We start from the raw sequence: 94,861 nt of genomic DNA on the forward strand, positions 1-94,861 counted from the left end.
GTCCGGCCCGGCCGTGATCAGGCGGCGTTCCTCGACGTGCCCCCAGGCGTAGAGATGGACGAGGCGGAGAACGTGAAGCCACGTGCGGGGGTCCAGCAGACGGAGTGCGGCGCGTGTCGTGGTCGTCACAGAGGTCCCCTTCCCTGCCACGGCAGAGCAGGACCGTAGCCGGACCCGCTGGCGCTGACCAGGCCCGAGGCCGGGACCAGGCAGGTGCAGTGGGCGTCATGAGCGGGTACCGCCATCCATGCCGTCCCGCGCACCGAGTGGACCCGACGAAGCGCGCCACGTACTGTCGGAGCCAGCCACCGTTGGCCGGGTGGCGTCGACCACCCGTCTGGGTGGTTTTTCCTTTTTCCAGGAGGCCACGTGACGCACACGCTATCGGTCGTGGTGCCCGCGCACGACGAGGCAGAGGTCGTCGCCCGCTGTCTGTCCTTCCTCGCCGAGATGCCCGAGGGCGAGGTCCTCGTCGTAGTCGCAGCCAACGGCTGCTCCGACCGGACCGCGGCCGTTGCCCGTAGCGCCGCCGGCGACCGCCGCGACGTCGTCGTCCTGGACCTGCCGGAGCCCGGGAAGGTGCGCGCCCTGAACGCCGCGGACGAGGTGGCTGGTGACGTCTTCCCCCGCGTCTACCTGGACGCGGACGTCGTCGTCGACGCGGCCGCTTTGCGCGGGCTGCGCGACGCCCTCACCGCCTCCGACGCCCCGCGTGTCGCGGCCCCGGCGCCCCGCTTCCGGCTCGACGGCCGTCCGTGGCCGGTCCGTGCCTTCTACGACGTCTTCACGCGTCTGCCCTACGCCCGCGAGGGCCTCGTCGGGCTGGGCGTGTACGCGCTCAACGCTGCTGGCCACGCGCGCCTCGGCCACTTCCCCGACCTCGTCGCGGACGACCTCTATGTCCAGCGGCTCTTCGACGCCGACGAGCGGGTCGCGACCCCCGCGGCCTTCGACGTCGAGACCCCGCGGACGACGGCGGCGCTGGTGAGGGTCCGCACGCGTGTCGCGACGGGCAACGCGCAGCTCGCCGCGACGCACGCCGGCGACCGCTTCGCCAGCACGACCGGCGGCACGACGGCCGCGCTGCGCTCCCTCGTCCGCGAGCGGCCCGGGCGCCTGCCCGCCGTGCTCTGCTACGCGCTCCTGACGGTCGCCGCCCGCCTGCGGGCACGGCTCGGTGGTCGGGCCGCGACGGCCCGGTGGGAGCGCGACACGACGACGCGCGCCGCCGCGGAGGAGCCGGGGGGGACCGTGGGGTCCGGCGCCGAGCGCAAGGTGCGCCTGGACATGCTCGACTTCGACGCCGTGACGGCCGACGACGTCGTGGACCGGGTCGTCGCCGACGCCTCGTCGGGCCGAGGCGGGGTCATCGTCACCCCCAACATCGACATCATGCAGCAGTGCCGCGACCCCGAGATGGCGGAGGTGTTCCGCGCCGCCGACCTCGTCGTGGCCGACGGCGCCCCCGTCGTGCTCGCGAGCCGGCTCGTCGGGGACCCCCTGCCCGAGCGCGTCACCGGTTCGGGGCTGGTCCCCCTCCTCTCGCAGGCCGCCGCGGAGCAGGACCTGTCCGTGTTCCTCCTCGGCGCGGCCCCCGGTGTCGCCGACCGCGCCGCCGAGCGGCTGAGGGACGAGGCACCGGGCCTGGACGTCGCCGGCACGTACTGCCCGCCCCTCGGCTACGAGCACGACCCGGAGGAGCTGCGGAAGATCGACAAGGCCGTCACCGCCGTCGCCCCGGACATCGTCTTCGTCGCCCTCGGGGCGGGCAAGCAGGAGCGGCTGTCCCACCGGCTCGCCGACCTGCTTCCGGGCACGTGGTTCCTCGGCTGCGGCGCGGCCCTCACGATGGTCGCCGGCGAGGTGCCGCGGGCGCCGGGCTGGCTCCAGGGCCTGGGCGTCGAGTGGGTGCACCGGCTCGTCATGGAACCGCGCCGCCTCGCCCGCCGCTACCTCGTCGACGACGCGCCCTACGCCGTCCGGCTGCTGCTGTGGTCGGTGCGGAACTCCCGCCGCCGTCCCCTAGCGTCGACTGCGTGAGCCGACGCGTCGCCTACCTGACCGCCGTCTACCCCGCGCTCTCCTGCGCCTTCATCGACCGGGAGGTCGACGCCCTCCGCGCGGAGGGCCGTGAGGTCGTCACCTTCTCCGTGCGCCCGCCGTCGCCGACCGACCTGGGCACCGAGGCGGCGCGCGGGCGTGCGGCCGCGACGCCGACGATCCTCGGCGACGGGGTGCTTCCCGTGCTCGCCGCGGTCGCTCGCCTCGCGCTCCGCCGCCCAGGGGTGCTCGTGCGCGGGCTGCGGCGGGCGGTCGGGACCGGCGCACCGCGCCTGCGGAGCCGAGTGTGGCAGGTCTTCTACCTGCTTGAGGCGGTCCGGCTCCTCGAGCTCATGCGGGCCGCTGAGGTGCGGCACGTCCACGTCCACTTCGCGAACAACGCGGCCGACATCGCCAGGGCCGCGGTCGCGCTCGGCGGGGACCTCGACGGAGCGGGCTCCTGGTCGTGGTCGTTCTCTATGCACGGCCCGACCGAGCTCGAGGACCCGGTCGGCTTCGACGTGGCGGCCAAGGTCCGCTCGGCCGACTTCGTCGCCTGCATCAGCGACTTCTGCCGCAGCCAGCTCATGCGGTGGACGACGCCGCAGGAGTGGGACCGGCTCTACCTCGTGCGGATGAGCGTCGACGCCGAGCGCTACCGGCCGACCGAGAGACCGGATCGCGACCCGGCGGCGCCGTTGCGCGTGCTCTTCGTCGGGCGCCTCGTGCCGGAGAAGGGCCCGAGCGTGCTGCTCGACGCCGTCCGCCGGATGCCCGACGTCCCGCTGGAGGTGCAGGTCGTGGGCGCCGGCGACCTCGCCGACGATCTCGCCGCCGTCGTCGCACGGCATGGTCTGGGCGACCGGGTGCGTCTGGTCGGACCACTCGGCCAGGACGAGCTGCCGGCTCGTTACGGGTGGGCGGACGTGTTGTGCCTGCCGAGCTTCGCCGAGGGCCTGCCGGTCGTCCTCATGGAAGCCATGGCCACGGGTCTGCCCGTCGTCACCACCCCCATCGCGGGAGTGGGCGAGCTCGTCGAGGACGGTGTGTCCGGTCTGCTGTGCCCGCCCGGGCGGGCCGATTTGCTCGCCGCGTGCCTGCGCCGGCTCGCCGAGGACCCGGCCCTGCGTCGGCGCCTCGGCGCCCGCGGGCAGCAGCGGGTGCGCCAGGAGTTCCTCCCCGGCCCGAACGCGGCCGCGCTCGACGCGCTCCTGCCCGGCTGACCTGCCTGCCCGGCTCGACCTGCCTGCCCGGCTGACCTGCCTGCCCGGCTCGACCTGCCTGCCCGGCTCGACCTGCCTGCCCGGCTCGACCTGCTGCCCGGCTCGACCTGCTGCCCGGGTCGATCCGTTCCTCGCTCAGGCGGCGGCGAGCGGGAAGCGGCTGGCCCGGCGGGCGGCGAACAACTGCAGGAGCGGAAGCCACGTGCGCGGACGGCGCGCGAGCCACCCCAGCCTCGCTCGCGCCTCGCCGCTGCGACCGGCGCGCTGCGCGGCCCTGGCCTCGTCCCAGTGGACGCGGGCGTAGGCCTGCTGGCGCAGCCGGGCGTCCATCCAGGAGCTGGTGGCGTGGGAGTCGATGATGTCGTCGAAGCAGCGGCGCGTGGCGTCCCAGTCGCTCGAGGCCTGCGTGTCGTGCATGTGGTAGAGCACCGTCGGCCGCGGCAGCGCGACCCCCGGCGCGCGCTCCATGACGCGCAGCCACAGGTCAAGGTCCTGCGCGCGCGGCAGCGGCCGGAACCCGCCGACGCGGTTCAACAGCTCCCGGCGGACCATGGTGCCGCTCGTCGTGATGACGTTCCCGGGCACCAGTAGCCGCCTCGGGCTGAGCCGTAGCGGACGCCGCCACGCGTTGCCCATGACGAGGCCGGTCGTCGTCACCGACGGCGCGGTCACGAGACCCTCCCCCTCCCCGGCGGCGACGAGGAGCTCGAGGTGGCGCGGGAGCCACTCGTCGTCGGAGTCGAGGAAGGCGACCCACGTCGCGGTGGCGTGCGTGATGCCGGCGTTCCGGGCGCGCCCGCTGCCGCCGTTCTCCGGCATCCGCACGAGCGTGGCGCCGTGGGCGAGGGCGACGTCCGGGCTGGCATCGCTGCTGACGTCGTCCACGACGACGACCTCGGTCGGCCGGACGGTCTGCGTGGCGACGCTGCGCAGGGCCCGGTCGAGCATCTCCGCGCGGTCGCGCACCGGGACGACCACGGCCACGTCGACCGTCGGGCGCCCGTCCCTTGCCGGTACGTCCGGCGTCCGCTGCTCGAGCGTCATCAGTAGGCGCCCCGCGCCTGGAGAACGGCGACCACGGTCCGGGCGAGGATGCGCAGATCGAAGCCGAGCGACCAGTTCTCGACGTACCGGACGTCGAGGCGCGTCGACTCCTCCCACGAGAGGTCGGAGCGGCCGTTGACCTGCCAGAGGCCGGTGATGCCCGGCGGCACCAGCAGGCGCCGCATCGTCGTGGCGTCGTACTCCTCGACCTCGCTGGGCAGGGGTGGGCGAGGTCCCACTACGGACATGCTGCCGAGGGCGACATTGAGCAGCTGCGGGAGCTCGTCCAGCGACGTCCGCCGGAGGAAGCGGCCCACCCGCGTGACGCGCGGGTCGTCCTGCATCTTGAACAACGGACCGGCGCCCTCGTTGTCGCCGACGAGCGCCAGGAGCCGCGCCTCGGCGTCGGCGTGCATCGTCCGGAACTTGAGGATGGTGAAGGGCCGGCCGTTGCGACCAACGCGGACCTGCCGGAACAGGGCCGGCCCGGGGCTGTCGAGCCGGATCGCGAGCCCGACGACCAGGAACACCGGCGAGAGCACGAGCAGAGCCAGCCCAGCGGCGAACCTGTCGCCGAGCGCCTTGACGAAACGGCGGGGACCGCCGAGCTCGGGTGGGGAGAGGTGGACGACGGGAAGGCCGCAAACGGCCTCCAGTGACACTCTCGGGCCTACGGCCTCGACCATAGGCGGCGCGAGCGCCACTTCTCGGCCCTCGGCGTGGAGCGCTCGCTCGAGGACGTCGATCGCGGTGAGCCGCGCCCCGCCCGAAGGGGCTACGAGCACGAGGTCGGCGTGACTGCGCGCGGCGGCGAGGACGACGTCCTCAGGGCCGGACACGGGGTCCAGCAGCAGCAGGCCGTCCTCGGTGTCCAGGGCAGCGTGGCGCATGCCGCCGGGCTCGGCGGCCGCCACGACGTGCCAGCCGTGGTACCGGTTGCGGTGGATGCGTGCGGCAAGACGGACCGCCTCCTGAGGCTCCCCGACGACCAGAACACGTCGGCGGGTGACGCCGCCGGCGTGACGGCGCTGGAGCTGCTCCCGCATGATCGAGCGGGAGAGCAGGGTGAGGCCGAGCACGAGCGCGACCCCCACGATCCCTACGGGTGCCCAGACCTGCGGTAGGACCAGCCAACCAAGGGTGCCCATCACCGCCAGGGCGACGACACCGGAGACACTGACTCGGTAGTTCTCCGAGGCGCCGTGAACGAGGAAACGGTTCTCGTAGGCCCGGCCGAGCCCGAGGGCGCACACCCACACCGCGGCGACGAGAACGGAGGCGAGGAGCACCGCGACCGGGAAGCTCAATGGACCGGCGAGATTCCAGACCGCCTGCTGACCGACGATGACGGGCGCCAGGGAGCCGACCACGAGGGCGACGAAGAACGCCACCAACGCATCCGCCGCGGCGAGGGCCCGCACGTGCCGCCGATGGGTGGAGCCGAACACCGGTCGGGTCTCGTCCGCAGCGTGAGACACCGAGGGCACATAGGCGCCGACACGTTGGGCGTCACCCGCGCCAGAGGTGGAGGAGTTGGTGGCGGAGGCGGTCCGCACGTCGACAATCCGGGGTGCTACCTCGCCGGCGTCGATCAGCCGACTACCCGGCGCGTCAGCGCGCGACATCTCGTGCTGAGGGGCGCTCACGCACACCCTCGGCCGCGGTCTCGGTCGTGCATTCGGTTCCTCCTGGAAGGGCTGCTCCTTGCGGTCACGACGCCTCTTCCTCGAGCACGACCTACCCAGAGTGCCCCACGCACCGCGGTAGGTCCACCGCTCGCATGCACCGCTACCGCAGACGTCGATCACGTAGTACCCGAACGCGCGCCGACCATGCCGTCGGGAGCGGGACCCGCTCACGACCTTTCGCCCTGAAACCGCTCGCAGGCCCTGCACTCGCAGCAGGATCATCACGTGCAGAAGACCTTCGTGCCGCGTCTGCGGCGAGTTGAGGTCCGCGGCCGGACCGGTACCCCGACACGACAGGAGGAAGTGCGGACCTTCGACGTCTTCGAGACCGTGCTCGTGCGCATGATCTCGCCTCCCGCGGCTGTCTTCGACGTGGTGGGACGACGTGCCGCCTCGGTAGGGCTGCTCGACTGCTCACCGGCCGCCTTCGGACGAGCCCGCCAATGGGCCGAGGCGCGCGCCCTGCGATGGACGGGGGACCGCACTTCGCTCGAGGGCATCTACGCCGAGATGTGCCACGCCCTTCGGCTCGAGCCTGAGGTCGGCCAGCGGCTCGCGGAACTGGAGCTCGAGGTGGAGAGGTCGCTGCTGCGGACATGGCCAGCGGCTCGGCGAATGGTCGATGCGGAGCGTGCCTCGTCCGGCCGGGTCGTCTACGTCAGTGACATGTACCTGCCGGCACGCTTCATCGAGGACCAGCTACGGACCCACGGCCTCTTCACGGACGGCGACGCCCTTTTCGTCTCCCATGCCCATGGCGCCACCAAGCGCACCGGCATGCTGTTCCCGGCCGTCGCCGATGCGCTCGGCGTCCGAACGAGCGACCTGGTCCATCACGGCAACGACGTGCGTAACGACGTCCGCGGCCCGGCCCGCGCGGGCGCGCGAGGCATAGGACTCACCGACGGCAATCCAACGCGCTACGAGCAGACGCTCGAGCAGCACCGCCGCGTGACGGACGGCGTGACCTCCGTGATGGCCGGCTCGGCACGCCTCGCTCGGCTGCATGCTGCTCCCGCGGACGCCCGACAACGTGCGCTGGTCGACGTCGCGGCGGGTGCCATGTCGCCGCTGCTGACCGCCTACGTCGAGTGGCTCCTGGCGCAGGCGGAGCGTCGCGGTCTGCAGCGGCTCTACTTCGTCGCGCGGGACGGGCAGGTTCTCCTCCGCATCGCCCAGCGCCTAGTGGACCGACGCGGGAGGGGGCCCGAGCTCCGCTACCTCTACGCGAGTCGGCTGGTGTGGAATCGCGTCGTGGCATCGCCCTCGCGCCACCCCCAGGCGTGGCACAGCCTCGTCGGTCTGTCGTCCGACGGGGTCAGTGGAATCGAGCTGCTGCGGCGGATAGGCCTGGAAGAGCAGGAGGTGCAGGCCCTGGTCGGTCGTTCGGGCGGCGACCACGACAAGTGGAGCTCGACGACGCAGCGCACCGAGCTCTTCAAGATCTTCAGCGAGGTCGACGCCGACGGCACCTTGGCTCGGGCGGCCGAGCGGAACAAGCAGGACGTCGTCGAGTACCTGGAGCAGGTCGGCCTCTTCGACGACGTGCCTCACGGGTTCGTCGACGTCGGCTGGCGCGGCACGCAGCACGACGTTCTCCTGGAGTTGCAGAGCGAGCGCCGGTCGACACTGGCGCACGGCCTGTTCCTCGGTCTCGAGGAAAGCCTCAGCCAGTGGCGTCATCACCGCGAGGCGTTCCTCCTCGACAGCCGCCTCGCGCCGCGTCCCGCGGATCGGGACGCCGTCCGCGGCCTGTCCCCCCACGCGGGACCCGCGGGCGTGGCGTTGCCGCACACCTACTTCACGCTGATCGAGATCTTCTGCTCGGGTGACCATGGCACCCTTGTCGACTACGCCCGCAGGCCCGATGGCGCGGTGGAGCCGGTCTTCGGCGCCGCCCGCGAAAAGCTCACCGCCGAGTGGGGGCTTCCGCTGCTCTGGGACACCCTCGACTCCTACCTGGATGCCTACCTCGACGCCGACGAGTGCGGCTTGCTCGACTCACGGCACGTCGACGTACTGGACCCGCTCGTAGCCGTGCTCAGACAGTTCTGGGACCGGCCGACCCGAGACGAGGTGCGCGCCTGGTCGACGTTCCCGTGGGAGGTGGGGCAGGGCGCGGCAAATCGGACCGTGCCCCTGGCTGCCCCCTTCCGGGTGTGGGCGACGGCACGGGCCGTCGCCAACGAGTTCCCCTCCACCGCCGGGGCCAGGCTGGTACTGGCACGACGGAGGAAGGCCGAGTGGCTCCCCGCCTCGCTGCGTCTCAGCACGGTGCCCGCTCGCCTCGTTCACCGTCCCCGAGCGACGCTGCTAGACCTGGCGGGGCGCGGCGTGCGGTCGGCTCGGCGGCGTCTCTACTCGATGGCCGTTGCACTGCGGACGCGGCTCGCGGAGGAACGCAACCGGGCCCGGCTGGTCGACCGCTCCGGCGGTCCCGTCGACGCGACGAGCGCCGCGACGACCGGGGCCGGCGGGGTCCGGGCCGAGTAAGCCCGCTCAGCCCCCGTGCGGCTCGAACAGGGACGTCACCGACCCGTCGTCGAAGATCTCCCGGATCGCGCGGGCGAGCAGGGGTGCGATGGACAGCACCGTGAGCCGCGAGAACTGCTTGTCCGCGGTGATGGGCAGCGTGTTGGTGACGACGACCTCGTCGATCGGCGAGTTCGACAGCCGCGACACCGCCGGGCCGGACAGGATCGCGTGCGTCGCCGCGACGATGATGCTCGCCGCACCGTTCGCCTTGAGCGCCTCCGCCGCCTGCACGATGGTGCCCGCCGTGTCGATCATGTCGTCGATGAGGAGGCAGTGGCGGCCCTCGACGTGCTCGGCGCCGACGATCTCGTGGACCTGCACCTTGTTCGGCACGCTCGGGTCGCGGCGCTTGTGGATGATCGCGAGCGGGGCGCCGAGCCGGTCCGACCACACGTCGGCGGTGCGGACCCGGCCCATGTCGGGGCTCACGATCGTCAGCGACTGCCGGTCCACGCGCGTCGTCACGTAGTCCGCGAGCACCGGCAGCGCCCACAGGTGGTCGACCGGGCCGTCGAAGAAGCCCTGGATCTGGGCGGCGTGCAGGTCGACGCTGATGAGGCGGTCGGCGCCGGCGGTGGAGAACAGGTCGGCGACGAGACGGGCGCTGATGGGCTCCCGGCCGCGGTGCTTCTTGTCCTGCCGGGAGTAGCCGAAGAACGGTGCGACGACGGTGACCCGCTTCGCGGAGGCGCGCTTGAGGGCGTCGACCATGAGCAGGTGCTCCATGAGCCACTGGTTGATCGGCGCGGTGTGGGACTGGAGGACGAACACGTCGCAGCCGCGGACGCTCTCGGCGAAGCGGACGTAGATCTCGCCGTTGGCGAAGTCGTACGCCGTCGTGCTCACGACGTCGGCGCCGAGGTGCTCGGCGACCTCCTTCGCCAGCGACGGGTGCGCCCGCCCGCTCACGAGGACGAGGCGCTTCTCCGGCGTGCTGATGATCGGCTTCACCGCTGGTCTCCCTGGTCGCCGGAACGGGTGGCGCGGGCCGCGGCGTCGGCCGCCGCGCTGCCGGGTCGCTTCTGCTCCACCCAGCCCTCGACGTTGCGTTGCGGCGCCACCGTCATGGCGAGCGCCCCGGGCGGGACGTCCTTGCGGACGATCGTGCTCGCGGCGGTGTAGGCGCCGTCCCCGACGGTCACCGGCGCGACGAGCATCGTGTCGGAGCCGATGCGGACGTGGTCCCCGACCGTCGTGCGGTGCTTGGTCACGCCGTCGTAGTTGACGAAGACCGTCGCGCACCCGATGTTCGAGCCCTCGCCGATCGTCGCGTCGCCGACGTACGACAGGTGCGGCACCTTCGACCTGGCGCCGATCTGCGCGTTCTTCGTCTCGACGAACGCCCCGAGCTTGCCCCGCTCTCCCAGGTCGGTGCCGGGGCGGAGGTAGGCGAACGGCCCGATCGTCGCGCCGGCCCCGAGCACCGCGCCGCTGCCGTGGCTGCGGACGACGCTCGCGCCCTCCCCGACCTCGCACGCGCTGAGCGTCGTGTCCGGGCCGACGGTGGCGCCGGCGCGCACGACGGTGCCGTCGTGCAGCTGGGTGCCGGGCAGGAGGGTGACGTCCTGCTCGAGGACGACGTCGGTGTCGACCCACGTGGTGGCGGGGTCGACGACGGTGACACCGGCGCGCATGTGCACCTCGAGCGTGCGGCGGTTGAGGAGCGCGCCCACGGCGGCGAGCTGGACGCGGTCGTTGACGCCGTCGACCTCGTGAGGGTCCGCGACGGGCACGCCGACGACGCCGAGACCGCGGCTGCGGGCCTCGCCGACGACGTCGGTGAGGTACTGCTCGCCCTGCGCGTTGGCGCTGCCGAGCGCCGGGAGGACCTCCCGGCACAGGTCGAGGTCGATCGCCCAGATGCCGCCGTTGACCTCGCGGACGGCCCGCTGGTCGTCGCTCGCGTCCTTGTGCTCCACGATGCCGGTGACGGCCCCGTCGCCGTCGCGCAGGACCCGGCCGTACCCGGTCGGGTCGTCGAGGACGGCGGTCATGACGGCGACGGCGGCGCCCGGATCGGCGTCGAGCAGGGCCCTCAGGCTGACGGTCGTGACGAGGGGCACGTCGCCGGAGGTGACGAGCACCCGACCGGTCAGCCGCGGCAGCCCCGCGGCCTCACGAGCGGCGTCGAGCGCCTGCACGCCGCACCACAACGCGCGCCCTGTGCCGGGGACCTCGTCCTGGTCGGCGACGACGAGGTCGCGGTCGAGGGCGGTCGCGAGCTCCCCGACGTGCCCGGCGACGGCCTCGCGCTCGTGCCGGACGACGACCGCGACCGTCCCGGCGAGCGGGGCGGCGGCGGCGAGCGCGTGGCCGAGCAGGCTGCGCCCGCCGACGCGGTGCATGACCTTCGGGGTCCGCGAGCGCATCCGCGTGCCCTGACCGGCGGCGAGGACGACGAGCGCGGCGGCCGGTGCTGCTTCGGGCACGGCGAGGCCTCCCAGGTGGGGCGGTCGGGGACACGGCGACTCTATCGGCCACCGGACGGCCCGGCCGCCGCCCGCTCCGCCCCCCGGATTCGAACCGGGACCGCGAGGCTCCAAAGGCCTGCGTGCTGCCGTTACACCAGGGCGGACCACCGGCGCGGGCACCGGCCGGGCCAGTGTGCCGTGGCTAGCCTTGCCCCGTGGACCTGACCATGCTTCGCGAGGCCGCGACGGCGGTCTTCACCGGCGAACCGGTCGCCGCCGCCTACCTCTTCGGGTCCCGCGCCAGGGGTGACGAGCGCCCCGACAGCGACGCCGACGTCGCCGTCCTGCTCGACGGGACCGTCCCGCCGCATGACCGACTCGACCTGTCGCTTCGACTGGCAGGGGCTCTCTCACGCGCGGTGCGACTCGACGTCTCCCCGCTCGTCGTGCTGGACGACGCACCCCTGCGACTGCAGGGTCGGGTCCTGCGGGACGGCGTAGTGATCTTCGTCTCCGACGACGACATGCGCGTCCGGTACGAGACGACGACTCGCTCCAGCGCCGCCGACTACGAGATCGTCGCCGAGCGTCTCGACCGCGAGCTGCTGGCCGCCCACGCGCGCGGCGACAGGTGAACGTCGCCGACCCGGCGGTCCTCGCCGGGCTGCTCGACAGGCTTACCGCCGAGCGTGCCGACCTCGAGCGACTCGCCGCTGTCGAACCGGACGTGCTGCTCGGCGACGTCGACAGGCTCAAGTCGGTGAAGTACGGATTCGTCGTCGCGATCGAGGTCTGCATCGACGTGTGTCACCACGTCGTCGCGCGGGCCGGGCTGCGCTCGCCCTCGACCTACGCGGACGCCTTCGCGGTGCTCGCGGAAGCGGGACTGCTCGACGACGGACTCGCCGCGACCCTCGCCGACATGGCCGGCTTCAGGAACCTCCTGGTCCACGGCTACGCCCGTGTCGAGGACCGCCGTGTGGTCGAGATCCTCCGGAGTCGCCTGGGGGATCTGGCCGCCTTCCAGCGCGCGGCGGCGCTGCTCTGAGGCACGGCTGTCGGGGGGCCTCGAGTGCAACCGGCACACTGGAGCCCGTGGAGCAGGACGCACGACGGTCGGAGACCGCGGACGTCGGCGTCGACGAGCAGGCCGTCGACCCGGCGCGGCTCGTGCTGTCCGGCGACACCGGTCGGGCGCGCGTCTCGCGTCGCTCCCGCATGACGGGAAGCCAGCGCCGTGAGCAGCTCGTCGACATCGGGCGCCGTCTGTTCGCCGAGCGCGGGGTCGAGGGCACGACCGTCGAGGAGATCGCCGCGGCGGCCAAGGTCTCCAAGCCCGTGGTGTACGAGCACTTCGGCGGCAAGGAGGGCCTCTACGCCGTCGTCGTCGACCGGGAGGTCCAGCAGCTGCTCGGGCTCATCACGTCCCAGCTCGTCGCCGACGCCCGGCCGCGCGTGCTCCTGGAGGGCGCGGCGCTCGCGCTCCTCGACTACATCGAGCAGCACCCCGACGGCTTCCGCATCCTCGTGCGGGACTCCCCCGTCGCGCAGTCCACCGGGACGTTCTCCTCGCTGCTCGGGGACACCGCCACCCAGGTCGAGCACGTCCTCGTCGACGCCTTCGCCGCCCGGGGCCTCGACCGCAGGACCGCCCCGATGTACGCGCAGATGCTCGTCGGCATGGTCGCGATGACGGGCCAGTGGTGGCTGGACTCCCGCCGCCCGAAGAAGGCGGAGGTCGCCGCCCACCTCGTCAACCTCGCGTGGAACGGCCTGTCCGGGCTCGAACCGAAGCCGCGGCTCACGCGTCGGCGCTGACCCGGCGGCCGGCCCGGCGGCTAGGTTGGCCCGCATGGCGGGGACGACCGACGAGCGCGGGGGCGGCGCGGACGAGGTCGACCGTGTCGTCGCGGCGTGGCGCCGGGTGCGCCCCGACCTCGACGTCGCCCCGCTCGAGGTGCTGTCGCGGGTGTCGCGCCTCGCCCACCACCTCGACCGCGCGCGCGCCTCGACCTTCGACGCCCACGGCCTCGAGCGCTGGGAGTTCGACGTCCTCGCCGCGCTGCGGCGCGCGGGGCCGCCGCACCGCCTCACGCCGTCGCAGCTGCTGCCGCAGACCCTCGTGACGAGCGGGACGATGACGACCCGCATCGACCGGCTGACCGCCCGGGGGCTCGTCGAGCGTGGCTCGGACCCCTCCGACCGACGGCTCGTCCTCGTCGGGCTCACCGAGGCGGGACGGGAGCTCGTCGACGCCGCGATGGCGTCGCTGCTCGAGCGCGAGCGCTCGTTCCTCGACGGGATGCCCCGGCGCGACCGGGAGCGGCTCGCCGACCTGCTCCGCGCCCTCGTGAGGCCGTTCGAGCGCTGAGGGCCTAGCGGTCCGCGGCGACCGGACCGGGCGCCGACGCGCCCCGCGGCTCGACCGGGAGCCTCCGGGAGAACACCTCGGTGCCGTGACCGGGCTCCTCGAACAGCCGCGCGACCTGGAGGACCGACACCTCGCCGCCGTGGTGCTCCTCGACGTAGCGGCCGGCGTCGCGCTCGGCCATCCGGGCGGCCTCCTGCTCGCTCGAGGCCACCCACAGCGTGATGCGCTCCTCGAGCGCCGCGCCCTCACCACCCGCCCGGCACACGGTCCGCACCGCGTACCAGGCCCTGCCTTCGTCGCCGGCGAGCATCATGGCTGACCTCCTGGTCCAGCAGCAGTGTGGCCCCTGACCGCCTCCCCCGCAGCGGAACCGCCGATCGGGCAGGTCGTCGCGGCGTGCCCGACCGCAGCACCTCACACACCGCGAGGACCCGCCCCTCCACCACCTCCGTGGCCGCTCACGCGTGGACGAGCGCCCACAGCACCGGCTCGTCGTGGACACTGTCAGCGGAGGGGGTCACGATGTCCGGGATGCGCGGTGGGGGTGGTGCGCGGGCGGCGGCGGCCGTCGTCGCGGTCGCGCTCGTCGTCGGCGTAGTCGCCGCGGCGGGGGTGGACCGCTTCCTCGCGGTCTCCTTCGCCGACAAGGACCCGCTCGTCGCGGCGGCCCGCAGCCCGCTCGACGTCGAGCCCGTCGCGCCGCTCGGCACCGTCGCCGTCGCGCCGCTGCCGGCCGGCCACGAGGACGACCCGCTCCTCACCCTCGCGCGCACCGCACTCGCCACGGCGATCGAGGACCGGGACGGCACGACCGCCGGCACGACCGCCGCCGCTGGGGCGCGCGCCGACGCGACGGTGACGCTCGCGCTCGAGGGCGAGGTCCCCGACGGCGCCGACCCCGCGGTGCACACCGTCGCCCGCGACGGCTCGACGGTCGCGCTCGCCGCACCCGACCGCCGCGGCCTCGCGCAGGCGATGTTCCGGCTCGCCGACCGGTTCGCGGCGGGCGAGGACCTCGCCGACGTCGCGCCGGGACCGACGCGGGTGGCGCCGGCGCTCGACCGCCGCTTCGTCGACACCGGCGCCGTCGGCGTCGTCCCCGACCCCGCCGCCTACGCCGCGCAGGACGACTACGTCCACGCCTCCGGGGCGCTCGGCGAGGCCGTGCTCCCGGCCGAGCCGTGGCTCGACCCCAATGCCCTCGACCGGGTCGACGCGCAGTGGCGCGCGTACGTCGACCGGATGGTGGCGTACGGCTACGACGGCGTCGTCGTCCCCGGCTTCCTCGAGTACGTGACGTTCGCCGGGGTCGGCGACGGGCACGCGGTCTACCCGGCCGGCAGCCCGTATGTGGGGCGGGCGGAGGCGATGCGCGCACAGGTCGGCGCGATGTGGGCGTACGCCGACACCATGGGCATGGACGTCGTGATGGTGACGGACATGCTCGCGCTCACCGAGCCGCTCGAGGCCTACCTCGAGGCGCAGCCGGGCGGGCTCGACGCGGACTCCGTCCGGCTGTGGGACGTCTACGCCGCGGGCCTCGACGAGCTCCTGCGCGAGATGCCGTTCGTCGACGGGCTCATGATCCGCGTCGGCGAGGCGGGCGCGGTCTACAACCTCGACGGCTGGGACTACTACTCCGCGCTCGAGGTGACGACCGACGCGCAGGTCCGCGCCATGCTCCACACGTTCGGCGACGTCACCGCCGCGCACGACGCCGACCTGTTCCTGCGCAGCTGGAGCGTCGGGGTCGGCGAGGTCGGCGACCTCCACACGAACCCCGACACGTACGAGCGGGTGCTCGGGGACGGCAGCCTCGACGACGTCGTCGTGTCGACGAAGTTCGTCGCGGGTGACTTCGACTCCTGGCTGCCGCTCAACCCGACCCTGCTCGCAGGCGACCAGGACCGCCTCGTCGAGATCCAGGCCCGGCGCGAGTTCGAGGCGTTCTCCGCCTTCCCGAACGACACCACCGGCGACCACGCCGCCGCGCTGCGGCAGGTCGCCGCCGCCGACGCCGGCCTCGACGGGGTGTGGGTGTGGACGCAGGGCGGCGGCCCGCAGCGCGCCGGGCCCATGTCGCTGTACCTCACGACCGGCTGGTGGGAGCCGTACGACCTGCAGGTGTGGACGTCGGCGCAGCTCGCGTGGGACCCGCAGGCCGACGTCGACGCCCTCGAGCGCGGCTGGCTGCGCCGCACGTGGAGCGAGGAACCCGAGACGGTGGCCGCGCTGTCCGGCGTGCTCGCCCGCTCCCGCGCGGCCGTCCTCGACGGGCTGTACGTCCGCACGTTCGCCGAGCAGGAGGTCCGCGCCTTCGGGCTCGAGCCCCCGCCCATGCTGTGGGTCTTCAAGTGGGACCTCGTGAGCGGGGACACCGCGACGTGGGCCGCGATCTCGCAGTCGTCTCGCGGCCGGGTCGGGGAGGCGCTCGCCGCCGGTGACCGGGCCGTCGCCACCGTCGACGGCATGCGCGCCGACGTCGCCGCCCTCGACCCGGCGACGTTCCGCGACCCGCGCCAGCACGCGCAGCTCCGGCGCTCCCTCGACTACGAGCGCGACCTGTTCGTCACCCTCGACGCCTACCGGGAGGCGATGCTCCTGCGTCACGAGCACCTCGCGACCGGGTCGGCGGACACGCTCGCCCGCGCCGAGGCCGCGGCGGCGCGCTACCGGGTCCTCGCCGACGCCCACGAGACGCGGTGGACGGGCGACCTCGACTTCCCGCCCTACGAGCTCGCCGCCGCCGACCGCGGCCTCGACCGGCTCGAGGCCCGCACCGCGTCGGTGTGGGGCGCCCGCCTGCTGCTCGTCCTCGTGGGGCTCGCCGTGGCGCTGCTGCGTCCGCTGCGGCGGGCGGCCCTGCTGCCGTGGCGGCTCGATCCCGCGACGTGGGGGGCGGCGGGTCCCACGACGCGGGCCGCGACCCTCGCGGTGCCCCTCGCCGTCGTGACGGGCGCCCACGCCGCGTTCGGCTCGTGGAGCTCGCCGCTGTGGACGGCGCTCGCGGTGACGACGGCGCTCGCCGGTGTCGGCACGGCCGCGCTCATGTCGGTGGCCCGACGGCGCTGGGACGCCACCGGTCGCACGCCCGGGTCGCGGACCTGGCCGAGCCCCGGGCTCGTGGTCGCCTCGGTGGCCGGCCCGCAGCTCGTCGGGGTCGTGCCGCTGCTCGTCGCCGTCGCGTGGCGCGGGCCCGTGGGCGCGTGGACGGGTTTCTGGCTCGACCCGACCGCCCGCTCCGCCTACGTCGTCGCCCTCGTCGTCGTGCTCGTCTGGGTGCTGCTCGCGCCCGCGCTCGCGGCCACGACCGGCCGGTGGGGGGCCGGTGCCGTCGCGGCGGCCGCCGCCGGCGGCCTGCTCGTGTGGCCCGGGCTGCTCGGCGTGCTCGCGGGCACGGAGCGCGCGCTGACGGCCCTCAACGACGAGCTGCAGGTCGTGCCGGCCGGGCTGTCGCGCATCCTCGGGATCACGGTCCACCTCGGCATCCCGACCGCACTGCCCGTCGCCGTCCTCGCGGCGGGGACGGTCCTGCTGGCGGTGGCGGTGGGCCTCCTGCTGCTCGCCGGGCGTCGCGCCGCGGTCGGCGCCGGCCGACCGGCAGCCCCTCAGCCCTCGACCGCCTCCGCGACCGTCAGCCACTCCGCCTCGACCTGAGCGCGTTCGGCCTCGACGGCGCGCAGCCGGGCGTCGAGCTCGAGGACCCGGTCCGGGTCGGTGGCGTGGGCGACGAGGTCGGTGTGCAGCGCCTCCTCCTGGGCGGTGAGCCGCTCGAGGCGACGCTCCAGCCGGGTGAGGTCCTTGCGGGCGGTGCGCAGGTCCGCCGCCGACAGCCCGGGCGCAGCCGACGACGCAGCCGACGACGCGCCCGCCGGCGTCACAGGAGCCTGGCCCGGTGCGGCGCGTCGCTCGAGGTACTCCTCGACGCCGCGCGGCAGGTCCCGGAACGTGCCGTCGCCCAGCAGGCCGACCTGCCGGTCCGACAGCCGCTCGAGGAGGTACCGGTCGTGGCTGACGACGACGAGGGTGCCCGCGAAGGAGTCGAGGACGTCCTCCATGGCGGCGAGGGAGTCGGTGTCGAGGTCGTTCGTCGGCTCGTCGAGCAGCAGGACGTTCGGCCGCTCGAGCAGGAGCCGGAGCAGCTGCAGGCGGCGCCGTTCCCCGCCGGACAGCTCCGCGACCGGCGTCCACTGCCGCTCGCGCGGGAAGCCGAGCTGCTCGACGAGCTGGCTCGCGGTCATCTCCTTGCCCGCGACGACGGTGCTCTGCGCGACGTCGGCGACGGCCTCGACGGCGCGGCGGTGCGCGACGACGTCGAGCTCGTGGAGGTCCTGGCTCAGCACCGCGACCTCGACGGTCTTCCCGCGCTTCACCCGCCCCGCGTCGGGCGCCTGCTCGCCGGTGAGCAGCCGCAGGAGGGTCGTCTTGCCGGCACCGTTGGCCCCGACGACGCCGTAGCGCTCCCCCGGCGCGAGCCGCCACGTCACGTGCTGCAGCAGGGGCGGGCCGCCGCGCGGGTGCTCGACGCGGACGTCCTCGAGGTCGATGACGTCCTTCCCGAGCCGCGCGGCCGCGAGCCGCTGCAGCGCGACGCTGTCGCGCGGCGGGGGCTCGTCGTCGATGAGGGCGGCGGCGGCGTCGAGGCGGAACTTCGGCTTGCTCGTGCGCGCCGGCGCCCCGCGGCGCAGCCACGCGAGCTCCTTGCGGACGAGGTTCTGCCGCCGCTCCTGGGTGACGGCGGCGACGCGCTGCCGCTCGGCGCGCGCGAGCACCCACGCCGCGTAGCCGCCCTCGTAGGCGTCCACCTCGCCGTCGTGGACCTCCCACGTCCGCTCGACGACGGCGTCGAGGAACCACCGGTCGTGGGTGACGACGACGAGCGCGCCGCGCCCGGTCGCCGACCGGGCTCGCAGGTGGTCGGCGAGCCACGCGACGCCGTCGACGTCGAGGTGGTTGGTGGGCTCGTCGAGGAGGAGCACGTCGGGGTCGGCGACGAGCACGCGGGCGAGGGCGACCCGGCGCAGCTGCCCGCCGGAGAGCGCGTCGGTCGCGGCGTCGAGCCCGCCGACGCCGTTGCCCTCGAGGTCCCCGAGCAGCCCGCCGACGACGTCCCGGACGCGGGCGTCGCCGGCCCACTCGTGCGCCGCGAGGTCCCCGAGGACCGTCTCGGCGACCGTGGCCCCGGAGGGTGCGTCACGCTGGTCGAGCATGCCGACGTGCGTGCCGCTGCGGACCGCGACCCGGCCGGCGTCGGGCTCGAGGCGCCCGGCGAGGACCCGCAGCAGCGTGGACTTGCCTCCGCCGTTGCGGCCGACGACGCCGACCCGGTCGCCGTCGTCGACCCCGAGGGACACGTCGTCGAGGAGGACGCGGTCGGGCAGGGCGACGTGGACGCCGGTGCAGTTGACGAGGTTGGCCATCGCGGGGAGACGCTACGCGTTGCCACGCAGCCGCAGGAGCGGCCACCTCTCACACGGGCTCGGGACGTCGCGCCACCAGCTCGGCACCCACCAGCCCCGCCGCACGCGAGCGGATCTCTGAGTCGCTGTGCTCACGGCGTCGCAGGTCGGCGAGCGCCGTGGTGTACGGCTCCTTCGCCGAGTACCACTCGAGGGCGATGTCGTCCGGGTCCCGGGCGTTGAGGTGGTAGCCGAGACCGCCGTCCGTGACCGGCGTGTGCGGGACGCCGCACGCGACCAGCCTCGCCTCCCACGCCCTCAGCTCCGTGACATCGCGCACCGTGAATCCAAGGTGGTCGAGGCCCGGCCGCAGATGGCTGAAGCGGTCGCCCGGTCGCGGTTCGTGGCGCACGAGGCCGAGGGTGAGGCCACCGCGCCGGGCCATGCACACGAGACCCTGCTCGTGCTCGAGCACCACGACGAGCCCGACGACACCGCACCAGAAGGCTTCGCTCCTCGACAGATCGGTGACGGTCAGGCTGACGTGGTCCACGCCCCGCACCTCCGGGGCGGTGCTCACCATCTCTCCTCCCGGACGCCGAGGAGCGTGGCCCCGACCGCGGCGACGAGGAGCAGCTGCAGGGCCTGCACGACGTCGGTGAGGCGTCCGCTGGGGACGGCGAAGACCAGCACCGTGGTGACGGCGAGCGCTACGGGCAGTACTCGACCGACGCGGTCCGCCCGCCACAGCCCTACGCAGACTGCGAGCGTGCCGAGGCCGGCGAGCACCGTTCCCGCCGCCACCGGGCCGTAGAGCGGACCGATGTCGGCCCGCACCGTCTCGAGCAGCGTCGTGGCGGACCCCGAGAACGCAGGGTCACCGGCGTACCAGACGAGGACACCGAACGCGAAGGGTCCCGACGCCGCGAGCGGCGCGCCGACGAGTAGCAGGACAGCGCCACCGTCGACCCACGCTCGCCCTCGTCCGCGCACGAGCACGCACCCGGCGAGAGCGAACGCCGCGAGCGCGAGCGCGGTGAGGAGGCCGTCGACGACTCCACTCGCCCACACCGCCTCGCGGACGGGCACGAGCAGGCTGTGGTCGAAGGTGTTGCGCGGGGCGCCGGGCCGCCAGAGCAGGATGGCAGCGAGCCCGACGGCCGGCAGCGTCGCGCCGGCTGCGAGGAGCCGTCGGCGTGCACGCCCCCCGGGTGGCAGCGGTCGAGCACCCCGGACGGGGGCCCGGCGGGGCTGCCTCGAGGCGTTCGGCGGACCGGACTCCCCGCCGGGCGCGACCGGGGCGGGCGCTCGGTCCGGAGTCGCGGTCACGGCCGCCTCCCGTGCGTGCTGGGGGTCTCCGGACCGGACCGGAAGGCACGCGCGACGGCGCGCACGTCCAGCGGGGCGCCGAGGGCGAGGGCGGCGGGAGCGGCACCGGAGACGACGGCGCCGAGCAGCCGGACGCAGGTCCGGCGGGCGCGTTCCCGGCGGTCCCGGGAGGTCGAGGTCATGGTGGGTGGGGAGACGGTGTCCATGCGGAGACGTTCGCGCCGCGCACCGCCGCACCGCCTCGGGGAGATCCCCGGGCTCGGGCCGCCGCCGCGCTCCGCGACACCGTCGCCGCGACGGCGTAGCGTCCGCGCCGTGGGTGAGCGCCCGCTGCGGGTCGTGGGCCGCGAGGAGCAGCTGGCGGTGGTCGCGGACGTCGTCGACGCCGCCCGCTCGGGCCGCGCCGGGCTCGTGCGGGTGACCGGACAGCCCGGCGTCGGCAAGAGCACGTTCTTGCGGCTGGTCGAGGACGGCGCCCCCGACCTCCGCAGCCTGCGGGTCCGCGGGCTCCCGAGCGAGCAGGTGGTGGCCCACGCCGCGCTGCACGGACTGCTCCGGCCCGTGTCCGCTCTCCTGGCTCGCGTGCCGGAGTCGCAGCGGGCGGCGCTGGCCGCTGCGCTCGGCTGGGGTCCGCCTGCGGCGTCCGACGCGTTCCTCGTCGGGGCGGCGACCCTCACGCTGCTGGGCGCCGCTGCGGAGGAGCAGCCCGTGCTGCTGCTGGTCGACGACGCGCAGTGGCTCGACGACGAGTCGGCCGCCGCCGTCCGCTTCGCCGCCGAGCGGGCGCTGGAGGACCGCCTGGCTGTCGTCATGGCCGGACGGCCCGGCTGGGACGACCAGTGGCGCGGCGTCGGCGGTGCCACCCTCCGGCTCGAGGGGTTGTCCGTCGAGCAGGCCGCGGCGGCCCTGCCGGCCGACACGGCTCCCGGCGTCGTCGAGCGCCTCGTCGCCGCTGGTGGCGGCAACCCGCTCGCACTGCACGACGTCGTCGCGTCGCTCAGCGACGAGCAGCGTCAGGGCCTGTCGCCGCTGCCCGACCCGTTGCCGATCGGCGCCGACCTCGCGGCCGGCTACGGGGCCGCCTTCGACCGGCTCCCGGCCGGACCCCGTCTCGCCGCCGTCCTGCTCGCCCTCGCGGAGGGCGACGTTCCGGCGGTCGTCCGGTGCCTCGACGCGTTCCGTCTCGACGCCGACGCGGTCCTCGCCGCCTGCGAGGACGCCGACGTGCTCACGGGCGGTCCGCAGTGGGCCTTCCGGCATCCCCTGGTGCGTGAGGCCGTGCTCGCGCGCGCCGGCGCCTCGGAGCGCCGAACGGCACACGCGGCGCTCGCCGAGGCCGTCGACGTCGCCGCCGCGGGAGGCGCAGTCCGGCGGGCCTGGCACCTCGGCCGCGCCACGGTCCTGCCGTCCGAGCCCGTCGCGGCCGCCCTCGCCGACGCCGCGGAGGAGCTCGGACGACGCCGCGGCCACGCCTCCGCTGCCGCGACGTGGGAGCAGGCGGCCGCGCTGACGCCTGACCCGGCGGTCGCCGCCCGTCGTACGGCCGCGGCGGTCGAGGCCGCCTTCGCGGCCGGGGACTCGGCCGCGGTGGCACGTCTCGCAGGCAAGGCGCTCGGTGGTGCCGCGGACGAGGCGACGGCGGGACGCGTCCTGCTCACCCTCGGCACCCTCGAGGAGCTGCACGGGTCCGTGCCGCGGGCGGCCGACCTCCTCGACCGCGCGGCCGAGCGCGCGCGCGGGCGCGACAGGGCGTGGGCGCTGACGGCGCTCGCGCTCGTCCGGTTCCGGCTCGACGACTTGGACGCGCCGCGACGCTGCGCCGCTCGCCTGGCGGAGTGCGCCGACGGTGACGACCCGGTCGAGGGGCACCTGCTCCGCTTCCTCCGCGGCTTCGCGGCCGCGCTGGCGGGCGACGTCGTCGAGAGCCACGGGCTGCTATCGCGCGTGCTGGCAGAGCGGAACGAGCCAGCCCTCGCAGACGACCCACGACACTTCGGCGTCGTCGGGTACACGGCGAGCCTGCTCGGGATGGTGCCGGAGGTCCTGCCCGAGGCGGAACGACGCATCGCCGACGCGCGCAGGCGCGGTGCCGCGGGCGTGCTCGTGCCGATGCTCGCACTGACTGCAGCCGCCCACGCCCAGACCGGTGACCACCGGCGCGCGTACGCCTACGCCGGGGAGGCGGTCGAGCTCGCGACCCGGCTCGGCTTCGCGCCCGGCGTCCACGTGGCCGTGGAGATGCTGGCGTGGCAGGCAGCCAGTCGCGGCCTGCACGACGCCGCGCGGGATGCCCTGACGAGGGCCCGCGAGCTGTCCGACCGAGCGGGCACCAGCGCCGTGGCGGCCAACCAGGCGCTGGTCGCGGCGTACTGCGCGCTGTGTCGGGACGAGCCCGGTGAGGCGGTGGCCCTGCTCGAGGCGCGCCTCGAGGTCGACGGCGGCGTGGGTCCGCTCGGCGAGCCGCTCGGCGTCGCACCGATGCTCGTCGAGGCGTATCTCGTGCTCGGGCGCACACGGGAGGCGCGGGACCTCGCCCTGCGCCTCGATGCCGCCACCCCGCACCCCCGGACGCCCGCGCGGGAGGCCGACGTCGCGCGCACGCTGGCCCAGTTCGACATCGCGACCGGCGCGGACCCCTGCGCGCACCTCGACGCCGCCGAGGACGGGTGGCTGCGCGCGCAGGCGCCGTTCGAGGTCGCCCGGACCCGCCTGCTGCGCGGGCAGTGGCTGCGACGGCAGGGCCGCCGTCGGGAGGCACGGATCCCGCTCGAACGGGCGGTGCACCGACTCGGGGCGCTCGACCTGACGCTGTGGCTGCGGCGCGCGGAGCGCGAGCTCGCCGCCACGGGAGCGACGCGCGAGCGACGGGACGGTGGGACGCGTGAGCCGCTCACGGCTCAGGAGACCCAGGTCGCGCTGCACGTGGCGACGGGCCTCACCAACCGCGAGGTCGCGGCCGCCATGTTCCTCAGCGTCAAGACCGTCGAGTACCACCTCGGCAACGTGTTCCGGAAGCGGGGCTACCGGACCCGCGCCGAGCTGGCCGGCCGGTTCGAGGCGGACGGCACGCTCGACGCAGGTCTCGGGCCGTGACAGCGGGCCCCCGCTGAACGAGCCACCGAGGGCGGCTCACACGGCCCCGCGGACCCCGGTCTCGACGACCCGGCAGCCCGGCACGGGCGCGCTCGCGCGCAGGACCCGGCTGACGCCCGGTGCGTCGGCGAGCGCGACCGCGAGCTCCGCGGCGTGCTGTTCGTCCTCCGCGAGCACGGCGACGGTCGGGCCCGACCCGCTCACGAGGTAGCCGGTGGGTGCGGCGGCCGCGACGTACTCGAGGGTGTGGTCGAGCTCGGGCAGCAGCGACACGGCCGCGTGCTGCAGGTCGTTGTGCAGGCTCGCCCCGAGGGCCGCGGGGTCCCCGGAGCGCAGCGCCTGCATGAGCGGGTCGGACACGCGCGGCTCGACGACGGCCCGACCGCGCCGCAGCCGATCGAGCTCGCCGTACACGGCGGGGGTCGACAGCTCCTGCGACGACACGAGCAGCACCCAGCTCCAGCTGCCGCGGGACAGCGCCGGGGTCAGCCGGTCGCCGTGACCGAGACCGACCGCCGTGCCGCCGAGGAGGAGGAACGGCACGTCTGCGCCGATCTCCGCCCCCAGGTCGGCGAGCTGGTCGCGCGGCAGGTCGAGGCCCCACAGCGCGTCGCACGCGACGAGCGCGGCGGCGGCGTCCGCGGACCCGCCCGCCATGCCCCCGGCGACGGGGATCTGCTTGCGGATGTGGAGGTGCACGCCGAGGCCGGGCTCGTCGTCCGGGCCCGCCGTGCGCGCGACGGCCCGGGCGGCCCGCACGGCGAGGTTCGAGTGGTCCTCCGGCACGCGGGAGGCGTCGGTGCCGGTGACCTCGACGGTGAACGTCCCGCCGGGGGCGCGCGACGCCGTCACCTCGTCGAACAGCCCGACGGCCTGGAACACCGTCGCCAGCGGGTGGTAGCCGTCGTCCTCGGGCGCCCCGACCGCGAGGTGGAGGTTGACCTTCGCGGGGGCCCGTACGGTCACGGCGGATCGACTGCCCATCGGGGCCACGCTAGGGCCGAACGTGCGGGCTCGCGCCTTCAGCCGGTCGGGGTGCCCGGCACGGCGGCGAGCGCGGTCGCGACGGCGGCGAACGAGGCGACGTCGAGGGTCTCCGCCCGGGCGGCGGGGTCGACGCCGGCCGCCCGCAGGGCGGCCTCGGCCGCGGCGGCGGAGCCCGCGAGCCGGGCGAGGCTCTGCCGCAGCGTCTTGCGTCGCTGCGAGAACGCGGCGTCTACGACCATGAAGACCCGCTCGCGGACCACGTCCTCGCGCGTCTCCGCCTCGACCGGCGGGGCGTGGCGGACGAACCCGACGAGCCCGGAGTCGACCCGCGGCACCGGCCAGAAGACCGTCGGCGCGACGGAGCCGACCCGGCGCGCGGCGGCGTACCACGCGAGCTTCACCGACGGCACGCCGTACACGCGGCCGCCGGGCGCGGCGCACAGCCGGTCGGCGACCTCCGACTGCACCATGACGACCCCGCTGCGCAGCGACGGAAGCGCGTCCAGCGCGCCGAGCAGGATGGGGACGGCGACGTTGTACGGCAGGTTCGCGACGAGGTGGTCGGGGGCCGCCGGGAGCGTGAGGTCGGCGAGGCGGGTGGCGTCGCCGCGGACCACCTCGAGCCGGTCGGCGGCCCCGGGGACGTGGGCGGCGACCGTGGCCGGGAGGGCGTCGGCGAGCCGGTCGTCGAGCTCGACGGCGACCACGCGCGCGCCGCTCGACAGCAGCGGCACGGTGAGCGAGCCCAGCCCGGGCCCGACCTCGAGGACCGTGTCGCCGGGGCCCACCCCGGCGAGGCGGACGATGCGGGTGACCGTGCCGGGGTCGACGACGAAGTTCTGGCCCTTGCTCTTCGTCGGGGCGACGCCGAGGCGTTCGGCGAGAGCGCGCACGTCGACGGCCCCGAGCCCCACGAGGGGCCCGGGGCCGTCGGACGGCGCGGTGCTGCTCAGCGGGTGCTCAGCGGGTGCTCAGCTGAACAGCCGGGAGCCGCAGTGCGGCCACGGCGAAGCGCCGCGGGACGCGTACAGCATCTTGGCGCGGGCCGTCTGCTCCGATGCCGGGGCGTCGGAGGCCACACCGGACCCACCGACCGACTGCCACGTGCCGCGGTCGAACTGGTAGAGGCCGTGGTACAGCCCGTTGCTCGACACGATCGACGGGTTGCCGCCGGACTCGCACTGCGCGAGCGCCGCCCAGTTGAGGGAGTCGACGCTGCCGGAGGACGGCGCGGGCGGCGTCCCGCCGGAGGAGCCGCCGGAACCACCGGACGAGCCGCCGGACGAGGACCCGCCGGAGGACCCGCTGCTGCTGGCGCGGACCGGCTCGGGTGCCGGACGCTCCTTCGTGCCCTTCGCGACGACGCGGTCGACGGCCTCGGTCTCGACGACGCGCGCGACCTCCTTCTTCGACTCGACCTCGCCGTCGACCGTCGTGATGCGGTACGTCACGACCTCGGTGCCGTCGCGGCCCTCCTCGCGGACCTCGGACTCGCCCTCGTAGAGGTCGTCGTCCTCGACGGTGCGGCTGCCCGCCTCGATGACGACGGACTCGTCCTCGTCGTGGACGGTCACGCGGTTGACGGTGACGACCTGGCCCTCGACGAGCACGTCGGTCGGCTCGGCGTCCATGCGGTCCTGCGCGCGGACGGTCACGCCGACCTCCTGGAGGAGGTCCTGGACGGTCGGGGCGGGCGAGACGACCTCGAGGGTCTCGCCGTCGGCGACGACCGTGAGGTTCTTCGGCATGCTCATCGTGAGGGAGAGGCCCTCGCGGCCGATGCCGGCGGAGCGGGACGCCGACAGCCACGCGTCGCCGTGGCGGAGCCCCACGGCGGCGAGGGCGTCCTCGACGGTGAGCTCGGTCGTCCAGTACGTGCGCTCCTCACCGGTCGGGTCGGCGACGGTGAGCTGACGGGCGTAGCGGACGACGACCTCGTCGCCGTCGGCGACGGTCTCGTCGACGGCGGGCGAGACGAGGTCCCGGGAGCCGACCTCGACGCCGGCGGCGTCGAGCACGTCGGACACCTCGCTGCCGAGGATGCGGACCTGCTGGGCCTCGCCGTCGACCGACAGGGTGACGGTGCGGTCGAGGACCGACCAGCCGGCGACCCCGGCGACGAGGAGGGTGAGGACGGCGGCCTGGGCCGCGGCGACGACGCGCGAGCGGCGCGTGACGACGCCGATGACGGGCCGGACACGGCCGGCGAGGCGCGAGGGAAGGGAGCTGAAGGTCAAGGCGATCCACCTGTGAGAGCTGCCCGGGTACCGACGGCACGCGCGCAGGGGGGTTCCTGCCCGGCGTGCGGGGTGACGAGGACGTCGTCGAGAGAGGGGTCGGATCCGGCTACCAGCGGCGACCGTAACCGATTCGTGACCTACGACGAAATCCCTGCCCGCCGGCTGTGAGACATCCCACATCGCGGCTACCAGGTCCCGAAGACCGTCTCGGCGGTCGAGGTGAGGGCGGCGCACAGCTCGTCGAGGTCGTCGCCGCGTACGTCGGCCATCGCGCGGACGGTGTGCGGGAGCAGGTAGGACGCGTTCGGTCGACCGCGGTGCGGGTGGGGGGTGAGGAACGGCGCGTCGGTCTCGACGAGGAGCAGCTCGCGCGGCAGGACGGCGCACGCCTCGCGCAGCGTGGCGGCGTTGCGGAAGGTGAGGACGCCGGCGAACGAGCAGTACCAGCCGTGCTCGGCGGCGGTGCGGGCGAGGGCGGCGTCGCCGGAGAAGCAGTGGAAGACGACGCGGTCGGGGGCGCCCTCGGCGAGCAGCACCCGGACGACGTCGTCGTGGGCGTCGCGGTCGTGGACCTGCAGGGCGAGGCCGGTGCGCTTCGCGAGGGCGATGTGCCGGCGGAAGCTCTCCTCCTGCTGCGCCCGGCCCTCGGGGCCGGTGCGGACGTGGTCGAGCCCGGTCTCCCCCACGACGCGCATCCGCGGGTGGTCGAGGAGGCTCTCGATCTCCGCGAGCGCCGCGTCGAGCCCGGCCGCGTCGAGGCGGGCGGCCTCGTTCGGGTGGATCGCGACCCCGCCGAGCAGCGGGAGGGTGCCGTCCGGGCCCGGCCGCTGGGCGTCGAGCAGCTCCCGCGTCCACCGCGCCGCCTCGAGGTCGCACCCGATCTGGACCGCCCGCGGGACCCCCGCGGTGGCGGCGAGGGCGAGGAGGTCGTCGACGGAACGGTCCTCCGCGTCGGCGATGTCGAGGTGCGTGTGGCTGTCCGGCACCGGGACGTCCAGCGGCTCGGGTGCGGGCGGGGCGCTGCGGTCGCGCGGGCGGCCGTCGACCTCGGTGGTGGAGCTGCGGGAGCGGATCGGGCGAAGCGGCACGCCCGCGACGGTAGCCGCGGGAGCATGTGGCGGTGGAGGACGGGACCTGATGCTGCCGCTGCTGGTCGAGCACGTCGCCGCAGCGCGGGAGCGCCTGCCGGAGGCGGTGTTCCGCTACTTCGCGGGCGGGTCGGGCGACGAGCTGTCCCTCGGTGAGGCCGCGGACGCGTGGCGCTCCTACCGGCTGCTGCCGCACGTGCTGCGCGACGTCCGCCGTGTCGACCTCACGACCCGGCTGCTCGGTGAGGTCTACGTCTCGCCCGTCGGTGTGGCGCCCTCGGGGTTCCAGGGGCTCGCGCACCCCGACGGCGAGCTCGCGAGCGGCGGGGCCGCAGGGGCGGCCGGGCACCCCTTCGTGCTGTCGACCCGGTCGTCGCACCGCCTCGAGGCCGTCGCGGCCGCGGTGGGCGGGCCGTGGTGGTTCCAGGTGTACGTCATGCGGGACCGCTCCCTCACCGAGGCGCTCGTCCGGCGGGCGGCTGCGGCGGGCGCCCGCGCTCTCGTCCTCACCGGCGACACCCCCGTCGTCGGGCGGAAGCGGCACCTCACGGGCACGCGCATCGACCTGCCGGACGACGCGTTCCTCGTCAACCTCGCCGAGCACATGGGCGAGCGACCGGACCGTGCCGCCGCTGAGCAGGACCCAGGTGTCACGCTCGAGTACGTCGGGCGACTCGCCGAGGTGAGCGGCCTCCCGGTGCTCGTCAAGGGGGTGCTGCGGGCCGACGACGCCCTCGCGTGCCTCGACGCGGGGGCCGCCGGCGTCGTCGTGTCGACGCACGGCGGCCGCCAGCTCGACCGCGCCCTGCCGAGCGCGCTCGCGCTGCCGGCGGTGGCCCGGGCGGTGGGCGAGCGGGGGACTGTCCTCGTCGACGGCGGGATCGGTGACGGCCTCGACTGCCTGGTCGCGCTCGCGCTCGGCGCGGACGCCGTGCTGCTGGGCCGACCCGTCGTGTGGGCGCTCGCGGCGGGCGGCCGTGAGGCCGTCGGCGGGGCGCTGGCGGCCGTGCACGACGACCTCGCGCACGCGATGGCGCTCGCGGGGGCCGCGTCCCTCGGTGCGGTCGACGACTCGCTGGTGGCCCGTCCTCACGGCTGAGGCGGCTCCCTACGACCCAGGTGGCACGAGGAACTCGCACCGTGGCCCGCTGGCGCGCGCGAGCCGCCGGTCGGCGGTGGCGAGCGGCACCCCGAGCCGCTCCGCGACGGCGACGTACGCGGCGTCGGCCACCGAGACGGTGCGGCGGAGTTCCCACACCCGGGGAGCGAGCGTGGCGAACGGCACGACCGAGGCGGGGATCGTCCACGCCGTCGCGACGAGTGCCGAGCCTGCGGCGTCGGTGACGGACCCGTCGAGGACCGCCCGCCGCAGGGCGCGGGTCACCTCGACGAGCATGACGTCTGGCACAACCGCCTCACCTCGGAGCACCCCGGCGGCCCAGGCGCCGGTCTCGCCCTCGTCGAGCAGGGCGGCGAGGACGACGGAGGCGTCGACGACGAGCGTCACTCCCGGCCGTCGTCGTCGCGTCCCGCGTGCACCAGGGCGACGACCTCCTCCGCCGACAGGCGCAGCCCGGCCGACCGGGCCAGCTCCCGGGCCTCACGGACCCACTCCTCGAGGTCCGGCGCGGCGGCGGTGCGCACGAGGAGCGCCTTGAGGAACTCCTGGAGCGACTGACCGTTCCGGCGGGCGCGGGCGGCGAGCTCGTCCCGCGCGTCAGGCGGGACGTCGCGGATCGTGATCGACGGCATGCATGCAGAGTACCTGCACGCATGCATTCTGCAGGTGCATCAGCTGCCCGCGCGCAGGCGCTCCAGCTCGGTCTCCACCACCGAGTCGTCGAGCTTGGTGAAGACCGGGGTCGGCTTCGCGACCGGCGTGCCCGGCTCGACCGGCACCCGGTGCCACGTGCCCCGCATCGACGTGTAGTCGCCGGTCAGGACGGGGTACGGCGCGCCGCCGTCGAGGTTGTCGACCTCGCGCAGCTCGGGCATGGGCGCGAACACGCCGGTGCGGCCGAAGGTCTCGTGGACCTGCTGCGCCGAGTGCGGCAGGAACGGCGCGAGGAGGGTGTTGCAGTCGCTCACGCACTGCGCGGCGACGTGGAGGATCGTCCGCATCCGCTCGGGGTCCGACGTCGTGAGCTTGAACGGCGCGGTCTCGGAGATGTAGGCGTTGACCTCGCCGACCGTCCGCATCGCCTCGGCGAGGGCGGCCTTCTGCCGGTGGGTGCGCAGCAGCTCCCCGACCGTGCCGAAGGCCGCCTCGACGGTGTCGAGCAGCGCGGTGTCGACGGGCTCGAACGCCCCCGCCTCGGGGATCGCGCCGACGTTCTTCGCGATGAGGCTCGCGGTGCGGTTGACTAGGTTGCCCCAGCCGGCGACGAGCTCGGTGTTGGTGCGGCGGACGAACTCCGCCCACGTGAAGTCCGCGTCGGCGGTCTCCGGGCCGGCCGCGCAGATGAAGTAGCGCAGGGCGTCCGGCTGGTAGCGCTCGAGGACGTCGCGGACGTAGATGACGACGCCGCGCGAGGAGCTGAACTGCCTGCCCTCCATCGTGAGGAACTCGCTCGAGACGACTTCCGTCGGCAGCTGCAGGTCGCCGAACGGCCCCTGCTCGCCGCCGCGGGAGCCGCGACCGTCGTGGGCGAGCAGCTCCGCGGGCCAGATCTGGGAGTGGAACGTGATGTTGTCCTTGCCCATGAAGTAGTACGACAGCGCCTCGGGGTCGTTCCACCACTCCCGCCACCGCTCGGGGTCGCCGAGGCGCCGCGCCCACTCCACCGACGCCGACAGGTAGCCGACGACGGCGTCGAACCACACGTAGATCCGCTTGTTCGGGTTGTCCTCCCAGCCCTCGAGCGGGACACGGATGCCCCAGTCGAGGTCGCGCGTGATCGCACGCGGGCGGACGTCGTCGAGGAGGTTGAGGCTGAAGCGGATGACGTTGGGCCGCCACGCGCCGGTCGCCTCGACCCCGTGCAGCCACTCCCCCAGGGCCTCGGCGAGCGCGGGCAGGTCGAGGAACAGGTGCTCGGTCTCGACGAACTCCGGCACCTCGCCGTCGATGCGGCTGCGCGGGCCGATGAGGTCCTGCGGGTCGAGCTGGTTGCCGCAGTTGTCGCACTGGTCGCCGCGCGCGGAGTCGTAGCCGCAGATCGGGCACGTGCCCTCGATGTAGCGGTCGGGCAGGGTTCGCCCGGTCCGGGGGCTCACGGCCCCCATCTGCGTCTGCGCGACGATGTAGCCGTTGGCGTGCACCGCCCGGAACAGCGCCTGGACGACCTGGTGGTGGTTGCGGGTGCTCGTGCGCGTGAAGAGGTCGTACGACAGCCCGAGCGCCTGCAGGTCCTCCGCGATGACGCGGTTGTAGCGGTCGGCGAGCGCCTGCGGGCTCACGCCCTCCTTCTCGGCCTGCACGAGGATCGGGGTCCCGTGCTCGTCGGTGCCGGAGACCATGAGGACGTCGTGACCCGCCATGCGCATGTACCGGCTGAACACGTCGGAGGGGACGCCGAAGCCGGCGACGTGGCCGATGTGGCGGGGCCCGTTGGCGTACGGCCAGGCCACCGCGGAGAGCACGTGGGTCATGGGCCTGAGCCTAGGGTGACGACGTGGAGGCCCTGACGGTGGCGGTGCGCCCCGTCGGGCGCTTCCTCGGCGACCACCCGGCGGTCCTCCCGGTCGTCGTCGGGCTGCTGCTGCTCGCCGCACTCGCCGCGCCGGCGCTCGGCAGGCGCCTGGGCACCGGACGCGTCGTCGCCGCGGCCCTCGTCCTCGCCGTCGGGGTGCCGCTCGCCCTCACTCTGCTGCCGGCGCCGGGCCACGCGCCGGAGACCGTCGGCACGTGCCTGCCGCCACGGCCGGTGTCGGAGTGGGGCCGGGGCGGCGAGGAGCTCGCGAACCTCCTCCTGCTCGTCCCGCTCGGTGCCCTGCTGAGCGGGGTGCTGCGCGGTCGGCGTCGGGCGGTCGCCGTGGCGGTCGCCGCCCTCGCCCCGCTCGGCGTCGAGGCCGTGCAGCTGGCGCTGCCGGCGCTCGGCCGGACGTGCGAGACGACGGACGTGCTCCTCAACTGCGCCGGGCTGGCGCTCGGCGCCTCCCTCGGCCTCGTCAGCCGACGCGGGTCCGGTCGCCGCCCGACCGCTTCGCCGCGTACATGAGCCGGTCGGCCTCGTCGATCGTCCGCAGCAGCCACGCCCGCTGCTCGTCGGGCGCCACGGGCGGGGTGCCGCAGACGGCGCCGACGCTCGCGCTCGCGCGCTCCCCGTCAGCCACGTCGACGGCGGCCGCGGCGCGGGCCCGGTCGGCGACGAGCGCCGTCGGCACGCCGGTCGAGGGCGCGAGGACGAGGAACTCCTCCCCGCCCAGGCGCGTGACGAGCACCGGCTGACCGCAGACGTCGCCGTCGCCGATGCCGCCGAGCGCCCGCGTGACGGCGACGAGGACGTCGTCGCCGACGGCGTGCCCGTGCGTGTCGTTGAGGAGCTTGAACCCGTCGAGGTCGAGCACCACGACGACGAGCGGGACCTGGAGCGCGCAGAGGTCGGCCGCGGCCTCGAAGAGCCCGCGGCGGTTGAGCGCCCCGGTGAGGGCGTCGGTGCGGGCGAGGCGGTGCTCGCGGGCGCGGGCGGCGTCGAGCTGCCAGCGAAGCCTGGTGACGGCCGTGGCGGGGGCGGCGACCCCGGCGACGACCGCGACGACGCTCGCGACGACCTGGACGGGGGTCGCGGCGACGTAGGCGACGCACACGACCGCGGCGGCGCTCGACAGGGCCACCTGGCGCACGACCTGCCGCCGGCTCAGCCGGACGGCGGCCACCACGCACAGCGCCGACAGGAACAGCGGGACGACGAGCGCCATCTCCGGCTGCGAGCCCGCGAGGGCCCCGGCCACGGCCGCGACGGTGAAGGCGGCGAGCGCGCCGGGCAGGTGCCGGTCCGGCCTCGCCCCGCCGACGAGGAGCAGGACCGCGCCCACGCTGAAGGCACCGGCGCACGCGACGGCGAGGGCGAGCCCGACGCCGGGGCGGTGCTGGCCGGGCAGCAGCCACGCGAACGTGGTGGGCCACAGCACGAGGACGAGGACGAGCAGCACCCGCATGACGGGGTCGGGGGAGCCCGCCCACGGCCACCAGGACCACGGGCGACGCGAGGGGCCGCTCACGCGGCCACTGTGCCACTGCCCGTAGTGATCCGTCAGCGTTCCGTCAACGTTCTCACCGTTCGGTCCATCAGCCACCGAGCAGCGGGAGCCCCTTGCGCAGCTGCCGGACGGCCTGCCCGATGCGGTGCTCGTTCTCGATGAGGGCGAACCGGACGTGGCCGTCCCCGTCGGGCCCGAACCCGACCCCCGGGGACACCGCGACGTCGCAGTCGGTGACGAGCCGGGTCGCGAAGGCGACCGAGCCCTCGTCGCGGTAGGCCGGGGGGACCGGCGCCCACACGAACATCGACCCGCGCGGTCGGGGCACGTCCCAGCCGATCCGGGCGAGACCGTCGCACAGCGCGTCGCGTCGCGCGCGGTAGACGTCGCTCACGTGCTGCGGGTACTCCCCCGCGTCCGTCAGCGTCACGGTCGCCGCGATCTGGACCGGCTGGAAGCTGCCGTAGTCGAGGTAGCTCTTGAGCTTCGCGAGGGCGGCGACGACGTCGGCCCGGCCGCAGAGGAACGCGACCCGCCAGCCGGCCATGGAGAACGACTTCGTCATGGAGTACAGCTCGACGGCGACGTCGGTCCCGCCGTCGCACGCGAGGATCGACGGCGGGCGCCAGCCGTCGAAGGCGACGTCGGCGTAGGCGAAGTCGTGGACGAGGACGACGTCCTTGTCGCGCGCCCAGTCGACGAGGCGCTGGAGGTCGTCGGCCTCGACGACCGCGCCCGTCGGGTTGTGGGGGAAGGACAGGACGACGACGCGCGGGCGGGGCCAGCCGTGCTCCCACTGCGCCATGACGTTGTCGACGTACGCGCGGCCGTGGAGGAACGGGTCGGCGGCGTCCGGGGCGCCCATCGCGACCTGGCGGACGTCGCCGCCGGCGAGGTAGGGGCCCCAGATGTGGATGGGGTAGCTCGGCTGCGGCACGAGCGCGGCGTCGCCGGGCTGCAGGAGCACCCACATGAGGTGGCTGAAGCCCTCCTTCGCCCCGATGGTGCTGATCACCTGCGTCTCGGGGTCGAGGGCGACGCCGAACTGCTCGGCGTAGCGGCGGGCGACGGCCTGCCGCAGCCGCGGCAGCCCACGGCTGGAGGAGTAGCGGTGGTTGCGGGGGTTGTGCGCCGCCTCGGCGAGCTTCGCGACGGCGACGTCGGGGCTCGGGATGTCGGGGTTGCCGAAGCCGAGGTCGACGACGTCGCGGCCCTCACGCCGGGCCTGCTGCTTGAGCCCGTCGATGATCGTGAAGACGTACGGGGGCAGCCCGCCGATGCGCCGGAACTCCATCGCCCGAGCCTAGTGAGGTCAGGTGCGGCGGGCCGCGAGCACGGCGTCGTACAGCGCGTTCTTGCGGACCCCGCGCAGGGCGGCGACCTCGGCGACGGCGTCCTTGAGGCGCAGACCCGCGGCCTCCCGCTCGGCGACCTCCCCGACCAGGTCGGCGGGCTCCGCGGTCGCGCTCGGCGACGCGCCCGCGAGGACGACGGTGACCTCGCCGAGCACGGTGGCGCCGCCGGCCCACGCGGCGAGCTCGGCGAGGCTGCCGCGCCGGACCTCCTCGTACGTCTTCGTCAGCTCCCGGCACACGGCGGCCGCGCGGTCGTCACCGAGGACCTCCGCGGCGTGGGCGAGCATCTCCGCGAGCCGGTGGGGCGCCTCGAAGAGCACGACCGTGCGGGGCTCGGCCACGAGCGCGGCGAGCGCCCGCGCCCGCTCCCCCCGCCGCCGGGGCAGGAAGCCGTCGAAGGCGAAGCGGTCCGTCGGCAGGCCGGACACGGCGAGGGCGGCGAGGACCGCGGACGGGCCGGGCAGGACGGTGACGGGCAGGTCGGCGTCGACCGCGGCGGCGACGACGCGGAAGCCGGGGTCGGACACCGTCGGCATGCCGGCGTCGGTGACGACGAGGACCGTCCGGCCGGCGCGCACCTCGTCCAGCAGGGCCTCGGCGCCGCCGCCGGAGCCGCCGGTCTCGTTGTGCTCGTGGTGGGCGACGACCCGGCCGCGCACCTCGACCCCGAGCGCGCCGGTCAGGCGCCGCAGCCGGCGGGTGTCCTCGGCGGCGACGACGTCGGCGTCCCCGAGCCAGCGGCGCAGGCGCGTGCTCGCGTCGTCGGGGTCGCCGATCGGGGTGGCGGCGACGAGGAGCCGACCGGCCGTCGTGTCCGCAGCAGCCACCTCGCGACCGTAGTGCGCCCGTAGCCTGTGCGCGTGAGCAGCACGTCGTCGGGGGGTCTCCTCGAACGCGCCCGGCCAGGGGCCGCGGCGTCGTCGCGCGGCGGCGCGGACGCCGTCCGGCAGCGCCTGCGGGAGCGCCTCGGTGTCGTCCACCCGGAGCCGGCGTGGTGGGCGTGGGTCGTCGCGGGTGTCATGGGTCTCGTCGCGGGGCTGCTGCGGTTCCCGGCGCTCGGCCGGCCCGCGTCCCTGGTGTTCGACGAGACGTACTACGTCAAGCAGGCGTACTCGATGATCCTCTTCGGGCACGAGATGCGGGTCCTGTCGGACCCGGAGCCGGTGCCGGAGGGCGAGGACGACACCTACGCCAACGACCTGTTCAACGCCGGCACCCTCGACGTCTTCGACCGCGGCAACCCCGACTTCGTCGTCCACCCGCCGCTCGGCAAGTGGATGATCGCCGCGGGGATGCGGCTGGACCCGGACGACACGTTCTTCTGGCGGCTGTCCGCCGCCGTCGTCGGCGTGCTCATGGTGATGACGCTCGTCCTCGTCGCGCGGGCCCTGTTCGGCTCGACGCTCCTCGGCGGCGTCGCCGGGCTGCTCCTCGCGGTCGACGGGCACCACATCGTCCACTCCCGCACGAGCCTCCTCGACATCTTCCTCGCCTTCTGGGTGCTCGTGGCCTTCGCGTTCCTCCTCGCCGACCGGTTCCGGTCGCGGGAGGTGCTCGCGCGGAAGGTCGCCGAGGTCGTCGCGTCGGGACGCCGCCTCGATCCCTACGGGCCGTGGCTCGGGTGGCGGCCGTTCCGGCTGCTCGCGGGGCTGTCGCTCGGGGCGGCGTGCGCGACGAAGTGGTCGGGGCTGTACGTGCTCGCGGCGTTCGGGATCCTCACGGTCCTGTGGGACGCCGGCGCCCGGCGGGCGGTCGGGGTGCCGCGGTGGTTCCGCGGGATGCTCCTGCGCGACTCGTGGTTCGCGTTCCTCGCGATGGTGCCGGTCGCGCTCGTCACGTACGTCGTGTCGTGGACCGGCTGGTTCCTCGCGCCGGACTCCTACGACCGGCAGTGGGCGGTGGAGAACCCCGACCAGGCGACGCCGTGGCTGCCGCCGGCGCTGGCGAGCCTGTGGCACTACCACGTGAGCGCGTACGACTTCCACCGCTCGATCAACGTGGTGGACAACACCCACCCCTACATGGCGAACCCGTGGTCGTGGCTCGTCATGGGCCGCCCGACGTCCTTCTACTACCAGGGCCAGGACGACGGCGTGACCGGCTGCGGCGTCGACGCGTGCACCCAGGCCGTGACGTCGGTCGGCAACCCCGTCGTGTGGTGGGGCGGGACCATCGCCGTCGTCGTGTGCGTCGTCGCGTGGGCGCTGCACCGCGACTGGCGGGCGGGCGCGGCGGTCCTCGGGCTCGCGGCCAGCTACCTGCCGTGGTTCGCGTTCCAGGACCGCACGATCTTCACGTTCTACGCCGTCGCCTTCGAGCCGTTCCTCGTCCTGTGCCTCGTGTACGCGCTCGGGCTGCTGCTGGGACCGGCGACCGCCTCTCCGGAGCGGCGGCTGTGGGGGGCGGTCGGGGCGGGCTCCGTCGTCGTCGCCGCTGTCGCGTGCCTCGTGTTCTTCTACCCGGTGTGGACGGCGGAGGTCATCACGACGGCCGAGTGGCGGCTGCGGATGTGGTGGCCGAGCTGGGTGTGACGACTCGCTAGTCGAGCGCCCACGTGAACAGCGGCTGGCCCCAGGGCGACAGCCAGAACGCGGAGTGGGCAGCGGCCAGCACGACCACCGTGACGCCGACGACGAGGTCGGCGCGGCCGCTGTGGCCCCTGCGCTGCCACAGGCCGAGGACGGTGACGACCCCGATGAGCGCCACGACTGGCCACCCGAACAGCAACGACAGGAGACCGGCCGTGCGGACGAGGGCGCCCGTCGGGCCGCTCGTGCTCGGCCACAGGTCCTTCGGGTCGTAGGCGCCGTTCGCGACCTCCCCCAGCGGGACGCGGTGCAGCCCGTTGGCGGAATACGGCACGAGCACACCGGCGACGACCGTGCCGACGACGAGCAGGACGAGTGCGAGGCCGACCGTGTACGTGCGCCACGTCGGGCGCCAGTCCGCAGGTGGCACCTCCGCGTACATCGACAACGGCACGTCGCCAGCGTGACACGGCGGCGGCCCCGCGGGGGCGGATCGCGCGAGAGCGAGGACCTAGGTCCCGCCCCGGGACGCCTGGGCGGGCGTCTCATGGAGGAGCCGGGACCGGCAGCCCGCCGGCCGGGCACCGGAGGTCGTCATGATGTGGTGGAACGGCTGGTCGCCGTGGTGGATGGGCGGCGGGATGCTGCTGGGGCTCGTCGTGCTCGCGCTGGTCACGTGGCTGCTGGTGGCGACGTTCCGCTCGCCGCCACGCGGGCGGGGCGGCGGCCCGGACGCCCGTGAGCTGCTCGACCGGCGTCTCGCGAACGGCGAGCTCAGCGTCGAGGAGTGGACGCGGGCCAGGGACGCGCTCGACTCCCGGACGCCGTGAGAGGCGGAAGGCCGGTGCGGTCCGCGGCGTTGCCGCGTGCATGGCACTGACCTTCCCGCCCGGCCCGCTGTCCCGTGAGCCCGGGACCACCAACTACACGGTCAGCGGCCCCGCCGGTCGCATCCTCCTGCAGCCGTCCGCCAAGCGGGTCCGGGTCGTCGTGGCGTCGCCCGACGGGCCGCGGACCGTCGTCGACACGACCCGTGCCGTGCTGCTGCACGAGACGGGCCACCTGCCGCGCTACTACGTGCCGGTCGACGACGTCGACGACTCCGTGACGCGGCCGAGCCCGACGGCGTCTCGCTGCCCGTACAAGGGCGAGGCGTCGTACACGTCGGTGGAGGTGGGTGGCCGGACGGTCGAGGACCTGTTCTTCCGCTACCCGGAGCCGCCCGAGCAGCTCGCCGAGCTCGCCGGTCTCGTCGGGCTGTACCTCGAGAAGCTCGACGAGGCGGCCGGCGACGCGGTGTACGAGGAGGAGCACGCGCTGCTCGGGCACCCGCACGACCCGTTCCACCGGGTCGACGCGCTGCCCTCGAGCCGGCACGTGCGCGTCCTGTGGGAGCGGGACGGGGCCGAGGAGCCCGTCGTCCTCGCCGAGACGACCTCGCCGGTCGGGGTGTTCGAGACCTCGTTGCCGCCGCGCTGGTACGTGCCCGCGGCCGACGTCCGGACCGAGCTGCTCCGAGACTCCGCGACGACCACCGTCTGCCCGTACAAGGGGGTCGCGACGTACCGCTCGCTCGTCGACGGCCCCGCCGACGTCGCGTGGGCCTACGACGAGCCGCTGCCGGAGGCGCTGCCGCTGCCCGGGCACCTGTGCTTCATGGGCGAGGGGATCGTGACGGAGGTCGACGGGCAGCGCGTGTAGGGGTCGCCGCACCGGCCGGGGAACCGTCATGCGGATGCGGGACCACCTCTCGGCGTGACCCGTCACCGTCTGGTAGCAGAGGCCCTCAGAGTCCCGCAGGCATGGCGAGGAACGGCGAGGCGTAGCCGTCGACCGCGTCGAGCACCCGCTCGGCGTCCTCGAGGGGCATCCGGTCGGCCTCGGCGGCGAGGACCGCGGGCAGGAGGCGGACGTCGCCGGGTGACGCGAGCCCGGTCGGGCCGTGCTGGGCGAGCACCCACGACACCGCGGCCCGGATCTGCTCGGTGTCGCTCAGCGGCTCGTACCACGTGCCGAACTGCTGGTCGCCGAGCTCGGCGCCGCCGGGGACGTCGGGCCAGTTGCGACGTGCCGCGGTCTTGATGGTGAGGAGACCGACGTCCTGCCGCTCCACCTCCGCGACCAGCGCCGCCCAGTCGTCGCGGAAGGTCGGGTCGCGCCAGAGGACGGCGTTGAGCGGGGTGAGGACCGTGGCGAACGGGTGGCGTCGCAGCGCCTCGAGGTGGGTGGCGGCGGCGCGGTAGCCGTGGCCGGTGATCCCGACCGCCCCGACGAGTCCCTCGTCCTGCGCCCGCACGGCGGCCTCGAGCGCGCTGCCGGGGCCGGTGGCGCGGTCGAGCTCGTCGAAGTCACCGACGGCGTGGAGCTGGAGGAGGTCGACCCGGTCGGTCTGCAGCCGCTCGAGCGAGTCGTTGATCTGCCGCCACGCGGCGTCGCGGTCACGCAGACCGGTCTTGGTCGCGAGGAACACCCGGTCCCGGACGTCGGCCATGAGGGCGCCGAGCCGCAGCTCGGCGTCGCCGTAGTCGGCGGCGACGTCGAGGTGGTTGACGCCGGCGTCGAGCGCACGGGTCACGGCGTCGTCGGCCGTCGCCTGGTCGACGCTGCCGAGCGCCGCGGCGCCGAACACGATGACGGAGCTGTGGTGCTCGAGCCGGCCGAGCCTGCGGGTCTCCATGGGACGGGTCTACACCCGGTCCCGCGGATGTGCTCGGTCTGCCGGCCCGGTGCCGCGCACCGTCGCTGGTGTCTGATTCTCAGATTCGCTGTCGTCGTGCGCACGATCACCGCCACCGAGGCGTCGCGGCGCTTCTCCGACCTCCTCGACGCCGTCGAGCGGGGGGAGAACGTGACGATCACCCGCGGCAACCGTCGGATCGCCGAGATCCGGCCCGCGCGCGCCCGCCGGGGCCGTGACCTCCGCGAGGCGCTCACCGGCACCGCTCCCCCGGACGCCGAGTTCGAGGCCGCGGTCGAACAGGCGACGGCCCTGCTCACGACCGAGAACAGGGACCCGTGGGCCGGAGACTGATCCTCGACACGAACGCGCTGATCGCCTACGAGCGCGGCACGATCGATGCCACTGCCCTCGACGACGACGATCTGGCGATCGCGGCCGTCACCGTGGCGGAGTACCGCGTCGGGATCGAGCTGGCAGCGACCGCCGCTCGCGCGGCCGACCGGTCCCGCGCCCTCGCCGCGCTCACCGGCGCCGTCGACGTGCTCGAGTACACCGAGAGCACAGCAGCCCATCACGCGCATCTGATGGCCCACGTGCGCACGTCAGGCAGACCCCGCAGCGCCCACTACCTCATCATCGCCGCGCACGCGGCGGAGACCGGGCGCACGGTGGTGAGCCGCGACGCCGCCGCCCGGTTCGACACCCTCCCAGGGGTGCTCGCGATCTCGATGTGACCCGCGTCGACCGCGGCTCCCAGGGTGGGGAGCACCTGCTTGCTGACGACGTGCTGCCTGCCCGGCTTCTACCCACCCGTGAGCTGAGGCCCGGGGGTGAGGGGCGGAGTCCCTTGGGGGTCTCGCGGTTCGACGTGGCGCAGCATCCGGCGGTCCCTCCATGACGAGAGAAGCACCGCAACGCCGAGGGCGAGCATGCTGAGCGAGAGGGTGAGGTCGACAGGGCCGGTGACGTCGGACAGAGGGTCGGGCACCACTCGAAGGGTTGCCCCGGTGATCATCATGGGGCCCAGCCAGATCCCCCTCGCCCCAGCGCGGGCGATCCAGATGGCGACCTCGCGCTCGGGTCCGGCGGCGGGAAGCCGGCCGCGTCGAATGGCAGCCCGAGCACGCCGACGAGTTGCCCGGTCTGATCGTGGCACACAGAAGGGCCGGTCCCGCAGGAGGGACGTCAACGCGAGGGCACTCCACACGACGAGGAGCACGGCCAGCCCGAAGTCGACGACCGACCACACGTCCTTCACGACACCATGATGCGGGATCGGGCGGTGCCCAGGGGGCGCGAACGGCGCTCGCGCTGCAGACGCACGCCGCCAGGCCCGGCCGCGCGCGGCTGTCATGGGCACTCGTCCGCGAGCACGACGCCTGGGTGGAGCTGAGGGGACTCGAACCCCTGACCCCCTCGTTGCGAACGAGGTGCGCTACCAGCTGCGCCACAGCCCCTTGCGGTCCACGAGATTAGCACCGCCCGGGCGGTGCCCCCGGCCACCGTCCGGGGGGTCGACCACCCGGACGCCGATCGCGTCACCCCACTGCGGGACAGGGGTTGTAGACGCGAAACGGCCCGATGGGCGTCTACGACCCCTGCGGCGCAGCCCTTGTGGCGTGGGGACCGGGGTCCCAGCGGCGAGCGGACCTCAGCCGGCGGCGGAGCGGCGTTCGGGCTGCTCGTCGCCCGTGGCCTCGGCCTGCTCGGCCGACGGCGCCTCCACCGGGGCCTGCGGCCGGGACGAGCTGACGATCGGCTCGGCGTCACCGAGGGCCACCGGGGGCAGGGACCACGGCAGCGCCGGCGGGCGGTGGCTCACCGGCTTGGTCGCGTAGACGGGTGCCGGCACCTCGGCGGGGGTCCACGTGCCGTCGCTCGTCTCGGCCGCTCGCTCCGCCGGGCGGGCGACCTCGCTCGCCGCGGGTCGTGCGGGACGCGGCGCGAGAGGCGCGCCGCTGCGCCCGGCGCGGGCGTCGAAGACCTCGGTGGCGACACGGCGGGCGCGAGGCGGGAGGTCGGCGGCGGTGCGGACGACCGGGGAGCGCCGGCGGCGGGTCGAGGCCGCCGCGACCGCGCCGGAGGCGACCGCCCCGACGAGCCACCCGCCCGCGAGCACGGGCGCCCACCACGGCACGACCCCGACACCGAGGAGGACACCGGTGACGAGGAGACCGACGAGCCCGGCGAGCGCGGCCAGCCCGCGCACGCGGGTGACGAGGCGGTCCCGCCGGCTCCGCTCCCGGAGCGTGGCGGCGAGGTCGGGGGTGGGGCGGGCCGGCAGCCGGTCGGACACGACGGGCCGGTCGGCGGTGAGGACGACGCGGTGCGAGGGCCGTTGGGCCGCGGGCCGCTCGAGCACCCGGACGGCGGCGGACGAGCGGTCGCCGTCCCGGTTCTCCAGGCGGGCGGCCCGCTCGCTCACGAGGACGGGTACGAGGTAGACCGCCCACAGTCCCACGATGACGAGGAGGATGATCCCGCCGGCGCCCACGACAGGACCGTAGGTCCGCACCGCGTCGTGGCCGTGGACCTCACAGGCGTGTCGCGGACCCGCCGTTCCCGAGGTCGTCGCGGGACGCCTCGCGGGGCACCTCCCGGGCCGCGTGAGCCCGGGCGTGCAGCCCCTCGGGCACCTCGTCGGCGAGCACGGCGAACGACACGTGGTCCCGCCAGTCGCCGTCGATGTGGAGCAGGCCCCGGCGCAGGCCCTCGTCCCGCAGCCCGAGCTTGCGGACCACGGCGAGGCTCGGCGCGTTCTCGGGCCGGATGTTGATCTCGAGCCGGTGGACGCCGCCGGCGAAGCAGTGGTCGGCGGCGAGCCCGACGGCGCACGGCACGTGCCCGCGCCCGGCGACCTGCCGGTCGATCCAGTAGCCGACCGAGCCGCTGCGGAACGCGCCCCACGCGAGCATCGACACCGTCAGCTGCCCGCGCAGCCGACCGTCGACCTCGATGGCGAAGGGCAGGGCCCGGCCCTCCCGGGCCTGCCGTCGCAGCCCGGCGACCATGCCGGCGTAGCTGGGGGGCACGGACCCGTCGGGCGCGGTGGCCTCCCACGGCTGCAGCCAGTCCCGGTTGCGCAGCTGCACCTCCTCCCACGCCGCACGGTCCCGGCGGCGGAGCGGCCGCAGCCGCAGCCGCCCGTGCTCGAGCTCGACCGGCCAGAGCCGGGTGTACGTCACGGCTCCCCCCGACCGTGTGCGTGGGCCTCGGGCCCGGGCACGCCGGCGAGCATGTCGAGGGCGTGCGGCAGCAGGGGACCGAGGACCTCGAGCGCGTCGCGGCAGGCGCCGGTCGAGCCGGGCAGCGCGACGACGAGCGACCGTCCGGCGACCCCGGCGACGGAGCGGGACAGGGACGCGGTGACGACGCCGCGGGCGCGCCCGTCGGCGCGCAGGGCCTCCGCCACGCCCGGCACCTCCCGGTCCAGGAGCGGCCGCACCTGCTCGGGGGTCGTGTCGTCGGGTGACAGCCCGGTCCCGCCCGTGAGGAGGACGACGTCGGCGCCGGCGGCGAGCGCCTCACGCAGCGCGGTCCCGACGGCGTCCCCGTCGGGCACGACGGCGGCTACCGGCACCTCGAGGCCGAGCTCCCGCAGCCCGGCGACGAGCAGCGGCCCGGAGCGGTCCGCGGCGGTCCCGGCCGCCGCGCTCGTCGAGACGGTGACGACGCGGCCGCGGCGGGCCCCGGGCGGCTCAGCCATCACCGCGCACCCAGTCCCCGCTGCGCCCGCCGGACTTCGCGACGACCCGCACGTCGGTGATCTCGCTGAGCCGGTCGAGCGCCTTCACCATGTCGACGACGGTGAGCCCCGCGACCGCGACGGCGGTGAGGGCCTCCATCTCGACGCCCGTGCGCTCCGCGGTGCGCACCGTCGCGCGCAGCGCGACGCCGTCGTCGACGACCTCGACGTCCATGACGACCCCGTGCACCGCCACCGGGTGGGCCAACGGCACCAGGTCGGGGGTGCGCTTGGTGGCCTGGATGCCGGCGAGGCGGGCGACGGCGAGCACGTCACCCTTCGGCACCGTCCGGTCGCGCAGGGCCGCGACGACCTCCGGGGAGCAGCGGACGAGACCCGTCGCGACGGCCTCGCGGACGGTGACCGCCTTCGCGGTGACGTCGACCATGCGGGCCTGCCCCCGGGCGTCGACGTGCGTGAGCGACGGCCCGGTCGACGGTGGGATTCCGCTGTCGCTCACGCCGTGCCCCCCGCCAGCACGAGGCACTCGAGCCGGTCGCCGGGCTCCACCGCCGTGACGTCCTCCGGCACGACGGCCAGCGCGTCGGCGTGCGCGAGGTCGGCGGCGAGGTGGCTGCCCTGCCCGCCGACGGCCTCGCACTCCACGTCCGCGCCGCTCGGGCCGGTCGCGACGAGCCGTACGCGCGCGAACTGCCGCTTGCCCGCCGGGGACGACCAGCCGGACCGGGTGACGGCCTCGACGCGTCTCCGCTCGAGCACGCGGTGCCCGAGCGCGGCGAGGAGGGCGGGACGGACGAAGACCTCGAAGGACACCATCGCGCTCACCGGGTTGCCGGGCAGGCAGAAGACGGGAACACGGCGGCCGTCGGGTCCCTCGAGCACACCGAGACCCTGCGGCATGCCCGGCTGCATCGCGACCCGGCGGAACCGCACTCCCCCGGTCTCCCGCAGGACCGCCTTCACGACGTCGAACGCGCCGGCCGACACCCCGCCGGTCGTGACGACGACGTCGGCGCGGGCCGCCTGCTCGGCGAGCGCGGACCGCAGGCCGGCGGGGTCGTCGGGCACCCCGCCGACGTGCGCGGCGTCGCAGCCGAGCTCCCGCGCCGCGGCGGTCACCCCGATGCCGTTGGAGTCGTGGACCTGACCGGGGCGAAGGGCACCGCCCGGCGCCACGAGCTCGTCGCCGGTCGACAGGACGGCGACCCGCGGGACCCCGACGACCCGCACCCGGGCACGCCCCACGGCGGTGAGGAGCGCGAGCCGACGCGGGTCGAGCAGGTCCCCGGCCCGCAGCACGGTCTCGCCGGCCCCGACGTCGCTGCCGGCGCGGCGCACGAACCGGCCCGGCTCGGCGGGGGCACGGACCTCGACGCGCTCGACGCCGGCGTCGGTCTGCTCGACGGGCACGATGCCGTCGGCGCCGGGCGGCACGACGCCGCCGGTCATGATCCGCACGGCCGACCCGGCCGGCAGGGCGTCGGGGGCGGCGGACCCGGCGGCGACGTCCCCGAGGACCGGCAGCACGACGGGGCTGCCCTCCGACGCGGAGGCGACGTCCGCGCAGTGGACCGCGTAGCCGTCCATGCCGGAGTTGTCCGCTCCCGGCAACGGCGCGGGGGCGACGACGTCCTCCGCGAGGACACGGCCGAGGGCGTCGAGGAGTCCGACCTCGACCGGCGTGACCGGCGCGACGAGGGCGAGGCAGTCCCGGCGGTGGTCGTCGACCGGGACGAGCCCCGCGACCCCGTGTCCGCTCACGAGCCGCTCACGCCTGCTGGAAGTCCGTCCCGCCGACGTACTCCGTCAGCCACGCCCGGAAGTCCGGCCCGAGGTCGTCGCGCTCCGCCGCGAGCCGGACGACGGTCTTGAGGTAGTCGAGGCGGTCGCCCGTGTCGTAGCGGCGACCGCGGAACACGACGCCGGTGACGCCGTGGCCGTCCCCGTCGCCCGTCGCGAGGGTCTGCAGGGCGTCGGTCAGCTGGATCTCGCCGCCACGGCCGTACGGGGTGTGGCGCAGGATCTCGAACACGGCCGGGGACAGCGCGTACCGGCCGATGAGGGCGAGGTTGCTCGGCGCCTCCTCCGGATCGGGCTTCTCGACGAGCCCGGTGACGCGGACGACGTCCGTCTCGTCGGTGGGCTCGACGGCCGCGCAGCCGTAGAGGTGGACCTGGTCCTGCGGCACCTCGAGGAGGAGGACGACGCTGCCGCCGTGCTTCTGCTGGACGTCGAGCATGCGCGGCAGGATCTCGTCGCGCGGGTCGATGAGGTCGTCGCCGAGCAGCACGGCGAACGGCTCGTGGCCGACGTGCTGGGCCGCGCACAGCACGGCGTGACCGAGGCCGCGGGGGTCGCCCTGCCGGACGTAGTGGATGGTGCCGAGGTCGTTGGAGGCCTGGACCGCCCGCAGGGTCGAGTCCTTGCCCTTGGCCTGGAGGGAGTGCTCGAGCTCGAGGTTGCGGTCGAAGTGGTCCTCGAGCGCCCGCTTGCTCCGGCCGGTGATCATGAGGACGTCGTCGAGGCCGGCGGCGACCGCCTCCTCCACCACGTACTGGATGGCGGGCCGGTCGACCACCGGCAGCATCTCCTTCGGCGTCGCCTTGGTCGCCGGCAGGAAGCGGGTGCCGAGACCGGCGGCAGGGATGACGGCCTTCGTGGCCCGTGCGTCAGTCGTCATGTCACGACCCTAGGCCTCCCCCCGGACCACGGCGATCAGTCACGGGCCCCGGCGGGCACGACGGGACTGGGCTCCCCCCCGGGCAGCCGCGCGACGCGGGCGCGGTCCCGCCCGGCCTCCTTCGCCTCGTACAGGGCCCGGTCGGCGGCGCGCATGAGGTCGGTGCCGGTCGTGCCGTGCTGCGGGTACGCCGCGATGCCGATGGACGCGCTGACCGGGATCGGCGGTGCACCGTCCGGCAGCCGGAACGGCTCCACGCGCAACGCCGCGAGGATGCGCTCGGCCAGCGCCGTGGCGCCGTCGAGGTCGGTCTCCGGCAGGAGGAGGGCGAACTCCTCCCCGCCGTAGCGGGCGACGGTGTCGACCTCGCGGACGCACTCGGTGACGCGACGCGCGAGCTCCCGGAGCACGGCGTCGCCCGCCGCGTGGCCGTGGGTGTCGTTGACGGCCTTGAACCGGTCGAGGTCGACCATGAGCACCCCGAGCGGGTGGCCGAACCGCACGGCGCGCTCGAGCTCGCGCACGAGCATGGTGCTGAGGTGGCGGAAGTTGTGGACGCCCGTGAGCGGGTCCGTCACCGACAGCCGCTCCACCTCCAGGTGGTCCTTGATGTTCGCCAGGGCCGTGCCGGCGTTGCCGGCGAGCGCCGCGATGGCCTCCAGGGCGTGCGAGTCGTAGCCGGGCGCCCCGACGGGCCGAGCGACGACGACGGCCCCGAGGGGACGGGCGCTGCTGCCGATGGGCACCGCGAGGGTCGGTCCGACCGTGTCGCCGCCCGGCTCCTGCAGCAGCGCCTGCTCGGCGAGCGCGCGGTCCGCGAGCCGGGTGAGGCCCGTCCGCAGCGGCTCCTCCAGGGGTCCGCTCTCGTCGCCCCGGCCCCGCTCGCGCAGCGACAGCACCCGACGGCCCAGCCGGGACCCCCGGTCGTGGTGGACGGCCACGCCCATGGGCGCCTCCGCCGCGAGCAGCGCTCCCTGGAGGACCGACTGCAGGAGCCCGTCGCGGTCGTGGGTCTGCTGCAGCGCGTGGGCGAACACCTCCTGCTGGCGCTGGACGCCCTCCTCGCGGGCCCGCAGGTCGCGGGCGAGGGAGCCGAGGACGCTCGAGACGCCGCGGAGGTCCCGGTCGTCCGGGGCGGTCGGCACCTCGGCGGTGTCGTCGCCCGCGGCGATGCGCCGGGCGAGGTCGGCGACGTCGCGGAGGGGACGCAGGATCGTCGCCGACAGCAGCCAGATGAGCAGGGCGGTGCCGAAGACGCTCGCGACGAAGGCGATGACGAGCTGCTGCCCCACCAGGCCCCGCGGCTCGCCGACCGCGACCACCCGCACGTCGTCGCCGAACACCTGGCGGCTGACGAAGCGCTGGTCGACCACCCGCCCGACGCCGTCGGCGTCCGCGACGGCGGCCGCGGCGAGGTTGCCCGCGATCTCGTCGTCCGCGGACAGGCTGCCGCTCGCGGCGACGACGTCGTCGCCGTTCAGCAGCAGGATGCTGCCCGTCCGCAGGCCCGCGGCCTCCGTCACGCGGCCGAGCAGCTCGTCGTCGAGGGGCGCGGCGACGAGCACCGACCCCTGCTCGACGACCTGGCCGCCCGGGCCGATGAAGGTGACGTCGACGGTGTCGGCGAGGACGACGTCGCCGTCGGCGGTGAGCACGCTCCCGCTGCTGCAGTCCGCCCGCGCGACGACCTCGGGTGTCTCGACGGCGGCGGGCACGGCCTCGCCCGCGGAGCCGACCACCACCCCGTCGCGGTCGAGGACGACGACCGTCCAGGGGTCCCCGTTGGTGACCGCGGTCCCGCTCACGCCCGCGGCGGCCTGGGAGAACGCCCGCTCGGGGGAGACCTCGGCGGCCGTGGCGGAGACCTGCGCCTGCAGCTGCGCGGTGACGAGGGCCGCCCGGTCGGCGACCGCGGCGCACTCGGCGACGAGCAGCGACGACGCGGCGGCGGCGATCTGGCGCAGCCGGGCCTGCTCCGCCTCGCCGACCTGCCACGGCAGCAGGACGCCGACGATGGTGAACACCCCGAGCAGGGGGACGACGGCCGCGGCGACGAGCGCGGCGAACAGCCGCCACCGGATGCTCACGCCGACCTCCCGTCGCCACCGCGTGGAGCGCGGTGTGCCCGAACCGCCACGATCCTCCCATGACCAGCGGACACGACGGCGACAAGGCCGCCCTGCGTCTCGCCGTGCGGCGCCGGCGCGCCGGGGCCGACGAGGCGACCCGGCGCGAGGCCGCGGACCGGCACGCGGGGCTCGTCGGCGCCGTCCTCGACCTCCGGCCCGGCGCAGCGGCGACCGTCGCGTGCTACGCCTCGATCGGGGACGAGCCCCGGACGGCGCCGCTGCGGGCGGCGCTCGCCGCGCGGGGTGTCGAGGTCCTGCTGCCGTGGCTGCGCCCCGACCTCGACCTCGACTGGGTGCGCGACCCCGGCCCGGCCGCGACGACCGGGCGGGAGCACGCCCTGCGCCCGCCCGGGGACCGGCTCGGCCCGGACGCGGTCGGGCGCTGCGGGGTCGTGGTCGTGCCCGCGCTCGCCGTCGACGCCGCCGGCACCCGGCTCGGGCAGGGGGGTGGCTCCTACGACCGTGCCCTGGCGCGGCTGCGGGCCTCCCCGGCGGGTGCCGCGGTGCCCGTCGTCGCCGTGCTGTCGTGTGCTGAGGAGCTGCTCCCGGGCGCGGCGCTGCCGCGGGAGACGCACGACGTCGCCGTCGACGCCGTCCTGCTCCCCGACGGGCTGCGGGTGCTCCGCGGGCAGCCGGACGAGGGGGAGCCGGCCGGGCACGGCCGGTCGTGATGCCGGCTAGTCGGCGGGGACCAGCTCGAGGCGCACCGTCGCGGCCGCCTCGACCGCGGCGCGCGTCGCCGGCATCGGGAAGGTGCCGCCGCTCGCCCACGTCTCCCACTGGTCCCCGTGGTAGCGGTCGGTGGGGTGCCCGGAGACCCCCGTGAGGTCGACCCAGCGGGACGCGTCGCGGTCGGCGAGGTCGACGACCATCCGCATGCTCGGCACCGCCGTCACCCCGAAGCCGTCCGCGGCGTCGTAGGAGGCGGCGTCGACGGTGGAGATCCCACCGGCCAGACCCCGCTCGGGCAGGTTGAACAGGCGGCGCACGGGCCACGGCACGGCGTCCCCGCCGAGCGGGGTGTGCGTCGGGGTGAGGGTGTGGAGGGCACCCCACCGCCACCCGGCGGGGTCGTCGCCGAGCTCCGCGGCGAGCCGGTCGGCGGCGGCGACGGCCGCGGCCCGCAGCACGTCGTCGCGGGTCTCGACGCCGGGTGTCGTGACGTCGTCCCACCAGGGGTCGTCGGGGTCGTCGAGGAGCAGGTCGACGGCCCGGACCCAGCGGGAGCCGCCGTCGGGGTGCAGGGCGGGCGGCAGCTCGTCGTGGAAGGTCCGGGCGAGCACCTCGACCCACACGGCCGCCGCGTACGCCGCCCCGGCGCTGTCGACCGGCTGGTCGCCGTCCCAGCTCCCCAGGACGTCGAGCGCCTCCCGGGTCGTGCCGTCCGGCACCTCGCCCGTGGCGGCGAGGACCGCGGGCACGACGGTGACGACGAGCGGGCTCGTCGCGTCGAGCTGCAGGTCGAGCATGTCCTCGACCGTGACGTCACCCCGGTCGACGAGCGCCGCGAGCCGGTCCTCCAGCACGCGCGCGCGGTAGCCGAGGTCGGTGTCGTCGCCGAGGTACAGGGCGGTGTCGAGCGTCCCGCCGGGGGTGAGGACGGCGTTGTTCGCCGTGACGAGCCAGCCGCGGGCGGGGTCGACGACGACCGGCAGGGCGTCGCGGGGCACGTCGCCCTGCCAGTCGTAGGCGCTGTCCCAGCCCGGGACGGGCGTGAGCCCGTCGCCCGCGCCGCGGACCGGCACCGCGGACGGCGTCACGTAGCCGACGGCGCCGCCCACCCCGGTCTCGGCGAACACGATGTTCTGGCCGGGCACGTCGAGCAGCCGCGCGGCCGCGACGACCTCGTCGGCCGAGCGAGCCCGGTTGATCGCGAAGACGGCGTCGAGGGTGGTGCCGGGCTCCGTCGCGGTCCAGCGCAGGGCGACGGCGTGCTCCACCTCGGCGTCGGCGTCCGGCCCGGTCCCGGCGTCGGTCTGCGCGTCGGTCTGCGCGTCGGTCTGCGCGGTGCCGTCGACGACCCCCGCGAGCGGGCGCAGCGTGTCGAGCGCGTCGCTCAGCAGCGGTCCGGAGTCCCCCACCCGCACCCGCAGCGGCACCGGGTCGCCACCGGCCACCTCGATGACCTCCTCGCGCACCTGGAGCGGCACGAGCCTGCCGTCGCGCTCCTGCGCGTCCCCGACGACCCGCTCGACGACGAGGTCGGTGTGGTCGGCGTAGAGGGTCGTGAGCCCCCACGCGAGGTCCGGGGTCTGCCCGATGAACACCCCGGGCATGCCGGAGAAGGAGAACCCGGTGACGTCGTACGGGCAGTCGTCGTCGACCACGCGGCAGTGCAGCCCGACCTGGTACCAGGTGGACGGCGAGGCGGGCGCGAGGTGGGGGTCGTTCGCGAGCAGCGGCGCCCCGCTCGCGGTGTGCTGCCCCGACACCACCCACGAGTTCGAGCCGAGCCCCTCGGCCGTGCCCCCGGCGCGAGCGGACCCGGCGAGACCCGTCAGGCCGTCGACGGCGGCGAGGGCGTCCGCGGCGCGGACGAGGGCGGGACCGGCGGTCGCGGGCAGCCGCGGGACGGGCGCCCCCTGGGTGCCCACCGGCCGCTCCGTCTCGCCGTCGCGGACGATGCTCGGGTGCTCGGCGGGGTAGTCGGGGTACAGCTGCGCGACCCGCTCGTCGGTGAGGCCCTCGGCGAGCAGCAGGCCGCGACCGAGCTCGGCGGAGTAGTTGGAGCGCAGGTCCCACGCGAGGGCCTTCAGCCAGGCGACGGAGTCCGCGGGCGTCCACGGTTCGACCGGCCCGACCGGCACCTGCAGCCCGAGGACGGTGTACGCCAGCGACAGCTGCCGCGGCGAGCGGTCGGCGGTCCACGCGTCGACCCCGCGGGCGTAGGCCTCGAGGTGCTCGATCGTCGCGGGGTCGAGGAGGGCGAGCTCCGCCTCGCCCGTGCGCCGCCACCCGAGGGTGCGGATGACGGCGTCGGCCTCGAGGGCGGCCTCGTCGGCGCCCACGAGCTCCGACAGCCGCCCGGCGGTGATGTGGCGGCGCAGGTCCATCTCGAAGAAGCGGTCCTGCGCGTGGAGGTAGCCCTGGGCGGCGAACAGGTCCGCGGCGGTGTCGGCGTACACGTGGGGGACGCCGCGGGCGTCACGCAGCACCTCGACGGGCCCGGACAGCCCGGGCAGGACCTGCCGGCCGGCGCGGTCCGGCACCGGCGCGCGGACCGCGACCGTCACCAGCGCCGCGCCCGCGACGAGGGCGAGGACGACGACGGCGGCCACCGCGACGAGGACCCGTCGCACGAGCCGCCCGTGGCCGCCCCGGGTCGCCGGTCCCCCCGTCCCCGGACCGGACGCCGGGCCGCCTCGTCGCGCCACCCCGGCACACTAGGCGCAGGGACGACGTCAGGAGGACCGCGGTGACGACCGGGCCGGGTGACCCTGCCGCCGCCGGCGGGGCGTCCGTCGTGCCCGAGACCCTGCCGTGGGCCCTGCCGTCGGCCCTGCCCGTCACGCTGCCGGTGCCCGAGACGGCCGAGGGCGTGCTCGTCGTCGTCGCGCTCGTGCTCCTCACCGCCGTCGCCGCCGTGCGCCTGTCGAGCCGGACCGGCCTGCCGTCGCTGCTGCTCTACCTCGGTCTCGGCGTGCTCCTCGGCGAGGACGTGCTCGGCGTCGAGTTCGACGACGAGGAGCTGACGCAGGCCATCGGGTACACCGCGCTCGCCCTCATCCTCGCCGAGGGCGGCCTCACGACCCGGTGGGCCGCGATCAAGGACCAGCTCGGTCCCGCGGCGTCGCTCGCGACCCTCGGCACGGTCGTGTCGTTCCTCGTCACGGGGCTCGGGGCGTGGCTCGTCCTCGACGTCGACCTCCTCACCGGGCTGCTGCTGGGGGCGGTCGTCGCGAGCACCGACTCCGCGGCGGTGTTCTCCGTGCTGCGGTCGGTGCGGCTGCCGCGTCGGCTCGTCGGGATCCTCGAGGCGGAGTCCGGCCTCAACGACGCGCCCGCCGTCCTCGCCGTCCTCGCCCTCACCGCCGCGGCGGCGGGCCGCTCGGACGACCCGTGGTGGGTGTCGGCGCTGCTCGCCGTGCTCTCCCTCGCCGTCGGGGTCGGGGTCGGCCTCGGCGTCGCCCGGCTCGGGGCCGCGCTCCTGCGCCGGCTCGCCGCGCCCGCGTCGGGCCCGTTCCCCCTCGCGGTGTTCGCGGTCCTCGCCGTCGCCTACGGCGGGGCGACCCTGCTCGGCGGCAGCGGCTTCATCTCGGTCTACGTCGCGGCGCTCGTCCTCGGCAACGCGCGGCTCCCCCACGGCGGCGCGACGCGAGGGTTCGCGACGTCGCTCGGCTGGTTCGCGCAGATCGGCCTCTTCGTGCTGCTCGGACTGCTCGCGACGCCGTCGCGGCTGCCGGAGGCGATCGGGCCGGCGCTGCTCATCACCGCGGTCCTCGTGCTCCTCGCCCGGCCGGCGTCGGTCGTGGTCTCGACGGTGTGGTTCCGCGTGCCGTGGCGGGACCAGGCGTTCCTGTCGTGGGCGGGGCTGCGCGGGGCGGTCCCCATCGTGCTCGCGACCATCCCCATCCTCGAGGGGGTCACGGGCTCGCGGCGGATCTTCGACGTCGTATTCGTCGTCGTCGTCGTGAGCGTGCTCCTGCAGGCCCCGACCCTGCCGTGGCTCGCGCGGCGCCTCGGGCTGCAGGAGGACGAGGCGACCGACATGGACGTCGAGAGCACGCCCCTGGGGCGCATGGGGGCGGACCTCCTCGAGGTGCAGGTGCACGAGCGCTCGCGCCTGCACGGGGTCACGGTGCAGGAGCTGCGGCTGCCGAAGCCCGCGCACGTGTCCCTCGTCGTCCGTCCCGACGGCGCGCTCGTACCGACCCCGACCACGGTCCTCCGGCGCGGTGACGCCGTCCTCGTCGTGACGACGCCCGCCATCCGCGAGACGGTGGAACGACGCATCCGCGCCGTCAGCGAGGGCGGGCGACTCGCCGGCTGGGGCGAGCCCGGCGGAACGGACGGAAGGCGGCGCCCCGGATGAGCGTTCAGACTGGACGGACGGCTCGGCACCCTGACCCGGGCCCCCGAAGGAGGCACCTGTGTCGGCAACCGTCCCCGATCTCTCGGTCCAGCGTTCGCGGCGCCACGCCGCCGACGCCGGCGAGAACGACCGGGCGGAGGTCGTCGTGACCGGCCCGATGCCCGAACCCGACCTGGAGGCGGCCGAGTCCGCCGCGCGGGCGTTCCTCGACGCGCTCGGCGTCGACCTCGACCGCCCCGGTCTCGACCGGACGCCGCTGCGGATGGCGAAGGCGTACGCGGAGCTGTTCCGGCCGCGGCCGTTCACGATGACGACGTTTCCGAACGACGAGAACTACGACGAGATGGTCGTGGCCCGCGACATCCCGTTCACCTCCGTCTGCGAGCACCACCTCCTGCCGTTCTCCGGTCACGCCACGGTCGGCTACCTGCCGGGTGAGCGGATCCTCGGGCTGTCGAAGCTCGCCCGCGTCGTCGAGCTGTTCGCCCGGCGCCCCCAGGTGCAGGAGCGGATGACGCAGCAGGTCGCCCGCTGGCTCGACGAGCACCTGTCGCCCAAGGGCGTCGGGGTCGTGCTGACGGCGGAGCACACGTGCATGACGATCCGCGGCGTCCAGGCGCAGGGCACGACCACCACGACGTCGGCGTTGCTCGGTCGCGTCCGTCAGGACGCCCGCACCCGCGCGGAGTTCCTCGCGATCGCCGGCCGCTGACACCGCCGAGGGGTCGTCGTGGGGGCCGCGCACGCCGTACCATTGGCACTCGGCCGCCGCGAGTGCTACCGCTCCGGACGTCCACCCCACACCTGACGGGCGCCCCCCGCGCCCCGAGAACGCCAGGAGGCCCCGTGCCGACGTACGCCTACGCGTGCACCGCGTGCGGTCACGAGTTCGACGCCCAGCAGTCGTTCACCGACGACGCCCTCACCAGCTGCCCCGAGTGCGCGGGTCGCCTGCGCAAGAAGTTCGGCGCGGTCGGGGTCGTCTTCAAGGGCTCCGGCTTCTACCGGACCGACTCCCGCACGAGCGGCACGTCGGGCTCCTCGGACTCCTCCGCGGCGAAGTCCGACTCCGGCTCGTCGAGCACCTCGGGTGACTCGTCGACGTCCTCCTCGTCGTCCTCGTCGACGTCCTCGTCCTCGTCGTCGTCCTCGTCCTCGACCGGTTCGTCCGCGGGCTCGGCGGGCAAGGCGGCGACGTCCGCGGCGTGAGCCGCAGGACGGGGCGTCGTCCCCACAGGCGCTGACAGCACCCGTTCCTCCACAGCCGGACGACGGGCGGCGCCGGCTTCCCGGGGTTCGCGGCGAGTCTGGTCCGGTGCTGCCCGGACCGTTGCGACCCGAGCTGCGTCTCGATCCGCACCTGCGGCGGCGCGTGCGTCGCTCGTGGGTGCGGGTGGCGCCCGTCGCCGTGCCGTTGCTGCTCGTGTGCCTCCTGCTGCCCCGGCTCGTGTCCCCCGGCGAGGCGCAGGCGAACGACAGCCCGGGCCCCGGCTCACCCTCGGCCGCCCGGGCCGTCGTCGTCCCGGACGGGCGCGTGGTCGTGGCCGTCACCCCGTCGGAGCCGGCCGTCCTCGCGCTCCTCGCCCACGGTGACCGGGTCGACGTCCACGGCCCGGCCCCGGGCGGTGATCCCCTCCCCGGCGACGGAGTCGGCGCGACAGGTGACGCCGCGACGCAGTGGCTCGGCGGCGTCGCCCCCGTCCGCAGGTTGGCGTCCGCCGCCGGTGTCGTCGCCACCGGCGACCCCCTGCCCCCGGGGTCGGTCGCGCTCGCGGTGACTCCGGCGGAGGCCGTCGCGCTCGCCGGGGCGCAGGGCGGGGTGCACCTCGCTCTGCTCCTGTCCGAGGACGACGGTGCTGGCTAGGCTCAGGCCGCGGCCGCGATACGGCCGCGGACAACCCCTGTCCCCATCGCTCCCGTCCACGAAGGGACCCGCTGTGCTCCAAGGCTTCAAGGAGTTCGTGCTCCGCGGCAACATCGTCGAGCTCGCCGTCGCCGTCGTCATCGGCACGGCCTTCGCCGCGCTCGTCGCCGGCTTCACCGAGAACATCATCAACCCCGTCCTCGCCGCCGTCGGCGGCACGGGGGACGTGCCCGGCCTGTCCGTCCAGCTCGTCGCGGGCAACGACGCCACCATCGTCAACTTCGGCGCCGTCGTCGCTGCGATCATCCAGTTCCTCATCACCGCCGCGGTCGTGTACTTCGTGTTCGTGGTGCCGATGAACCGGCTGAGCGCGCTCCGCAAGCAGGGCGAGGTGCCCGCAGAGGAGGCGCCCGCACCGGACGTCGAGCTCCTCGCCGAGATCCGCGACCTGCTGCGCGAGCAGCGCACGGAGCGTCCGCTCGCCTGACGGGGACCCGGGGGTCCCGGCACCTCACCAGTGCGGGGGGCGCTCCCGGAGGATGCTGTCGTCGCGGTCGTCGGCGTCCCGCACGTCGACCTCGCCCCAGCCCCGGTCGCTGTCGTCGGGGGACAGGGGGAGCACCGGGTCGTCGACGCGGTCGGCCCGCCGGACGGCGGAGGGGTCCGCTGCCTCGTCCGCTGCCTCGTCCCCTGCCTCGCCGGCTGCCTGGTCCTCCGGGACCACCGGCGGGGTGACCGGCGCCGGACGCGGCGCGCCGCCCACCACCTCGGCGAGACCACGGGCGACACCCTCGACGTCCGCGGCGACGAGCTCCGCGGCCACGAGCCGGTGGGACCAGCCGGCCTCGGCGAGCCGGGCCCGGCGCGCGGCGAGGGCGCCGGGGTCGGGCACGTCGACGTCGACGTCGACCACGAGCACGCCCCGCGCCCCCCGCACGAGCAGCCCGCCACCGGAGCCGGCGCCGACCTCGAGGTCGTGGGTGTCGGTGAGCGTCGTGCCGAGCACCCGCAGCACGGGGTCCCCGAGGCGCCGGCCCGTCGGCTGCTCACCCCTGGTCCCGGACGGCTCCGTACCCGCTCGACCGGCGGCCCGGTCGCCACGGGCGGACGTCGCCGCCTCGACGGCCTCGAGCACCTCCCGCAGGGCCCGGGCCCCGGGCGTGCGGAGGCGGGCGGGGTCGAGGTCGTCGCTGCGCAGGGCCGTCACGACGTGGAGGCGGTGGCGGGCGCGGGACAGGGCGGTGGCGAGGACGGCGGGGCCGCCGAGGTCGTCGAGGAGGCCGAAGCGGTGGACCACGCGCCCGTGCGGGGTGCGGGCGAACCCGGTCGTGAGGAGGACCTCGTCGCGTTCGAGGCCGCGCGCCTGGTCGACGGACGCGACGACGACCGGCTCGGGCCGGTCGCCGGAGAAGGCGTCGGCGAGCGCCGGGTACGCGCGCACGGCCCGCCGCACCCCCGCGGCGACCGCGGCGGCGTGCCCCCGGGTGAGCCCGAGGACGGCGACGGAGCGGGCGGGCTCGTGGGCGGCGCACTCCGCGACGAGGCGCAGCACCTCGCCCACGACGTGCTCGACCTCGACCTCCGTGGTGTCGAGCTGGTCGCTGCCGCCGCCGGGCAGGCCCGTGGCCCGGTCGAGCACGGTGCGGGTGACGGCGGGGTCGCCGGACGGGGTGCCGGCGGTGCGCACGGGGTGGCTGCCGGCGGCGCCCGGCAGACCGGCGAGGACCGGGTCCTGCGCCCGGTGGGAGGCGGTGAGCGCGTCGACGGGCAGGCAGGCGCCGAGCACCCCGAGCGCGGACCCCGGCCGGGCGCTGCCCAGGTCACCGAGGGCGAGGACCTGGGCCCCGCGCGCGAGCGCTCCGCACGCCTCCGGCATGCCGGTGCGGCCGGCGTCGTCGAGGACGACGACGTCGACGTGCTCGTGCGGCGGCAGGGCGGCGACGTCGGCGGGCACGACGACCCTGACCGGGTCGGGCAGGCGCAGCCGCGGGTCGAGCGCGGCCCGGGACGCGCGCACCCGCGCGGCGGCACCGGCGAGCCACGCCTCCTCGGAGCGGGCGTGCTCGGCGGCGGCGACGGTCGTCGCGTCCCGGTCGCGGGTCGGCGGGGCGGTCGCCTCGGCCACCCCGTGCCACCACGCGAGCCGCAGCTCCCGCGCGGCCCCCGCCGGGTCGACGGCCCCGGGCGGCAGCCGGCGCAGCTGAGCGAGCAGGGGCTCGCCGCCGCGTTCCCGCACACGCTGCCCGAGCAGCGTCCGGCGGGGCAGGTCGTCGAGGGCGAGCGCGTCCGCGGCGAGCCGTGTCGCGATGGCCTGCACGTCGTCGAGGTCGCGGTCGGCGAGCCGCAGGCCCGGATGGAGGGCGTCGAGCCGGTCGCACGCACGCACGAGCGCCCCGAGGGAGGCGACCATCGCGCCGGTCGCGGCGGGCAGGTGCGCCCAGCCGGAGCCCTCGGAGATCTCCTGCCACTGCCGGCGCTGGTCGGCGGCGGCGACGAGCAGCCGGTGCAGCTGGGCGTCGTCGACCTGCACGCCGGGGCGGACGAGGCGGCGGGCGCGGCGCTGGAGCCGCCAGCGGCTCGGCAGCGGCATCGCGTAGTCGGCGCTGCGGCGGAACTCCTCGTCGGCGGTCGCGACGACGAGGTCGAGGACGTGCATGTCGAAGACCTCGGGCACGAGCCGGTCGAGCGTGGCCTGCAGCCCGCTGAACAGCCGGAACCGGTCCCGGACCTGCGCGACGGTCTGCGCCCGCGCGGTGCCGGTGCCGTGGGCGAGGTCCCCGGCCGCGGCGCGGGCCTCGCGCACGAGCTCGTCGCGCATGCGTCGCGCGAGCCCGAGGGCCTCCTGCGCGCCCTGCCGGTCGGTGATGCGGGCGCCGGACCACGCGGACTCGTCGGGACGCAGGAGCCCGAGCCGGACGGCCTCGCCGAGGTCGTCGGCGAGGGCGTCGACCTGCTCCCGCGACAGGGCCGTCGCCGGGTCCTGCGTGAGGACGACGGAGGTGAGGCGCGGTCCCTCGGCGACGCCCGCGGCGAGCGCGGCGAGGACGTCCGCGCGGCTCACCTGCCACGGCCGGCGGACCTCGAGCAGACGGGCCGCGGCCTCGCGGTAGCGGGTTGCGGCGGCCTCGTGGCGGGCGGCGACGGCACCCGAGGACTCGGTCGCGCGGTTCCCGTCGGGGCCTGCGGCGGCGTCGGGCTCGAGCAGTCCGTGGGCGGCGAGCCGGTCCTGCAGCCCGTCGGCCTGCCCCCGGTCGGGCGTCACGACGAGGCAGCGCCGTCCGGTCGCCGCGGCGACGGCCGCGACGGCGAGCGCGACGGTCGTCGCGCCGGTTCCTGGCGGGGCGTCGACGGCGAGGCTGTGCCCGGCGAGGACGGCGGCGAGGACCCGGGGCTGGTCGCGGTCCGGGCGCACGGGCGCGAACCGGTCGAGGAGCTGCTCGACGGCACCGCCGTCGCCGATGCTGCCGGCGCCGGGGTCCGGGGACCCGGTGACGGGCAGGTCGGCGGGCAGCTGGTCCCAGTCCTCCCCCAGCCACGCGAGCGGGGAGTCCTCCACGCCGGTGTCCCGCAGCCGCTCGAGGTCGGCGACGATCCGGTCGTCGTCGACCGACAGCGGCGCGAGCAGCAGCCGCCGCCGCAGCACGGCCCCCGGCACGGCGGGCAGCCGGGACTGCAGGAGGTCGAGGACGGGGTAGGGGTCGAAGCCGCCGCGGGCGTCCGGGCGGGGCACGGCGTCCCCGACGACGGCGGCGAGGTCGAGCGCGCCGGCGCTGCGTCGGGCGAGCTCGCGGACCAGCGCCGGGTTGAGGGTGACGTCGCCGTGGACGACGACGAGGGCGTCGGCGTCCGTGCCGCTGCCGGACACCGCGCCGACCCGGCAGCGGCGCAGGAGCACCGGCACCTCCACGGCACCGGGCAGCACGACGACCCCGGCGACGAGGTAGCCAGCCGTGTGGCCGGCGTCCTCGAGGACCCCGACCCGGGAGCGGTAGCGCCGCAGCCGGGTGAGCGCCTCGAAGCGGGCGTCGGGGTCGCGGACCAGGCCGGACACCGGCTGGCGTCCGGACGACAGGAGCACCGCCTGGCCCGACGGGTGGGCGCTGGTGAGGTCGAGGGTGGCGTCGGCGGCCAGCCGCAGGTCGCGGGACGCGGAGGTCTGGTCGAGCAGGGCCGCGCGGGCGCGGTCGAGCACGGCGACGGCCCGGCCCCCCGGCGCTCCCGCCAGCCCCTCGGGCGTCACCGGCGACGGACCGGACGACGACATGCCCTCACGGTAGAGCCTCCCGCCGCCCGTCCCGGTCGACACTGGCGGGCGTGGCCGATGCCGTGTCGCCGGAGCCTCCGGAGTCCCCGGAGCGGCCCCGACGCACCCGCACGCTCGTGCTGGTGGTGCTCGGGGTGGTGTTCCTCCTCACCCTCGTCGTGCCGGCGGTCCTCGGGCGCGAGCTCGCGACGGAGGTGTCGGCGTGGGTGCGGCGACTCGTGTGGTTGGCGGTGCTCGTCGACTACGTCCGCGAGCTGCGGCGCGCCGAGGACCGGTGGGGGTGGGTCCTCACGCACCCGCTCGACCTGCTCGTCCTCCTCGTGCCGACGCTGCGGCCGGTGCTGCTGCTCACCGCCCTGGCGCTGCGACGGCGACGGCGCGGCTCGGGACGCCGGGCGCCGTGGACGACCGGTGCCGTCGAGCGCACGGCGGCGTACCTCGCCTCGGTGACCGCGACCCTGCTGCTGCTGTTCGCGCTCGCCGTTTACCTGGCGGAGCAGTCGGTCGACGACAGCCCGGTCGCGACCGTCGGGGACGCCCTGTGGTTCGCCGTCGCGACGGTCGCGACCGTCGGCTACGGCGACGTCGTGCCGGTGACGCCGCTGGGCCGCGCGGTCTCGGTGGGCGGGATGCTGCTGGGGATCGGGGTGCTGGGGGCGCTGACGGCCACCGTCGCCGCGCAGGTCCTCCGCCGGGTCGGCGCCGACCGGCCGCCCGACCCGGTGGTGGAGGAGGTGCTCAGCGAGGTACGGGCGCTGCGGGCGGAGGTTGCGGCACTGCGGGCCGGCGCCGCGCCGCCGTCGCGTCCCGACGCCGGCGACCGGGCAGGCGGAGCAGACCCTGCCCCACCGCCACCCCCAGGATGACGACGCTCCCGCCGACCACCGCCGCGACCGTCACGTCCTCCCCGAGCACGACCGCCCCGAGGACGACGCCGATGACCGGGGACAGGTACGTGACGGTGGAGGCGAACGTCGCGCCGAGCCCGGCGGTGACGGCGGTGTTGAGGACGAACGCGAGGCCGGTGCCGAGCACGCCGAGGGCGAGCATCCCGCCGACGACGGTCGGGGTGAGGGTGACGGGGTCGCGGGACAGGACGGGCGCGGCGAGCAGGCTCCAGCCGAGCCCGGTGCTCACCTGCCCGAACGCGATGACGAGCGGTCGCACCCCGCGGGGCAGGACGTAACGGCGCAGCCACACGAACCCGACGCCGTAGCAGGCGGTCGCCGCGAGGCACGCCAGCTGCCCGAGCACGGGACCGCTCGCACCGCCCAGCAGGTCGGGCAGCGCGACGACGACCACCCCGGCGAACCCGACGAGCAGGCCGATCGCCTTGCGGACGGTGACGGTCTCGACGGGAACGAACAGCAGGACGAGGACGATCGTCCACAGCGGGGTCGTCGCGTTGAGGACCGCGGCGAGGCCGGAGTCGATGCGGGTCTCCGCCCACGCGAAGAGCGTGAACGGCAGGAAGCAGAACAGCAGACCCAGCATCGACAGGTGCCCCCAGGTCCGCCAGTCCCGCGGCAGGCGGGTGCGGGTGGCGAGCAGCCAGCCGGCGAGGAACACCGAGCCGAACAGGACGCGGGCGAGGGTGACCTGCGCCGGCGAGAGACCCTCGAGGCCCCACTTGATGAAGAGGAAGCTCGCGCCCCAGCTGCACGCGGCGACGAACCACGCGAGGACGAGGGCGGGCCGGCCGGCGCTCACGCCGACGCCTCCGCGGGGACTGCTGTCACGGTCACGTCCCGGACGGTAGGGGCGGGCACCGGCGCGGGTCGTCCCGTTTCCTGCCAGGGCGTGCCACCGCGTCGCGGGTGGCTACCCCGGCTCCTGTTCGAGCTCGACGCCGAAACCGTGCCGGGCGAGGTGGAGCAGCGGGTGGCGCGGCTCGACGAGGTCGGCGACCCGGGCGGTCGCGAGCGCCTCGAGCCGGCGCGTGGCGGCCGTCAGGGCTTCGGGGGAGTCGGCGCGGGCGCGCAGGAGCACCCCGGTGCTCGCCCACACCTGCCGGCGGCCGTGCCGCAGCAGCCGGGCGGACGCGGCCCGGGACACGGGCATGAGGACACGGTCGAGCAGCCCCGGCTGCGCGGTCGGCCCGGCGGCACGGACGAGCCGCCGGGACTGCTGCGGGACGATCCCGGCGATGACGGCGTCGAGGGCGTGGTGGTCGCGGTGCCGGGCGGCCACGAGGTCGGGGTCACGGGCGTCGGCGTCGCTCACGACGGCGAGCAGCGACAGCGGCATGTCGTAGTTGATGTGGGCGTTCATACCGAGCAGCACGTGCTGGTACGGGTGCAGCCCGGCCGGCGCGGCGAACGCCTCCCGCCACGGCCCGGGCACGGACCCGCCGGCGCGGTGCGCCGTGAGCGCGTCGAGGTAGAGCCGAGCGAAGGCGACGTCCCACCGGGCGAGCCACTGCGCGTCCTCGACGCGGCCGTCGCGGGCGGCGGCCCCGACGGCGTGCGTGACGTCGCGGTAGGTGTGGAGGAAGTGCCGCGCCGGGTCGCCCTCGCGGTCGAGCTCGGCGAGCGCGGCGTCCATCCGCGCGACCACCCCGGCGATGAGCGCGTCCATCGGTCGTGACGGTAACCCGCGGGCCGGGCGCTACAAGCGCTGCGCCGCAGGGAAAGGAGACCCCGAAACGCCCCATCCGGCGTCACAACCGCTGCGCCGCAGGGAGAAGAGAGCAGCAGACACCGACGTACCCTGGTCGGGATGGTGCGGACCGTGCCCCCCTCGATGCCCGTGCCGGTGGCCCCGGCCGACCCTGCGTGCGTGGCGGAGCAGGTCGAGCGTGCCCGCGACGTCCTCGCGGGCGGTGGTGTCGTGGCGCTCACGGGCGCGGGGCTCAGCACGGACTCCGGCATCCCCGACTACCGCGGACCCGGCTCCCCGCGCCGCACGCCGATGACGTACCAGGACTTCACCCGCAGCGACGCCGCCCGTCGCCGGTACTGGGCCCGCAGCCACGTCGGCTGGCACCGGATGGCGGCCGCGGCCCCCAACGACGGGCACCGGGCCCTGGCCGCGCTCGGCGCCGCCGGCGTCGTCGACGCCGTCATCACCCAGAACGTCGACGGGCTGCACGGGCAGGCGGGCTCGGCCCGGGTCGTCGAGCTCCACGGTGCGCTCGCCCGCGTGGTCTGCCTCGACTGCCGGGCGCTGTCCCCCCGCCGCCGTCTCCACGAGCGGCTCGCGGTCGCCAACCCGGGGTGGGCGGAGCGGACGGACGTCCCGGAGGCGGACGTCGCCCCGGACGGGGACGTCGTCATCGACGACACCGCCGACTTCACCGTCGTGCCGTGCGAGACCTGCGGCGGCGTGCTGAAACCCGACGTCGTGTTCTTCGGGGAGAACGTGCCCCCACCGCGGGTGGCCGAGTGCTACGAGATGGTCGACGGCGCCCGGGCCCTGCTCGTGGCGGGGACGTCGTGCACCGTGTTCTCGGGCCGCCGGTTCGTCAAGCGCGCTGCCTCGCTCGGGCTTCCGGTCGTGGTCGTCAACCGCGGCCCGACCCGGGCCGCGGAGCACGCCACGGTGCACGTCGACGCCGGCTGCTCCGACACGCTCGCCCGGCTGGTCGGTCACCTCGGGGCGGCGGCGTGAGGGCGGGACCCGTCCGACCTACGGCGTGACGGCGCGGTGCCGGCGGGCACGTCGGCCGGTCCGCACCGGCACGATCTCGCCGACCAGCGCCTCGGTCTCCGGCTGCAGGTCGACCCCGAGGTCGTCGGCGTATGCGCGGAGCCGCTCGGCGAGCTCGGCGACGGCGACGGGGCGCCCCGCCGCGTGCTCCGCGCGAAGGAGGTCCCGCCACAGGACCTCGGCGGCGGAGTCGACGCGCATGCCCGCGCGAGCGGCCCTGCGGGCGAGGTCCGGGCGGTCGGCGACCAGGGCGCGTCGCGCCGCCTCGTGCGCGACGTCGACGACCCCGGCGAGGATGTCCTCCCGCAGCGGCTCCGCCCACGTGTAGTGACGTTCCACCACGCCCGCGAACGGCGCGTCGACGAGCTCGAGCGCTGCGACGAGCACCTCGACGGGGCTGCTGGTGACGTCCGGGCCGAGCAGTGCCTGCCAGCGCTCCCAGTCCGTCGTGACGTCGGCGTGGACGCTGTAGCTGCCGGAGTCGACCGCGCGCGGGAGGTACGGCCTCCCCTCCTCGTCGTCCCCGAGCCACCGCCGGGTGCGGGAGGCGAGGGCGTGGACCGTCTGCTCCGTGAGCCGTCGGGTGGGTGACAGCGCCTCGGCGACCTGTGTCCGCGTCCTGGGGCCGTCACTGGACGCGAGGTAGGCGAGCAGGGCCGTCGCACGGGCCGTGTGGCTGGCCGGTGCGGGCCCGCGGGCGCCGTGGACCTGCACGGTGCCGAGCAGCTGTACGACGGGCACGTCACCACCGACGAGGTCGTCACGGGTCGGGAGCCTGGGCGGGGCGACGGGGGCGGCGACCTCGCGGCTCGAGGGGAGCGGGGCGTCGACGGAGGGTGGTGGTCCCGACCCGAGCCGACGCCCCCACGCCGGCCCGCGCATCGTCGCCGTCGGTGCCTGCAGGGCCGCGAGGCGTCGGGCGTCCTCCAGCACGAGCCGCTGCGGGCGCAGTGCCACCCCCGCGGGCTCGAGCACCCCCCAGCCGGAGGACCCCTCCTCGACCGCGGCGCTGGCCGAGTCGTCGAGCCGCAGCCGCCACCGTCCGTCCCGCGCGGCCACGTCGGGTGGACCCGCGAGGACCAGGCAGATGCCCGCCCGCGAGAGCCGGGGGACGAGCGCGGCGAGCGACTGCTCGTGCCGGGCCACGTCGTCCGGGTCACCGATCAGGACGACCTGGCAGTCCCAGGCCTCGTGCGCCCGGTCCGCGGCACGGGCGGCGGCGACGCTGTCCACACCGGCGGCGGCCAGGACCCGCTCGACGTCGTCGGCGCGGGCCGCCAGCTCGGTGAGGACGTGCTCCACGCGCTCCACGTGGCGGACGGCGCCTCCGGGGACGGCGTCGACCACTTCACGCCCGGAGCCGACGAGCAGCACCTCGACGGTGTCCCGGCTGCGACCCATCGCGAGCTCCGCCGCGAGGGCGCCGAGCACAGCACGGGACCCGGCCGCGCTGCCCACGACCTCGAGCACCCCGACACGCTCGAGATCGAGCAGGACGAGGCCGTCGTCGTCGTCGCTGCCGAGACACACCAGCCCCGGCAGGAGCGGCGGCAGGTCGGACGGCTCCGGGGGCGGCGACGCCGCACCGGTGAGCAGGTCGAGCCCGAGCTCCTCCACCAGACGCCTCGCCGGGGTCTCCGTGTCGACGTCGGCGAACGCGACCGACCAGACCGTCCGCTCGTCGAGGCACACCCAGGGGGCCGGGAGGTCGGCGGGCTCGACGAGGTACAGCTCGAGGTCCTCGCGCGTCAGCCGCGCGGCGCGTACCGCCGGCAGGAGGAGGCCACGTGCCGCGAGCCGCCGCCGCAGGTCCTCGAGCGCCCGGTCGAGCTCGCTGGTCCTGGTGCCGGCGGCCACGGCCCGCAGCTGCTGCTCCAACAGCTGGTGCGGGGGCTCCGGCGGGGTGAGCCTCTCCCCGACCGCCCGGTCCTCGCGTGCGTCGCGCCGACGGACGGCGAGGACCGTCACGGCAGCCGCCGCCAGGAGGCCCCCGATCCCGGCCGGGGTGGCGAGGTCGACGGTGTCGGCGTCCGGGTCGTCGAGCACCGTGCCGGCGGCCGGACCGTCGGTCGGCCCGGCCGGTGGATCCGCCGTGGCATCCGACTCCTCGCCGGCGTCCGCCAGGGCACCCCACGAGCCGGGCGGGTCGTCCGCGTCCGTGACGGCAGCGGCGTCGCCAGCGTCGCCCGACGGCGCCTCCGGGCCCGGCTCTGCTCGTGGATCGGGCGGCGGTTCCGCCGGCGGGCCCGTAGGAGGCGGCGGCACTGCCGGCACCGCCGGCACTGCCGGCACCGTCACGGTCCACCCGGGCACGATGAGGTCGGGGTCGACGAGACGGCGCCCGTCCGGCTGGAGCGTGTCGGCGCTCGCCTCGGCGAGCTCCGGCCACCGGTCGGCGTCACCGAGGTGCCGCGCGGCGATGCCGGACAGGGTGTCGCCGGGCGAGACGACGTGTCGCACGTCCGAGGCGACGCCCCTGGTGCCCTCGGCGGGCTCCCCCGGGACGAGGATCCGCCACCCCGGCTGCAGCGCCCCGTCGGCACCGAGGGAACCGCCGCCGGGCTGTGGTGTCCCGAGGTTCGCCTCGGCCAGGTCGCGCCAGCGGTGGCCGTCACCGAGGTGGCGCTCGGCCAGGGACCACAGGCTGTCGCCCCGCTGCACCGTGACGGCGAGGGCACTCTGCACGGCCGCGTCGGGCGCCCCCGTGGCCCCGGCGGGCACGGCGTCGTCGCCGCGGTCGCCCCCACCGACCGGCACCTCCGTGGGGGCCGAGGCGGGTGGAGGCGCCGACGCACCCCCGGCGCGGGGGCCGACGTCGGTCGCCGCGGCCGGTCCGGCCGCCACCCCACCGACCACGAGCGCGACGACGGCACCGACGAGCACCGAGGCGGCCCGCTGCTGGAGCGTGAGCCCGGGGACGCGGGGGGCCGGCAGCCCGCGCATGTGCGCGGGCACGTCGAGGAGCACTGCCAGAGCAAAGGACCCCCACGCCACCCAACCGACGAGGGTGAGGGCAGCGAGCAGCAGGGTGCCGTCGTCCGGGCGCAGCAGGCGGTCGACGAGCTCGCCGGGCGAGCCCGACGGGAACGGCGCCCCGACGTGCCACAGGACGGCCGGGATCCCGACGAGCACCACGAGGAGCAGCAGCAGCGCGAGCAGCCCGCGGACCAGCCTCATGCCACCACCTCCGCCGTGCCGCCGTACGACGGGGGTCCCGCCGGTGGGCGGCTCACGTCACTCCCTGCGCGAGCCGTGCCGTGGCGGAGCCCTCGATAGTCGCGGGTCCGCCGAGGAAGACAGGGTCGTGGACGACCCTGGTCGTGACACGGACGGCGGCGACGACGCCCGCAGGGGTGGGGACGCTCGTCGTGGTGACGGTGCCCTCGACACCCGCCGCCCGCAGGTGAGCGCGGGCCGCAGCCACGGCGCGGCCGATGTCGAGCGCGCCGGGGTCCCCCCGGACCGCCCGGGCCCTGTCGAGCTCCTGCCCCGCCGCACGCGCGGCCTCCGCCGCGACGGCGTCCGCCCGCTGCAGCGCCTGCACGCGTCCCGCCCCGTCCGTCACGAGACCCGTGGCGACGAGCAGCGCCGTGGCGAGGACGACGACGAAGAGGGTGGTGGACCCGCGGTCCTCGCGGAGCCGGTGCACCACCGGGACCGCGACGCCCTCTGCCCTGCTCACCGGCGCACCCGGTAGGTGTCGAGCGGCGAGACGGCCTCGGCCGTCAGCCGGGTGCTGCCGGGCACCCCCGGCAGTGCGAGGTCGGACAGCCGGACGTCGCAGCCGACGCTCGCCGTCACGAGCGCGCTGGTCCCGACCGGTCGGGCGAACTGGCTCGTGTCGACGTCGACGAGGACGTCGGCACACTGCAGCCCCTGCCCGTCCAGGTTGGCCCGCGCGGTGTCGCGGGCAGCCCTCGTCGCGTCGGCGGCGGAGCGCTCGAGGGACGCCTGTCGAGCGGCCGCCGCCGCGGCCGCCTCCACCGCGGTGCCCGCGAGGGCGACCCTGCCCGCGACCGCCAGCAGCCCCACCAGCAGGAGGAGACCCGGCACGAGGAGGACGAACTCGAGGGTCGTCGTCCCCGCCTCCCGGCCGTGCCCCGGCCGGCGACCTCGTTCGCGTCGGGACCTCGTCACGAGCCGGTCACCCGCTCGACGGGCCCCGACGCGGTCTGCGCGACGCGTGGCCCGGGAACCCCGGGCAGCAGCGACGGCGCTCGTCCCGCGACGGTGATGCTCGCCTGCACCGGCCCCCGCACACCGGACACCTCGATGTCGTCGAGGACCGCGTCGCCCCCTGCGCGGACGACGAAGTCCGTGGCCGCCGCGCGCCCGACCTGCACCGTGCCGGTCTCGGTCCGGGCGACCGCGACCCCGCTGCCGGCGGCCGCGAGTGCGACGGTGCGCGCGTGGTACCACAGCACCCCCTGGACGACGCCGAAGACGATGAGGAGCATCGCGGGGAACAGCACGACGAGCTCGAGCGTCGTGCTCCCGCGGTCGTGACTCAGGTGAGCTGCGACAGCCGGTCGTTCACCACGGCGTTGATGGCCGCCACCGCGAGCCCTGCGACCAGGAAGAGACCGAGGGCGATGACGACCCACTCGATCGTCGTGAAGCCGGCGTCCCGCTGCGACGGGTGCCGGGTGCCGGTCGACGGGCCCGGTCGGACCCGGCCGCTCGAGAGGCGGCCGAGGATCAGCAGGGACGCGAGGACGTGCAGCCTCAGGGTCAGGTCGTGCATGGGATTCCTCCTCCTCCGGCGCGACGGCCGGCGCGGTGGTGCCCGTCACAGGATCTCCAGGACGGCGGGGGTGAACAGCAGCAGCGAGAAGACGAGACCGAGGGCGGCGACAGGGACCCCGAGGCTCTGGGTGGTGGCGTTGGCGCGGGCCTGCTCCTTCGACAGCAGCTCCGCCCGCAAGCCACGACCGCGGGCACGCAGCGCCTCGTACACCGACCCGCCGTCCTCACCGGCGAGACGCACGATGTCCGCCGTCTCCTCCAAGGCCGGCACCCCGAGCTCGGTGGCCAGCTCGCCGAGCCCCGTCCAGGGGGCGGTCCCCGCGAGCTGCGCCCGGACCAGCTCCTGCCGAATCCGGACGAAGGGCCACGCGTCGGCGACGGTCGCGGCGCGCGTGAGGGCCTGCGTCGGCCCGCTCCCCGCACGTCGCTCGAGCGCGACCAGCTCGAGGTAGGCCCCGACGGCCCGAGCGAACTCGTCCCGCGCCCGCGCGGCCCTCGCGCGCACGCTGAGGTCGGGGAGGTGGAACAGCGCGAGCGCGAGGCCGAGCGAGGCGACTGCGGGGACGGCGAGCGGCACCGCCAGGCCGACCCAGCGGAACAGGAGCGTCGCCACCGGCGGGAACGCGAGACCGATGAGACCGAGCAGTGCCTTCTCGCCGAGGAACTCCCCGGCCGGCACGCGGAGGACCGCCAGGTCGCGGGTCGGCACGCTCACCAGCGGCAGGCGGTCGCTCCGCCGGACGAGCCCCTCCCCCAGACGGGTCTGGAGCGACCGCCGACCGCCGACGGCCGTGGCCGGCGTGCGTTGCGTCCGCAGCCGCTCGAGTGCGTCGTCCAGCCTGGGGCTGGACGGGACCAGCTCGCGGACGACGAGGAAGAGGCCGAGGCCCCCCAGGGCGCCGGCGACCAGAGCCGCCTGCAGCGTGACGGGCACGTCACCGCCCCCCGACGTCGGCCGCCGGTGCACCGGCCGGGCTCTGGGCGGTCTCCGCGGCGGTGAGGAAGCGCGGTGTCGTCGCGCCCGCGGTGACGGCCCTCATCCACACCAGGCAGCCGACGAAGAGCCCGAGCAGGACGACGAGGATGACCTGGCCGGCGCCGGCGAGGAAGGGGTCGAAGTAGCCGGACAGGAAGCACCCGACGACCCCGGCGAGCGCGATCCCCGTCACGATCCGCGCGGTCGTGCGCGGCTTCGCCCGGTCGGCCTCGACCGCACGACGCGTCCTCACCTCCTCCGCGACGCTGGCCGCCAGGTCCTCCAGCACCGCCGCCAACCCGTCGCCCCGGCGCTGCGCCCCGAGGACGAGCGTCGCCGCCACGAGGTCGGCGGTCGCGTCGTCGACGTCGTCGGCGAACTGCCGGACGGCCCGCTCGGTCGGCCAGCGGGCGGTGATCCGGGCGGCGAGCAGACCCACCTCCTCGCGGATCGCGAGGGGCGCCGAGGCGGCACTCGCCGTGATCGCGCTCTCCAGCCCGCTGCCGACGACGAGGACACCGGACAGGCTGCGCGTCCACTGCTCGAGGGCGTCGAGCCGCTCGACGTCGACCGCGCCGCGCGGTCGACCGAGCAGCAGCGGGATGCCGAGCACGGCCAGGGGGACGAGGACGGCCGCGAGGGCGAAGCCGGTCACGAGCCACAGGACGAGCCCGGAGACGAGAGCTGCGGTGAGGAGCGCCTGACGCCGTCGGCGCGCGGGGCGAGGCAGGCGACGTCCGAGCAGCCGGTCGAGCGGCCGGCGGAGGGAGCGACGGCCCGGAGCGGCGTAGCGACGGGCGCCGGGCGGCGTGGTCTCGGGCGGGGGCGCCAGTCCGAGCACGACGAGGAGCACACCGAGCCCGGCCCCGCCCGCGAGCACGCCCACGAGGAGGGCGGTCATCCCGACTCCGCCCGCTCCGGCGGCTCCGCCGGCGTCCCCCCGCCGTACGTGCCGTCCCACTCCCGAAAGTCGTCGTCGGTCGCGTCCCAGCCGCCGTCGAGGAGCGAGCCGTCGAACCCGACGGCCTCGAGGTCGGCGAGGCAGGACGGTGGGACGGCGGGCACGGCGCGTCGCCCGGGACCGGGCCGGAACACGAGGGTGGTGGCGGGTCGCCCGCCCTCGCCGCGGGTCACCTCCACGACCTCGTCCACCACTCGTCGTCGCCGTCCCTCCGCGTCCCGGACGGAGGCCATGTGCACGACGAAGTCGATCTGCTGCGCGACCAGACGGTCGGCGTAGGACTCCGTGCCGCCGGCGCTGTGGACCGCGAGGGTGAGCCGCTCGATGGTGTCGGCGGCGTTCTTGGCGTGGACGGTCGAGAGCGAGCCCGCCCCGGCCTGCATCGCCTTGAACATGGCGGCGGCCTCGGGACCACGCACCTCCCCGACGATGATCCGGCTGACGTTGAGCCGCAGGACGTCGACGAAGAGGTCCTCGACGGTGATCTCCCCGACAGGGCGCCCGTCGGGGCCGCGCTCACCCGAGCCGGGCCGTCCCTCGAGCGCGATCACCCGCTCGTACCCGGGCAGCTCGTGGAGGAACAGCTCGTACTCCGTCTCGAGCGTGGCGACGGCCTCGTCCGGGTCGATGCTGCGCGCCAGGGCGCGCAGCATCGTCGTCTTCCCTGCGCCCATGTCACCGCTCACCACGACGGACTTGCGCGCGCGCACCGCCGCCCGGAGGAAGTCCGCGAGCCGCCGGTCGACGGTGCCGAGGCCCGTGAGGTCGGCCATCGTGACGTCGATCAGTCGGTGCAGGCGGATCCGGACGACCGGGCGGGGTGTCACCCACGCCACGGCCGCGAGCCGGGCGCGAGAGCCGGGCAGGTTGAGGTGGAGGCGGGGGTGCGCCGCGCTGAAGGGGCGGTCGTTGCTGTCGCTCGCCCGGCTCGCGAGGAACTGGAGGTAGTCGACGAGCTCGGCGTCGCTGTCGGCGACGGGTGCGGCGCGCTCGAGCGCGCCACCGACCCGCTCGACGACGACGCGGTCGTGGCCCGTGATCTCGATGTTCTCCAGGTCGGGGTCGTCGACGAGCGGCTGCAGCCGGCCGAGGCCGAAGAGGGCGTCGTCGAGGGCCTTGGCGAGAGCGCGGCGGGTCTGCGGCCCGGCGACCGTACGCCCGTCGAACGTCGCGGCCCGGTCCCGCTCGGTGAGCAGCTCCTCCACCACGGCACGTCCGAGTGCCCGCCGGTCCTCGGGCGCGAGGGCGACGCCGCCCCGGAGCCGTGCCGCCAGGCGCGTCGAGGCCTGCGCTCGCAGCTCGCGGACGGCGTCCCAGCTGACCGTCCCGGTGTCAGGCTCCGCGGTCCGGATCCCCTCCTCCCCGGCGACGGGAGGCGGCGCGACGTCGGTGGGTACCGAGGAGCCACGCCCCGGCGCCGCGGTCGCGTCTGCCTCGGACCCGGCCAAGCCGCGCAGGGGGCGCTGGCGCCGTCGTCGCGCGTACGGGTCGGCGTCGCCGCGCGTCGTCGGGGCCACCGTCCGGGTGGTCGGAGCGTCGGGCGCGGCGCGCCCTCCCGGTCCCGGGACGTGCGTGCCCTCGTCGAAGAGGGGCAGGTCGGGGATCGCGGTCACCTGGTCGCGCTCTGCCACGTCCCCTCCTCCGTGCGCGTGGCGGCCGAGGCGACCGCTGCCGGAGCGAGGGGTTCCGCCTTGAGCGGACCGCCCTCCGATCGGGGGTCGAGGAACGCGCGTCGGGCGTCGACGAACCGCTGCACGCCCTCGCCGAGCGCCGCCAGCGACCGTCCGAGCGGTGTGGTGGCCAGACGGTGGAGCGGGCCCCCGTCGCTCAGTGCACGCGCGTGGCGTGACCGCGGGAGCGACCCCACCAGCGGGAGGCCGACGGCTCTCGCGATCTCCTGCGCCGGGTAGGGCCCGTCGGTGTCGACGACGAGCAGGCCCACGTTCTGGGCCGCGGCGGGCAGCCGGTCGCGGAGCAGCCGCGGGGCGGAGGCACGGGCGGCTGCGACGTCCGGCAGCCGGGTGCCGGTGACGAGCAGGACGAGGTCGCTGGCGGCCCACACGGCTCGTGGTGCGCCCGCCGCGCCGAGCCGGCCGGTGTCGACGAGGAGGTCGGTGCCGGCCGTCTCGAGGTCCCCTGCGAGCCCGGGCAGCGCCGACCAGACGGGCCCGAGAGCCGCAGCCTGCTCGGGGCTCGGGATGCCCGGCACCACGACGACGTCGGGGTCCCGCGCGACGAGCGACTCCTCCCACAGGTCGCTCGCGGTGACGGCGCGTCGGGTGGCCGTGAACGCGAGGCCGAGCAGCCCCCGGTCGTGGCGCACGCTGCCCTGGAGCCAGCCCGCGAGGAGGCTGCTCGACCCGGCGACGTCGGCCTCCACGAGCACGGCGGCCCTCGGCCACAGCAGCGCCATGCCGAGGGCGGCGGTGGTGACCCCGGGCGAGCCCTTGGCGGAGACGAGGCTGAGCAGCATCAGTCGGCCCGCTGCAGCGCGACGCCGTCGGTGAGGACAACGTGGATGCGGCCCGTCCCCGCCCGCGCGGCGAGGCGACGTGCGTCGTCGACCGGTGCGACCACGTCGACGACGACGAGGCTCGGGTCCACGTCGTCGACCGCGACGCGCAGCACCGTCGCCTCGATGGCCGCCGGGACACCGCTCGGCGGGTCACCGCCGGCCTGGGGTGTGTCGACGACGAGGACCGTGTCACCCGCCTGGACCCCGGTGGCCGGCAGCTGCGTGCGCGAGAGGGGCAGGCCCACGACCGAGCGGCCGTCACCGGGGACTGCCGGCCCCTCGCCCACCGCGTCGGGCGAGAGCAGCTGCCCCGCCAGCAGCGGCACGAGCGCAGTGGCGCCGACGACGGCGTCGAGCTCGCCCGCCGGGACGACGGCGAGGTCGGGCGTGACGGTGGCGTCCGTGACCGCGAGGGCTCCCGCCGGCACCGGCTGCCCGGCGTCCACGGCCGACACGACCACGAGCACCCGTTCGGTGCCGCTGAAGGCGGTGAACAGCGCGGCCGCGCCGAGCGCGGACACGACGACGAGCGCGACGCCGAGCGCCAGCAGGGCGGGCCGTCGACGGGTGCGCGGCGGGCTGACGGGTCGAGGGCGCGGCACGGGGCGACCGGTCGGTCGCCCGGCGTCGGCCGGCGCGGTGTGCGTCGTCATGTCGTCCCCGTGCTGTGTAGTAGGCGAGCCACCCCGACGCGCGTGCCGTGTCGGTCCCCTTCGCGGGCGGGTCCGGGCTGTGGGCCCGCACCCGCCAGGTGCACGTTCGAGCGGATGCTAACCCACCCCTGACTGGGCTGTACCAGGTCGTTGACTCTCCGCGGCCGGGTCGTCACGCGGCGCTGACCTGCGGAGTCGCGACCGAGACCGCCAGTGCGGCGACGAGGCGGCGTCGGGCGCGTGAGACGCGCTGGCGGAGCGCCGGACCGGCCATCCCCCGCGCCCGGGCGAGCTCCTCGATGCCTCCCGGGCCACCCGGGCTGTGGACGTCCCACAGCAGCACCGCGTCCTCCCGGCGCAGCACACCGCCGCGCGTGCCCTCGACGAGCAGGTGGAGGACCGCCAGGTCGGCGCGCGGGAGCTCGTCGACCGGACGCCCGTGCGGGCCGGCTGCCGTCGCGCGGGACCCCCCGGCGACCTCGACGTCCACCGCGGTACCGACCGCGTGCTCCCCGAGCGCGCGACGGGACTCGCGGGTGAGGCGTCCGAGGAGATCGAGCGCGACCCGGTCGACGAGCCGGGACCGCGCCGTGAGCGGCACCACCGCCAGGACGTCGACGAGACCGGCGACCGCGCGCGCCTCCGACTCCTCGTGGTCCCCGCCGGCGTGGTGGACCGTCCGACGCGCCAGCCCCAGCGCGACCCCGAGGCACAGCTGGAGCAGCGCGCGACCCGCGAGCGCGTCGCCGTCGCGGTGCAGCCGGAGCAGGGCACGCAGCACCTCGTCGTTGTCCCGCTGCGACGCCGCCGCTTCCAGCGCGGTGGCGTCGACGAGGTCGAGGGCCGCTTCCGCGGCCGCCCACCCGCCGAGCGCGCGGCTGACCTCCGCAGCCACGTGGGCGTGCCACTCGGCGTTGAGCCGTCCCGCGAGGCCGGTGCTGCGACGCTGCGGACGGCGGGCCACGACGTTGCTCGACACGCTCATGAGGGGTCCTCCTCCCGGGCCGACGGTCGGCCTCTCGGGACGGGAGGTTGTCGAGACAGCCTTGCCCGATCGCTTGCCCGATCGCGTGCTCGGCCGTCCGTCACCTCGCCACCTGCTCCCTCCCGGGTGACGTGCGTCACGCCGCCCGGCCCGTCACGCCGTCCTCCCTCAGGACACCCGTCGACGACGTGCCCGCGCCCGCGGGCCCTCCGGGAAGGGATCACGCGACATGGCCAACATCACCGTCACCTACGCGGACATGCGGGACGCCGCCTCGCGCCTGCGTGCCGGCCAGGCGGAGCTGGAGGGGACGCTGCACCGGCTCCGTTCGCTCGTCGAGGGCCTCGTGGCCGGCGGCTACGTCACCGACCGGTCGTCGAAGGCGTTCGACGCCGGACACCAGGAGTTCAGCAGCGGCGCACTGCAGGTGGTCGGCGGCATCGAGGGGATGTCGGCCTTCCTCGACGTCGCCGCTCAGACGCTGGAGGACGCCGACCTGCAGCTCGCCCAGCAGCTCGGTCACTGAGCCCACGCGGCCTACCGCTGCGAGGCCCCGGTCCACGGCGGACCGGGGCCTCGTCGCGTCCGCCACCGACGACGGGAGCGGGTCACGGCGCCGGGACCTGGACGGAGAGCAGGCGACCGTCGCCGAGATGCACGAGAGCCCGTCCGGGGTGCGCCGGCGCCCCGATGGCACTGCGCGGCACGGCGACCCCGATGAGGTCGCCGTCCAGCGCAGCCTGGGGACTGAGCAGCGCACCGCGACGCCCCCGTCGCACGTCGACCTGCCACCCGGAGAAGCCGCTCGCCACCTCCCCGAGGGCACCGCCGAGGACCACGGCACGGTCGCTGCCGGGACACGCGCGCACGTAGTCCCGCAGCCACTGCGTCGTGGGCGCGTCGGCGACGAGCTCACCGTCGTCGACCACGAGGGCGACGGGGCCCGCCGGCTCGGTCAGCCGCTGGAGCTGCTCGGGGGTCGCGTTCGTGAGGACACCACGTACGCCGGGCTCGGCGGCCAGTTCGCGCAGGGGCGAGGGGCGTGGCGCGAGGACCACGACCTCGCCGCCCTGCGCGAGCACGGAGGACGCCATGACGCGCAGGAGCGACGAGCGACCCGATCGGGGTGGTCCGGCGACGAGGAACGTGGAGGCGACGGCGAGGTCCGGGCCGTGAGCACGGAGCTCGTCGCCGCCCACACCGACCATCGCCCACAACGGCGACAACTGGTCCGGCGGTCGCAGGCGGCGGGCTTCGGTGGTGTCGAGCCGCGCGGGCAGCGTGTCGACCCGGAAGGGTGCAGGCGATCCGGCCTCCGGCCGAGTCGTCGGACCACCGCTCCCGCAACGCCTCGCAGCCGCTCCGATGCGGGCGAGGGCGGCTGCCTGCACCGCGCCGGTGGGGTCCGGGTCGAGCAGCGCGATCTGCACCGCTGTGCCTGTGCCGGCGTGGAGGGCGCGCCCGGGTGGGAGGTGCGCGGGAACGGTCCGGGCAGCGACGCCGGCGAGGGCGTAGTCGGTGCGCTCCGCGAGCCTGAGCACGAGCTTGTCCTCCACGAGCGTGGCCGTCCGTGAGGTGAGGAGGCGTCGGTCGCCGGCGAGCACGACGTGCACGCCGGCACCCGCACCCTGGCGCAGCAACTGGTGGAGGACCTCCGTCCATCGTCCGCCGTCGGCCTCGCCGAGGCCGGCGGCGAAGCCTTCCCAGCCGTCGAGCAGCAGGACGAGGTGCGGGAGGCGCTCCTCGAGCGCGACCGCTCGCCGCTGCTCCTCGACGCCGGCGAAGCCGCCCGTTGCGAGCACCTGCGCGCGCCGGACCAGCTCCTCCTGCAACCGGGTGAACAGGCGCCGTGCCCGGTCGACCTCGCTGCCCTGCACCACGGCGCCGCACTGCGGGAGGGCGGTGAGCGCGAGCAGCGCCCCTGTGCCGAAGTCGAGGCCGTAGAGGTGGAGGTCGGCGGTCCCGTACGCGCCTGCGAGGCTCCCGGCGATCGTCCGCAGCGACTGGGACCGGCCGCTGCGGGGCGCCCCCACGACGCACAGGTGGGCGAAGGCTCGCAGGTCGATGCCGAGCACGGGCTGCGCCTGCCGGTCGGGTCGGTCCTCGACCGCGAAGCCGGCTGCGGGGTGGGGTGCGCCAGGCCGGTTGCCGCGCGCCTGCGACGTCGCACGACCACGGAGGTCCTCGAGGGTCACGACGGCGGGGAGCGGGTCCAGCCATGGGCGGTGCGGTGGGGCCACGCCGAGGTGGCAGGCGGCGGCGCGGGCTGCGGCGACGAGCACGGCGAGGTCCGTCGTCCCGTGATCGGCGCCCTCCGCCTCCCGCGTCGCCGGCACGGGACCGGACGGCCGTGTCGGTACCGGCCGTCCCAGCGTCGACGTCGGCAGGGTGGCGACCCACGGCGGTGGGACGGTGACGTCGCTGCCCTGCTCGGGCCAGCGGCCACCGACACGCGCCGTCTGGAACGGCACGACACTGCCGGCCGCGAGGCGCGCGTAGGCCCGGCCGGGCGTGGTCCGGCTGATTCCTGCCGCGTCCGGGGCGTCGAGGACGTCCGCGGACTCCGTGGGATCCGTCATGCGCAGGGCGATCCGCAGGTTGGTGTTGGCGCGGATCTCCGGCGACACGGCACCCGAGGGTCGTTGGGTGGCGAGCACGAGGTGGAGGCCCAGACTGCGTCCTCGCTGGGCGACGTCGACCAGACCCGTGACGAAGTCCGGCAGCTCGCGCACGAGGGAGGCGAACTCGTCGATGACCACGACGAGCCGCGCGAGGGTGGCCGCCTCGCCCCTCGAGCGCCTCCGGTAGTCGTCGAGGTCCGTCGCCGCGGCATCGGCCAGGATGCGTTCGCGACGACGCAGCTCGGCCCGCAGGGACACGAGGGCACGCTCCGCCAGCAGCGGGTCGAGGTCCGTGACGAGGCCGACCGTGTGGGGCAGGTCGGCGCAGTCGCGGAAGGCGGCGCCGCCCTTGTAGTCGACGAGGACGAAGTTCATGGCCTCGGGCCGGTTGGCGACCGCGAGGGAGGCGACGAGCGTCTGCAGCAGCTCGGACTTGCCGGCGCCGGTGGTGCCGGCCACGAGCGCGTGCGGTCCGTCTCCGCGCAGGTCGACCGTGAACGGGCCGTCGGACGAGAGCCCCACGACCGCCTCGGTCGAGGCGCCCGCACGCGACCAGCGGTCGGCCAGCGCCTCCCCGTCCGGCGTCTCCATCCCGAGGACGTCGAGGAGCCGCGCCCGGGCGGGGAGGACGCCCTGCGCGTCGTCGCCGACGTCCCGAAGCGGTGCGATCGCCCGCGCCACCCGGCGCAGCCACGCGCGTGGTACGAGATCCGGACGGACACCGGGCACGTCGTCGACGCGCGGCTGCGCGACGCACAACGTCTCCTCCTCGACCCGCTCCGGACGCTGCTCCACGCGGACGACGGCCGTGCACTCCTCCGGGAGCAGACGACTGTGGTCGTCGAGGCACAGGAACCGGACCCCGACGGCCGGACCGTCGCGGAGCAGCTGGACCACGCCGGGCAGCGAGCGCAGCCGTCGCGCACCGTCGAGCACCACCACGACGTCGGGAGCACCGCATGCCCCGGCCCTGGCGGCCTGGCGCCGTGCCGCGACGAGGGCGGCGAGCTCGGCGATCCTGCGCGCGCACGTGTCGGCGTCGGTCCCCACGAGACGCACCGCGTCGAGTGCCTCGTCGGGTGCGGTGTGCGGGAGCCACCTCACCCAGTCCCAGTCCTCCGCGGCACCGGCGTCGGTGAGCACCACGAGCGCGAGCTCGGACGGGGAGTGCAGGACCGCCAGCTGCGCGAGACACCACCCGGCGACCTGGCGCGCGCGGCCCCCGGACCCGGCCACCCCCACGACGCCGCGCTCGGCCAACGGCACGCACACCGGGACGTCGGTCACCACCTCGACCGACCGTCGCCGGTGCTCCGGCCTCGCAGGGTCCTCGACGACCACCTCGCTCGGGAGGTCGGCGGTGCCGACGCGCAGCAGGAGGTAGTCGGGATCGGTCCGTCGGCGCTCCCACAGCCGGGACCGCGGCCCGTCGGCGATGAGGAGGACCGCCGCGGGGTCCGGGGCCGCGCGGCGACGCGAGTGGCGCTCGTCGACCACGGCTGCCGTCGCGTCCGCCAGCACCTCGTCCCGTCGGATCTCGTAGTCGCGGACCTCGGCGCGGTGACGTGCCCGCCCGGAGCGGCGCTCGTGCACGTGGGACGCGACGAGCAGGACGGGCGTCATCAGCCCGAAGAGGACGATGTACCAGCGGTCCAGGACGAGGGCCATGGCCACCGCCAGCACCAGGGGGACGAGTGCCGCGGCCACGGGCAGTGCCCGCCGGTGCGGGGCCGTGGGCGGCTGCGGGAGCCGGTACAGGGTCTGCTGCTCCGGCGGGAGGATCCTCGGGGGGCGGTTGTACGCGAGCGTCGACCCGTCCTCGCCGAGCCGGACGGCGGCGTCGCGAGGCTCCACGGGGCTCAGCTGCAGCAGGCAGGGTCCCAGGCGCAGCACGGAGCCGACGGGCCAGCGGGTCCCTCCCGTCACCGCTTCGCCGTCCAGGATCGTCGACTGCCGGTCCGACCTGGGCAGGATGCGGACGGTGCCGTCGGGGTCGACGTCGAGCCCGACCCGTGACACGCCGAGCGCGGGCACCCTGACCTCGTCCGTCGGTCCTCCGCCGAGACACGTGACCCCGGGAGCCAGCCGTACGACCGTGCCGGCACCCGGACCGCTCACCACCCGGACCTCGACGAGGCCGTCCGGCTCGTGTCGAGCGGTGCCGGCCGGGTGACCGAGACCGACGACGGTGCCGTCGAGGAGCGCGGATGCGATCGGGAGGCGCGGGTCCAGTGCGCGACCGCCGACGTACAACGTCGGAGGAGGTGCGCCCTCGACCCCGCAGAGCGCGCTCGCCACCTCGTGGGCCGGCGTGGCCGGGTCGGCGTCGACGAGGACGTCGCGGAGCTCCCCCGAGCCGGCGTCGACGACGCTGACGGACGTGCGCACGTCCGCGCTCCTCCCTGTCGACCGGTGTCGGCAGGGACGGGTGCCGTCCGGTGCCGCGGCGTGACACGGCACCGGCGTTGGTGCTCACCCTGCGGGGTAGGGGCTCTCCTTCAGCACCCGAGCGAGGTGCGCGAGGACGCGGGCGAGGGTGTCGGTCGTGCCCCGCGTCTTCTCCGGGGTCTCGTCGAGCTCGTTGTAGTCGGTCGAGCCCATGGCCTGACCGACCCAGTAAGTGACGGCCTGCGGCGGGATGCTGAACCCCACGTCGCTGAGCCCCTGGTAGACCTCCGCGCTCACGTGGTGCGCGCCGTCCTCGTTGCCGACGACCGCGACGCCCGCGACCTTGTCGAAGAGGATCGGGTTGCCGTTCTCCTTGGTCTCGGCGATCTCGGCGTCGAGGCGCTCGAGCACGACCTTCGCGACGGAGGCGGGCTGCCCCATCCAGATGGGGGTGGCGACCACGAGGATGTCGACGGCGAGGACCTTGTCACGGATCGCAGGCCACGCATCCCCGTCCCCCATGTCCTTCTGCACCCCGAACGTCACGGCGTGGTCGACGACGCGGACGTTCTCGCCGCTCACCCCGTGCTTCTCGAGGGCGGCGAGGACCTGGTCGCCGAGCAGCTCCGAGCTGGACTCGGACGGGGAGGGGGACAGCGTGCACGTGAGGACGAGGGCGGTGAGATCGGTCATGGCCTCTCGGTACCCGCGAGGCGGCCGGGTTCACGCGGGGACGTGAGATGAGCCACTGACGCGCTCGACACGCGATCGAACGGCCCCGCGCTGTTTCGCTTCGACGTCCCCGGGCACCCGTGGCCCGTCAGCGCCCCCTGCGCCCGACCACGGAAGGGAAGCAGATGATCAGCGATACCGACGTCACACGGCTCACGCACTCGACCGTCCGATCGACGGACGGCGACAAGATCGGCTCGGTGCGGACCGTGTACCTCGACGACGACACCGACCAGCCGGCGTGGGTGAGCGTCATGACGGGCCTGCTCGGGACCTCGGAGTCCCTGGTGCCGCTCGACCGGGCGGAGCTCCAGGGCGACGACGTCGTCGTGCCCTACGACAAGAAGACGGTGAAGGACGCGCCGAACGTCGAGCCCGGCGGGCACATCTCGCGGGAGGAGGAGCGCGACCTGTACGGCTACTACGGCCTGGCGTACGACAGCGTCGGCACCGGCGAGCAGGCAGCAGCGGGCGACACCCCCGATACCGGCACCTTCGCCGGCACGACGACCGGCACGGACGGGCGCGAGACCTACGGCGACAGGACCGAGGACGTCGCCCGCAGCGGGCGCCACGCGGGGACCGACGACGCGATGACCGTCTCCGAGGAGCGGCTCCGCGTCGGCACCGAGCAGCGCGAGGCCGGCCGTGCGCGGCTGCGCAAGTACGTGACGACCGACACCGAGCAGGTGGAGGTGCCCGTCACGAAGGAGGAGGTCCGCGTCGAGCGGGAGCCCGTGACCGACGAGAACCGGGACGAGGCCCTCGCCGGGCCGGACATCTCGGAGGACGAGCACGAGGTCGTCGTCCACGAGGAGCGGCCCGTCGTCGGCACCGAGACGGTGCCGAAGGAGCGGGTCCGGCTCGAGAAGGAGACCGCGACGGAGACCGAGGAGGTCTCCGGCCAGGTGCGCAAGGAGCACGTGGACGTCGACGACGAGCGGCGCTGACCGCTCGACCCGCGCACCGCGCGCCGGGGACCTCCCGCCCCGGCGCGCGGGCGGGTGCGTGCGCGAACGGTAGGCTCGGGGCTCGTCAGGCCTCGTAGCTCAGGGGATAGAGCAACGGTTTCCTAAACCGTGTGTCGGAGGTTCGAATCCTCTCGGGGCCACCACACCAGGTCGCAGGTGGGGATTCGACCCCGCGGACAGGCACGTCGTCGCTCACTCCGTCGATGCGTCGTGCCCGACCGCCGGACGCCACGCGCGCGTCCCTCGGGTGACAGGACGGTCGACTCGGCGGAGATCCCCTTTCGACGTCGCGCAGGAGGTCCTCTTCCGGTGTCGGAGCAGCACGACCGGTGCCGGCCCGGCACGGGGGGAACGCGTCCGCGTCCTTCGCCCGGCAGTCGGCGCTAGCGCTAGCGCTAGGATCAGGCATGCCCGCAGTCCATGTACGCGACGTCCCCGCGTCGGTCCTGACCGCGCTCAAGGAACGCGCCGAGCGGAACGGTCACTCGGTCCAGCAGGAGCTGCGGGACATCCTGGCTGCGGCTGCTGCCGAACGGCCCGTCGTCACCGCTGCACCGGAGCTGACGCTCCGGACGGTTCGGACGTCGGGGACGACCACGTGGAGCCGTGAGGAGATGTATGACGACGGCGCCCGCTGAGAGGGTGTTCGTCGACACCAACGTGCTGCTGGCGGCCACCGACGAGGCCCGACCGGATCACGCCGCCGCCGACGCGGTGCTCCGTCGGTGGCCGGCGGACGGTGTCTCGTTGTACGTGAGCGGTCAGGTCCTGCGGGAGTACGTCGTCGTCGCCACCCGCCCGATCGCGGTCAACGGTCTCGGGCTCGACCCGAGTGACGTCGTGGCGAACGTGCGGGCGCTCCGCTCGGCCCTGCGCATGCTCGAGGAGACCACTGCGGTGGCGGACAGCCTGCTGCGCCTGGTCGAGGAGAGGGGCTGCCGCGGGAAGCAGGTGCACGACGCGAACCTCGTCGCCGTCATGCAGGCTCACGGGCTCGACGTGCTCGTCACGCGCAACGTCGCCGACTTCCGGCGGTTCCTGCCGCACGTCACGGCCGTGGATCCGCTCGACCGGTCGTGACGACGTGCGCGGTCAGGACGCGCGGGGCCCGTTCCTGCCAACGGCGCCGGTGAACGCCTCGACCATCGCCTGCCACGCGGCGTCGAGGTCGGCGTCCTCGGGGAAGCGGCCGGTGATCTCCAGCACCGCGAGCCCGTGCGCCGCCGCCCACGCGGCCCGCGCCCGGTGCTCGGTGCCGAGCGCCTCGTACAGCGGGGCGGCGGCCTCGTCCTCCAGACCGGCGGGCAGCCGGGAGCGGTCGAGCGGGCCGTAGGTGGCGAGCTGGTACAGGTGCGGGCTGGCCACGGCCCAGGCCCGGTAGGCGGCGGCGAGTCGGGCGAGGTCGGGCCCGGCCTCGGCCATCGACCCGCCGAGCTCGGCGAGGCCCTGGGCGATGAGGGCGGACCTCAGCTCGTCCTTGTCCCGCACGTGCTTGTACAGGGAGGGGGCGCGGATGCCCATCTCGTCGGCGAGCCGGCGCATGGTGATCGCGTCCCACCCCTCCTCGTCGAGGATCCGCCGGGCGATACGGGTCGCCTGGGCGCGACGGTCCTCAGGCACGGGCGACCTCGCGCACGGGTCGCGCCTGTTCCTTCCGTCGCGGCGGGACGGGCCTGAGCCGGTACCCGAGCGCGCGGTCGACGCCGATGTGGCACAGCCACAGCGCCGCCACCGCCGCGAGCCAGCTCGCGGCCCCGGCGCCACCGGTCGGCGCCGCCACGAGCGCCGCGACCGCGGCCAGCAGCGCCGGACCGACGAGCGAGTGCGCCGCGTTGTAGCCGAGCGCCGCGCGGCGGGTGAGGCGCCCGGCGGCGTCGACCACGCGCCACCCGCCGGCGAGCACGCCGAGGTCGGGCACGAGCCACGCCAGCAGCAGCCACGGGGAGCCGAGGGCGACGCTCGCGCCGCCCGCGGCGAGACCGACGGCGGCCCACGCGAGCCGCGCCAGGACGGTCGTGGTCGACACGGCTCAGGCCTCCGCAGCCAGCGCGTCGAGGGTGCTCGCCACGCCGTTCTCGAGCGTGCGGCGCACGGCGCCGGGCAGCAGGCGCGGCAGCCAGCCGCTCATCGACTCCTCCGTGCGGACGCGGGTGCCACCGGGTACCTCGTCGAGCACCCAGGTGTGGACGGCTCGGGTGCCGACCGCGCGACCGGTCCACGCGATGGCGCGGCCCTCCTCGAGCTCCACGACCGTGGAGGTGATCCACACTCCGCCGGAGCGCCAGCGGAACGTGCTGCCGACCCGGAGGAGGCCCTGGGGCTCGACCCGGTCGACCCGCTGGACCTCGGGCTGCCACGCCGGCCACGCGGTGACGTCGCGCAGGAGCGCGAGGACGCGCGCGGGCGCGGCTCCCACGACCCGCTCCTGCCGTGTCACGGCCGGTGCCGTCTCGTCGATCGTCGTGCGGTGGGTGCTGCTCATGACACGCCTCCTCGGCTAACGTTGTTAGCCATAAGCTAACGCCGTTAGCCCAGGATGGCAAGGGCCGGCTCGAGCGCCCTACACGAGCTGCCCCCACAGGCCCTCGAGCGGCTCCGTCACCCGGGCGAGGTCCGGCAGGGCCACACGCTCCCCGTCGACGAGCCGGCGGACCGCCGCGTTGGCGAGGGCGGCCCCCAGCGCGGTGACGAGGTCGGCCTGCTCGTCGAGCGTCGCCTCGTCGACGTCGTGTCCCTCCGCGCGGGCGAGGGCCTCCAGCCGCAGCCGGACGAGACCCCGCAGCTCGTGGAGGACCGGCATGAACCGCTGGGCCTGGCGGGCCTGCAAAGCCGGCGAGCCGGCGAGCAGGCGCAGCTGTGCGAGATGGGTCGCCGGGTCCTCGTCGGCGACCACCGGCAGGTCGATGAGGGCGACCGCGCCGGACAGGATCGGCACGGTCGGGTCGCTGAGGTAGCGGTTGGCCCGCTCGGTCGAGACCGACGGCAGGTCGGTGCCGAGGAGGGCGTCGTCCTTCGTCGGGTAGTGGTGGAAGAACGTCCGCTGGCTGATGCCCGCCTCGGCGCACACCGCGTCGACGGTGAGGGCGTCGAGGCCGACGGTGGCGGCCAGGTGGACCGCCGCACGGTGGATCCGCCGTGCGGTCGCCAGCCCCCGCGCGTTGCGGGGCGCGGGCGCCGCGGCGCTCCTAGCGGCGGGGTCCACCCGGCCCTCACCTCCTCACTCGTAGCGCAGGGCGTCGATCGGCTGCTGCCGCGCGGCCCGGCGCGCCGGGAGCGTACCGGAGAGGAAAGCGATCGCCACGATGAGACCGACGACCCCCGCGGCGGCCTCCGGCCGGAACAGGAGCACGTCGAGCCCGCCGAGCGAGGCGAGTGGCCCCGCGGCGAGCGCCGAGCTGAGACCGGTCCCGACGACGGTGGCGACGAGCACCCCGAGGAGGCTGCCGAGCAGACCGAGGACCACCGCCTCCAGGCTGAACAGGCCGAAGACCCGGCCGCTGCTCATGCCGAGGGCCTTCATGAGCCCGATCTCCCGGGTCCGTTCCTGCACGCTCATGAGGAGGGTGTTGACGATCCCGAAGGCCGCCGCCACGAGCGCGACGACGGCGAAGGCGTTGAGCACGCCGGTGATGCCGCGGATGACCGTCGTGACGAGCCCGAGCTGGTCCTCGACCGTCTGCGCCGTCATGCCGAGGTCGGCGACCTCGGCCTTGAGCGCCTCGACCGCGTCGTCGTCGAGGGCCGGGTCGAACCGGGCGGTCGCGACCGCGTACAGCGGCCGCTGCTCGACGTCGGCGGCCTGCAGCTCGGCGAGGTCGGCGACCAGCGCGTCGCTCGCGCCCCCTCCCCCGGACAGCAGGCTCGGGTTCGTGACGCCGACGAGCTCGGCCTCCACCTCGTGCTGCTGCCCGAGGACGTCGGTGACGGCGAGCACGACGGTGGCACCGACGGCGTCCGCGGGGTCGGCGAACCCGAGAGGCTCGACGTAGTCCTCGGGGAGCACGACCTGCCGGGCGGTCCCGTCGGGGTCGAGCTGGTCGCCCGCCGCGAGGTCGGCCCGCCCGATCGAGGCCGTGGGGGCGAGGCTCAGCTGGTAGCGCTGCTCGTCCGTGCCGTCGAGGGCCCGCACGTAGTCGACGGCCGTCGCCCGCACCGGCTCGATGTCGGAGAGCCCGTCGACCTCCGCCAGCTGCTCGAGGCTGCGGTCGGTGAGGGACCCGCCGCCTGCCCCGGGCAGGGGGTTCGTGGCCGCTGCGCCGGACGCGGCGGTGTCGGGGTCGTAGGCGGCGGGGCCGTCGGAGGTGTCCGGGGCCGCCGCGGTCACGACGAGCACGTCGTCGGCGCCGAGGGAGTCGACCTGACGCGTCACGTAGTCGGTGACGCCGGCACCGAGGGCGGTGGTGAGGGTGAGGGTGAAGGAGCCGACGAACAGCGCGAGCACGGTGAGCGTCGTGCGCAGCCGGCTGCGGAAGGTGTTCGCGACGGCCGCGCGGACGAGGTCGGTGGTCCTCATGCCGCCACCTCCTCGGCGAGGCGGACGCGGCCGTCGTGCACGAGCACCTGCCGGTCGCAGCGGGCGGCGAGGTCCTCGTCGTGGGTGACGAGGACGAGCGTGATCCCCCGCTCGCGGTTGAGGGCGAACAGCTCGTCGGCGACCAGCGCGCCCGTCGCGCTGTCGAGGTTGCCGGTCGGCTCGTCGGCGAACAGCACGTCCGGCTCGGTGACGAGGGCACGGGCGATGACGACCCGCTGCTTCTGCCCGCCGGACAGCGCGGTCGCCCGGTTGCCGGCCTTGTCCGCCAGCTGCAGCTGCTCCAGCACGGCCATGCCTCGGCGGCGGCGCTCGGCCGCCGGCACGCCGGCGATCGTGAGCGGGAGGACGACGTTGTCGAGCACGGTGGCGCTCGGCACGAGGAAGAACTGCTGGAAGACGAAGCCGAAGCGCGCGTTGCGAAGCCGGCCGAGCTGCCGGGCGCTGAGGCCGGTGGCGTCCTCGCCGTCGACGAGGAGGCGTCCCTCGTCCGGGGTGTCGAGGAGGGCGAGGACGTGCATGAGCGTCGACTTGCCGGAGCCGCTCTTGCCGACGACGGCGACGGCCTCGCCGGCGGAGACCTCCATCGACACGTCACGGAGGGCGCGGAAGGCGCCGTCGCCGCGCCCGTAGGTCTTCGACAGGTGCTCGGCACGGAGCAAGGGGGGCGGGGACGCCTGCAGAGGTGATGGCATGGCGGTAACTGTAGAGATGAATTGCAGTTACTGCAATATGCAGTCCCGCTCTGGCCGCCTTACCCCTGCCCGTACCAACCGTCCCTGAGGTACGTTCCCGAACGGGTCATGTCGCGCAACGGTGCACGGCGCCCCATCCGCCTCCAGCCTCGGCGCATGGGGTCCTCGACCCCTGGCGGAGAGAGACGTCATGAGAAAGCGGATCGCGGCGGTCGCCGCGACGGTCGGCATGTTCGCGGCGGTGGCGATGTCACCGGCGCAGGCGCACCACCCGGAGATCACGGACGTGCCGGGGGAGACCACGTCCGTCTACAAGTACGAGGGCCTCGTCACCAAGCTCGACCGTGACTGGTCGACGACGTCGACGAGCGGCTCCAAGGGCGCCGCCAAGGGGAACGCCCCGGGTACGTCGGCACCGTGCATCAACGGCATGGCGGCCGACTTCTTCCCCTGCGACGGCATCGACCTGCTGAGCCACGTGTCGCACAACGAGCTCGGCACCACGTTCGTCAACGACATCTGGGGGTGGACCGACCCGCAGTCGAAGAAGGACTACGCCCTCGTCGGCGCGACCAACGGCACGGTGTTCGTCGACATCAGCGACGCGAAGCGCCCGCAGGTGCTCGGCATCCTCCCGACCGCCTCGACGGCCGGCGGCTCCACCTGGCGTGACATCAAGGTGTACGAGAACCACGCCTTCGTGGTGTCCGAGCACACCAACCACGGCATCCAGGTCTTCGACCTCACCCGCCTGCGCGACTGGGACGGCACCTACACCACGTACGACGTCGACGCCCGGTACACCGGTCACGGCTCGGCGCACAACATCAACATCAACGAGGAGACGGGCTTCGCCTACTCGGTCGGCGCCGGTCCCTTCTCCTCCCAGCCGCTGCCCTACACGGTGACGGTCGACCCGCCGTCCGCGGCCGCGGGGAGCTACCTCGCGAACGGCGCCGTCTTCGGCCCCGCCCCGACGCAGGCCGGGTTCAGCGGCGCCTTCGCCCTCGGCGTCGACGGCGGCGGCAGCACGCTCGGCTGCACCCCGCTCGTCGGCTTCCCCGCGGGCGCCATCGCGATCGTCGACCGCGGCACCTGTGCCTTCACCATCAAGGTGAAGAACGCCCAGGACGCCGGGGCCGTCGGGGTCGTCGTGGCGAACAACGGGGCGGGCACGATCCTCATGGGCGGTGCCGACCCGACCATCACCATCCCCGCGGTGATGGTGAGCCAGGCCGACGGCGCGACCATCAAGGCGGGCCTGCCCGCGACCGGCAGCGTCGTGGCCAACGACCCGCCCGCCGTGTGCGGCACCGGGCTCCACATGGTCGACGTCAGCGAGCCCACGTCGCCGACGTACGCCGGGTGCTTCGACGACCACGGCTACATCCACGACACCCAGTGCGTCGTGTACGACGGTCCGGACACCGACTACACCGGTCGCGAGATCTGCTTCAACTCCAACGCCACCTCCAGCGGCGCCGGGGGCCTGCACCGGGTCGCGATCGTCGACGTCACGGACAAGGCGAACCCCGTCTCGATCGCCCGCGAGGGCTACGAGAACGACGGCTACAGCCACCAGGGGTGGCTGACGCCCGACAAGAGGTTCTTCCTCCACGGCGACGAGCTCGACGAGCAGCGACGCGGCATCAACACGACGACACGGGTGTGGGACGTCAGCGACCTCGACTACATCGTCGAGATCCAGGCGTTCGCGAACGACACCACGTCGATCGACCACAACATCTACACGCAGGGCCGTTACGCCTACGCGTCGAACTACACCTCCGGCCTGCGGGTGTACGACACCCGCGACCTGGCCGGCGGCGGCCTCAGCGAGGCGGCGTTCTTCGACGTCTACCCCGAGAACGACAACACGACGTTCGAGGGCGGGACGTGGAGCAACTACGCCTACCTCGGGCAGAAGGGCGTGGTGGCGGTCAGCAGCATCGACCGCGGGCTCTTCATCCTCCAGCCGAGGCTGAGCCGGCAGGGCAACTGAGGCGGGACCCCACCCGCTCGGGCTGAGCGGGACGTGACGGGCCGGGGAGGTCGCTCGACCTCCCCGGCCTCGTCATGTCCGGCGCGGAGCCCGAGTCACAGCTCCTGGTCGGCCAGCCACTGCCAGATGCGGGTCCCGTCGTCCGTCGCGGGGTCGTTGCGGGCGACGTAGATCCACGACCAGTGCCCGTCGTACGTCACCCCGTCGTACGTGACGTCCGGGTAGGCGCTGAGCAGCGCGCCGTCGACGGTCTCGGCCATGTACTGCCCGTTGGGCCCGAAGGGCACGACGGGGTCGTTGACCGCGTGGACGATCCACGTCGGCGTGCCGCCCATCGCGTCGAGCTCGTCGTCGGTGAGCATGACGTCGCCACCGAAGAGCCGGACCGCCGCGATCGGGACGTCGGCGGCGAAGAAGTCCGGGTAGTCCGCGACCAGCTGCGCGGTCATGTACCCGCCGTTGGAGGCCCCGACGACGTAGATGCGGTCGGTGTCGATGCGGTTCTCGGCGACGACCTCGTCGATGAGGCCCTTGAGCTGCTCGGAGTACCCCCGGGCGGGGTCGTTGAGCCAGAAGTCGAGGGCCTGCGGCGCGAGGACGTACGCGCCGCCGAAGATCTGCTGCGCCTCGGCGGTGGCGAAGCCGAGCGCCCCGCGGTTGGCCTGCAGGGCGAGGTCGTTGTCGTACGAGCCGGCCCAGCCGCCCTCGCCGCCGCCGTGCAGCCACACGACGAGGGGCCGCTCCCCGCCCTGGCGGGGCGTGAAGAGGCGGTACGCGAGCCCGTTCGCCTCGCCGTCGGCGAACGCGTCGACCTCGGGGTCGACGACCTCGCCCTGCTCGAGGGAGGCGAAGGTGAAGGAACGGTCGCCGCGCGCCGTGATCGGCTCCTCCTGCGTGACCGTGTACGCGAGGTCGAGCTCGACGTTGCGCCCGGGGCCGAGGGCGTAGGCGAGCGTGCCGGCACCGGGAGTGCCGAACCCGTCCTCCAGGTCGATGACGAGCCGGCCGCCCGGCTCCATCCGGACGTCGACGACCTCCCGCTCGACGTCGTCGAACGTCCCGAACACCGGACCCTCGAGGGACGGGTAGGGGTTGGTGCCGGTCGCCCGGACGCTGAAGGTGTCGTCGGACAGGCTCCTCGGGTTGATCCCGAGGACTCGGGCGTCGATCGTCAGCGAGACGACCTGCTGCCCGCCGTCCTGCACCTCGGCGTCGAGGGTGAAGACCGCCGTGCCCGACGCGTCGGGCGGGGCGGCCTGGGCCGGGACGGCACCGAGCGACAGCACGAGCGGTGCGGTGGCCGCGGCCACCAGCGTGAGAGGTCTCCTCATCGAAACTCCCTGGGTCGTACGGGCCGCGACGGCGGTCGCCGACACGCGGCTCGCCGCTTTTGCGGCGCTGCGACCATCTTTACACCGTTTGGCGACAGAAGTCGCGACCGTGTCTCACGGACCGTCGTGAGCCGCCTCCACCGCGTCGGCGAAGGCCCTCATCGACGGGAACGCGGCGTCGTAGGACCACTCCCCCGCCGGCTCCGGTGTCGCGCCCCACCCGGGCCGGTCGTGGCGACGGTCGATCCACACCGACCGCAGCCCCTCGCGACGGGCGGGCACGTGGTCGTGGAACAGGCTCTGCGCGATGTGGAGGAGACGGGAGCGCTCGATGCCGAGCTCGCGGACCGCCGCGTCCAGGGCGCGGAAGTGCGGCACCGCCGGCTTGTAGGCGCCGACGTCCTCCGCGGTGACGACGCGCGCGAAGTCGCCCCCGAGCCACCGGTTGCTGCCGGCGAAGCCCGCCCGGTGGACGTTCGACAGGATGATCAGCCGGTAGTGCGCCGCGAGCCGCCTGAGGGCGTCGGCGGAGTCGGGGAACGCGGGCCAGTCGGGGACCGACCCGCCCAGCCGCCGGGCCCACTCCTCGTCCACGTCACGGCCCAGCGCCGCACCCGTGCGACGGAACGCCTCGGCGAGCACGTCCGGGTAGAGCCGGGACGGCTCCTCGCGCTCGACGGCGGCCTCGTGACCCGAGTACGCGACGAGGAGGCCCTCGTCGGACACGTCGAGACCGTGGTCACGGGCCCACGGCGCGAGGACGGCGAGGAGCCCGGCCTCCCAGTCGATGAGCGTGCCGTAGCAGTCGAAGCTGAGGGCGTCGAACGCGGTGAGGTCCACGCCGCCCAGTCTGACCTCGGCTCACCCCCCGCCGGGGCAGTCGCGCAGCGCCTCTGCCGGGAAGTCCGGCACGGGCCGCTCCTCGGCCTCGTCGACCGTCGCCGCGATCCCGTTCTCCTCGATGTCGGCGATGAGCCACTCCATCTCGTCGATCTCGCGTCGCTGCGCCTCGCTGATCTCGACGGCCAGCCGGCACACGCGGACGTCGTCGATGTCGGCGCGCTCGGAACGGGTGATCGCGAGCGAGTGGTGGGGGATCATTGCGCTCATCCACCCCGTGTCGTCGACCGTGACCTGGCTCCGGTCGAGGTACACGCCGCCACCGAACAGCAGCAGGCTCGCCAATACGATGATCACGTTGTTGCGGGTGCTCCGGTACATGTTGAGCATCCAGCCGAGCATGATCAGCCCCATGGTGCCGCCCATGGTGAGCGCCATGAAGACGCGGCTCTCGCTGAAGCGGACGTGGCTCCACTCCCAGCTGCCGACGTACATCGTGAAGTACATGACGACCATGGCCGTGCCGATCATCGCGGCGAACCGCAGGTACATGCCGCCACCGCCGTGCCCGCGGTCGTGGCCGCCGTCACCCTGGTCGCCGCCGCGACCGTGCTGCGCCGTCCGGTCGTCGTCGCGGGTGTCGTGCGCCATGGTCTCCTCCTCGGTCCTCTGTGCTCCGTGTCCCTCGACGCGTACCCGCGGTCCCTCCTCGTGAACATCAGGGTCCGAAGTACGTACTTCCCTCCCGGACGGCGCGGCCTCACCATGGGTCACCGCTGGGACGACGGCGTCCCGGCCCGGGTCCACAGGGGGCTCCCATGCCACGTATCCGCTGGAGCGCGCTCGCGCTCGCTGTCGTCGCCGCGACGGGAGCGGGGCCGGCCGGCCCCGTGGCCGCCGCCCCTTCCGAGGGGGACCGGGGCATCCGCGTCTCCTCCCACTCCGCTGAGGCGGAGTCCGCCGGCACGGCCGCCGCCGCGGCCCCGACCGCCACCGTGTCCGTCTCCTCGTGCTTCGTGTACGACTCCTTCGGCGCCGCCGAGGTCGTCGGCACGGTCACCTCCGACGCCCCGGGCACGGTCTTCACCGTGCGGGTCGTCAGCCCGGGCGTGGAGCAGCAGGAGATGCTCGTCGTCGACGCCGGGCAGACACGCCAGTTCTCGATCATCACGGACACCGGACCGGTCGCCACCACGGTGACGGTCGACGGGTCCGTCATCGCCTCGGCGAACCGGACCGTGGCCGACTGCACGCCGTCGACCGTCTCCGGCGTCTACGGACGCGATGAGATCGTCCGCTGGGACGGCTTCCAGGTCGGTGAGGTCGTCTCGACCTTCACCGACGGGAACACGGAGTTCTACGACCTCCTCGTCGACAACTTCGGCTCGGAGACCGGCACCGCGGTCCTCGTGGCCGTGGAGGTGGACGGCACACCCGGCGAGGAGCTCATGACCTACGACCCGGAGACGGGCACCCAGACGTTCTGGCAGTGGGACGAGGTCGACGGCTTCTCCCCGATCAGCCGCCGGACCTGGTCCCAGGGCTGGGACGTCGTCGCACCGATCCAGCTCGACGGCGAGGCCCTCAGCGAGCTCGTCGTCTACAACTCCGTCACCGGTCGGCAGGTGCTCGTCAACCTGTTCTCGAACGGCACCACCGGCACGTACTCCGACCGGCAGTGGTCGCGCGGCTGGGACGTCGTCGAGCCGATCCAGCTCGACGCCGACGCGGCCAGTGAGCTCGTCGTCTACAACTCCGTCACCGGCCGCCAGGTCCTCGTCAACCTCTTCTCCAACGGGACCACCGGCACGTACTCCGACCGGCAGTGGTCGAAGGGCTGGGACACCGTCGAGCCCATCCAGCTCGACAGCGACCGTCTCTCCGAGCTCATGGTCTACAACTCGGTCACCGGCCGGCAGGTCCTCGTCAACCTCTTCGCCAACGGCAGCACCGGCACCTTCTCCGACCGGCAGTGGTCGAGGGGCTGGGACGTCGTCACCGCGGTGGAGAGCGATCGCACCGCTCTGTCGGAGCTCGCGCTCTACAACTCGGGCACCGGACGTCACGTGCTGATCGACCTCAAGGCCGGCGGCGGGACCGGGACCTACATCGACACCTTCTGGGGCCGCTTCTGGGCGGACGCCGTCCGCGTCAACCTGGAAGGCGACTGACACCTGCGACCGCGCCCCGCGCGAGGTGCGTGCGGGGCGCGGTCTGCAGCACGCTCAGGGCATGAGCACCCCGTCGGAGCCGTGCAGCCCCCTCACCGTCGAGTCGGGCGACGGTGCCGCCGTCCGCTTCTGCGCCCACGGCGGGCACGTGCTCGGGTGGACGCCGGTCGGTGGGACGGAACGGCTGTGGCTGAGCCGCGACACGGAATGCGGGGACGGCGTCGCGATCCGCGGCGGCGTGCCGGTGATCTGGCCGCAGTTCTCCGACCGCGGCCCGGGGCCACGCCACGGGGTGGCGCGCGACCGGGCGTGGCAGGTGATGGGCGCCGGGAGCGACGACAGGGGCGACGCGGTCGCACGGCTGCGCCTGACCGGGGACGCCGGAACGACACCGATCCCGCACGCGTTCGCCCTCCACCTCGAGGTGCGGGCGTCCGGCTCGACGCTCGACATCGAGCTGACGGCCCGCAACGACGGCACCGACGACCTCACGATGACCGCCGCCCTGCACACCTACCTGCGGGTCGCCTCGACGACCGGCACCCGGGTCACGGGGCTCGAGGGGCTGCTCGCCCGGCCGAACGACGGGCAGCCTCCGTGGCCGGTCGACGGTCCGATCGAGGTCGTCGGCCCGCTCGACGTCGCCGTCGAGGGCGTCGCGGACGGAGAGGCGGGTGCCGTCGTCGTCGACGACGGCGGGTCGGGTGCCGTCACCCTCACCGCCCGGGGATTCGACTCGCGCGTGGTGTGGAACCCGGGACCCGGCCGGGCACCGGGTGACGTCCACGCCGGCGGCGAGGCCGAGTTCGTCTGCGTGGAGCCCGCTCTACTCACCCCCCTGACGCTCGGAGCGGGCCGGTCGTGGCGTGGGGTTCAGACCCTGTCCGTCGGGTCGGGGAGCGACGCAGCCGGGTGAGTTCCCGTGTGTGCGTTCCCCACGAGGCTGCGGTGGCGCATGATGAGCCGCCGGGGCGAGGGGTCCCGGCCTCTCACCCCAAGGGACTTCCTGTGATCTCAGCCCGATCGGGCGCGCCTGCGCTCGTCCTCCCGCTCGCCCTCGTCGTGGCCGCCGGCCTCGCCGGCCCCGCGGCCGCTTCCGCCCCCGTCGAGACGCGCGACGTCGCCGGCGACACGCGGGTGGCCGACGGTAGACTCACCCTCCGCCCCGTCGGGTCGCCCCGATCCGCGCCCGGCACGGCGCGGGTCGCAGCGGCCAGCGCGACGGCGTTCATCTCGTCGTGCTTCGTGTACGACTCGTTCGGCTACGTCGAGCTCGGAGGCAGCCTCACGGCCGACCCGGCCGCGGACACCGAATTCACCATCCGCATCGTCAACGACATCGAGGACTGGCAGGAGAGCGTCCTCGTGCCCGCCGGGGAGACGTGGGAGTTCAGCCTCTTCGACGTCACCGGTCCGACGACCGTCACCATCGGTTCGGGTGGCGCGACGCTGGCCTCCGCCAGCCGCGACGTGCCCGACTGCACCCCCACGACCGTGTCGTCGACCTACGGCAGCGACGAGATCGTCCGCTGGGACGGCTACGGATTCGGGGAGATCGTCAGCACCCTCACCGACGGCAACACCGAGTGGTTCGACCTCGTCATCGAGGACTCGTTCAGCGACACCGGCACCGCTGTCCTCGTGCCCGTCCAGCTCGACGGGGTGCCGGGTGAGGAGCTCATGTCCTACGACCCGGTGACGGGCCGGCAGACCTTCTACGCCTACGACGACGTCGTGGGCTACACGCCCGTGAGCACGCGCCTGTGGTCGAAGGGCTGGGACGTCGTCACGCCCGTGCAGCTCGACGGGGACGCCCTCAGCGAGCTCGTCGTCTACAACTCCGTCACCGGTCGGCAGGTGCTCGTCAACCTGTTCGCCAACGGCTCGACCGGCACGTACTCCGACCGGCAGTGGTCCCGCGGGTGGGACGTCGTCGAGCCCGTCCAGCTGGACGCCGACGCGGCCAGTGAGCTCGTGGTCTACAACTCCGTCACGGGCCGGCAGGTCCTCGTCAACCTCTTCTCCAACGGCACCACGGGCACGTACTCCGACCGGCAGTGGTCGAAGGGTTGGGACACCGTCGAGCCCATCCAGCTCGACACCGACCGTCTCTCCGAGCTCATGGTCTACAACTCCGTCACCGGCCGGCAGGTCCTCGTCAACCTCTTCGCGAGCGGCAGCACGGGCACGTTCTCCGACCGGCTGTGGTCGAAGGGCTGGGACGTCGTCACCGCGCTCGAGAGCGACCGGACGGCCCTGTCCGAGGTGGCGCTCTACAACTCGGCAACCGGCCGCCACGTCCTCATCGACCTCAAGGCCGGCGGCGGCACCGGCACGTTCATCGACACCTACTGGGGCCGGTACTGGGTCGACGCGGTCCGGGTGAACGTCGAGGGCGACTGACCGGTACGGCCTGCGCGCCCGCACCATGATCGGATGCCGTCACGGGAGACCTTCCCGTGGCGGCATCCGCCGTCGTGGTGACGCACCGGGGTGAGCGTCCGCAACTCGCCGACCTGCCGAGGACAGGTGTCGCATGATGAGCCGCCGGGGCGAGGGGTCCCGGTCTCTCACCCCAAGGGACTTCCTGTGCTCTCAGCCCGATCGGGCGCGCCCGCGCTCGCGCTCTCCCTCGTCCTGGCCGCCGGTCTCGCCGGTCTCGCCGGGCCGGCCGCCGCGACGGTCCACGACGTGCGGCCCGGCTCCGGTGACGTCGCCTCCTACCCCGACGACGGCTTCGTCGTCCGGTCGCTGCCCAACGACGGCCCGACCGCCGCGTTCGCGGCTGCGGCCGCCACCGTCTCGATCTCGTCGTGCTTCGTGTACGACCAGTTCGGGTTCGTCGAGATCTTCGGCACCGTCACCGCCGAGGCCGACTCGACCACCGTCTTCGAGGTCACCGTCACCGGCGGTCGGTTCAACAACCAGTACCAGTTCTCCGCCGAGGCCGGCGAGACGCGAGCCTTCACGTCCCTCGACTTCGCCGGGGACCTCGAGGTCACGGTCAGCTCGGATGGGGTCGTCCTGGCACGGACGAGCCGCAACGTGCCGGACTGCACGCGGTTCTCGTCCGCCGGCTACGGCGCGGACGAGATCGTCCGGTGGAGCGGCTACGGCCACGGCGACATCGTCAGGACCCTCACCGACGGCAACACCCGGATCTTCGACTGGCTCCGGGAGGAACCCGATCACGCCATCCCGACCGCGGTCCTCGTCCCGGTCCAGCTCGACGGCGTGCCCGGTGAGGAGCTCATGTCCTACGACCCG

The 94,861-nt window shown here is 75.1% G+C and carries 87 protein-coding genes, 3 tRNA genes and 2 pseudogenes (1 of these 92 running past the window's edge); 34 read left to right on the forward strand and 58 right to left on the reverse strand.

The genetic code is table 11. The annotated features are described in order from the left end of the window. Positions 1-129, reverse strand: partial view of an acyltransferase gene (locus WAB14_RS15230; RefSeq protein WP_340271053.1) — the beginning only. It extends 414 nt beyond the left edge of the window; 129 of the gene's 543 nt are visible here — the first part of the coding sequence; its start codon is at positions 127-129; its stop codon lies beyond the left edge, outside the window. A 240-nt stretch (positions 130-369) separates the two neighbouring features. Between WAB14_RS15230 and WAB14_RS15235 the strand changes: the two genes are divergently transcribed. Together WAB14_RS15235 and WAB14_RS15240 are read left to right on the forward strand one after the other, a co-directional pair. After that, positions 370-2,040 (forward strand): WecB/TagA/CpsF family glycosyltransferase, encoded by a 1,671-nt coding sequence (locus tag WAB14_RS15235; RefSeq protein ID WP_340271054.1) that lies wholly within the window; start codon positions 370-372, stop codon positions 2,038-2,040. Then, positions 2,037-3,263 (forward strand): glycosyltransferase family 4 protein, encoded by a 1,227-nt coding sequence (locus WAB14_RS15240; protein WP_340271055.1) that lies wholly within the window; start codon positions 2,037-2,039, stop codon positions 3,261-3,263. Before WAB14_RS15235 ends, WAB14_RS15240 begins: the two co-directional genes overlap by 4 nt. A 135-nt stretch (positions 3,264-3,398) precedes the next feature. On the opposite strand, the gene WAB14_RS15245 is transcribed toward WAB14_RS15240, so the two are convergent. Together WAB14_RS15245 and WAB14_RS15250 are read right to left on the reverse strand one after the other, a co-directional pair. Continuing rightward, complete coding sequence (locus WAB14_RS15245) at positions 3,399-4,307, reverse strand: glycosyltransferase family 2 protein (protein ID WP_340271057.1); 909 nt, start codon at positions 4,305-4,307, stop codon at positions 3,399-3,401. Then, positions 4,307-5,698, reverse strand: a complete 1,392-nt coding sequence (locus tag WAB14_RS15250) for a sugar transferase (RefSeq protein ID WP_340271059.1) — start codon at positions 5,696-5,698, stop codon at positions 4,307-4,309. The genes WAB14_RS15245 and WAB14_RS15250 overlap by 1 nt, the downstream gene beginning before the upstream one ends. 522 nt (positions 5,699-6,220) lie before the next feature. On the opposite strand from WAB14_RS15250, the gene WAB14_RS15255 reads away from it, so the two are divergent. Continuing rightward, entirely contained in the window at positions 6,221-8,488 is a 2,268-nt protein-coding gene (locus tag WAB14_RS15255) for a hypothetical protein (protein WP_340271061.1), read from the forward strand. Between the two features lie 6 nt (positions 8,489-8,494). Here the strand turns inward: WAB14_RS15255 and WAB14_RS15260 are convergent, their stop codons facing one another. The 3 genes from WAB14_RS15260 to WAB14_RS15270 form a co-directional block, all read right to left on the reverse strand. Further along, positions 8,495-9,481 carry a ribose-phosphate diphosphokinase gene (locus WAB14_RS15260; protein WP_340271063.1) on the reverse strand — a complete coding sequence of 329 codons (987 nt, stop codon included), beginning with the start codon at positions 9,479-9,481 and terminating at the stop codon, positions 8,495-8,497. Beyond that, complete coding sequence (gene glmU, locus WAB14_RS15265; RefSeq protein WP_340271064.1) at positions 9,478-10,959, reverse strand: bifunctional UDP-N-acetylglucosamine diphosphorylase/glucosamine-1-phosphate N-acetyltransferase GlmU; 1,482 nt, start codon at positions 10,957-10,959, stop codon at positions 9,478-9,480. The genes WAB14_RS15260 and glmU overlap by 4 nt, the downstream gene beginning before the upstream one ends. Positions 10,960-11,033: 74 nt before the next feature. Beyond that, positions 11,034-11,105 (reverse strand) — tRNA-Gln (locus WAB14_RS15270). A 51-nt stretch (positions 11,106-11,156) separates the two neighbouring features. Between WAB14_RS15270 and mntA the strand changes: the two genes are divergently transcribed. The 4 genes from mntA to WAB14_RS15290 all read left to right on the forward strand — a co-directional run bounded on the left by mntA (position 11,157) and on the right by WAB14_RS15290 (position 13,312). Further along, the gene (gene mntA, locus WAB14_RS15275) at positions 11,157-11,576 is read left to right on the forward strand and encodes a type VII toxin-antitoxin system MntA family adenylyltransferase antitoxin (RefSeq protein ID WP_340271065.1); all 420 of its coding nucleotides are present in this window, start codon (positions 11,157-11,159) and stop codon (positions 11,574-11,576) included. Further along, the gene (hepT, locus tag WAB14_RS15280; RefSeq protein ID WP_340271067.1) at positions 11,573-11,989 is read left to right on the forward strand and encodes a type VII toxin-antitoxin system HepT family RNase toxin; all 417 of its coding nucleotides are present in this window, start codon (positions 11,573-11,575) and stop codon (positions 11,987-11,989) included. The genes mntA and hepT overlap by 4 nt, the downstream gene beginning before the upstream one ends. A 170-nt stretch (positions 11,990-12,159) precedes the next feature. Next, the gene (locus WAB14_RS15285; RefSeq protein WP_340271191.1) at positions 12,160-12,759 is read left to right on the forward strand and encodes a TetR family transcriptional regulator; all 600 of its coding nucleotides are present in this window, start codon (positions 12,160-12,162) and stop codon (positions 12,757-12,759) included. Between the two features lie 34 nt (positions 12,760-12,793). Then, positions 12,794-13,312: a MarR family winged helix-turn-helix transcriptional regulator gene (locus WAB14_RS15290; RefSeq protein ID WP_340271069.1), complete on the forward strand. Its 519-nt coding sequence runs from the start codon at positions 12,794-12,796 to the stop codon at positions 13,310-13,312. A 4-nt stretch (positions 13,313-13,316) separates the two neighbouring features. Here WAB14_RS15290 and WAB14_RS15295 read toward each other — a convergent pair whose 3' ends face one another. Continuing rightward, entirely contained in the window at positions 13,317-13,625 is a 309-nt protein-coding gene (locus WAB14_RS15295) for a hypothetical protein (RefSeq protein WP_340271071.1), read from the reverse strand. Between the two features lie 218 nt (positions 13,626-13,843). Here WAB14_RS15295 and WAB14_RS15300 point away from each other — a divergent pair, with 218 nt between their 5' ends. Continuing rightward, a complete protein-coding gene (locus WAB14_RS15300) occupies positions 13,844-16,969 on the forward strand; it encodes a hypothetical protein (RefSeq protein ID WP_340271072.1) in 3,126 nt (1,041 codons plus the stop codon). Here WAB14_RS15300 and WAB14_RS15305 read toward each other — a convergent pair. The 4 genes from WAB14_RS15305 to WAB14_RS15320 are packed head-to-tail and all read right to left on the reverse strand — an operon-like array spanning position 16,921 to position 20,222. Beyond that, the gene (locus WAB14_RS15305) at positions 16,921-18,732 is read right to left on the reverse strand and encodes an ABC-F family ATP-binding cassette domain-containing protein (protein ID WP_340271073.1); all 1,812 of its coding nucleotides are present in this window, start codon (positions 18,730-18,732) and stop codon (positions 16,921-16,923) included. The genes WAB14_RS15300 and WAB14_RS15305 overlap by 49 nt on opposite strands. Before the next feature lie 49 nt (positions 18,733-18,781). Then, on the reverse strand, positions 18,782-19,291 hold the full coding sequence (locus WAB14_RS15310) for a VOC family protein (protein ID WP_340271075.1): 510 nt from the start codon (positions 19,289-19,291) through the stop codon (positions 18,782-18,784). Then, positions 19,288-20,040, reverse strand: a complete 753-nt coding sequence (locus WAB14_RS15315; protein WP_340271076.1) for a hypothetical protein — start codon at positions 20,038-20,040, stop codon at positions 19,288-19,290. Before WAB14_RS15315 ends, WAB14_RS15310 begins: the two co-directional genes overlap by 4 nt. Further along, entirely contained in the window at positions 20,037-20,222 is a 186-nt protein-coding gene (locus WAB14_RS15320) for a hypothetical protein (protein ID WP_340271077.1), read from the reverse strand. The genes WAB14_RS15315 and WAB14_RS15320 overlap by 4 nt, the downstream gene beginning before the upstream one ends. 133 nt (positions 20,223-20,355) lie before the next feature. Between WAB14_RS15320 and WAB14_RS15325 the strand changes: the two genes are divergently transcribed. Further along, a complete protein-coding gene (locus WAB14_RS15325) occupies positions 20,356-23,133 on the forward strand; it encodes a helix-turn-helix transcriptional regulator (RefSeq protein ID WP_340271079.1) in 2,778 nt (925 codons plus the stop codon). 36 nt (positions 23,134-23,169) lie between these two features. Here the strand turns inward: WAB14_RS15325 and WAB14_RS15330 are convergent, their stop codons facing one another. The 4 genes from WAB14_RS15330 to WAB14_RS15345 all read right to left on the reverse strand — a co-directional run bounded on the left by WAB14_RS15330 (position 23,170) and on the right by WAB14_RS15345 (position 27,448). Further along, entirely contained in the window at positions 23,170-24,099 is a 930-nt protein-coding gene (locus WAB14_RS15330) for a 4-(cytidine 5'-diphospho)-2-C-methyl-D-erythritol kinase (protein WP_340271081.1), read from the reverse strand. 56 nt (positions 24,100-24,155) lie between these two features. Beyond that, positions 24,156-25,034: a 16S rRNA (adenine(1518)-N(6)/adenine(1519)-N(6))-dimethyltransferase RsmA gene (gene rsmA, locus WAB14_RS15335; RefSeq protein ID WP_340271083.1), complete on the reverse strand. Its 879-nt coding sequence runs from the start codon at positions 25,032-25,034 to the stop codon at positions 24,156-24,158. Positions 25,035-25,091: 57 nt separating this feature from the next. Continuing rightward, positions 25,092-26,357, reverse strand: coding sequence for a ubiquitin-like domain-containing protein (locus WAB14_RS15340; protein ID WP_340271084.1), 1,266 nt, complete (start codon positions 26,355-26,357; stop codon positions 25,092-25,094). Between the two features lie 188 nt (positions 26,358-26,545). Then, a complete protein-coding gene (locus WAB14_RS15345; RefSeq protein ID WP_377002895.1) occupies positions 26,546-27,448 on the reverse strand; it encodes a TatD family hydrolase in 903 nt (300 codons plus the stop codon). Positions 27,449-27,497: 49 nt separating this feature from the next. Here WAB14_RS15345 and WAB14_RS15350 point away from each other — a divergent pair, with 49 nt between their 5' ends. Beyond that, entirely contained in the window at positions 27,498-28,547 is a 1,050-nt protein-coding gene (locus tag WAB14_RS15350; RefSeq protein ID WP_340271085.1) for an alpha-hydroxy acid oxidase, read from the forward strand. Between the two features lie 9 nt (positions 28,548-28,556). Here the strand turns inward: WAB14_RS15350 and WAB14_RS15355 are convergent, their stop codons facing one another. The 3 genes from WAB14_RS15355 to metG are packed head-to-tail and all read right to left on the reverse strand — an operon-like array spanning position 28,557 to position 31,039. Then, on the reverse strand, positions 28,557-28,955 hold the full coding sequence (locus WAB14_RS15355) for a type II toxin-antitoxin system VapC family toxin (RefSeq protein WP_340271086.1): 399 nt from the start codon (positions 28,953-28,955) through the stop codon (positions 28,557-28,559). Next, on the reverse strand, positions 28,952-29,200 hold the full coding sequence (locus WAB14_RS15360; protein ID WP_340271088.1) for a FitA-like ribbon-helix-helix domain-containing protein: 249 nt from the start codon (positions 29,198-29,200) through the stop codon (positions 28,952-28,954). The genes WAB14_RS15355 and WAB14_RS15360 overlap by 4 nt, the downstream gene beginning before the upstream one ends. Positions 29,201-29,239: 39 nt before the next feature. After that, on the reverse strand, positions 29,240-31,039 hold the full coding sequence (metG, locus tag WAB14_RS15365; protein ID WP_340271090.1) for a methionine--tRNA ligase: 1,800 nt from the start codon (positions 31,037-31,039) through the stop codon (positions 29,240-29,242). A gap of 23 nt (positions 31,040-31,062) precedes the next feature. On the opposite strand from metG, the gene WAB14_RS15370 reads away from it, so the two are divergent. After that, positions 31,063-31,608 carry a VanZ family protein gene (locus WAB14_RS15370; RefSeq protein WP_340271092.1) on the forward strand — a complete coding sequence of 182 codons (546 nt, stop codon included), beginning with the start codon at positions 31,063-31,065 and terminating at the stop codon, positions 31,606-31,608. Here the strand turns inward: WAB14_RS15370 and WAB14_RS15375 are convergent. The 3 genes from WAB14_RS15375 to rsmI all read right to left on the reverse strand — a co-directional run bounded on the left by WAB14_RS15375 (position 31,559) and on the right by rsmI (position 34,772). Further along, positions 31,559-32,611 carry a GGDEF domain-containing protein gene (locus WAB14_RS15375; protein ID WP_340271094.1) on the reverse strand — a complete coding sequence of 351 codons (1,053 nt, stop codon included), beginning with the start codon at positions 32,609-32,611 and terminating at the stop codon, positions 31,559-31,561. The genes WAB14_RS15370 and WAB14_RS15375 overlap by 50 nt on opposite strands. Before the next feature lie 67 nt (positions 32,612-32,678). After that, positions 32,679-33,884, reverse strand: coding sequence for an aminotransferase class I/II-fold pyridoxal phosphate-dependent enzyme (locus tag WAB14_RS15380; protein ID WP_340271095.1), 1,206 nt, complete (start codon positions 33,882-33,884; stop codon positions 32,679-32,681). An 18-nt stretch (positions 33,885-33,902) separates the two neighbouring features. Next, positions 33,903-34,772: a 16S rRNA (cytidine(1402)-2'-O)-methyltransferase gene (gene rsmI, locus WAB14_RS15385; RefSeq protein WP_340271097.1), complete on the reverse strand. Its 870-nt coding sequence runs from the start codon at positions 34,770-34,772 to the stop codon at positions 33,903-33,905. Positions 34,773-34,805: 33 nt separating this feature from the next. On the opposite strand from rsmI, the gene WAB14_RS15390 reads away from it, so the two are divergent. Then, positions 34,806-36,476 carry a dolichyl-phosphate-mannose--protein mannosyltransferase gene (locus WAB14_RS15390; RefSeq protein WP_340271099.1) on the forward strand — a complete coding sequence of 557 codons (1,671 nt, stop codon included), beginning with the start codon at positions 34,806-34,808 and terminating at the stop codon, positions 36,474-36,476. Positions 36,477-36,483: 7 nt separating this feature from the next. Here WAB14_RS15390 and WAB14_RS15395 read toward each other — a convergent pair whose 3' ends face one another. Next, entirely contained in the window at positions 36,484-36,927 is a 444-nt protein-coding gene (locus tag WAB14_RS15395) for a hypothetical protein (protein ID WP_340271100.1), read from the reverse strand. Between the two features lie 142 nt (positions 36,928-37,069). Between WAB14_RS15395 and WAB14_RS15400 the strand changes: the two genes are divergently transcribed. Continuing rightward, complete coding sequence (locus WAB14_RS15400) at positions 37,070-37,303, forward strand: SHOCT domain-containing protein (protein WP_340271102.1); 234 nt, start codon at positions 37,070-37,072, stop codon at positions 37,301-37,303. Between the two features lie 40 nt (positions 37,304-37,343). Further along, on the forward strand, positions 37,344-38,174 hold the full coding sequence (locus tag WAB14_RS15405; protein WP_340271104.1) for a DUF427 domain-containing protein: 831 nt from the start codon (positions 37,344-37,346) through the stop codon (positions 38,172-38,174). Positions 38,175-38,259: 85 nt separating this feature from the next. Here the strand turns inward: WAB14_RS15405 and WAB14_RS15410 are convergent, their stop codons facing one another. After that, positions 38,260-39,150 carry an aldo/keto reductase gene (locus tag WAB14_RS15410; protein WP_340271106.1) on the reverse strand — a complete coding sequence of 297 codons (891 nt, stop codon included), beginning with the start codon at positions 39,148-39,150 and terminating at the stop codon, positions 38,260-38,262. 96 nt (positions 39,151-39,246) lie between these two features. Between WAB14_RS15410 and WAB14_RS15415 the strand changes: the two genes are divergently transcribed. Then, positions 39,247-39,504: a type II toxin-antitoxin system Phd/YefM family antitoxin gene (locus tag WAB14_RS15415; RefSeq protein WP_340271108.1), complete on the forward strand. Its 258-nt coding sequence runs from the start codon at positions 39,247-39,249 to the stop codon at positions 39,502-39,504. Then, positions 39,489-39,887 carry a type II toxin-antitoxin system VapC family toxin gene (locus WAB14_RS15420; protein ID WP_340271110.1) on the forward strand — a complete coding sequence of 133 codons (399 nt, stop codon included), beginning with the start codon at positions 39,489-39,491 and terminating at the stop codon, positions 39,885-39,887. The genes WAB14_RS15415 and WAB14_RS15420 overlap by 16 nt, the downstream gene beginning before the upstream one ends. A 650-nt stretch (positions 39,888-40,537) precedes the next feature. Here WAB14_RS15420 and WAB14_RS15425 read toward each other — a convergent pair. The 8 genes from WAB14_RS15425 to WAB14_RS15460 form a co-directional block, all read right to left on the reverse strand. Continuing rightward, a tRNA-Ala gene (locus WAB14_RS15425) sits at positions 40,538-40,610 on the reverse strand. Between the two features lie 194 nt (positions 40,611-40,804). Beyond that, entirely contained in the window at positions 40,805-41,647 is an 843-nt protein-coding gene (locus WAB14_RS15430) for a hypothetical protein (protein ID WP_340271112.1), read from the reverse strand. 40 nt (positions 41,648-41,687) lie between these two features. Beyond that, positions 41,688-42,338: a GNAT family N-acetyltransferase gene (locus WAB14_RS15435; protein ID WP_340271113.1), complete on the reverse strand. Its 651-nt coding sequence runs from the start codon at positions 42,336-42,338 to the stop codon at positions 41,688-41,690. Beyond that, the gene (locus WAB14_RS15440) at positions 42,335-42,859 is read right to left on the reverse strand and encodes a MogA/MoaB family molybdenum cofactor biosynthesis protein (RefSeq protein ID WP_340271114.1); all 525 of its coding nucleotides are present in this window, start codon (positions 42,857-42,859) and stop codon (positions 42,335-42,337) included. The genes WAB14_RS15435 and WAB14_RS15440 overlap by 4 nt, the downstream gene beginning before the upstream one ends. Continuing rightward, positions 42,852-43,286: a cyclic pyranopterin monophosphate synthase MoaC gene (gene moaC, locus WAB14_RS15445; protein WP_340271193.1), complete on the reverse strand. Its 435-nt coding sequence runs from the start codon at positions 43,284-43,286 to the stop codon at positions 42,852-42,854. Before moaC ends, WAB14_RS15440 begins: the two co-directional genes overlap by 8 nt. Before the next feature lie 68 nt (positions 43,287-43,354). Beyond that, positions 43,355-44,620, reverse strand: a complete 1,266-nt coding sequence (glp, locus tag WAB14_RS15450) for a molybdotransferase-like divisome protein Glp (RefSeq protein ID WP_340271116.1) — start codon at positions 44,618-44,620, stop codon at positions 43,355-43,357. A gap of 7 nt (positions 44,621-44,627) precedes the next feature. Next, a complete protein-coding gene (gene galU / locus WAB14_RS15455; protein WP_340271118.1) occupies positions 44,628-45,539 on the reverse strand; it encodes a UTP--glucose-1-phosphate uridylyltransferase GalU in 912 nt (303 codons plus the stop codon). Positions 45,540-45,574: 35 nt separating this feature from the next. Then, the gene (locus tag WAB14_RS15460; RefSeq protein ID WP_340271119.1) at positions 45,575-47,626 is read right to left on the reverse strand and encodes a diguanylate cyclase; all 2,052 of its coding nucleotides are present in this window, start codon (positions 47,624-47,626) and stop codon (positions 45,575-45,577) included. 59 nt (positions 47,627-47,685) lie between these two features. Here WAB14_RS15460 and WAB14_RS15465 point away from each other — a divergent pair, with 59 nt between their 5' ends. Beyond that, positions 47,686-48,339, forward strand: coding sequence for a 5-formyltetrahydrofolate cyclo-ligase (locus WAB14_RS15465; protein WP_340271120.1), 654 nt, complete (start codon positions 47,686-47,688; stop codon positions 48,337-48,339). A 6-nt stretch (positions 48,340-48,345) separates the two neighbouring features. Here the strand turns inward: WAB14_RS15465 and WAB14_RS15470 are convergent, their stop codons facing one another. Then, entirely contained in the window at positions 48,346-51,042 is a 2,697-nt protein-coding gene (locus WAB14_RS15470; protein ID WP_340271122.1) for a penicillin acylase family protein, read from the reverse strand. Between the two features lie 41 nt (positions 51,043-51,083). On the opposite strand from WAB14_RS15470, the gene WAB14_RS15475 reads away from it, so the two are divergent. The 3 genes and pseudogenes from WAB14_RS15475 to WAB14_RS15485 form a co-directional block, all read left to right on the forward strand. Further along, a complete protein-coding gene (locus WAB14_RS15475) occupies positions 51,084-52,700 on the forward strand; it encodes a potassium/proton antiporter (RefSeq protein WP_340271124.1) in 1,617 nt (538 codons plus the stop codon). A 58-nt stretch (positions 52,701-52,758) separates the two neighbouring features. Then, a complete protein-coding gene (gene folE, locus WAB14_RS15480) occupies positions 52,759-53,412 on the forward strand; it encodes a GTP cyclohydrolase I FolE (RefSeq protein ID WP_340271126.1) in 654 nt (217 codons plus the stop codon). Positions 53,413-53,546: 134 nt separating this feature from the next. Then, positions 53,547-53,687 (forward strand): annotated as a pseudogene (locus tag WAB14_RS15485) (FmdB family zinc ribbon protein); the annotation flags it as partial. A gap of 14 nt (positions 53,688-53,701) precedes the next feature. On the opposite strand, the gene WAB14_RS15490 reads toward WAB14_RS15485, so the two are convergent. Beyond that, positions 53,702-53,950, reverse strand: a complete 249-nt coding sequence (locus WAB14_RS15490; protein WP_340271194.1) for a hypothetical protein — start codon at positions 53,948-53,950, stop codon at positions 53,702-53,704. Between the two features lie 65 nt (positions 53,951-54,015). Here WAB14_RS15490 and WAB14_RS15495 point away from each other — a divergent pair, with 65 nt between their 5' ends. Both WAB14_RS15495 and mscL read left to right on the forward strand, forming a co-directional pair. Then, a complete protein-coding gene (locus WAB14_RS15495; protein WP_340271128.1) occupies positions 54,016-54,564 on the forward strand; it encodes a hypothetical protein in 549 nt (182 codons plus the stop codon). 73 nt (positions 54,565-54,637) lie between these two features. Further along, positions 54,638-55,051: a large conductance mechanosensitive channel protein MscL gene (mscL, locus tag WAB14_RS15500; RefSeq protein WP_340271129.1), complete on the forward strand. Its 414-nt coding sequence runs from the start codon at positions 54,638-54,640 to the stop codon at positions 55,049-55,051. Between the two features lie 24 nt (positions 55,052-55,075). Here the strand turns inward: mscL and WAB14_RS15505 are convergent, their stop codons facing one another. Beyond that, on the reverse strand, positions 55,076-58,828 hold the full coding sequence (locus WAB14_RS15505) for a hypothetical protein (RefSeq protein ID WP_340271131.1): 3,753 nt from the start codon (positions 58,826-58,828) through the stop codon (positions 55,076-55,078). 446 nt (positions 58,829-59,274) lie between these two features. Between WAB14_RS15505 and WAB14_RS18275 the strand changes: the two are divergent. Beyond that, a pseudogene (locus WAB14_RS18275) lies at positions 59,275-59,499 on the forward strand (potassium channel family protein); the annotation flags it as partial. 67 nt (positions 59,500-59,566) lie between these two features. Here the strand turns inward: WAB14_RS18275 and WAB14_RS15515 are convergent. Together WAB14_RS15515 and WAB14_RS15520 are read right to left on the reverse strand one after the other, a co-directional pair. Next, positions 59,567-60,538 carry a DMT family transporter gene (locus WAB14_RS15515; protein ID WP_377002883.1) on the reverse strand — a complete coding sequence of 324 codons (972 nt, stop codon included), beginning with the start codon at positions 60,536-60,538 and terminating at the stop codon, positions 59,567-59,569. Between the two features lie 111 nt (positions 60,539-60,649). Then, the gene (locus WAB14_RS15520; protein ID WP_340271135.1) at positions 60,650-61,405 is read right to left on the reverse strand and encodes a DUF5995 family protein; all 756 of its coding nucleotides are present in this window, start codon (positions 61,403-61,405) and stop codon (positions 60,650-60,652) included. A 141-nt stretch (positions 61,406-61,546) separates the two neighbouring features. Between WAB14_RS15520 and WAB14_RS15525 the strand changes: the two genes are divergently transcribed. Continuing rightward, entirely contained in the window at positions 61,547-62,437 is an 891-nt protein-coding gene (locus WAB14_RS15525; protein ID WP_377002881.1) for an NAD-dependent protein deacetylase, read from the forward strand. Between the two features lie 18 nt (positions 62,438-62,455). Here WAB14_RS15525 and WAB14_RS15530 read toward each other — a convergent pair whose 3' ends face one another. The 11 genes from WAB14_RS15530 to WAB14_RS15580 all read right to left on the reverse strand — a co-directional run bounded on the left by WAB14_RS15530 (position 62,456) and on the right by WAB14_RS15580 (position 73,312). Next, the gene (locus WAB14_RS15530; RefSeq protein ID WP_340271139.1) at positions 62,456-65,653 is read right to left on the reverse strand and encodes a LysM peptidoglycan-binding domain-containing protein; all 3,198 of its coding nucleotides are present in this window, start codon (positions 65,651-65,653) and stop codon (positions 62,456-62,458) included. A 52-nt stretch (positions 65,654-65,705) separates the two neighbouring features. Continuing rightward, entirely contained in the window at positions 65,706-66,158 is a 453-nt protein-coding gene (locus WAB14_RS15535) for a hypothetical protein (protein ID WP_340271141.1), read from the reverse strand. After that, on the reverse strand, positions 66,155-66,613 hold the full coding sequence (locus tag WAB14_RS15540; protein WP_340271143.1) for a pilus assembly protein: 459 nt from the start codon (positions 66,611-66,613) through the stop codon (positions 66,155-66,157). The genes WAB14_RS15535 and WAB14_RS15540 overlap by 4 nt, the downstream gene beginning before the upstream one ends. Beyond that, entirely contained in the window at positions 66,610-67,080 is a 471-nt protein-coding gene (locus tag WAB14_RS15545; protein WP_340271144.1) for a TadE family protein, read from the reverse strand. Before WAB14_RS15545 ends, WAB14_RS15540 begins: the two co-directional genes overlap by 4 nt. Next, positions 66,984-67,220, reverse strand: a complete 237-nt coding sequence (locus WAB14_RS15550) for a hypothetical protein (protein ID WP_340271146.1) — start codon at positions 67,218-67,220, stop codon at positions 66,984-66,986. Before WAB14_RS15550 ends, WAB14_RS15545 begins: the two co-directional genes overlap by 97 nt. A gap of 45 nt (positions 67,221-67,265) precedes the next feature. Further along, the gene (locus tag WAB14_RS15555) at positions 67,266-68,156 is read right to left on the reverse strand and encodes a type II secretion system F family protein (RefSeq protein ID WP_340271148.1); all 891 of its coding nucleotides are present in this window, start codon (positions 68,154-68,156) and stop codon (positions 67,266-67,268) included. Between the two features lies 1 nt (position 68,157). Next, positions 68,158-69,099 carry a type II secretion system F family protein gene (locus WAB14_RS15560; protein ID WP_340271149.1) on the reverse strand — a complete coding sequence of 314 codons (942 nt, stop codon included), beginning with the start codon at positions 69,097-69,099 and terminating at the stop codon, positions 68,158-68,160. Next, positions 69,096-70,790 (reverse strand): TadA family conjugal transfer-associated ATPase, encoded by a 1,695-nt coding sequence (locus tag WAB14_RS15565; protein ID WP_340271151.1) that lies wholly within the window; start codon positions 70,788-70,790, stop codon positions 69,096-69,098. Before WAB14_RS15565 ends, WAB14_RS15560 begins: the two co-directional genes overlap by 4 nt. After that, the gene (locus WAB14_RS15570) at positions 70,769-71,632 is read right to left on the reverse strand and encodes a CpaE/TadZ family protein (RefSeq protein ID WP_340271152.1); all 864 of its coding nucleotides are present in this window, start codon (positions 71,630-71,632) and stop codon (positions 70,769-70,771) included. The genes WAB14_RS15565 and WAB14_RS15570 overlap by 22 nt, the downstream gene beginning before the upstream one ends. After that, complete coding sequence (locus WAB14_RS15575) at positions 71,632-72,327, reverse strand: hypothetical protein (protein WP_340271153.1); 696 nt, start codon at positions 72,325-72,327, stop codon at positions 71,632-71,634. Before WAB14_RS15575 ends, WAB14_RS15570 begins: the two co-directional genes overlap by 1 nt. A 172-nt stretch (positions 72,328-72,499) precedes the next feature. Then, a complete protein-coding gene (locus WAB14_RS15580) occupies positions 72,500-73,312 on the reverse strand; it encodes a hypothetical protein (RefSeq protein ID WP_340271155.1) in 813 nt (270 codons plus the stop codon). Positions 73,313-73,541: 229 nt separating this feature from the next. Between WAB14_RS15580 and WAB14_RS15585 the strand changes: the two genes are divergently transcribed. Next, positions 73,542-73,838 (forward strand): WXG100 family type VII secretion target, encoded by a 297-nt coding sequence (locus tag WAB14_RS15585; protein WP_340271157.1) that lies wholly within the window; start codon positions 73,542-73,544, stop codon positions 73,836-73,838. Positions 73,839-73,920: 82 nt separating this feature from the next. Here the strand turns inward: WAB14_RS15585 and WAB14_RS15590 are convergent, their stop codons facing one another. Both WAB14_RS15590 and WAB14_RS15595 read right to left on the reverse strand, forming a co-directional pair. Continuing rightward, positions 73,921-78,321: an FtsK/SpoIIIE domain-containing protein gene (locus WAB14_RS15590; protein ID WP_340271159.1), complete on the reverse strand. Its 4,401-nt coding sequence runs from the start codon at positions 78,319-78,321 to the stop codon at positions 73,921-73,923. A gap of 84 nt (positions 78,322-78,405) precedes the next feature. Beyond that, positions 78,406-79,014 (reverse strand): flavodoxin family protein, encoded by a 609-nt coding sequence (locus tag WAB14_RS15595; protein ID WP_340271160.1) that lies wholly within the window; start codon positions 79,012-79,014, stop codon positions 78,406-78,408. Positions 79,015-79,178: 164 nt separating this feature from the next. On the opposite strand from WAB14_RS15595, the gene WAB14_RS15600 reads away from it, so the two are divergent. The 4 genes from WAB14_RS15600 (at position 79,179) to WAB14_RS15615 (ending at position 81,104) form a co-directional block, all read left to right on the forward strand. Beyond that, a complete protein-coding gene (locus WAB14_RS15600; protein ID WP_340271161.1) occupies positions 79,179-80,003 on the forward strand; it encodes a DUF2382 domain-containing protein in 825 nt (274 codons plus the stop codon). An 88-nt stretch (positions 80,004-80,091) separates the two neighbouring features. Beyond that, positions 80,092-80,167: transfer RNA gene (locus WAB14_RS15605), tRNA-Arg, on the forward strand. 264 nt (positions 80,168-80,431) lie between these two features. Further along, positions 80,432-80,662, forward strand: a complete 231-nt coding sequence (locus tag WAB14_RS15610) for a FitA-like ribbon-helix-helix domain-containing protein (RefSeq protein ID WP_340271163.1) — start codon at positions 80,432-80,434, stop codon at positions 80,660-80,662. Continuing rightward, the gene (locus WAB14_RS15615; RefSeq protein WP_340271165.1) at positions 80,643-81,104 is read left to right on the forward strand and encodes a type II toxin-antitoxin system VapC family toxin; all 462 of its coding nucleotides are present in this window, start codon (positions 80,643-80,645) and stop codon (positions 81,102-81,104) included. Before WAB14_RS15610 ends, WAB14_RS15615 begins: the two co-directional genes overlap by 20 nt. Positions 81,105-81,116: 12 nt before the next feature. Here WAB14_RS15615 and WAB14_RS15620 read toward each other — a convergent pair whose 3' ends face one another. From WAB14_RS15620 to WAB14_RS15645, 6 genes are all read right to left on the reverse strand, one after another. Next, complete coding sequence (locus WAB14_RS15620) at positions 81,117-81,644, reverse strand: TetR/AcrR family transcriptional regulator (protein WP_340271166.1); 528 nt, start codon at positions 81,642-81,644, stop codon at positions 81,117-81,119. Next, on the reverse strand, positions 81,637-82,050 hold the full coding sequence (locus tag WAB14_RS15625; RefSeq protein WP_340271167.1) for a DUF4260 family protein: 414 nt from the start codon (positions 82,048-82,050) through the stop codon (positions 81,637-81,639). The genes WAB14_RS15620 and WAB14_RS15625 overlap by 8 nt, the downstream gene beginning before the upstream one ends. A gap of 3 nt (positions 82,051-82,053) precedes the next feature. Continuing rightward, the gene (locus WAB14_RS15630; RefSeq protein WP_340271169.1) at positions 82,054-82,506 is read right to left on the reverse strand and encodes an SRPBCC family protein; all 453 of its coding nucleotides are present in this window, start codon (positions 82,504-82,506) and stop codon (positions 82,054-82,056) included. Between the two features lie 78 nt (positions 82,507-82,584). Further along, on the reverse strand, positions 82,585-83,226 hold the full coding sequence (locus WAB14_RS15635) for a TetR/AcrR family transcriptional regulator (protein WP_340271171.1): 642 nt from the start codon (positions 83,224-83,226) through the stop codon (positions 82,585-82,587). 15 nt (positions 83,227-83,241) lie between these two features. Beyond that, the gene (locus WAB14_RS15640) at positions 83,242-84,537 is read right to left on the reverse strand and encodes an ABC transporter permease (RefSeq protein WP_340271173.1); all 1,296 of its coding nucleotides are present in this window, start codon (positions 84,535-84,537) and stop codon (positions 83,242-83,244) included. Continuing rightward, positions 84,534-85,250: an ABC transporter ATP-binding protein gene (locus WAB14_RS15645; RefSeq protein ID WP_340271175.1), complete on the reverse strand. Its 717-nt coding sequence runs from the start codon at positions 85,248-85,250 to the stop codon at positions 84,534-84,536. The genes WAB14_RS15640 and WAB14_RS15645 overlap by 4 nt, the downstream gene beginning before the upstream one ends. A gap of 190 nt (positions 85,251-85,440) precedes the next feature. On the opposite strand from WAB14_RS15645, the gene WAB14_RS15650 reads away from it, so the two are divergent. Then, a complete protein-coding gene (locus WAB14_RS15650; protein ID WP_340271177.1) occupies positions 85,441-87,252 on the forward strand; it encodes a choice-of-anchor B family protein in 1,812 nt (603 codons plus the stop codon). 95 nt (positions 87,253-87,347) lie between these two features. Here the strand turns inward: WAB14_RS15650 and WAB14_RS15655 are convergent, their stop codons facing one another. The 3 genes from WAB14_RS15655 to WAB14_RS15665 all read right to left on the reverse strand — a co-directional run bounded on the left by WAB14_RS15655 (position 87,348) and on the right by WAB14_RS15665 (position 90,074). After that, on the reverse strand, positions 87,348-88,583 hold the full coding sequence (locus tag WAB14_RS15655) for a prolyl oligopeptidase family serine peptidase (RefSeq protein ID WP_340271179.1): 1,236 nt from the start codon (positions 88,581-88,583) through the stop codon (positions 87,348-87,350). A gap of 114 nt (positions 88,584-88,697) precedes the next feature. Further along, positions 88,698-89,423: an HAD-IA family hydrolase gene (locus WAB14_RS15660; protein WP_340271181.1), complete on the reverse strand. Its 726-nt coding sequence runs from the start codon at positions 89,421-89,423 to the stop codon at positions 88,698-88,700. 21 nt (positions 89,424-89,444) lie between these two features. Next, positions 89,445-90,074: a DUF305 domain-containing protein gene (locus tag WAB14_RS15665; RefSeq protein WP_340271182.1), complete on the reverse strand. Its 630-nt coding sequence runs from the start codon at positions 90,072-90,074 to the stop codon at positions 89,445-89,447. 167 nt (positions 90,075-90,241) lie between these two features. Between WAB14_RS15665 and WAB14_RS15670 the strand changes: the two genes are divergently transcribed. The 4 genes from WAB14_RS15670 to WAB14_RS15685 form a co-directional block, all read left to right on the forward strand. Next, positions 90,242-91,594: a hypothetical protein gene (locus tag WAB14_RS15670; protein ID WP_340271183.1), complete on the forward strand. Its 1,353-nt coding sequence runs from the start codon at positions 90,242-90,244 to the stop codon at positions 91,592-91,594. Positions 91,595-91,655: 61 nt separating this feature from the next. Next, entirely contained in the window at positions 91,656-92,510 is an 855-nt protein-coding gene (locus WAB14_RS15675; protein ID WP_340271185.1) for an aldose epimerase family protein, read from the forward strand. Positions 92,511-92,602: 92 nt separating this feature from the next. Further along, positions 92,603-93,997: a hypothetical protein gene (locus WAB14_RS15680; protein ID WP_340271186.1), complete on the forward strand. Its 1,395-nt coding sequence runs from the start codon at positions 92,603-92,605 to the stop codon at positions 93,995-93,997. A 186-nt stretch (positions 93,998-94,183) separates the two neighbouring features. Next, the coding region (locus WAB14_RS15685; RefSeq protein WP_340271187.1) for a hypothetical protein at positions 94,184-94,861 on the forward strand (678 nt) is incomplete at its 3' end.

Source organism: Aquipuribacter nitratireducens (assembly GCF_037860835.1).
In the GTDB taxonomy this organism is placed as follows: domain Bacteria; phylum Actinomycetota; class Actinomycetes; order Actinomycetales; family JBBAYJ01; genus Aquipuribacter; species Aquipuribacter nitratireducens.

What these genes read in the sequence shown, in the direction of transcription:
- moaC (WP_340271193.1), bottom strand. Translation starts at nt 43,286, where the DNA reads ATGGTCGACGTCACCGCGAAGGCGGTCACCGTCCGCGAGGCCGTCGCG.
- WAB14_RS15305 (WP_340271073.1), bottom strand. Translation starts at nt 18,732, where the DNA reads ATGGCCAACCTCGTCAACTGCACCGGCGTCCACGTCGCCCTGCCCGAC.
- WAB14_RS15600 (WP_340271161.1), top strand. Translation starts at nt 79,179, where the DNA reads ATGATCAGCGATACCGACGTCACACGGCTCACGCACTCGACCGTCCGA.
- WAB14_RS15650 (WP_340271177.1), top strand. Translation starts at nt 85,441, where the DNA reads ATGAGAAAGCGGATCGCGGCGGTCGCCGCGACGGTCGGCATGTTCGCG.
- WAB14_RS15530 (WP_340271139.1), bottom strand. Translation starts at nt 65,653, where the DNA reads ATGAGGCTGGTCCGCGGGCTGCTCGCGCTGCTGCTGCTCCTCGTGGTG.
- WAB14_RS15285 (WP_340271191.1), top strand. Translation starts at nt 12,160, where the DNA reads ATGACGGGAAGCCAGCGCCGTGAGCAGCTCGTCGACATCGGGCGCCGT.
- WAB14_RS15570 (WP_340271152.1), bottom strand. Translation starts at nt 71,632, where the DNA reads ATGCTGCTCAGCCTCGTCTCCGCCAAGGGCTCGCCCGGGGTCACCACC.
- metG (WP_340271090.1), bottom strand. Translation starts at nt 31,039, where the DNA reads ATGACCCACGTGCTCTCCGCGGTGGCCTGGCCGTACGCCAACGGGCCC.
- WAB14_RS15550 (WP_340271146.1), bottom strand. Translation starts at nt 67,220, where the DNA reads ATGCACGACCTGACCCTGAGGCTGCACGTCCTCGCGTCCCTGCTGATC.
- WAB14_RS15410 (WP_340271106.1), bottom strand. Translation starts at nt 39,150, where the DNA reads ATGGAGACCCGCAGGCTCGGCCGGCTCGAGCACCACAGCTCCGTCATC.
- WAB14_RS15400 (WP_340271102.1), top strand. Translation starts at nt 37,070, where the DNA reads ATGATGTGGTGGAACGGCTGGTCGCCGTGGTGGATGGGCGGCGGGATG.
- WAB14_RS15655 (WP_340271179.1), bottom strand. Translation starts at nt 88,583, where the DNA reads ATGAGGAGACCTCTCACGCTGGTGGCCGCGGCCACCGCACCGCTCGTG.
- WAB14_RS15290 (WP_340271069.1), top strand. Translation starts at nt 12,794, where the DNA reads ATGGCGGGGACGACCGACGAGCGCGGGGGCGGCGCGGACGAGGTCGAC.
- WAB14_RS15640 (WP_340271173.1), bottom strand. Translation starts at nt 84,537, where the DNA reads ATGAGGACCACCGACCTCGTCCGCGCGGCCGTCGCGAACACCTTCCGC.
- WAB14_RS15575 (WP_340271153.1), bottom strand. Translation starts at nt 72,327, where the DNA reads ATGACGACGCACACCGCGCCGGCCGACGCCGGGCGACCGACCGGTCGC.
- WAB14_RS15520 (WP_340271135.1), bottom strand. Translation starts at nt 61,405, where the DNA reads ATGGACGCGCTCATCGCCGGGGTGGTCGCGCGGATGGACGCCGCGCTC.
- WAB14_RS15645 (WP_340271175.1), bottom strand. Translation starts at nt 85,250, where the DNA reads ATGCCATCACCTCTGCAGGCGTCCCCGCCCCCCTTGCTCCGTGCCGAG.
- WAB14_RS15610 (WP_340271163.1), top strand. Translation starts at nt 80,432, where the DNA reads ATGCCCGCAGTCCATGTACGCGACGTCCCCGCGTCGGTCCTGACCGCG.
- WAB14_RS15505 (WP_340271131.1), bottom strand. Translation starts at nt 58,828, where the DNA reads ATGTCGTCGTCCGGTCCGTCGCCGGTGACGCCCGAGGGGCTGGCGGGA.
- WAB14_RS15440 (WP_340271114.1), bottom strand. Translation starts at nt 42,859, where the DNA reads ATGGCTGAGCCGCCCGGGGCCCGCCGCGGCCGCGTCGTCACCGTCTCG.
- WAB14_RS15300 (WP_340271072.1), top strand. Translation starts at nt 13,844, where the DNA reads ATGCGCGGTGGGGGTGGTGCGCGGGCGGCGGCGGCCGTCGTCGCGGTC.
- WAB14_RS15380 (WP_340271095.1), bottom strand. Translation starts at nt 33,884, where the DNA reads ATGGAGTTCCGGCGCATCGGCGGGCTGCCCCCGTACGTCTTCACGATC.
- WAB14_RS15580 (WP_340271155.1), bottom strand. Translation starts at nt 73,312, where the DNA reads ATGAGCGTGTCGAGCAACGTCGTGGCCCGCCGTCCGCAGCGTCGCAGC.
- WAB14_RS15615 (WP_340271165.1), top strand. Translation starts at nt 80,643, where the DNA reads ATGACGACGGCGCCCGCTGAGAGGGTGTTCGTCGACACCAACGTGCTG.
- WAB14_RS15560 (WP_340271149.1), bottom strand. Translation starts at nt 69,099, where the DNA reads ATGACCGCCCTCCTCGTGGGCGTGCTCGCGGGCGGGGCCGGGCTCGGT.
- WAB14_RS15405 (WP_340271104.1), top strand. Translation starts at nt 37,344, where the DNA reads ATGGCACTGACCTTCCCGCCCGGCCCGCTGTCCCGTGAGCCCGGGACC.
- WAB14_RS15525 (WP_377002881.1), top strand. Translation starts at nt 61,547, where the DNA reads ATGGTGCGGACCGTGCCCCCCTCGATGCCCGTGCCGGTGGCCCCGGCC.
- WAB14_RS15585 (WP_340271157.1), top strand. Translation starts at nt 73,542, where the DNA reads ATGGCCAACATCACCGTCACCTACGCGGACATGCGGGACGCCGCCTCG.
- WAB14_RS15670 (WP_340271183.1), top strand. Translation starts at nt 90,242, where the DNA reads ATGCCACGTATCCGCTGGAGCGCGCTCGCGCTCGCTGTCGTCGCCGCG.
- WAB14_RS15630 (WP_340271169.1), bottom strand. Translation starts at nt 82,506, where the DNA reads ATGAGCAGCACCCACCGCACGACGATCGACGAGACGGCACCGGCCGTG.
- galU (WP_340271118.1), bottom strand. Translation starts at nt 45,539, where the DNA reads ATGACGACTGACGCACGGGCCACGAAGGCCGTCATCCCTGCCGCCGGT.
- WAB14_RS15665 (WP_340271182.1), bottom strand. Translation starts at nt 90,074, where the DNA reads ATGGCGCACGACACCCGCGACGACGACCGGACGGCGCAGCACGGTCGC.
- WAB14_RS15465 (WP_340271120.1), top strand. Translation starts at nt 47,686, where the DNA reads ATGACCAGCGGACACGACGGCGACAAGGCCGCCCTGCGTCTCGCCGTG.
- WAB14_RS15295 (WP_340271071.1), bottom strand. Translation starts at nt 13,625, where the DNA reads ATGATGCTCGCCGGCGACGAAGGCAGGGCCTGGTACGCGGTGCGGACC.
- WAB14_RS15675 (WP_340271185.1), top strand. Translation starts at nt 91,656, where the DNA reads ATGAGCACCCCGTCGGAGCCGTGCAGCCCCCTCACCGTCGAGTCGGGC.
- WAB14_RS15350 (WP_340271085.1), top strand. Translation starts at nt 27,498, where the DNA reads ATGCTGCCGCTGCTGGTCGAGCACGTCGCCGCAGCGCGGGAGCGCCTG.
- WAB14_RS15360 (WP_340271088.1), bottom strand. Translation starts at nt 29,200, where the DNA reads ATGCCGTCGATCACGATCCGCGACGTCCCGCCTGACGCGCGGGACGAG.
- WAB14_RS15595 (WP_340271160.1), bottom strand. Translation starts at nt 79,014, where the DNA reads ATGACCGATCTCACCGCCCTCGTCCTCACGTGCACGCTGTCCCCCTCC.
- WAB14_RS15320 (WP_340271077.1), bottom strand. Translation starts at nt 20,222, where the DNA reads ATGACCTCGACCTCCCGGGACCGCCGGGAACGCGCCCGCCGGACCTGC.
- WAB14_RS15245 (WP_340271057.1), bottom strand. Translation starts at nt 4,307, where the DNA reads ATGACGCTCGAGCAGCGGACGCCGGACGTACCGGCAAGGGACGGGCGC.